This is a genomic window from Bradyrhizobium sp. USDA 376 (genome assembly GCF_054063675.1).
This window is the reverse complement of sequence record NZ_JBSSGN010000001.1, coordinates 6274673-6386576: the sequence shown is the minus strand read 5'-3', so window position 1 is coordinate 6386576 and position 111904 is coordinate 6274673. Positions and strand designations below refer to the sequence as shown.

General features: G+C 63.2%; 110 protein-coding genes, 4 tRNA genes and 2 pseudogenes (2 of these 116 cut by a window edge). 46 read left to right on the top strand and 70 right to left on the bottom strand.

Features of this window, described 5'->3' with window-relative positions; translation table 11 throughout:
• The 12 genes from ACVJ19_RS29670 to ACVJ19_RS29615 all read right to left on the bottom strand — a co-directional run.
• A protein-coding gene (locus ACVJ19_RS29670; protein ID WP_456739465.1) for a terminase large subunit domain-containing protein crosses the window boundary here: on the bottom strand, nt 1-708 show its 5' portion. Its footprint begins 525 nt before the window's first position; 708 of the gene's 1233 nt are visible here — the first part of the coding sequence; it begins with the start codon at nt 706-708; the stop codon falls past the left edge of the window.
• Nucleotides 708-1133, bottom strand: coding sequence for a hypothetical protein (locus ACVJ19_RS29665; RefSeq protein ID WP_453952718.1), 426 nt, complete (start codon nt 1131-1133; stop codon nt 708-710). The genes ACVJ19_RS29670 and ACVJ19_RS29665 overlap by 1 nt, the downstream gene beginning before the upstream one ends.
• Before the next feature lie 461 nt (nt 1134-1594).
• Nucleotides 1595-2434: a hypothetical protein gene (locus tag ACVJ19_RS29660; protein WP_453952717.1), complete on the bottom strand. Its 840-nt coding sequence runs from the start codon at nt 2432-2434 to the stop codon at nt 1595-1597.
• Between the two features lie 193 nt (nt 2435-2627).
• Nucleotides 2628-3434, bottom strand: coding sequence for a LamG domain-containing protein (locus ACVJ19_RS29655; protein ID WP_453952716.1), 807 nt, complete (start codon nt 3432-3434; stop codon nt 2628-2630).
• Between the two features lie 3 nt (nt 3435-3437).
• Nucleotides 3438-4139, bottom strand: coding sequence for an ATP-dependent Clp protease proteolytic subunit (locus tag ACVJ19_RS29650; RefSeq protein ID WP_453952715.1), 702 nt, complete (start codon nt 4137-4139; stop codon nt 3438-3440).
• The gene (locus tag ACVJ19_RS29645) at nt 4139-4342 is read right to left on the bottom strand and encodes a cold-shock protein (RefSeq protein WP_453952714.1); all 204 of its coding nucleotides are present in this window, start codon (nt 4340-4342) and stop codon (nt 4139-4141) included. Before ACVJ19_RS29645 ends, ACVJ19_RS29650 begins: the two co-directional genes overlap by 1 nt.
• Before the next feature lie 17 nt (nt 4343-4359).
• Complete coding sequence (locus ACVJ19_RS29640; protein ID WP_453952713.1) at nt 4360-4599, bottom strand: hypothetical protein; 240 nt, start codon at nt 4597-4599, stop codon at nt 4360-4362.
• Nucleotides 4599-4850: a hypothetical protein gene (locus tag ACVJ19_RS29635; protein WP_453952712.1), complete on the bottom strand. Its 252-nt coding sequence runs from the start codon at nt 4848-4850 to the stop codon at nt 4599-4601. Before ACVJ19_RS29635 ends, ACVJ19_RS29640 begins: the two co-directional genes overlap by 1 nt.
• Entirely contained in the window at nt 4847-5617 is a 771-nt protein-coding gene (locus tag ACVJ19_RS29630; RefSeq protein ID WP_453952711.1) for a hypothetical protein, read from the bottom strand. Before ACVJ19_RS29630 ends, ACVJ19_RS29635 begins: the two co-directional genes overlap by 4 nt.
• 240 nt (nt 5618-5857) lie before the next feature.
• Nucleotides 5858-6394 (bottom strand): hypothetical protein, encoded by a 537-nt coding sequence (locus ACVJ19_RS29625; RefSeq protein WP_453952710.1) that lies wholly within the window; start codon nt 6392-6394, stop codon nt 5858-5860.
• Nucleotides 6391-6798: a hypothetical protein gene (locus ACVJ19_RS29620; protein ID WP_453952709.1), complete on the bottom strand. Its 408-nt coding sequence runs from the start codon at nt 6796-6798 to the stop codon at nt 6391-6393. The genes ACVJ19_RS29625 and ACVJ19_RS29620 overlap by 4 nt, the downstream gene beginning before the upstream one ends.
• Nucleotides 6795-7880, bottom strand: a complete 1086-nt coding sequence (locus ACVJ19_RS29615; RefSeq protein ID WP_453952708.1) for a VapE domain-containing protein — start codon at nt 7878-7880, stop codon at nt 6795-6797. Before ACVJ19_RS29615 ends, ACVJ19_RS29620 begins: the two co-directional genes overlap by 4 nt.
• 127 nt (nt 7881-8007) lie before the next feature.
• On the opposite strand from ACVJ19_RS29615, the gene ACVJ19_RS29610 reads away from it, so the two are divergent.
• Complete coding sequence (locus ACVJ19_RS29610) at nt 8008-9276, top strand: IS256 family transposase (RefSeq protein WP_038952271.1); 1269 nt, start codon at nt 8008-8010, stop codon at nt 9274-9276.
• Here ACVJ19_RS29610 and ACVJ19_RS29605 read toward each other — a convergent pair whose 3' ends face one another.
• Both ACVJ19_RS29605 and ACVJ19_RS29600 read right to left on the bottom strand, forming a co-directional pair.
• A complete protein-coding gene (locus tag ACVJ19_RS29605) occupies nt 9277-9420 on the bottom strand; it encodes a hypothetical protein (RefSeq protein ID WP_453952707.1) in 144 nt (47 codons plus the stop codon).
• Nucleotides 9421-9863: 443 nt separating this feature from the next.
• Complete coding sequence (locus ACVJ19_RS29600) at nt 9864-10097, bottom strand: DNA-binding protein (RefSeq protein ID WP_453952706.1); 234 nt, start codon at nt 10095-10097, stop codon at nt 9864-9866.
• 200 nt (nt 10098-10297) lie between these two features.
• Here ACVJ19_RS29600 and ACVJ19_RS29595 point away from each other — a divergent pair, with 200 nt between their 5' ends.
• Together ACVJ19_RS29595 and ACVJ19_RS29590 are read left to right on the top strand one after the other, a co-directional pair.
• Nucleotides 10298-10786, top strand: a complete 489-nt coding sequence (locus ACVJ19_RS29595; RefSeq protein WP_453952705.1) for a hypothetical protein — start codon at nt 10298-10300, stop codon at nt 10784-10786.
• A 64-nt stretch (nt 10787-10850) separates the two neighbouring features.
• Entirely contained in the window at nt 10851-12005 is a 1155-nt protein-coding gene (locus ACVJ19_RS29590) for a tyrosine-type recombinase/integrase (protein WP_453952704.1), read from the top strand.
• Nucleotides 12006-12081: 76 nt separating this feature from the next.
• Here ACVJ19_RS29590 and ACVJ19_RS29585 read toward each other — a convergent pair.
• The 6 genes from ACVJ19_RS29585 to ACVJ19_RS29560 all read right to left on the bottom strand — a co-directional run bounded on the left by ACVJ19_RS29585 (nt 12082) and on the right by ACVJ19_RS29560 (nt 22197).
• Nucleotides 12082-12155, bottom strand: a tRNA-Cys gene (locus tag ACVJ19_RS29585).
• Between the two features lie 93 nt (nt 12156-12248).
• Nucleotides 12249-12989, bottom strand: a complete 741-nt coding sequence (locus ACVJ19_RS29580) for a tRNA-uridine aminocarboxypropyltransferase (protein ID WP_453952703.1) — start codon at nt 12987-12989, stop codon at nt 12249-12251.
• Between the two features lie 37 nt (nt 12990-13026).
• The gene (locus ACVJ19_RS29575) at nt 13027-16134 is read right to left on the bottom strand and encodes an efflux RND transporter permease subunit (RefSeq protein ID WP_453952702.1); all 3108 of its coding nucleotides are present in this window, start codon (nt 16132-16134) and stop codon (nt 13027-13029) included.
• Nucleotides 16134-19283, bottom strand: a complete 3150-nt coding sequence (locus ACVJ19_RS29570; RefSeq protein ID WP_453952701.1) for an efflux RND transporter permease subunit — start codon at nt 19281-19283, stop codon at nt 16134-16136. Before ACVJ19_RS29570 ends, ACVJ19_RS29575 begins: the two co-directional genes overlap by 1 nt.
• 36 nt (nt 19284-19319) lie before the next feature.
• Nucleotides 19320-20723, bottom strand: coding sequence for an efflux RND transporter periplasmic adaptor subunit (locus ACVJ19_RS29565; protein ID WP_453952700.1), 1404 nt, complete (start codon nt 20721-20723; stop codon nt 19320-19322).
• A complete protein-coding gene (locus ACVJ19_RS29560; protein ID WP_453952699.1) occupies nt 20713-22197 on the bottom strand; it encodes an efflux transporter outer membrane subunit in 1485 nt (494 codons plus the stop codon). The genes ACVJ19_RS29565 and ACVJ19_RS29560 overlap by 11 nt, the downstream gene beginning before the upstream one ends.
• A 748-nt stretch (nt 22198-22945) precedes the next feature.
• Between ACVJ19_RS29560 and ACVJ19_RS29555 the strand changes: the two genes are divergently transcribed.
• Nucleotides 22946-23980 carry a cysteine synthase A gene (locus ACVJ19_RS29555; protein ID WP_453952698.1) on the top strand — a complete coding sequence of 345 codons (1035 nt, stop codon included), beginning with the start codon at nt 22946-22948 and terminating at the stop codon, nt 23978-23980.
• Between the two features lie 61 nt (nt 23981-24041).
• Here the strand turns inward: ACVJ19_RS29555 and ACVJ19_RS29550 are convergent, their stop codons facing one another.
• The 6 genes and pseudogenes from ACVJ19_RS29550 to ACVJ19_RS29525 all read right to left on the bottom strand — a co-directional run bounded on the left by ACVJ19_RS29550 (nt 24042) and on the right by ACVJ19_RS29525 (nt 33262).
• On the bottom strand, nt 24042-26285 hold the full coding sequence (locus tag ACVJ19_RS29550) for an O-linked N-acetylglucosamine transferase, SPINDLY family protein (protein WP_453952697.1): 2244 nt from the start codon (nt 26283-26285) through the stop codon (nt 24042-24044).
• Nucleotides 26286-26410: 125 nt separating this feature from the next.
• Nucleotides 26411-28652 (bottom strand): annotated as a pseudogene (locus ACVJ19_RS29545) (O-linked N-acetylglucosamine transferase family protein).
• A gap of 100 nt (nt 28653-28752) precedes the next feature.
• Nucleotides 28753-29490: an amino acid ABC transporter ATP-binding protein gene (locus ACVJ19_RS29540; RefSeq protein ID WP_018641857.1), complete on the bottom strand. Its 738-nt coding sequence runs from the start codon at nt 29488-29490 to the stop codon at nt 28753-28755.
• An 11-nt stretch (nt 29491-29501) separates the two neighbouring features.
• On the bottom strand, nt 29502-31022 hold the full coding sequence (locus ACVJ19_RS29535; RefSeq protein WP_453952695.1) for an amino acid ABC transporter permease: 1521 nt from the start codon (nt 31020-31022) through the stop codon (nt 29502-29504).
• Entirely contained in the window at nt 31019-32224 is a 1206-nt protein-coding gene (locus ACVJ19_RS29530; RefSeq protein ID WP_453952694.1) for an amino acid ABC transporter permease, read from the bottom strand. The genes ACVJ19_RS29535 and ACVJ19_RS29530 overlap by 4 nt, the downstream gene beginning before the upstream one ends.
• Before the next feature lie 21 nt (nt 32225-32245).
• The gene (locus ACVJ19_RS29525) at nt 32246-33262 is read right to left on the bottom strand and encodes an amino acid ABC transporter substrate-binding protein (RefSeq protein WP_453952693.1); all 1017 of its coding nucleotides are present in this window, start codon (nt 33260-33262) and stop codon (nt 32246-32248) included.
• Nucleotides 33263-33643: 381 nt separating this feature from the next.
• On the opposite strand from ACVJ19_RS29525, the gene metC reads away from it, so the two are divergent.
• Together metC and ACVJ19_RS29515 are read left to right on the top strand one after the other, a co-directional pair.
• Nucleotides 33644-34828 carry a cystathionine beta-lyase gene (gene metC / locus ACVJ19_RS29520; protein ID WP_453952692.1) on the top strand — a complete coding sequence of 395 codons (1185 nt, stop codon included), beginning with the start codon at nt 33644-33646 and terminating at the stop codon, nt 34826-34828.
• 132 nt (nt 34829-34960) lie between these two features.
• Nucleotides 34961-36652: a Na/Pi cotransporter family protein gene (locus ACVJ19_RS29515; protein ID WP_453952691.1), complete on the top strand. Its 1692-nt coding sequence runs from the start codon at nt 34961-34963 to the stop codon at nt 36650-36652.
• A gap of 160 nt (nt 36653-36812) precedes the next feature.
• On the opposite strand, the pseudogene ACVJ19_RS29510 reads toward ACVJ19_RS29515, so the two are convergent.
• A pseudogene (locus ACVJ19_RS29510) lies at nt 36813-36992 on the bottom strand (hypothetical protein); the annotation flags it as partial.
• Here ACVJ19_RS29510 and ACVJ19_RS29505 point away from each other — a divergent pair.
• Complete coding sequence (locus ACVJ19_RS29505) at nt 36918-37073, top strand: hypothetical protein (RefSeq protein WP_453952690.1); 156 nt, start codon at nt 36918-36920, stop codon at nt 37071-37073. The pseudogene ACVJ19_RS29510 and the gene ACVJ19_RS29505 overlap by 75 nt on opposite strands.
• Before the next feature lie 50 nt (nt 37074-37123).
• On the opposite strand, the gene ACVJ19_RS29500 is transcribed toward ACVJ19_RS29505, so the two are convergent.
• From ACVJ19_RS29500 to ACVJ19_RS29475, 6 genes are all read right to left on the bottom strand, one after another.
• Nucleotides 37124-37462: a lipid-A-disaccharide synthase N-terminal domain-containing protein gene (locus tag ACVJ19_RS29500; RefSeq protein ID WP_453952689.1), complete on the bottom strand. Its 339-nt coding sequence runs from the start codon at nt 37460-37462 to the stop codon at nt 37124-37126.
• Entirely contained in the window at nt 37459-38196 is a 738-nt protein-coding gene (locus ACVJ19_RS29495; protein WP_453952688.1) for a glycosyltransferase family 2 protein, read from the bottom strand. Before ACVJ19_RS29495 ends, ACVJ19_RS29500 begins: the two co-directional genes overlap by 4 nt.
• A gap of 66 nt (nt 38197-38262) precedes the next feature.
• Nucleotides 38263-39108: a phosphatase PAP2 family protein gene (locus tag ACVJ19_RS29490; protein ID WP_453952687.1), complete on the bottom strand. Its 846-nt coding sequence runs from the start codon at nt 39106-39108 to the stop codon at nt 38263-38265.
• A gap of 1 nt (nt 39109) precedes the next feature.
• A complete protein-coding gene (locus tag ACVJ19_RS29485) occupies nt 39110-40852 on the bottom strand; it encodes an ArnT family glycosyltransferase (protein ID WP_453952686.1) in 1743 nt (580 codons plus the stop codon).
• Between the two features lie 50 nt (nt 40853-40902).
• Nucleotides 40903-43095, bottom strand: a complete 2193-nt coding sequence (pbpC, locus tag ACVJ19_RS29480) for a penicillin-binding protein 1C (protein ID WP_456739464.1) — start codon at nt 43093-43095, stop codon at nt 40903-40905.
• Between the two features lie 5 nt (nt 43096-43100).
• Nucleotides 43101-48305, bottom strand: a complete 5205-nt coding sequence (locus ACVJ19_RS29475; protein ID WP_453952685.1) for an alpha-2-macroglobulin family protein — start codon at nt 48303-48305, stop codon at nt 43101-43103.
• Nucleotides 48306-48709: 404 nt separating this feature from the next.
• Between ACVJ19_RS29475 and ACVJ19_RS29470 the strand changes: the two genes are divergently transcribed.
• Nucleotides 48710-48786 (top strand) — tRNA-Arg (locus ACVJ19_RS29470).
• Nucleotides 48787-48927: 141 nt separating this feature from the next.
• Here ACVJ19_RS29470 and ACVJ19_RS29465 read toward each other — a convergent pair.
• Complete coding sequence (locus ACVJ19_RS29465) at nt 48928-49296, bottom strand: excalibur calcium-binding domain-containing protein (protein WP_453955234.1); 369 nt, start codon at nt 49294-49296, stop codon at nt 48928-48930.
• 256 nt (nt 49297-49552) lie between these two features.
• Here ACVJ19_RS29465 and ACVJ19_RS29460 point away from each other — a divergent pair, with 256 nt between their 5' ends.
• Nucleotides 49553-49789 carry a hypothetical protein gene (locus ACVJ19_RS29460; protein ID WP_453952684.1) on the top strand — a complete coding sequence of 79 codons (237 nt, stop codon included), beginning with the start codon at nt 49553-49555 and terminating at the stop codon, nt 49787-49789.
• 38 nt (nt 49790-49827) lie between these two features.
• Here the strand turns inward: ACVJ19_RS29460 and ACVJ19_RS29455 are convergent, their stop codons facing one another.
• On the bottom strand, nt 49828-51084 hold the full coding sequence (locus tag ACVJ19_RS29455) for a hypothetical protein (protein ID WP_456739463.1): 1257 nt from the start codon (nt 51082-51084) through the stop codon (nt 49828-49830).
• Between the two features lie 818 nt (nt 51085-51902).
• Here ACVJ19_RS29455 and ACVJ19_RS29450 point away from each other — a divergent pair.
• Nucleotides 51903-52064 (top strand): hypothetical protein, encoded by a 162-nt coding sequence (locus ACVJ19_RS29450; RefSeq protein ID WP_453952683.1) that lies wholly within the window; start codon nt 51903-51905, stop codon nt 52062-52064.
• 108 nt (nt 52065-52172) lie between these two features.
• Here the strand turns inward: ACVJ19_RS29450 and ACVJ19_RS29445 are convergent, their stop codons facing one another.
• The 3 genes from ACVJ19_RS29445 to ACVJ19_RS29435 all read right to left on the bottom strand — a co-directional run bounded on the left by ACVJ19_RS29445 (nt 52173) and on the right by ACVJ19_RS29435 (nt 53670).
• Nucleotides 52173-52949 carry a hypothetical protein gene (locus ACVJ19_RS29445; protein WP_453952682.1) on the bottom strand — a complete coding sequence of 259 codons (777 nt, stop codon included), beginning with the start codon at nt 52947-52949 and terminating at the stop codon, nt 52173-52175.
• Between the two features lie 183 nt (nt 52950-53132).
• Nucleotides 53133-53357 (bottom strand): hypothetical protein, encoded by a 225-nt coding sequence (locus tag ACVJ19_RS29440; protein ID WP_211406365.1) that lies wholly within the window; start codon nt 53355-53357, stop codon nt 53133-53135.
• A 76-nt stretch (nt 53358-53433) separates the two neighbouring features.
• The gene (locus ACVJ19_RS29435; protein ID WP_018641833.1) at nt 53434-53670 is read right to left on the bottom strand and encodes a hypothetical protein; all 237 of its coding nucleotides are present in this window, start codon (nt 53668-53670) and stop codon (nt 53434-53436) included.
• A gap of 267 nt (nt 53671-53937) precedes the next feature.
• Between ACVJ19_RS29435 and ACVJ19_RS29430 the strand changes: the two genes are divergently transcribed.
• Nucleotides 53938-54285, top strand: a complete 348-nt coding sequence (locus tag ACVJ19_RS29430) for a DUF6481 family protein (protein ID WP_453952681.1) — start codon at nt 53938-53940, stop codon at nt 54283-54285.
• Nucleotides 54286-54412: 127 nt separating this feature from the next.
• On the opposite strand, the gene ACVJ19_RS29425 is transcribed toward ACVJ19_RS29430, so the two are convergent.
• On the bottom strand, nt 54413-54655 hold the full coding sequence (locus ACVJ19_RS29425; RefSeq protein ID WP_453952680.1) for a pentapeptide MXKDX repeat protein: 243 nt from the start codon (nt 54653-54655) through the stop codon (nt 54413-54415).
• A gap of 343 nt (nt 54656-54998) precedes the next feature.
• Between ACVJ19_RS29425 and ACVJ19_RS29420 the strand changes: the two genes are divergently transcribed.
• Genes ACVJ19_RS29420 through ACVJ19_RS29410 form a run of 3 tightly spaced genes read left to right on the top strand, consistent with a single transcriptional unit; the run spans nt 54999 to nt 57927 of the window.
• Entirely contained in the window at nt 54999-56021 is a 1023-nt protein-coding gene (locus tag ACVJ19_RS29420; RefSeq protein WP_453952679.1) for a TRAP transporter substrate-binding protein, read from the top strand.
• Complete coding sequence (locus tag ACVJ19_RS29415; RefSeq protein ID WP_453952678.1) at nt 56018-56572, top strand: TRAP transporter small permease; 555 nt, start codon at nt 56018-56020, stop codon at nt 56570-56572. The genes ACVJ19_RS29420 and ACVJ19_RS29415 overlap by 4 nt, the downstream gene beginning before the upstream one ends.
• A complete protein-coding gene (locus ACVJ19_RS29410; RefSeq protein ID WP_453952677.1) occupies nt 56569-57927 on the top strand; it encodes a TRAP transporter large permease in 1359 nt (452 codons plus the stop codon). Before ACVJ19_RS29415 ends, ACVJ19_RS29410 begins: the two co-directional genes overlap by 4 nt.
• A 105-nt stretch (nt 57928-58032) precedes the next feature.
• Here ACVJ19_RS29410 and ACVJ19_RS29405 read toward each other — a convergent pair whose 3' ends face one another.
• A complete protein-coding gene (locus ACVJ19_RS29405; protein ID WP_453952676.1) occupies nt 58033-58716 on the bottom strand; it encodes a GntR family transcriptional regulator in 684 nt (227 codons plus the stop codon).
• Between the two features lie 214 nt (nt 58717-58930).
• Between ACVJ19_RS29405 and ACVJ19_RS29400 the strand changes: the two genes are divergently transcribed.
• The 4 genes from ACVJ19_RS29400 to ACVJ19_RS29385 all read left to right on the top strand — a co-directional run bounded on the left by ACVJ19_RS29400 (nt 58931) and on the right by ACVJ19_RS29385 (nt 62812).
• Complete coding sequence (locus ACVJ19_RS29400) at nt 58931-59539, top strand: TRAP transporter small permease (RefSeq protein WP_453955233.1); 609 nt, start codon at nt 58931-58933, stop codon at nt 59537-59539.
• Nucleotides 59539-60804: a TRAP transporter large permease gene (locus ACVJ19_RS29395; RefSeq protein WP_453952675.1), complete on the top strand. Its 1266-nt coding sequence runs from the start codon at nt 59539-59541 to the stop codon at nt 60802-60804. Before ACVJ19_RS29400 ends, ACVJ19_RS29395 begins: the two co-directional genes overlap by 1 nt.
• A gap of 24 nt (nt 60805-60828) precedes the next feature.
• On the top strand, nt 60829-61812 hold the full coding sequence (locus tag ACVJ19_RS29390) for a TRAP transporter substrate-binding protein (protein ID WP_453952674.1): 984 nt from the start codon (nt 60829-60831) through the stop codon (nt 61810-61812).
• 73 nt (nt 61813-61885) lie between these two features.
• Nucleotides 61886-62812, top strand: coding sequence for a dihydrodipicolinate synthase family protein (locus ACVJ19_RS29385; RefSeq protein ID WP_453952673.1), 927 nt, complete (start codon nt 61886-61888; stop codon nt 62810-62812).
• A gap of 125 nt (nt 62813-62937) precedes the next feature.
• On the opposite strand, the gene ACVJ19_RS29380 is transcribed toward ACVJ19_RS29385, so the two are convergent.
• The 4 genes from ACVJ19_RS29380 to ACVJ19_RS29365 form a co-directional block, all read right to left on the bottom strand.
• The gene (locus tag ACVJ19_RS29380) at nt 62938-63849 is read right to left on the bottom strand and encodes a hydroxymethylglutaryl-CoA lyase (protein ID WP_453952672.1); all 912 of its coding nucleotides are present in this window, start codon (nt 63847-63849) and stop codon (nt 62938-62940) included.
• Between the two features lies 1 nt (nt 63850).
• Nucleotides 63851-65854 (bottom strand): acetyl/propionyl/methylcrotonyl-CoA carboxylase subunit alpha, encoded by a 2004-nt coding sequence (locus ACVJ19_RS29375; protein WP_453952671.1) that lies wholly within the window; start codon nt 65852-65854, stop codon nt 63851-63853.
• A gap of 4 nt (nt 65855-65858) precedes the next feature.
• On the bottom strand, nt 65859-67463 hold the full coding sequence (locus ACVJ19_RS29370) for a carboxyl transferase domain-containing protein (RefSeq protein ID WP_453952670.1): 1605 nt from the start codon (nt 67461-67463) through the stop codon (nt 65859-65861).
• 84 nt (nt 67464-67547) lie between these two features.
• Entirely contained in the window at nt 67548-68720 is a 1173-nt protein-coding gene (locus tag ACVJ19_RS29365) for an isovaleryl-CoA dehydrogenase (RefSeq protein ID WP_453952669.1), read from the bottom strand.
• Nucleotides 68721-68831: 111 nt separating this feature from the next.
• On the opposite strand from ACVJ19_RS29365, the gene ACVJ19_RS29360 reads away from it, so the two are divergent.
• Nucleotides 68832-69860, top strand: a complete 1029-nt coding sequence (locus ACVJ19_RS29360) for an AraC family transcriptional regulator (RefSeq protein WP_453952668.1) — start codon at nt 68832-68834, stop codon at nt 69858-69860.
• Nucleotides 69861-69951: 91 nt separating this feature from the next.
• Here the strand turns inward: ACVJ19_RS29360 and ACVJ19_RS29355 are convergent, their stop codons facing one another.
• The 3 genes from ACVJ19_RS29355 to ACVJ19_RS29345 form a co-directional block, all read right to left on the bottom strand.
• Nucleotides 69952-70239 carry a DUF3551 domain-containing protein gene (locus tag ACVJ19_RS29355; RefSeq protein ID WP_453952667.1) on the bottom strand — a complete coding sequence of 96 codons (288 nt, stop codon included), beginning with the start codon at nt 70237-70239 and terminating at the stop codon, nt 69952-69954.
• A gap of 218 nt (nt 70240-70457) precedes the next feature.
• Nucleotides 70458-70943 (bottom strand): Lrp/AsnC family transcriptional regulator, encoded by a 486-nt coding sequence (locus ACVJ19_RS29350; protein WP_456739462.1) that lies wholly within the window; start codon nt 70941-70943, stop codon nt 70458-70460.
• A gap of 333 nt (nt 70944-71276) precedes the next feature.
• Nucleotides 71277-71582: an ETC complex I subunit gene (locus ACVJ19_RS29345; RefSeq protein ID WP_254119249.1), complete on the bottom strand. Its 306-nt coding sequence runs from the start codon at nt 71580-71582 to the stop codon at nt 71277-71279.
• 257 nt (nt 71583-71839) lie between these two features.
• On the opposite strand from ACVJ19_RS29345, the gene ACVJ19_RS29340 reads away from it, so the two are divergent.
• Nucleotides 71840-73012 (top strand): OpgC domain-containing protein, encoded by a 1173-nt coding sequence (locus ACVJ19_RS29340; RefSeq protein ID WP_453952666.1) that lies wholly within the window; start codon nt 71840-71842, stop codon nt 73010-73012.
• 16 nt (nt 73013-73028) lie between these two features.
• On the opposite strand, the gene ACVJ19_RS29335 is transcribed toward ACVJ19_RS29340, so the two are convergent.
• Nucleotides 73029-73223 (bottom strand): hypothetical protein, encoded by a 195-nt coding sequence (locus ACVJ19_RS29335; RefSeq protein ID WP_211408071.1) that lies wholly within the window; start codon nt 73221-73223, stop codon nt 73029-73031.
• A gap of 226 nt (nt 73224-73449) precedes the next feature.
• Here ACVJ19_RS29335 and ACVJ19_RS29330 point away from each other — a divergent pair, with 226 nt between their 5' ends.
• Entirely contained in the window at nt 73450-73752 is a 303-nt protein-coding gene (locus ACVJ19_RS29330; protein WP_453952665.1) for a hypothetical protein, read from the top strand.
• A 215-nt stretch (nt 73753-73967) separates the two neighbouring features.
• Here the strand turns inward: ACVJ19_RS29330 and ACVJ19_RS29325 are convergent, their stop codons facing one another.
• Nucleotides 73968-74162: a hypothetical protein gene (locus ACVJ19_RS29325; protein ID WP_453952664.1), complete on the bottom strand. Its 195-nt coding sequence runs from the start codon at nt 74160-74162 to the stop codon at nt 73968-73970.
• Here ACVJ19_RS29325 and ACVJ19_RS29320 point away from each other — a divergent pair.
• Nucleotides 74149-74628 (top strand): hypothetical protein, encoded by a 480-nt coding sequence (locus tag ACVJ19_RS29320; RefSeq protein WP_453952663.1) that lies wholly within the window; start codon nt 74149-74151, stop codon nt 74626-74628. The two genes, ACVJ19_RS29325 and ACVJ19_RS29320, sit on opposite strands and share 14 nt — an antisense overlap.
• A gap of 15 nt (nt 74629-74643) precedes the next feature.
• Nucleotides 74644-74865, top strand: coding sequence for an RNA-binding protein (locus tag ACVJ19_RS29315; protein WP_453952662.1), 222 nt, complete (start codon nt 74644-74646; stop codon nt 74863-74865).
• Between the two features lie 48 nt (nt 74866-74913).
• On the opposite strand, the gene ACVJ19_RS29310 is transcribed toward ACVJ19_RS29315, so the two are convergent.
• The 4 genes from ACVJ19_RS29310 to ACVJ19_RS29295 form a co-directional block, all read right to left on the bottom strand.
• Nucleotides 74914-74990, bottom strand: a tRNA-Pro gene (locus tag ACVJ19_RS29310).
• Nucleotides 74991-75086: 96 nt separating this feature from the next.
• Nucleotides 75087-75572 (bottom strand): DUF192 domain-containing protein, encoded by a 486-nt coding sequence (locus tag ACVJ19_RS29305; protein WP_453952661.1) that lies wholly within the window; start codon nt 75570-75572, stop codon nt 75087-75089.
• Between the two features lie 131 nt (nt 75573-75703).
• Nucleotides 75704-76366 (bottom strand): cold-shock protein, encoded by a 663-nt coding sequence (locus tag ACVJ19_RS29300; protein WP_453952660.1) that lies wholly within the window; start codon nt 76364-76366, stop codon nt 75704-75706.
• Nucleotides 76367-76564: 198 nt separating this feature from the next.
• On the bottom strand, nt 76565-77326 hold the full coding sequence (locus ACVJ19_RS29295) for an SIR2 family NAD-dependent protein deacylase (RefSeq protein WP_453952659.1): 762 nt from the start codon (nt 77324-77326) through the stop codon (nt 76565-76567).
• A gap of 394 nt (nt 77327-77720) precedes the next feature.
• On the opposite strand from ACVJ19_RS29295, the gene ACVJ19_RS29290 reads away from it, so the two are divergent.
• Nucleotides 77721-77885, top strand: coding sequence for a hypothetical protein (locus ACVJ19_RS29290; RefSeq protein ID WP_164933808.1), 165 nt, complete (start codon nt 77721-77723; stop codon nt 77883-77885).
• A gap of 69 nt (nt 77886-77954) precedes the next feature.
• Here the strand turns inward: ACVJ19_RS29290 and ACVJ19_RS29285 are convergent, their stop codons facing one another.
• Nucleotides 77955-78239, bottom strand: coding sequence for a hypothetical protein (locus tag ACVJ19_RS29285; RefSeq protein WP_453952658.1), 285 nt, complete (start codon nt 78237-78239; stop codon nt 77955-77957).
• A 278-nt stretch (nt 78240-78517) separates the two neighbouring features.
• Between ACVJ19_RS29285 and ACVJ19_RS29280 the strand changes: the two genes are divergently transcribed.
• Nucleotides 78518-78748, top strand: a complete 231-nt coding sequence (locus ACVJ19_RS29280) for a hypothetical protein (RefSeq protein ID WP_453952657.1) — start codon at nt 78518-78520, stop codon at nt 78746-78748.
• Between the two features lie 77 nt (nt 78749-78825).
• Nucleotides 78826-78951, top strand: coding sequence for a hypothetical protein (locus ACVJ19_RS29275; protein WP_453952656.1), 126 nt, complete (start codon nt 78826-78828; stop codon nt 78949-78951).
• Here the strand turns inward: ACVJ19_RS29275 and ACVJ19_RS29270 are convergent.
• Complete coding sequence (locus ACVJ19_RS29270) at nt 78948-79157, bottom strand: hypothetical protein (protein WP_453952655.1); 210 nt, start codon at nt 79155-79157, stop codon at nt 78948-78950. The genes ACVJ19_RS29275 and ACVJ19_RS29270 overlap by 4 nt on opposite strands.
• Before the next feature lie 506 nt (nt 79158-79663).
• Between ACVJ19_RS29270 and ACVJ19_RS29265 the strand changes: the two genes are divergently transcribed.
• Nucleotides 79664-79891, top strand: a complete 228-nt coding sequence (locus ACVJ19_RS29265; RefSeq protein ID WP_453952654.1) for a hypothetical protein — start codon at nt 79664-79666, stop codon at nt 79889-79891.
• A 60-nt stretch (nt 79892-79951) separates the two neighbouring features.
• On the opposite strand, the gene ACVJ19_RS29260 is transcribed toward ACVJ19_RS29265, so the two are convergent.
• The 3 genes from ACVJ19_RS29260 to ACVJ19_RS29250 all read right to left on the bottom strand — a co-directional run bounded on the left by ACVJ19_RS29260 (nt 79952) and on the right by ACVJ19_RS29250 (nt 81843).
• Nucleotides 79952-80089: a hypothetical protein gene (locus ACVJ19_RS29260; protein ID WP_453952653.1), complete on the bottom strand. Its 138-nt coding sequence runs from the start codon at nt 80087-80089 to the stop codon at nt 79952-79954.
• Between the two features lie 496 nt (nt 80090-80585).
• Nucleotides 80586-80882, bottom strand: a complete 297-nt coding sequence (locus tag ACVJ19_RS29255; protein ID WP_008558895.1) for an HU family DNA-binding protein — start codon at nt 80880-80882, stop codon at nt 80586-80588.
• Between the two features lie 151 nt (nt 80883-81033).
• Complete coding sequence (locus ACVJ19_RS29250; protein ID WP_453952652.1) at nt 81034-81843, bottom strand: AraC family transcriptional regulator; 810 nt, start codon at nt 81841-81843, stop codon at nt 81034-81036.
• 96 nt (nt 81844-81939) lie between these two features.
• On the opposite strand from ACVJ19_RS29250, the gene ACVJ19_RS29245 reads away from it, so the two are divergent.
• The 3 genes from ACVJ19_RS29245 to ACVJ19_RS29235 all read left to right on the top strand — a co-directional run bounded on the left by ACVJ19_RS29245 (nt 81940) and on the right by ACVJ19_RS29235 (nt 85231).
• Nucleotides 81940-83490 (top strand): carboxylesterase/lipase family protein, encoded by a 1551-nt coding sequence (locus ACVJ19_RS29245; RefSeq protein WP_453952651.1) that lies wholly within the window; start codon nt 81940-81942, stop codon nt 83488-83490.
• A 381-nt stretch (nt 83491-83871) separates the two neighbouring features.
• Nucleotides 83872-84174 (top strand): hypothetical protein, encoded by a 303-nt coding sequence (locus ACVJ19_RS29240; protein WP_453952650.1) that lies wholly within the window; start codon nt 83872-83874, stop codon nt 84172-84174.
• Nucleotides 84175-84274: 100 nt separating this feature from the next.
• On the top strand, nt 84275-85231 hold the full coding sequence (locus ACVJ19_RS29235; protein ID WP_453951623.1) for an IS481 family transposase: 957 nt from the start codon (nt 84275-84277) through the stop codon (nt 85229-85231).
• Between the two features lie 216 nt (nt 85232-85447).
• Here the strand turns inward: ACVJ19_RS29235 and ACVJ19_RS29230 are convergent, their stop codons facing one another.
• Complete coding sequence (locus tag ACVJ19_RS29230) at nt 85448-86716, bottom strand: IS256 family transposase (RefSeq protein ID WP_038952271.1); 1269 nt, start codon at nt 86714-86716, stop codon at nt 85448-85450.
• 37 nt (nt 86717-86753) lie between these two features.
• Nucleotides 86754-87086, bottom strand: a complete 333-nt coding sequence (locus tag ACVJ19_RS29225; RefSeq protein ID WP_453952649.1) for a GYD domain-containing protein — start codon at nt 87084-87086, stop codon at nt 86754-86756.
• A 351-nt stretch (nt 87087-87437) separates the two neighbouring features.
• Here ACVJ19_RS29225 and ACVJ19_RS29220 point away from each other — a divergent pair, with 351 nt between their 5' ends.
• Complete coding sequence (locus ACVJ19_RS29220) at nt 87438-87932, top strand: hypothetical protein (protein ID WP_453952648.1); 495 nt, start codon at nt 87438-87440, stop codon at nt 87930-87932.
• A gap of 267 nt (nt 87933-88199) precedes the next feature.
• Here the strand turns inward: ACVJ19_RS29220 and ACVJ19_RS29215 are convergent, their stop codons facing one another.
• The 3 genes from ACVJ19_RS29215 to ACVJ19_RS29205 all read right to left on the bottom strand — a co-directional run bounded on the left by ACVJ19_RS29215 (nt 88200) and on the right by ACVJ19_RS29205 (nt 89022).
• Entirely contained in the window at nt 88200-88463 is a 264-nt protein-coding gene (locus ACVJ19_RS29215) for a hypothetical protein (protein WP_453952647.1), read from the bottom strand.
• Entirely contained in the window at nt 88463-88663 is a 201-nt protein-coding gene (locus ACVJ19_RS29210; protein WP_453952646.1) for a hypothetical protein, read from the bottom strand. Before ACVJ19_RS29210 ends, ACVJ19_RS29215 begins: the two co-directional genes overlap by 1 nt.
• A 158-nt stretch (nt 88664-88821) precedes the next feature.
• Complete coding sequence (locus ACVJ19_RS29205; RefSeq protein WP_453952645.1) at nt 88822-89022, bottom strand: hypothetical protein; 201 nt, start codon at nt 89020-89022, stop codon at nt 88822-88824.
• A gap of 393 nt (nt 89023-89415) precedes the next feature.
• Between ACVJ19_RS29205 and ACVJ19_RS29200 the strand changes: the two genes are divergently transcribed.
• Entirely contained in the window at nt 89416-89700 is a 285-nt protein-coding gene (locus ACVJ19_RS29200; protein WP_456739461.1) for a hypothetical protein, read from the top strand.
• Nucleotides 89701-89897: 197 nt separating this feature from the next.
• Here ACVJ19_RS29200 and ACVJ19_RS29195 read toward each other — a convergent pair whose 3' ends face one another.
• Nucleotides 89898-90317 (bottom strand): hypothetical protein, encoded by a 420-nt coding sequence (locus ACVJ19_RS29195; RefSeq protein ID WP_453952644.1) that lies wholly within the window; start codon nt 90315-90317, stop codon nt 89898-89900.
• A 235-nt stretch (nt 90318-90552) separates the two neighbouring features.
• On the opposite strand from ACVJ19_RS29195, the gene ACVJ19_RS29190 reads away from it, so the two are divergent.
• The 4 genes from ACVJ19_RS29190 to ACVJ19_RS29175 all read left to right on the top strand — a co-directional run bounded on the left by ACVJ19_RS29190 (nt 90553) and on the right by ACVJ19_RS29175 (nt 93516).
• Nucleotides 90553-91005: a VOC family protein gene (locus ACVJ19_RS29190; protein WP_453952643.1), complete on the top strand. Its 453-nt coding sequence runs from the start codon at nt 90553-90555 to the stop codon at nt 91003-91005.
• The gene (locus tag ACVJ19_RS29185; RefSeq protein ID WP_453952641.1) at nt 90972-91169 is read left to right on the top strand and encodes a hypothetical protein; all 198 of its coding nucleotides are present in this window, start codon (nt 90972-90974) and stop codon (nt 91167-91169) included. Before ACVJ19_RS29190 ends, ACVJ19_RS29185 begins: the two co-directional genes overlap by 34 nt.
• A 275-nt stretch (nt 91170-91444) precedes the next feature.
• Nucleotides 91445-92479, top strand: a complete 1035-nt coding sequence (locus ACVJ19_RS29180) for an IS110 family RNA-guided transposase (protein WP_453948252.1) — start codon at nt 91445-91447, stop codon at nt 92477-92479.
• A 398-nt stretch (nt 92480-92877) separates the two neighbouring features.
• On the top strand, nt 92878-93516 hold the full coding sequence (locus tag ACVJ19_RS29175; protein ID WP_453952639.1) for a glutathione S-transferase family protein: 639 nt from the start codon (nt 92878-92880) through the stop codon (nt 93514-93516).
• A 136-nt stretch (nt 93517-93652) separates the two neighbouring features.
• Here the strand turns inward: ACVJ19_RS29175 and ACVJ19_RS29170 are convergent, their stop codons facing one another.
• From ACVJ19_RS29170 to ACVJ19_RS29160, 3 genes are all read right to left on the bottom strand, one after another.
• Nucleotides 93653-93814, bottom strand: coding sequence for a hypothetical protein (locus ACVJ19_RS29170; protein ID WP_453952638.1), 162 nt, complete (start codon nt 93812-93814; stop codon nt 93653-93655).
• A gap of 5 nt (nt 93815-93819) precedes the next feature.
• Nucleotides 93820-94065 carry a hypothetical protein gene (locus ACVJ19_RS29165; RefSeq protein WP_453952637.1) on the bottom strand — a complete coding sequence of 82 codons (246 nt, stop codon included), beginning with the start codon at nt 94063-94065 and terminating at the stop codon, nt 93820-93822.
• A 61-nt stretch (nt 94066-94126) separates the two neighbouring features.
• Complete coding sequence (locus tag ACVJ19_RS29160; RefSeq protein WP_453952636.1) at nt 94127-94381, bottom strand: PilZ domain-containing protein; 255 nt, start codon at nt 94379-94381, stop codon at nt 94127-94129.
• Nucleotides 94382-94605: 224 nt separating this feature from the next.
• Between ACVJ19_RS29160 and ACVJ19_RS29155 the strand changes: the two genes are divergently transcribed.
• Nucleotides 94606-94680: transfer RNA gene (locus tag ACVJ19_RS29155), tRNA-Glu, on the top strand.
• 174 nt (nt 94681-94854) lie between these two features.
• On the opposite strand, the gene ACVJ19_RS29150 is transcribed toward ACVJ19_RS29155, so the two are convergent.
• A complete protein-coding gene (locus ACVJ19_RS29150) occupies nt 94855-95697 on the bottom strand; it encodes a hypothetical protein (RefSeq protein ID WP_453952635.1) in 843 nt (280 codons plus the stop codon).
• Between the two features lie 767 nt (nt 95698-96464).
• Between ACVJ19_RS29150 and ACVJ19_RS29145 the strand changes: the two genes are divergently transcribed.
• Complete coding sequence (locus ACVJ19_RS29145; RefSeq protein ID WP_453952634.1) at nt 96465-97685, top strand: VRR-NUC domain-containing protein; 1221 nt, start codon at nt 96465-96467, stop codon at nt 97683-97685.
• Between the two features lie 521 nt (nt 97686-98206).
• Here the strand turns inward: ACVJ19_RS29145 and ACVJ19_RS29140 are convergent.
• Together ACVJ19_RS29140 and ACVJ19_RS29135 are read right to left on the bottom strand one after the other, a co-directional pair.
• Nucleotides 98207-98704, bottom strand: a complete 498-nt coding sequence (locus ACVJ19_RS29140) for a hypothetical protein (RefSeq protein WP_453952633.1) — start codon at nt 98702-98704, stop codon at nt 98207-98209.
• 129 nt (nt 98705-98833) lie between these two features.
• The gene (locus ACVJ19_RS29135; RefSeq protein WP_453955231.1) at nt 98834-99139 is read right to left on the bottom strand and encodes a DUF6876 family protein; all 306 of its coding nucleotides are present in this window, start codon (nt 99137-99139) and stop codon (nt 98834-98836) included.
• A 755-nt stretch (nt 99140-99894) separates the two neighbouring features.
• Between ACVJ19_RS29135 and ACVJ19_RS29130 the strand changes: the two genes are divergently transcribed.
• The 8 genes from ACVJ19_RS29130 to ACVJ19_RS29095 form a co-directional block, all read left to right on the top strand.
• The gene (locus tag ACVJ19_RS29130) at nt 99895-100326 is read left to right on the top strand and encodes a very short patch repair endonuclease (protein WP_456739531.1); all 432 of its coding nucleotides are present in this window, start codon (nt 99895-99897) and stop codon (nt 100324-100326) included.
• Nucleotides 100323-101819 carry a DNA cytosine methyltransferase gene (locus ACVJ19_RS29125; protein ID WP_453952631.1) on the top strand — a complete coding sequence of 499 codons (1497 nt, stop codon included), beginning with the start codon at nt 100323-100325 and terminating at the stop codon, nt 101817-101819. The genes ACVJ19_RS29130 and ACVJ19_RS29125 overlap by 4 nt, the downstream gene beginning before the upstream one ends.
• Before the next feature lie 4 nt (nt 101820-101823).
• A complete protein-coding gene (locus ACVJ19_RS29120; protein ID WP_453952630.1) occupies nt 101824-103329 on the top strand; it encodes an ATP-binding protein in 1506 nt (501 codons plus the stop codon).
• Nucleotides 103313-106096 (top strand): Z1 domain-containing protein, encoded by a 2784-nt coding sequence (locus tag ACVJ19_RS29115; RefSeq protein ID WP_453952629.1) that lies wholly within the window; start codon nt 103313-103315, stop codon nt 106094-106096. The genes ACVJ19_RS29120 and ACVJ19_RS29115 overlap by 17 nt, the downstream gene beginning before the upstream one ends.
• Nucleotides 106093-107070: a PD-(D/E)XK motif protein gene (locus ACVJ19_RS29110; RefSeq protein ID WP_453952627.1), complete on the top strand. Its 978-nt coding sequence runs from the start codon at nt 106093-106095 to the stop codon at nt 107068-107070. The genes ACVJ19_RS29115 and ACVJ19_RS29110 overlap by 4 nt, the downstream gene beginning before the upstream one ends.
• Nucleotides 107067-109145 carry an AIPR family protein gene (locus ACVJ19_RS29105; RefSeq protein WP_453952626.1) on the top strand — a complete coding sequence of 693 codons (2079 nt, stop codon included), beginning with the start codon at nt 107067-107069 and terminating at the stop codon, nt 109143-109145. The genes ACVJ19_RS29110 and ACVJ19_RS29105 overlap by 4 nt, the downstream gene beginning before the upstream one ends.
• A 205-nt stretch (nt 109146-109350) precedes the next feature.
• Nucleotides 109351-109797, top strand: coding sequence for a hypothetical protein (locus ACVJ19_RS29100; RefSeq protein WP_453952625.1), 447 nt, complete (start codon nt 109351-109353; stop codon nt 109795-109797).
• Between the two features lies 1 nt (nt 109798).
• On the top strand, nt 109799-111904 hold the 5' portion of the coding sequence (locus ACVJ19_RS29095; RefSeq protein WP_453952624.1) for a trypsin-like peptidase domain-containing protein. The gene runs 879 nt beyond the window's last position; the window shows 2106 of its 2985 coding nt (coding positions 1-2106); it begins with the start codon at nt 109799-109801; its stop codon lies off the right edge, out of view.

The window sequence follows — 111904 nt, the reverse complement described above, 5'->3', positions numbered from 1 at the left end:
GTCCAGGCGAATGACCGTGCGCTTATCGTGGCCGGCCTTGGCGTCGTCGATCAGCACCGATAGTAGGTCGGAGTCGGTGGCCGCCTGGGTGCTGATGATTACGGAAAGAGGCTCTTCCTGCGCCGCGACGGCGGTTTCCAACGCCTCGTACAAGCCAGATCGAACGCCGCGCGACTGCGCTAGCTCGTCATGGACAATTAGAGCGGGCGAAAGTCCATGAGCGGTCGGGACGTCGGCCGACAGTGCCCGATATTGTGTACCCAGCTCGGCGCAATATAACTGCTTGCCACTCTCTCGGATGCCGACGAATTCATTGAGCGTCGGCGATAGCCGGACGATTTTAGCCGCCAACGAGAACAGGATGGAAGCCTGATCCCTTGACTGCGCCGCGCTATAAAGTTGCGAATTTGGACGCGCTTCCGGGCCACAGATGTGAAGCAAAAGGATAATCGCGGCCTCGGTGGTCTTGGCGTTCTTGCGGCCTCGGCTGATGATCGCACGGCGCGTGCCGTGCGGATTGTCGTACACCGCGATAAAGTCGTCTCGCATGAAGGGCGCCAGCTTCAGCTTTTTGCCAACGTTCTTTCCCTCGGGAATGCGGCAATGCTTTTCGACCCAACGGATGTTTCGCTCTGCCCGCGTCTCGGCCCTCGCCAACTTCGCGCGCGTCGATTTCTTCCGAGTCTTTTTTCGGGGATGCGGTGCCATTAGTCCGGATCCCAAGGCCGTTTACCGGACACGACGGTCTTTTTCTTCGTTTTGTCGTAGGTCGCTTGCTGCGATAGCCGCATCCTGGTCGCCAGCGATGACAGTGCTCGACCCTCGCGTTCCTGCATGATCAGCAATTGATTGTAAGCGTCAACGTCGAAGTCCTGCTTCTTTGCTTTCATGACCTGTTCGATAAGCTGAGCCACGCGCCTGGCAGCGACAACATGCCTGCAATACTGCGAAAGCATTCCCCAGGTCTCACGGGGGAACCAGTCGGCCGGCAGTCGATTCACGATCGCACGCCATTCGTCGGACTGCTCGTCCGTCAAGTCATAGGGCGCATCCGGCCGAGGCACCGACTCCAATCTGGCGATAGCCGCGATCGAGACGGCCGCTGCAGCTTTTCTTCCCCTTGCCTTGACCATCCGTTTTTCTACCTAGAGACCTTTTTTGAGGAACTTTTGCGAAGGAAGTTGAAGCATGCGGTGGCGGAAGTAGGCCTACGACTTCAAAATATACCCCCCCCGGTATGCCATTGATATTACGCATGTCTTTTAGTTAGCCGGCCGCTGTTCGCAGGGTGCCGCTGATCCGTGGGCCAGCCGGACTCGTCCACCGCGCTACTAAAGCCGCGGCGTTCCGCGCGCTGCTTCGATGCATTGTGGTGCGGCTCGCATAAACTCTGAAATGGTCCAGACCAGAAGCGAACGGGGTCTCCGTTGTGCCTCTCGATGTGATCGCAGACTGTCGCGCGCACGCGCTCTCCGGATTCTAGGCACATACGGCAAAACGGCTCGGCCCGGAGCTGGGCAAGTCGAACGGACTTCCATCGCGTGGTCCAGTACCAACGTTGCCATGGCCGGGCTTGGCCTGCTGTTCTGCTCACTTACGGCACCCCGACTGCTGTCATGTAGGTGCGCAAGCGGTTGTAGAAGTTGGACACGTCAGTCGAGGTCATCTTGGACCCGAAGCCCGCCATCGCCTGCTGCGTGCCGCAGCCATTCGCGACTGGCGACCCTGTGCTGATTTCGTTAATGCCGAGCGTGTAGATATTGCAGTTGAGCAGGCGGGAGCTATCGCCCACACTGTCGACCAGGGTCGCGTTGTTGCGATAGCCCTGCTTCGAGCTGGAGCTGTCGCGGGTCGAGATATAGAAGCCGCTCGCGTCCGATGTGCTGTGGCTGTCCCCGATCGAGATGTGGCTATTACAGACCATGATAGGTCCCGCGCCGGAACCTGAGTTTTGCGGCCACACGTAATTGCCGTCACCAGGCCCGCCATTATTTTGGCCAATGGGCGGTGCAGCTGACCCCGCGTTGGGGATTTGCCAAGCGCAGATATGCGCGTCGTTTTGGGTGAACTTTGGCGACGTTGCCGTACTCGGATTGAAGCCCGTGTCCATGTAAATGGTCGAGCTGCTGTCCGTGCCCGTGAAGCCCCTATCAGTGGTAAAGGTCGGCGAGCCGTGCTGAGTTAGGTTGTAGGCGTTCTGCACCAGGTTCAGCATGGCCGTGGTGCTGTCCGCCGTGGCATAGATGTACAGCGCGTCGAGCTTCGACCAGATGACGTCTGTCACGAGCCCGTTGATCAGATCGGTGTACGCATTGGTGTGTGTTGCATCGAGGCCGGACGTTCTCGCCAGAAACGCGCTCGCCTCCGGCCCTGGCACAGATCCACCGCCGGCAGATCGAGCACCGCGACCGCTGCCCAAAAGAAGGATCGTCATTTTAGGAGCCCTTATATCCGTTGTAAAATTTCGAGAAGTCGAGTGAGTATGTAACCGCTGACGGATCGTAGTCATCGGGGTTCAAGAGCGACCCCGGAGTGATCACGACTGGCGTCGTTCCGATGCTCGATCCGATATTGCCGGGCTCATAAACGCTGCCGACGCAGTTATCGAGAATTGGCATTCTTGTTACCTATGAGCGGGGATATGGCGCAGTAGGCACCTTGAACCCGGCATCGCTGGCATAGCGAGCGGCACCCTTGGTGATGCGGAGTTCGTCAATAAAGCCGTTGAACCAGAAGCCGGTATTAAGAGAGTTGCCGCCAATCGAAAGTTGCGGAAAAGCGAAACCGGGATCATAGATCGTATGCGAGGCGCTGGTCGATCCGACCATCACTCCGTCGAGATAGATTCGATATGTCGATCCATCGTAGTCCACGCATACATGCTGCCACGAGCCGGTCGTTACCGTACCGCCAGCCGCGACGGCGAGGTTATCTGCGCCGGTGGTGCTGAGGTTCAGCGACAGCACGCCGCCGCTCAGATAGAAGATCCACGAAATGCTTCCAACGTCCTGCCAACGGCCACACAGAAATTGCGTCCCGGTCACACTGTTCGGGTAGATGAACATTTCAACGGTGAAATTGCCCGCACCAAAAGTCAGGTAGCCCAGTTCGGCTAGGGCGAGGTTGCCGATGAATCGGATAATTGAAGATCCGTTCAGCGACAGCGCGGACGAACCAAACTTGGAGTGCGTCGAACTGATGAGCGCGCCACTTCCAAGGCCGTTAGCGGAGCCGGACTGCGCAGTGCCCCAAAGATGTGGGCTTTCGTCGTTCATGCCGGGGGCGCCGGTTGAACCGTTGCTGCCGTTAAAGCTCATCAGCAGCACGACGTCGGACAGATACGGGTCCGAGCTGGGGATCGTACAACCGAGAAGTGCCACAGCCGTGAACTCGACCGTATAGTTGGCGCCGTGTAGCGTCTTGACGTCGTCCATTTTCTAGGTCGTCCCCTCAATCACGTTGACGAAGCCGCGCTCTAACGCCTCGGTCGCCGACCATTTGCGGTTCTCAATCATCCAGCGACGAGCGACCTCTTCAGACACACCCAGACGCGCCGTGAGTAACGCAACGAAGACATCGTCGAGATCGCTGAGTGAATTGTTCATGGCTTCCAGGTCCGCCGCAGGCAGCTTTCGCAAGGATTCAAATTGCGATCGGACGCAAATGCGGGCTGTCCGATGGATTAGGACGCTCCCATCAGGGACGATGCTTCGATGATCGGCCGCTAGCGCGATGTAAACGGCCCCACTGGAGCACCGCCCGACAATTCGGACTCTGACGCTGTATGGATGCTGCAGAAGCGCCACCGCAATCGCGAGCGCGCTGCGTCCGTCACCGCCTGCGCAGTCGATCTCGCAATGGATGCTGCGATTACCCGCACCGCTGATGGCCCTCACGAAACTGTCGGTGTCCCGCTCGGGAACTTGCCCAAGGGCTAGATCAATGCCCCTTGGTACTTTCGAGTAAAACTTCAGCGTGAGTGCTGGCTCTCGGCCCTCTGGCCGAGTCGCCAGATTCGGAAGGACCGGCAACGCCTTCTGCTTGCTTCTCGGACGCGCCCAGACTGTGTAGATGGTTTCGTCAGAGCGGGGCCGAGCAAGGTGTTCTTCCGCAGTCGGCAATTCGTTGACGTCTGCCATTAGACCAACCTAATCGCGTCCGCGCGCTCGCGACCATTGCGCTCGTCGATGACGAGATCGAATGTCACGGCTTGACCAGACTCGGGACGGAAGACTCCCGCCAAATGCTTTACATGTCCAAAGGTATCGGGGCCGCCGTCGTTTCGCTTAATAAAGCCAAAGCCGCGATCGGTATCCCACATCTTGATTTTGCCGGTGTACATTGGTGCCCGCGTTGCTCCTAATGAAGGCGTTCATCTGTGAAGTCGCGCGGCATCTCAGCAATCGCGCCAATTCTCCGACCGATTCGAATGAGCGCGTCGTGGCGCCACTGTTCGAGTGCGGCAGCAAGGTCGAGCATCTCACGTCGAAACCGTTCGTCGTTAATCCCAATGCCGGCGTCGTGCATCTGCATTGCGAACGAGCTCAGCGCTGCGTCGCGACGTCGGCACATTTCTTCATTGGCTTCGTTGATCGTCATCAGTGGAAGCCCCTCGCGATTGACGCCGCGTGTGCTTTAAAATGTTCCGGATCAAACGGCACGTCATCCGGCAAATCGAAACACGCACATGCCGCGTCGAGCTCGTCCTTAGTGTCGACATAGATCATGACGCTTTCGAAATCTTCGCAGAGAACGAAAGACACCTTTGATACGTGGCCGGACTGCCCGCGCAACGAGCGCTGCAAGAGTTCGCGGCGAATTCGCGCTTCTGCATCTTTGATTGAGGTCATCTCGCATCCCTCGCGTCGCGACCATCGCGACCTTTTTTTATTGCCAATCGCCAAATCGTTCCGTCACCGGGACGAATTCCCTTGCTCTCAACCTGCGCTACCCAGCCGGCGCCTTGGTATGAAACGAAGGACCCCGGAACGTAGACCTTGGCCTCATCCCAGACGCCGGCATCGACCATGACCGGTTTGGCTTCGAGCGCTTCGATCCGCTTCAAAATGCGCTGCTCAAGTTCTTTGCGGTTCTCGCGCCCCATCGCGACCAGCATTCGCATCTCGGCCGCCAGCATGCCGAGCGTGACAATGAGGGACTTAAAAAATGACTGTGTAAATCGAACGTCAATGTCCTGAGCCGCTTCCTTTTGGCGCCGCTCAAGATCTGAATTCACTTGCCCGAGCGACCATGCAGCGAGTTCCTGGTAGAGTCGCTTTTGTTCTTCTTCACTCTCCGGAAGCCTTGCGAGTCCCTCGAGTGGGTTGCTCAAGCTCTCGTTCTTGGTCGCGTAGACCGGCATAGGGATCGGCCCGACGCGAGGCGCCGAAGAGAGCTGTTTCGGCTCTTCTGATTTCTCACCGAGGAGATCGGAAACGAGCGCCTTCTCCCGCAAGCCATCGAGTCGCGAGATCTCAGACGTTATGGCACCCATCGCGGCTGACACGGAGCCATCCACTATGCCGCGCTTTGGAACGAGCTTGCCGTCCAGCTCAGTATAGCGCTGGCGTAACGCCGCGATTTTCGCTTCGATTTCAGAAAGGGAAAGCGTCGGCATCTTACCCGAGTTTCCGAGTATCGGGCTCTCGACCGTAGCGGCGCTCGTAGTCCAAATTCAGCTTAGCGAGGTGACGGGCCCTAGCATCCATCGGTCTAAACTCGCCAACTCTGCTAAGATCGAGATCACGCGCGAGCTCTTTCTGAAGATCACGGATCCGCATCAGGTCCCGAATTTCAGGCAACACCTTTACGACGGGTCGAATCCTGTACGTCTTCTGCAACTTGACAACGGGCACCACTACCGCTTCTCCTGTTCTGGCGACGACGCCGCGATGATCGATTTTGCGATTTCATTCATGCCGTCCAAAAGCGGAGCCGGCATAAACACCGCAGGCGTTCCGGCCTCTTTCAGAGCCAACCCTGTCGCGTTCAAACAATCGATCGCGTTGTCCAACTCGGCGATGGCAGTGACGATGCGCCGCGCTGCGGCTTTGCGGAGCGGACTCATTGCGTCCCGCACGGCAGTGGCATTCTCGACGCTGCACTCCCTGATCCGAGCCCGCACTACCGAGGCCGATCGGTTGAGCCTCGCGGCCTCAGAATTCAAGCTTTCGAGCCGGGCGCCGCCCGCGACTCCCTGGTCGGCCGCGATTTTCGCGCAGACGTCTGCTTGAGCGAGTTCGATCTCGCGCAACTCGGCTTCCGCCGCTACCATGGGCAGCGGCATGACGCTTAGCGCAGCCGCCTTGATCTGATCCGGTGTATTGTTCATCCGACAATCCTTCGATTGTCCGAGCCAATAGCACACGCGTCGCGCCAGATATGAAACGCTCATGAAACGCTCCGTAGCTTGCGGACGCGTTCCGACAACGCGTCGCTGATCGCCTGAGGACTTTCCGCTTCCATTGGATCGAGATCGCCCAACTCGATCAGCCACTCAGAAATGAGCCCAGGATTGCCCCTTATCGTCATGTCGGATTCTTGGTCGGCGCGAAGGGCTGCTTTCAACGCTCGGTGCTTGCGCACGCGCGCCGTGCTCGTCTTCTTCGGACCATGAGGCGCGTCACCACTGCAACCGGTTACAGTTGGCAAGTCTAAACCTCTATCGCGCGTATATAGATCTTTAGCTTTCTTACTGGTGACAGTGGGTACAGTGGTGGCAGCCCTTGCAGTGCCGGCATTTTCGGTGTCACCGGTTTGTTCGGCGTAACCGGTTTTGAGTGGTGGCAAAGAGGTCATTCCACCCCTCCCCGCTTGTATCGCCAAGACTGCTTGCCACCAGTACGCACCTGGACCCGGCACCACCCATGCGCCTTAAGGCAGCGGGCGACACGGTTCTGCTCGACCTGCCCCCAGCGCGACCGATCGATGCAGACCGCCTCAGTGAGCACCTCGGCGACAGACACGCTCGTCCGGGTCTCAACGTATGCGATGATAACATCCCACCAAGGATCATCGATCAGACGTTCCCGCTGCTCTCGTTGAGCCTGCTCGACAACGTCGCGCCGGATGAACCACCAAGGTGCACCGCCGACGTAAAGCCTGTAAGCTTCCGCCCAAAGCTGGTCGCGGTCCCGCTCCAGTCCCGCCAAATCAATTCTGGTCGCCTTCACCGGCCAAAACCGGCGGTTACCGGTGTCGTCCTTCAAGTAGCTGTCGTTGTTGGTGCTACCGACGAATACGCAACTGCGCGGCATCTCCACGACGCGGGTGCCGTAGGGCGGCCGGAAGCGGTCAGTAGTGCGGGAAACCCACGCTTTGACGCGACCGACTTCAGCGCGCGAATAGGCGTCCAGCTCGGCGATCTCGAGCCCCCAGACCCCCGCCAACTGCATCGCCGAGTCCTTCGATCCCAGATCGGCAATCTCATCGCAGAAGAAGTCTCCGAACAAGATCTTGAGCGCTCGTGATTTTCCGATCCCCTGCGGACCCTCCAGGATTGGAACATGGTCGTGCTTACATCCCGGATTGAGAATTCGCGCAACGGCGCCAATCATGAAGCTGGTGCCGACACTCGCAGTGTACTTGTCATCCTGCGCGCCAAAGTACGCCGCGAACATCGTTCGCAGCCGGAGCTTCTCGTCCCAACTGCTGTGCTCTAGATAGTCGCGGACAGGATGAAATGGACGCTCCCTGGCGACGCGGTCCACTGCCTGCGATGTGGTAGCGACCTTGGTGGGAATGCCGGCAAGCTGGACGTGCTCGGTGGCGGCGAGATCGTCTTGGGCGGTCCAAGCCCGCGAAACAAAGCTCGCGGGGTCAAAATCCCACGGCGGAGCCGAAACCAGCATGACGCGCTGCGCGAACTCGTCGAAAGCCAAAGCGGCTTGTAGCTCTGGCGCGCATCGAAAGAGCTATGGCGGAATCTGGGTGATGACGGTGTGAGGAAGGCGGCGTATCGAGGCGGGTGACGAGCCTGCCAGAACCTCTCGAGGAGAGCGATACGCCATGACCGAGACTACCAATGTTCTTGCTTTCCGTCAGCCGTCCGCGGTTGATGATCCACTGACCGATATCGTTCGTGCCGGCGCGCGGGACCTGCTTGCCAGGGCGATCGAGATCGAGGTTGGCGCGTTTCTGGCCAGCACGGCCAATCTGACGCTGCCCGACGGTCGAGCGCGCCTGGTCCGACATGGGCACGGTCCGGTGCGCGAGATTGCGACCGGCATCGGTCCGGTGGAGGTCGCTCGTCCCAAGGTCCGCGACCGCGGAGCGAGCGGGCCAGGCGACCGCCTCCGCTTCAGTTCGGCAATCCTGCCGCTATGGGCGCGGCGGACGAAGAGCCTGGATGCCTTGATCCCGGTCCTCTATTTGCGCGGCATCTCGACCGGCGACTTCCAGGAGGCGCTCTCGGCGCTGCTCGGCAAGGATGCGCCGAACCTGTCGCCTTCGGTGATCGCCGGCCTGAAGGCCGATTGGCAGGTCGAGTACGAACGCTGGCAGAGACGCGATCTGTCGGCGCGTCGCTATGTCTACATCTGGGCCGATGGCGTGTACCTGCAGGCCCGCATGGAAGATCACAGCGAATGCATGCTGGTGCTGATTGGCACCACGCCGGAAGGCAAGAAGGAGCTGATCGGCTTCCAGGTCGGCGTGCGCGAGAGCGCGCAGAGCTGGCGCGAACTCCTGATCGACCTGCGGCAACGCGGGTTACGGATTGCCCCGCAACTCGCCATCGGCGACGGCGCCCTCGGCTTCTGGAAGGCACTGGACGAGGCCTTTCCCGGCACGCGGCACCAACGATGCTGGTGCCATAAAGTGAGCAACGTACTCGACAAGGTCGCCAAATCCGTGCAGGGCCCCATGAAGAACGACCTGCGGAACATCTATCTGGCCCCACACCGGGCCGAAGCTGAAACCGCGATCGACGTCTTCGTCGAGAAATACCACGTCAAATACGGACGTGCGGTGGAGTGCCTGATCAAGGATCGCCATGCGCTGCTCGCCTTCTTCGACTTCCCTGCTGAGCACTGGATCCACCTACGCAGCTCGAACCCGATCGAGAGCGTCTTCGCCACGGTGCGCCACCGAACGGTGCGGACCAAGGGATCGCTGTCGCAACAAACTGCGAAGCTGATGGTGTTCAAGCTCATCGACGCCGCATCGAAGACCTGGCGGCGATTGAAGAGCACGAACCAGTTGCCGAAAGTCATCGCCGGTGTAAAGTTCATCGACGGAATCGAAGTCATTCCGAACACTGAAAGCCACGCCGCCTGATCAGGCCGCGTCACCCAAAATCAGCCATAGCTCGCATCGAAACATCGCGCAGACGTTCGCCAAAGTGCCATGCGGCGCTCCGCTGCCATAGCGCTGCAAATCCTTGGTCCAATCCGGCGGTGGCAGGCTGACAACATTGCTCATGCCCGTGACTCACCGAAATGAAGATGGGCGATCGTTGCCGCCGTATCTCGAGGCAGAAAGAACCGTGTGGCTAAGCGACGCTGTTGAATTTCTTCAGTCGGTATGGCAATCTCTTCGGGCTTTGCGAGCGCTTTAGAAATTGCGAGAGGGTTGCCCTGGACGGCAACCCTTTCTGCGTTAGGGAGCAAGCTTCACCTCCCCTTGAACGAATTCACCGAGAACGCGTGCAGCTGCTGCCGCGCAGTCCTCCTGCGCGATGGGCGCCGAGGTGAAGGCGATGTCCCCGCCACCCGAAACATGAGAGACCCGAAAGACCGTCTCCCCAGTGCACCGATCGGACAGCGAGCGCACGGTCACAACGCCGCGAAGTTGGCGAATGTCGGCCGCATAGATCGGATTGCGGCGGAGCGCCGACCCGCGCGATCTCGCGCTGCGCCCCATCATCACGCCACCACCTCCTCGATACCGAGCAACTTACGGAGGGGTGCCGTCGGAATGAGGATCATCTTGCCCTGACGGAAGCAGGTGATTTCACCTGCCCTGCAGGCGTCATAGACGCTATTCCGTGCTCCGAATGCGCCCGTAGCAACGAGGTCGTCGGGCCGGACCACCGCATTTTTCGTCAGCAGATGTTCGATCGTATCTCGTTGCGAAGCCTTATCGTTCGGAGTTGCCATATCTCGCTCTTGATATGCGGCGGGGTTGAAAATGGACGCTTGCTGCCGCTACGTCCCAAATAACCGTTGACGATAGTCCCCGCTACAGATAAATATCAGATTAGATATGGTTGTGTATCGTTTTTCAAAAGGCGCAATTCATGGCTCGTGGCGGTAAACGACCAGGCTCAGGGCGAAAAGCGGAAGGTGACCGCGTTGCCATGCTCGTAAGGATTGACCGCGATCTCGAAGCGAGGATCAAGCGGGCTTGCAATGGTCAGTCGATGTCCAAAACCGCGGAGCGCCTGCTGCGCTCGGCGCTTAACGATATTGAGAATGGTGACGATGCCGCCAATAACGCGTTGGGGTTTATCGTGGCGCAAGCAGCAAACGCGGCGGGATGGAACGATCGAAACTGGCGCAATGACGCGTCCACGACGCGAGCCCTTAAGCTTGCACTCCCCATCATCATCGACTTGCTGGCTCCGCCCGGAGAGGCATCAACACGCGATGAGCACCCCCTATTTCGCTCAGCCGATGAGCACGCGCGTCAAATCTTCTTTTGGATCGTTAATCGCCTCAAGGAGCGCGGAGACGAATACGGATCCGACTGGCCAGCCGGCCACCCGCTCCGCAATTTCCCTCGGGCCGCAGATGCCCTAAATTTTACAGGCCTTGTGGCCACCGCGACGCGAAAGGTGGCGCCGTGAAGACGCGTGCGACTAAGTTTGATGAGCGCGTCATTCCGCGCGCCCTAGAGAAAGCGAGAGGGCAATGACCGGACACGTCAGACGCCGCGGCGGATCCTCGTGGGAAATTAAGTTTGATCTCGGCGCCGATCCGCTCACCGGCAAGCGTCGCATTCGATATGTGGCGTTCAAAGGGACCAAGCGCGCGGCTGAGATCGAGCTTGCTCGCCTAGTAGCTCAAAACGCCGCGGGGGAAGGCGTCGACCCATCAAAATCGACGGTGGCAGAATTTATCGAGAGATGGGAGCGCGACTGGGCAACTGCCAATGTTGGACCGAAGACGCTCGAGAGATATCGCCAGCTATTGCGGCTATATGTCAGGCCGCGCATCGGCGCGGTTCGCATTCAAAAGCTGCGCGCGGTCCATCTGAATGAGCTTTATTCCACCCTGCTGCGCTCAGGCGGCCAGGACGGCGCTGCTCTTTCGGCTCGCTCGGTCGGACATGTTCACCGCGTTCTGCATCGCGCGCTTGGTCACGCCGCTACCTGGGGTGTCGTGTCGCAAAACGTTGCCTCCCTCGTTGCGCCGCCGCCGGTACCCGACGAGGAGATCAAGATCCTCACAGAGGACCAGATCGGCGCGATTCTGCGTCACCTTGAAGGCCGCACGCTTCGCCCGATCGTGTCATTTCTTCTCGGAACCGGGGCGCGTCGTGGCGAGGCCCTGGCTATTCGCTGGGGAGATGTGAACTCTCAAAAGAACGTAGTGCGGATCGAGCGGTCGCTGGAGCAGACGAAGGGATCCCTCAGGGTCAAGTCGCCCAAGACAAAGAACGGTAGGCGCAGCGTGACAGTTTCCCCGTGGTTGGCGGCTGAGCTGCGCTCCCATCGGGCCCGCCAAGACGAGCGCCGGCTGGCTCTTGGGATGGGCCGCGCGCCTGATGACAGCCCAGTGTTTGCCGGATGGAACGGTGAGTTCCGGTCGCCTAGCCGGCTCAGCCAGGATTTTGCGGCAGCCATGGACGCGCTAAAGATCGATTGCACCCTGCATGGTCTCCGCCACACCCACGTTTCGCAGTTGATTGCGGCTGGCCTCGACGTCCTGACGATTAGCCGGCGAATCGGGCACGCCTCTCCAGCGATCACGCTGAACGTCTACAGCCACATGTTCTCGAACACGGACACGCGCGCGGCCGACATTATGGAAGCAACGTTCGCCAAGATTCGCGGCACAGAGTAGGAACAGATTTGCTACCCTACCGGTGGCAATCCGGTGGCAATGAATTTTTGGCTATGCGCTAAGCATTTGAAATTATTGGAGGCCACGACCGGAATTGAACCGGTGTACACGGTTTTGCAGACCGTTGCGTAACCACTCCGCCACGTGGCCCCGTAAGGGCGGACCAATATAGGGGATCAATGGCTTAGGCAACCGCCTTCGTCCGACTTTGGCGGCGATAGCCTCTTCCGATGTGGACCAAACTCAAGCGCGCTTGCTGCGCCGGAAATCGCGGCGGCGGCCCTTTGCGGCGGGCTTTGGCGCCAGTTCCGGCATCTCGGCCTGGACTTCGCGGTAGCGGGTCAGCATCCGTTCGAAACTGGTATGCAGTGCCTCGGCGATGTCGGGGCGCCGTTCGAGGCCGGCGAGGATCGTTGCGGCCGCTTCGATGGTCGAGAGGCCGTCGCGGCGCGGTTCCTTGCGCAGGCGTCCGTAGCGCGAGGGACTCTGCGGGTTCAGGACCACGCGCTGGCATTTCAGCATCCAGGGATTGCGCCACCACAGCGCCTTGGCCTGGCTCCAGGTGCCGTCGAGCAGCACGACGCCCTCGAGCTTGCCCAGGATCGCGCGCTGGTTCTCCGCGACCTCGCCCTTGCGGGTCAGCGCCACGATCTCGCCCTCGGCCTCGAGATCGGCCGCGCGGGCCGAGCCGAGATAGAGCACGCCCCAGCGCGCGGCATTCTCGACCGGCCGCCCCAGTGCCCTTGACAGACTTGGCCAGGACAGGCCGACCCGCACTGTGGCATCGGCAAAGTGCTTCGCAAGCAGCCGCGCGGTGCCGAGCGCCCTGTCCTGCTCCTGCGGATGCTGCAGGATCAGCAGCGAGAGCCGGTTCTCAATGGGCGTGACACTGTCGCAGATGCACAGCGGCATCGGCTTCTGGCAGTGCGGGCATTCGGGGATCGGCTCGGGCGCGACGGCCGTCGTCTCGGATGGGTTCGACATGGTCGCCGCTATACGCTTCGCACGGCGCTGCAACAACCTATTCCGCCGGTGCGGGCAGCGGACGCGCATCGGATCGGCGCCGCAGGCGGTCGATCAGGAGGTAGATCACGGGCGTGGTGTAGAGCGTCAGGATCTGCGAGACGAACAGGCCGCCGATGATGGTGATGCCGAGCGGACGGCGCAGCTCCGTGCCGGGGCCGGTCGCGACCACCAGCGGAATGCCGGCGAACAGCGCCGCCATGGTGGTCATCAGGATCGGACGGAAGCGCGCCTGGCAGGCCTCGAAGATCGCTTCCGCCGAGGACAGGCCGCGCTGACGCTCGGCGTCGAGTGCGAAGTCGACCATCATGATGCCGTTCTTCTTGACGATGCCGATCAGCAGGATGATGCCGACGAAGGCGATCACCGTCAGCGGCGTATTGGTGATCTGCAGGGCCAGCAGCGCCCCGAGGCCGGCCGAGGGCAGCGTCGAGATGATCGTGAGCGGATGGGCAAGGCTCTCATAGAGCACCCCCAGCACGATATACATCGCCACCAGCGCGCCGAGGATCAAAAGCGGCTGGCGGCCGCTGGTCCTGGCGAAATCGCCGGCATTGCCGTCAAAGCTGCCACGGATGCCTTCGGGCATGTGCAGCTCCTCGACCGCACGCTGGATGTTTTGCGTGGCGACCTGGAGCGGTACATCGGGCAGCAGGTTGAACGACACCGTGGTCGAAGGAAACGACTGCGAATGATAGACCGCGAGCGCGGCGAGCCCCCGCGTCGCGTGCACCACGGCCGACAGCGGCACCTGCACATCATTGGCGCCGGCGACATAGATGCGATCGAGGTTGGAGGGATCGACCTGGAATTTCGGGTCGATCTCGAGCACGATCATGTACTGGTTGCGCTGGGTGTAGATGATCGAGATCTGCCGCTGCGAGAACGCGTTGTTCAACGCATTGTCGATGTCCTGGACCTTGACGCCGAGTGCCGAGGCTTTCTGGCGGTCGATCGACAATGTCAGCTGAAGCCCGCCGGGATCGCGATCGCTGGAGATGTCGGTGATGCCTTCGACGCTCTCCATGCGCTTGGCGACGATCGGCGCCCATTTCTGCAACAGGTCGAGATCGGTCGAGGAGAGCGTGTACTGGTAGTCGGAATCGCTCTGCCGCCCGCCGGCGCGCACGTCCTGGGCGGCGAACATGAAAAGGCGGATGCCGGGCACCGGATACAATGCACGCCGGAGCCGGTCGATCACCACCTGCGTCGAGACGTGGTCGCGCTCCTCCGGAGGCTTCAGGCTGATGAACATGGTGCCGCGGTTCGAGGTCGCCGCCCCCGGCCCTCCGCCTCCGCTGCCGACGGTCGAGCCGATGCCGGCCACGGCCGGATCCTGCATCACGATATCGGCGAGCCGCTGCTGCAGGCCCAGCATCGACTGGAACGAGATGTCGGCCGAGGCGCGCGTCGCGCCGATGACGAAGCCGGAATCGTCGGTCGGGAAATAACCCTTGGGGACCTTGATGTAGAGCGTCACCGTGAGGCCGATGGTGGCGAAGAACACCAGCAATGTCAGCATCGGATATTCCAGCACGGTCCGTAAGCTCCGGGCGTAGAAGGCGACGATGCGCGACAGCGAGCCCTCGATGATCCGGTCGAACAGCGTCGCGGTGCCGGAGGTGGTCTGCCGGATGTAATGCGCGCAGATCATCGGCGTCACCGTCAGCGACACCAGCGTCGAGACCAGGATCGCGAAGGTCAGCGTCAGCGAGAATTCGCGCAGCAGGCGGCCGACGATGCCGTCCATGAAGATCAGTGGCGTGAAGGCCGCGATCAGCGACAGGCTGATCGAGACCACGGTGAAGCCGATCTGCTTGGCCCCCTCCTGCGCCGCCTGGAACGGCCGCATACCGTGCTCGAGATTGCGGAACATGTTCTCGATCATGACGATGGCGTCGTCGACCACGAAGCCGACGGAGATGGCGAGCGCCATCAGCGACAGATTGTCGATCGAGAAGCCCGCGACCCACATGCCGGCGCAGGTGCCGGCCAGCGCCAGCGGCACCGAGATGCCGGCCGCGATCGTCGGCGTCATCCGCCGCAGGAACACGAACACCACGACCATCACCAGAACGGCCGTCGCCAGCAATGTCCATTGCATGTCCAGCACGCTGGCGCGGATCGTGCCGGTGCGATCGACCAGGGTCGAGATCTCGACGCCGGCCGGGATCCACTGCTTCAGCTCCGGGATCAGCGCCTTCACCCGGTCGACGGTGTCGATGACGTTGGCATCGCCCTGCTTGGTGATCTGGATCAGCACCGCCGGCTGCTTGTTGAACCAGGCGATAGAGCGGGCGTTGCGGACGGAATCCTCGATGTCGGCGACGTCGGAGAGCCGGACGAAATTGCCGTTCGAGCTCTTGATGACGATGTCGCGGAACTCTTTTGCCGTGCGCATCTGCTTGTTCAGCGACAGCGTCTCGCTCTGGCGCTCGCCGTTGAAGATGCCGACCGGGCCGAGCGGGTTGGCGTTGACGATCGCAGTCCGCACGTCGTCGGTGGCGATGCCGGCGTTCGACAGCGCGACCGGGTTGAGCTGCACCCGCACGGCCGGCTGGTCGGCGCCGCTGACCGTCACGTCGCCGACGCCAGGCACTTGCGAGATGCGCTGCGCCAGCACCGTATCGGCCACGTCGTAGATGGCACTGGCGGACAGCGTTTTAGAGGTCAACGCCAGCACGAAGACGGGCGCACCGGCAGTGTTCGCTTTGCGAAAGCGCGGCAGCGTCGGCAGATCGCTCGGCAAGTCGACCAGCGATGCGTTGATGGCCGCCTGCACGTCCCGCGCGGCCTTGTCGATGTTGCGGCCGATGTCGAACTGGAGCTGGATGTTGGTCGTGCCGAGCGAACTCGTGGACGTGATCTGGTTGATGCCGGCGATCTCGCCTAAACGCCGTTCCAGCGGCGAGGCCACCGTCGCCGCCATCACGGAAGGGTCGGCGCCCGGCCGGCTCGCCGAGACGAAGATCGCGGGAAAGTCGACATTCGGGACCGAGGCGACGGGCAGGAACTCATAGGCGACGACACCCAGCAGGAACAACCCGATCGACAGCAGCGTGGTCGCGACCGGGCGGCGGATGAAGGGCTCCGAGATCGATGCCATCACTGCATCCCCTCGGTCGCGCCCGCGACCGGCGGCCCGCCGGATTCGGCCGGCGGCAGCGCCTGCTCGAGGCGGCGGTTGATGCGGTCCAGCGCGAGATAGATCACGGGCGTGGTGTAGAGCGTCAGCAACTGGCTCAGCAAAAGGCCGCCGATGATGGAGATGCCGAGCGGAAAGCGCAGCTCAGCGCCGGTCCCGCTCTCGATCGCGAGCGGCAACGCGCCGAACAGCGCCGCCAGCGTCGTCATCATGATCGGGCGGAAGCGCAGCAGGCACGCCTGCACGATCGCCTCGTTGGGCGACATCCCCTGCCCGCGCTCGGCCTCCAGCGCGAAGTCGATCATCATGATCGCGTTCTTCTTGACGATGCCCATCAACAGGATGATGCCGATCAGGCCGATCACCGAGAGGTCCTGCCCGCACAGCACCAGCGCCAGGATCGCGCCGACGCCGGCAGAGGGCAGCGTCGACAGGATCGTGATCGGGTGGATATAGCTCTCATAGAGCACGCCGAGCACGATGTAGATCGTGATGACCGCGGCGAGCAGCAGCCAGGGTTGACCGGCGAGCGCCTTGGCGAATTCGGCTGCGTCGCCGGCATAGACCCCGACGATGCTGTTGGGCATGCCGATCCGGGTCTCGATCGTCTTCACCGCCTCGACGGCATCGCCGAGCGCGGCCCCCGGCGCGAGGTTGAAGCTGAGCGAGACCGACGGGAATTGCGCCTGGTGCGAGATCGCGAGCGGCGCCGTGGTGCGCTTCAGCGTCGCCACGGCCGACAGCGGCACCTGGGCGCTGGGCGCGCCGACGGTCGTGCTCGCCGCGCCCGGCAGATACAGTTTTGACAGGATCGAGGGATCGCGCTGGTACATCGGCAGCGCCTCCAGCACCACGCGGTACTGGTTGGCCTGGCCGTAGATGGTCGAGATCTGCCGCTGCGCGAACGCGTCGTTCAGCGTGTCGGTGATGGCCTGCAGGCTGACGCCGAGCTGGCCGGCGCGGGTGCGGTCGACGTCGAGCTGCGCGCGCAGGCCGCCTTCCTGCGCCTCCGAGGAGACGTCGCGGAACAGGGGATCGCGCCGCATCTCTGCAACCAGCTTGCGCGCCCATTCCGACACCAGCGCCGCATCGGTGCCGGTCAGCGTGTACTGGTATTGCGAGCGGCTCGACTGGGTCGAGATCTGCACATCCTGCACCGGCTGGAAATAGACGGTCATGCCGGGAATGCCCGCCACCCGCTCCTTCAGCCGGGTCACGACCACGCCGACATCGTCGCGCCGCTCGCCGCGCGGCTTCAGCGTCATGACCAGGCGCCCGACATTGGTGGTCGGGTTGACCGAGCCCGCGCCGATCACGGAGACCACGCCGACCACGTCAGGATCGGCCTTGATGGCGTCGGCGGCCTCGGCCTGCCGCTTCTGCATCTCCGCGAACGACACGTCGGGTCCGGCCTCCGTCACCGCCGTGATCGAGGCGGTGTCCTGCAGCGGCAGGAAGCCTTTTGGCGCGACGACATAGAGCACCAACGTCGCAATCAGCGTGGCGAAAGTCACGACCAGTGTGAGGCGCTGGTGTTGCAGAACCACAAGCAGCGTGCGGTGATAAAACTCGACGGTGCGGTCGATGAAACGGCTGATGGCGGCAAGGCCCGGCACCGCCAGCTCCTCGTGCGCGTGCTTGAGCAGCCGCGAGCACATCATCGGCGTCAGCGTCAGCGAGACCACGGCCGAGGTCACGACCGCGATCGTCAGCGTCAGCGCGAATTCACGGAACATGCGCCCGACGAGGCCCGACATGAACAGCAGCGGGATGAACACCGCGATCAGCGACACCGTCAGCGAGATCACCGTGAAGCCGATTTCGCTGGCGCCCTTCAGCGAAGCTTCCATCGGGCCGTCGCCGTTCTCCATGTGACGGACGATGTTCTCGATCATCACGATGGCGTCGTCGACGACGAAGCCGGTGCCGATCGTCAGCGCCATCAGCGACAGATTGTCGAGGCTGAACCCGGCGAAATACATGATGCCGAAACTCGTGATCAGCGACAGCGGCAGCGCGACGCCCGCGATCAGCGTGGCCCGCAGCGAGCGCAGGAACAGCAGCACTACCAGCGTCACCAGCACCACGCTGAGGATCAGCGTGAACTGCACGTCGCGCACCGAGGCGCGGATGGTGACGGTACGGTCGGAGACGATGGTGAGGTTCACGCCGGCGGGAATGGCGCGCTGGACTTTTGGGATTTCGGCGCGGATCTGGCTGACGACGTCGATGACGTTGGCGCCGGGCTGGCGCTGGATGTCGATGATGACGGCCGGCGTGCCCTGGTACCAGCCGCCGGTGCGGTCGTTCTCGAGGCCGTCGACGATCTGCGCGACGTCGGCGATCGTGACCGGCGAGCCGTTGCGATAGGCGATGATAACAGGCTTGTAAGCGTCGGCGGCGGCGATCTGGTCGTTGGCAGCGATGATGTAGGATTGCTGCGCGCCGTCCAGCGAGCCCTTCGGCCCTGATACGTTGGCATTGGCGATCGCGGTGCGCAGATCCTCCATGGCGATGCCATAGGCGGCAAGCCGCGCCAGATCCGCCTGGATGCGCACGGCCGGCTTCAGCCCGCCGAGCACGGAGACCCGGCCGACGCCTGAGATCTGGCTCAGCCGCTGCGCCAATAGCGTGTCCGCGATATCGCTCATCGCCCGCAGCGAGATCGTGTCGGAGCGCAGCGCCAGCGTCATGACCGGCGCATCCGCCGGGTTTACCTTGGCGTAGGTCGGCGGGTAAGGCAGCGTCTTGGGCAGCACGCCGGCGGCCGCGTTGATCGCCGCCTGCACGTCCTGCGTCGCGCCGTCGATGTCGCGGTTGAGGTCGAACTGCAGCGAGATCTGGCTGACGCCGAACGAGCTCGTCGAGTTCATCGCCGACAGCGACGGGATCTGGCCGAGCTGCCGCTCCAGGGGCGCGGTGATCAGCGAGGCGATCACGTCGGGGCTGGCGCCCGGCAGCTGCGTCGTCACCTGCACGGTCGGGAAGTCGACCTGCGGCAGCGCCGAGACCGGCAGCGCGAAATAGCCGAGCAGCCCGCCGATCAGCAGCGCGATACCGAGCAGCGAGGTCGCGATGGGCCGGCGGATGAAAGGTTCGGAGACTCCCATGGAATACGCCTGCCGCCTAGGCGGCTGTTGTCGGGATCATGGCTGCTTGGCTCCAGATCCCGATGCCCCCGGCCCCGGTGCCGGACCGGTCTGTCCCTTCTGGTCGCCTTCACTGCTGTGTCGCTTGGCGCGGAACTCGCCGTCCTTGGCTTGTCGGTCCTTTTGCGAATCCTTCTGGCCGTCCTTGGCCCCGTCCTTCTTCTGGGCGTCCGGTCCGCGCGAGCGCTTGCGCGGGGCAAGATCGGCCGAGGGCGTCTGGTCGTCGCGGCCGACGATCACCTTGGAGCCGTCGGACAGGTTGGCAAAGCCCGTGGTGACGACCTTGTCATTCGCCGACAGGCCGCTGGCGATGACGGCGTCATGCTCGTTCTGCTGCGTCACCGTCACGGGCTTGGCGGAGACGACATTGTCCTCGCCGATGACATAGCTGAAGGTGCCGATCGGGCCGCGCTGCACGGCAGACGTCGGCACCACCAGCGCCTGCGTCAGGGTCTCGACCTTGAGGCGGACATTGACGAACTGGCCGGGCCAGAGCTGGTAATTGGCGTTGGGGAATTCCGCCTTGAGCCTCAGCGTGCCGGTGGTCTGGTCGACCTGGTTGTCGATGCCGGTGAGCTTGCCGGTGTCGATCACGGTGATGCCGTCATTGCCAAACACGTCGACCGCGAGCGTGCCCTTTGCGGCGGCCGCATTGACCCGCATGATCTGCTGCTGCGGCAGGCTGAACCACACCGCGATCGGCTGCAATTGCGTGATCACCACGAGGCCGGTGGTGTCGGCGGCGTGGATGATGTTGCCCTGGTCGACCTGGCGCAGGCCGGCGCGGCCCGAAAGCGGCGCCACGATCTTGGTGTAGCTCAGTGTCGCCGCGGCATTGTCGATCGCGGCCTGGTCGGCCTTGACCAGCGCCTCGGTCTGCGCGACCAGCGCGCGCTGGGTATCGGCCTGCTGCTTGGAGCCGGCATTGGACGCGGCGAGCTGCTCGTAACGCGTAAGGTCGATGCGCTGGTTGGCGAGCTGGGCCTGGTCCTGCGCCTTCTTGGCGACCGCCTGATCGTACTGCGCCTGATAGATCGCCGGATCGATCTCGCCGAGCACGTCCCCCTTCTTGACGTCCTGGCCCTCGGTGAAGTTGACCGCGATCAGCTTGCCGTCGACCTGCGAGCGCACGGTGACGGTGTTGAGCGCGCGGATCGCGCCGACGCCGTCGAGATAGACAGGCACGTCCTGGATGCGCGGCGTTGCCGCCAGCACCGGCACCGGCAGATCGGGCCGCTGGTTGCGGTTGTTCGTCTGCTGCTGGTGCATGACGGTCCACCCGACATAACCGAGGCCGCCGAGGATCGCGAGCGTGATCAGGGTCATGACGAAGCCGCGGCCGCGCGACTTGGTCGCCGTGCCCTCCTTCGCGCCTTGCTTCATATCCGGCTTAAAGAGCATTGACCGGTTTCTCCATCCGCGGCTCCCAGCCGCCGCCGAGCGCCTGATACAGGCTGACGATGGCGAGAAGCCGTGCGAGTTGGGCCTGCCACAACGCGTCTTCGGCCTGAAATAGTGTCTGCTGGACGTTCAGCACGGTCACGATGTCGGCCGTGCCGGCGCGCAATTGCTGCTCGGCGAGATCGAAGGCGCGCTTCGACGAGGTAACGACATCGCGCTGCAATTGTAGCTTGATCGTGGTCTGCTTGATCGAATACAGCGCGTTGTCGACGTCGGCAAACGACTGGATGATGGTCTTGCGGTAGGTCTGGAGCAACTCGTCCTGCCGCGCCTTGGCGAATTCGAAATTGCCGAGGATCTTGCCGCCGTCGAAGATCGGCTGCGTCGCGCTGCCGACGAGCTGGAAGAAGGCCGCATGCGGCTGGAACAGCGAGACCAGCGCCGAGCTCTGATAGCCGCCATTGCCGGTGAGCTGGATAGTCGGAAAGAACTGCGCGCGGGCATTGCCGATATTGGCGGTCGCCGAAGCGAGCTGCGCCTCCTGACGGCGAATGTCGGGCCGCTGCGTCAAAATCTCCGACGGCAGGCCGGGCGTGACGCGCGGGATGGCGATCTTGTTCAGCGAGCCGCCGAGCACGCGGACGCTCTCCGGCGGCCGCGACACCAGCACGGCGAGCGCGTTGACGTTCTGGTCGAGCGTCTGGCGCAGCGGCGGCACCAGTGCCTTCTGGTTGGCGAGCACGCTCTCCTGCTGGGCGACGTCGAGGTCGGTGCCGGTGCCGGCCTTGCGGCGCTCGCGGATCGCATCGAGGATGCGCTGCGCGCTGGCGATGTTGCTCTGGGCGGTACGCAGGCGGTCCTGCGAGGCCAGCACCTGGAAATAGGCGTTGGCGACGCCGGCGAGCGTCGTCAGCGCGACGGTGTCGCGATCGAAGCGGTTGGCGTTCGCGGTCTCTTCCGCCGTCTGCAGCGCATCCCGGTTCTGGCCCCAGAAGTCGAGCTGGTAGCTCGCGCTGAGCGAGGCCGAATAGTTGACGACTTCGCGTCCGCCGATGGACAGGCCCGACGCGCTCGAGCCCGAGGTGCGCGAATAGGTCTCCGATCCACCACCCGATACGCTCGGCAACAGCGCGGCACCCGCCTGCCGCGCCTGCGCGTCGGCCTGGACGATGCGCGCGACGGCGGCGGCGATGTCGAGGTTGACGGTCTGTGCCTCCTCCATCAGCTGCGTCAGCTCCGCAGAGCGGAAGCCGCGCCACCAGTCCAGCGACGGCGGCGCATCGCCCTTCCCGGCATATTTGTATTGCGCGGGAACATCGAGCGCGGGATCGGGAAGATCCTGCGTCAGCACGCATGCGCCTGAACTTGCGGCAAGGCACAGCACTACAAGCCAGCGCACCGTACGGCGCGTCCGGGACGCAGAGCCAAGAGACCGCCGCATGGCGATCACTGGAACATGCTGTGTCACATCCACCCCCCGCCGGGCGGATCGAGCCGCCACCGCGCAGCCGGATTAACCGATTCGCGGCCGGACGGTCGGGGGGCTTTTGGCAACTCGTTCACAGCTAATGCTTTCTGCGGAACCTTGAGATTCATACTAGCCGGGCGCGGAACAGCGGGACAGTCCCGCAGGTGCGAGATGGCGGGCCCTGCGCCCTGTCCATCGCGACCGAACAAATGCAAGATACGCCTGTCCTGCAGGGACTTTTCGACTTTTCGCGGCGTCGGAAACAGCAATCAAGCTTACCAAGATTTCATGTGATATTGGCGCCACACCAGATGAGAGTGGCTCGACCCGGCTGCACCGGTCAGCAACGAGCTGCATGCGCCCCTTAGCTCCGTCTCAAGCCACAGCCGGCCACGCGCGCGAGTCCGCCAGCGATCGAGCACGAACACCCGGCCACCGCAGGTTCAAATCCGCGCTCCGCATGCCGGGAACCACGCGCGGCCAAGCCGACTCGCACGCGATAGAGATTGGCTGCGAGCCCTGCTTGCGACGACCGATATCTTCCGTGCCCCGAGGGTCGCCGGGAATATTCGTTCCACCGATACAAGGGATCTCGCATCCCAGCGTCGTTTGCGCTGTTCTCTGCTCAGGAATATCGCGGCTCCACGGGCCGCCTCCACCACTTTCGCCGCAGCGCAAAAGCCTTCCCCTTTGGCCTCCCAGGCACTAGGTTCTGGCCAATCAGATCAACCCTTTGCCAGTGATTTCCCCCGACATGACCATTCGAACCAACGTTGTCGAAGCCATCGGCAACACCCCGCTGATCAAGCTCAAGCGCGCCTCGGAGTTGACCGGGTGCACCATCCTGGGCAAGGCCGAGTTCATGAATCCCGGCCAGTCGGTGAAGGACCGGGCCGGCAAGTGGATGATCCTGGAGGCGGAGAAGCGCGGCGAGCTCAAGCCAGGCGGTCTGGTGGTGGAAGCGACCGCCGGCAACACCGGCATTGGCCTGGCGGTCGTCGCCAGCGCCCGTGGCTACCGCACGCTGATCGTGATCCCGGAGACGCAGAGCCAGGAGAAGAAGGACTTCCTCACGCTGTGCGGCGCCGAGCTGATCGAGGTCCCGGCCCTTCCTTTCGCCAATCCCAACAATTACCAGCATGTCGGCCGCAGGCTCGCCGACGAGCTGCGCAAGACCGAGCCGAACGGCGTGCTGTTCGCCGACCAGTGGAACAACCTCGACAACGCCAAGGCCCATTACGAGTCGACAGGACCCGAGATCTGGGAGCAGACCGGCGGCAAGATCGACGGCTTCATCTGCTCGGTCGGCACCGGCGGCACGCTGGCCGGCGTCAGCCGCTATCTCAAGGAGAAGCACCCGGGCATCGTCAACGCCTGCGCCGATCCGCAGGGGTTTGCGATGTACGAGCTGTTCAAGAACGGTCAGGCCAAATCGACCCCGGGCGACTCCATCACCGAAGGCATCGGCCTCGGCCGCGTCACGCCCGTGATCGAGACCGCCAAGGTCGACGATGCCTTCCTGATCCCGGATGCCGAAGCCGTGTCGGTGATCTACGACCTGCTCCAGCACGAGGGCCTTTGCCTCGGCGGCTCGACCGGGATCAACGTCGCCGGTGCCATGCGGCTCGCAAAGCAGCTCGGGCCGGGCAAAACCATCGTCACCGTGCTGTGCGATTCCGGCAGCCGCTATCAGTCCAAGCTGTTCAACGCGGATTTCATGCGCGCCAAGAACCTTCCGGTGCCGGAATGGCTGGAGAAGCGCAGCAACATCAAGCCGCCGTTCGTCTGATCGCCGCAGACCTCCTCACGTCGGGGACGCGCGTCCACGCGGTCACCGCGGCCCGGCCGGTTTACGCCCCCTCGCCGCTGTCCGAGGCGGTGGCACAATAGTCGCGCCAGAACTTGCGATAACCGGCCTCGAGCTCACGCGTGTAGATCTCGATATTGCCGGCGGGCGAGGCTGCAATCTTTGCCGGAAGGTCTGCGCGCAACTTCGCCAGAAGCGCCGGCTGCAAGGCAAATTTCCGGGCGATCTCGATATAGCCCTCGTCATCTTCCGCGACCCAGTCGCCGAGACCGACGGAAGCCACGATCGAGGCGCCGGCCCGCGAGGGGGCGCCGTTGCCGAGCTTGGTCACCACGGGAACACCCGTGTAGAGCGATTCCCAGGTGCTGATGCCGCCATTTTGCGGGAACGTATCCAGGGACATATCGACATTGGCAAAGGCCAGCAGGTGGTCGTTGCGCGAGGTGAAGCCCAGGCAGGTGATGTTCTCCTCGGCAATGCCCTGCGCCACGAAGCGTGCGACCAGGCTGTCGCGCAGCAAGGGTTCGCCGAGCAAACCATGCTTGAGGATGATCCTCGATCCCGGCAGCTCCCGCATCATGCGCGACCACACACGGATCGCATCATCCGAAATCTTGTAGATGCGGTTGAACACGCCGAAGGTGACGTAACCGTTGCGCAGCATCGGCAGCTCCGACGGCTGCAGATCCGCGACGGGCTCCATCGTGATCAGACACGGCAGATCGTGGATCTTTTCGGGAAACAGATGCCGGACCGATGGCGGAATGAAAACGGGATCCGCGAGCACATAGTCCATGGTCTGCATGCCCGTGCCCGTCGCATGTCCGAAGCCGGTGGCCTGGATCGGAGCCGGCTTCCGCGCGAAAACCTGCAGCCTGTTAGTGTTCGTGTGGCCCGAAACGTCGATCAGGATGTCGACATTGTCGGCCTCGATGCGATCGGCGAGTTCGTCGTCCGAAAGCTGCCAGGCGTCGACCCAGACGTCCGCCAGTTGCTTGAACATGGCGGTGTATTCGTCCGCTCCCGGCCAGGTGTAGTAGCAGATGATCTTGAAGTTGGCGTGATCGTGATGGCGCAGCACCGGCAGCAAGGTGAGTCCCGCCGAGTGTTGCCGGAATTCGGCAGCGACATAGCCGACCACAATCTGCTTGTCCGGATCGAGCGGCCGCTTTGGCAGTGTCCGCCGCGGCAGCTTGGAGCCGATCAAGTCCCACCAATCTCGTCGCACCGCCTGCTGGAGCGCAAAATCGGCCTCGGGGAGGTAGTCCTGCAAGAAGATCTTGCCCCTGATCGCATCCTCGTAGTCCGGCCTTATCGCCAGCGCGCGATCGAGATATTCAATTGCGGCGTCCATCTCTCCCTGGTTCGAATAACAGAAACCCATCAGCGCCAAGCCGAGCTCGGAGCGCGGATTTTGTTCGATCAAGGCCGTCGCGGCCGCCATCGCCTGCGCGGTCTTTCCCATCACGAGACAGGCCTGTGCCTTGCCCTGGAGAGCCAGTTCGAACTTGGGCGAAATCGCAAGCGCGGCCTCGAAATCCGCAAGCGCCGGCTCCAGGCGCTGCAACTCGTAACTGAGCCGACCACGCTGGGCGAGAATCCTGGGCGAGCCCGGCCTGATCGCGAGCGCCATGGCAAACTTGGCTGCCGCCTCCTCGTGATGCCGGAGCTCCATGCTGATCATGCCGTTGCCGACGATCGCCTCGGCGTGCCGCGGCTGAAACAGCAGGGCGCGTTCGAAACTTTCCTTGGCGCGCTCGATCCGTCCCAGCAACATCTCGACCATGCCGCGATTGCAGAATGCATCAGCGTAATCCGGCTTGATCTTGATTGCGCGCTCGTGCAGTTCGAGCGCCTGTTCGTACTGCCCCAGATGCATCAGCGTATTGCCGAGATTGGTCAGCGCTACCGCAAAATTCGGCTTCAGCGCGATGGCCTTCTCCTGGCACCGCCGCGCCTCCTCGAAATTGCCGAGGTCGAAATGCACGGTAGCGAGGTTGTTGTGGGCATCGTGCAGACGCGGATCGAGCGCAATCACGCGCTCGAGCAGCTCCTTCGCCTCCTCCAGGCGCCGGCCGTCATGCGCGCACATCCCGAGCAGGTGCATGGCGTCGACATGATCCGGAAGCGCCTTCAGGATCTCACGGCAGAGCGCCTCGGTCTCGGCATATTTTCCCTGCCCATAGGCGCTCGCCGCGGCGGAGATGATGGCGTCCGCCTGCTTCATCAATTTCTTCTGCAACCGCGCGTTCTGGAATGCGCGTGCGCCGGCGCCGCTGTTCTGCAAGGTTGCTCTCCGGAGAATGGCCCGGGATGAGTCTAACTGATTCGCAAGCTTGCCTAGCCGGCCGGCTGGGCTCCCGGGATCTTCCGGTGGTCAGCGCTCAGGAACAGCGGCGCGAGCTGATCTGCCTACGTACCCTCGCCGCTTTCCGAGGCCGAGGCACAGTAGTCGCGCCAGAACTGGCGATACCCCGCCTCGACCCTGCGCGTGTAGATCTCGACATTGCCGGCGGGAGAATTTGCGATCTGGGCCGGCAATTCCGCGCGCAGCTTCGCCAGATGCGCGGGCTGGGCGGCATATTTGATCGCGATCGCGGCATAGCCCTCGTCGTCCTCGGCGACCCAGTCGCCTAGACCGACGGCCGCCACGATGGACCCGCCGGCGCGCGATGAGGAGCCGTTGCCGAGCTTGGCGACAACAGGAACGCCGGCATACAGGGATTCCCAGGTGCTGATGCCGCCGTTTTGCGGGAAAGTATCGAGCGAAATGTCGACATCGGCAAAGGCCCGCAAATGCTCGTTGCGCGACGTCGAGCCCATGCAGATGATGCTCTCGTCGGCAATGCCCTGTGCCACGAACCGCGCGACCAGGCTGTCGCGCAGCAAGGGATCGTCGAGCAGCCCATTCTTGATGATGATCTTCGATCCCGCCACCTCGCGCATCACCTTCGACCACACCCGGATGGCCTCGTCCGAGATCTTCAAGATGCGGTTGAACACACCGAAGGTTACATAGCCGTTGCGGAGCATGGGAGGCTCCGAAGGCGGCACGTTCAGGATGGGATCGATCGTGATCAGGCATGGCAGGTCATAGACCTTTTCGGCCAGCAGATGGCGTGCCGATTGCGGAATGAAGATCGGGTCCGCGAGCACGTAGTCCATGGTCTGCAGGCCCGTACCAGTGGCGTGCCCGAAACCCGTGACCTGGATGGGGGCCGGCTTCCGCGAGAACACATGGAGCCTGCTGCCGGTCGTATGCCCGGACACATCGATCAGGATATCGATCCCGTCGGCCTGGATACGGTCGGCCAGTTCTTCGTCCGACAGCTGCGCAACATCGACCCAAACGTCTGCGAGAGGCTTGAATCTCTCGGTCATCCCGTCTTGCAACGGCCAGCACGAATAGCAGACGATCTTGAACTTGGCGTGATCATGATGGTGCAGCACCGGCAACAGGGAGTACGCCGCCGAATGCTGCCTGAATTCGGACGCGACGTATCCGATCACGATCTGTCTGTCCGGGTCGAGATCACGCGGCGACAGGGTCCTTTGCGGAAGTTTGGCCCCGATCTGATCCCACCAGTATTTTCGCGCCGCCTGCATGGACCACGAAATCGGCCTCCGGCAGATAATCCAGCACGAAAATCTTGTATCCGATGGCTTCGGGAAAGTCCGGCGCGATCGCCAGCGCCGCGTCGAGATATTCGAGCGCCGTCGGGACGTCTCCCTGGTTCGCATAGCACGAGGCCAGGAGCGACATGCCCGCCTCGGATTGCGGATTGACTTCGAGCAGGGTTTTGACGCGAGCCATCGCCCCCGCCGTGTTCCTCACGAAAAGGTCGACTTGCGCCCTCCAGCACAGCGCGAGCTCGTTCCGTGGCGATTGCGCCAGCGCTGCATCGAAATCCGCGGCCGCTTGCTCCAGCCGGTACAGGGTCAAATGGAGCCGCCCGCGCTGCACCAGAATTCTCGGCGAGCCCGGCTTGAGCGCCAGCGCAGCGTCGAAGGCAGCTTCCGCCGCCTCGAAATGCCTGAGCTCGAGGCTCACCATGGCCTTGCCGGCGATCGCTTCCGCGTGACGCGGCTGAAGCGACAGGGCACGATCGAAGTTCTTCCCGGCGCGCTCGAACTGGCCGATCATCAGTTCCGCCATGCCACGATTGCAAAATGCGTCGGCATAGTCCGGCTTCAGCCTGATGGCGCGCTCGTGCAGTCCGATCGCCTCTTTGGCCTGGCCGAGGTGCAGCATCGTATTGCCGAGATTGGTCAGGGTGATCGGACAATTCGGCTTCAGCGCAATGGCCTTCTCCTGGCATGCGCGGGCGTCCTTGAATTTCTCGAGCGCGAAATACACAGCCCCGAGATTGCCATGCGCATCGGGCGAACGCGGATCGAGCATGGTTGCGCGCTCGAGCAGGAATTGCGCGTCCTCGAGCCACCCGCCGTCGAACGCCCGCAGGCCGAGCAGGTGCGTGGCGTGGAAATGATCCGGAACCTCTTTCAGGATCTCGCGGCAGAGTGTCTCGGCCTCGTCAGGTCTGCCCTGCCCCAGCGCCTCGATGGCGAAGGACATGACGGCGTCCGCCTGCTTCCTCAACTTCTTCTGCAATCGCGCGTTCTGGTAGGCGCGCGCGCCGAGACTGCTCTGCAAGGTTTCTCTCCGGAGGATGGTCCGAAAAGAGCCAAGCCGATTCGCATGGTGCCAAGCTTACGTGTCGGTCAGGCCGGCGAGGTCACCGGACTGCAGGCGCTCACCGCAGAATCTGGCTCAGGAACAGTTTCGTGCGGGCGTGCTGGGGGCTGGCGAAGAACTCGTTTGGGGTGTTGGCCTCGATGATCTGGCCGGCGTCCATGAACACGACACGGTTGGCGACCTCGCGGGCAAAGCCCATTTCGTGGGTGACGACCAGCATGGTCATGCCCTCCTCGGCGAGGTCGACCATGGTGTCGAGGACCTCCTTGACCATCTCGGGGTCGAGCGCCGAGGTCGGCTCGTCGAACAGCATCACCTTCGGGTTCATGGTCAGGGCGCGGGCGATCGCGACGCGCTGCTGCTGGCCGCCGGACATCTGGCCCGGAAACTTGTTGGCCTGGTGCGGGATCTTGACCCGCTCCAGGAATTTCATCGCGGTCTCCTCGGCGTCCTTCTTGGGGATGTTGCGCACCCAGATCGGCGCCAGCGTGCAGTTGTCCAGAACCGTCAGATGCGGAAACAGGTTGAAGCTCTGGAATACCATGCCGACCTCGCGGCGCACGGCGTCGATGTGCTTGAGGTTCGGCCCGAGCTCGATGCCGTCGACGACGATCTCGCCCTCCTGGAATTCCTCCAATGCGTTGATGCAGCGGATCAGCGTCGACTTGCCGGAGCCCGAGGGCCCGCAGATCACGATGCGCTCCCCCTTCTTGACCTCGAGGTCGATGTCGCGCAGGACGTGAAATTCACCGTACCATTTGTTCAGGCCGGAAATCTTGACGATGGGGTCGGACATGGTGGCCTCGATCAGTTGCGGCGGTGGGCGTTGAGGCGGTGCTCGACGAACAGCGAGTAGCGCGACATTCCAAAGCAGAAGATGAAATAGATGATCCCGGCGAAGGCAAACCCCGTGAACGCCGTGGATGGCGTCGACCATTTCGGATCCGAGAACGAGGCGCGAAGCGAGCCCAGGAGGTCGAACAGCGCCACGATCGAGACCAGCGAAGTGTCCTTGAACAGCGAGATGAAGCTGTTGACGAGGTTCGGGATGACGTGACGCAGCGCCTGCGGCAGCACGATCAACGAGGTCGTCTTCCACCAGGACAGGCCCAGCGCCGCTGCGGCCTCGCCCTGCCCGCGCGGGATCGCGGCAAGCCCGCCGCGGACGTTCTCGGCCTGGTAGGCGCCGGTGAACAGCGCAATCCCGATCAGCGCGCGCACCAGGCCGTCGACGGTGAAATTGCCGGGCAGGAACAGCGGCAGCATGTAGGTGGCGAAGAACAGCACGGTGATCAGCGGCACGCCGCGCCAGAACTCGATGAAGGCGATCGAGAAGATCCGGATCAGCGGAATGGTGGAGCGGCGGCCGAGCGCGAGCGCAATGCCGATCGGCAGTGAGGTGACGATGCCGGTGACGGAGACCACCAGCGTCACCAGCAGCCCGCCCCACAAATTCGTCAGAACGATGGGCAGTCCGCCGTGGTCGAGCCCCATCAGCTTGATGACGATCGCAATGGCGACGAAAGTTGCGAAGCTCGATGCGAGCGCCCGCCAGCCCGTGCGCAAGCCGCCACCGAGAAAGAAGGCGATCAGGCAGACGACGACTGTGGTGACAGCGAAATCGGTCCAGACCGCCTGGCCCGAGGCCTGAATCTGGTCACGCAGCCAGGTCAGCGGAAAGATCAGCCAGTGGACAGCGGTCCCGACCAGCAGGATGAGGTTGCCGACGACCCACAAAAGCGGCGCGATCGCCGAGGTCTTGCTGAGACTGAGCAGGACCTCTCCGGCGCCGATGACGCTCTCGTCGAACAATTGCAGCAGGCCGGCGGTCCAGCTCAGGCCGAAGCCGGAAATGCCGCCGCCCCGCAGCAGGAAGAAAGCGACCACGGGAAGAGCGAAGAAGAACAGGCCGGCGTTCAGCCCTTTGGCCGGCAGGCGGGGCATGAGCATCGGCACCAGCAGGACCGCCGCCAGGACGAACGTGAGGTTGACCCGCCAGCGCTCGGCCTCGGGATAGAAGCCGTAGATCAGTTGCGGCAGCTTGGCCTGGATATAGGGCCAGCAGGCGCCGACCGCGAAACCGGCGTTCTCGGAGAGGCAGGCCGTGCGGTCCTTGCCGCTCCAGACCGCATCGACCATCAGGAACCTCACGCTGGGAACGATGGTGAACCAGAGCAGCAAGGCGCCCAGGATCGTGAGCAGGATGTTGGTCGGCGAGTTGAAGAGGCGGGTCCGCACCCAGCCGATGAAGCCGGTGGTTTTCACCGGCGCGGGACGCTCGCTCACCAGATCGTGCCGGACGAAGGAGGATGAGGCGATATCGGTCATGCGCCAAGGCTCCGGCTGACGCGCCAACCGTACACGCTCATGACGGCACTGGTGACGAGGGAAATCAAGAGATAGATGCCCATCGTCATGGCGATAATCTCGATCGCCTGCCCGGTCTGGCTCAGCGAGGTGCCGGCGAACACCGAGACGAGGTCGGGATACCCGATCGCGACCGCCAGCGAGGAGTTCTTGGTGAGGTTGAGATACTGGTTGGTCAGCGGCGGCACGATGACGCGCATGGCCTGTGGCACGACGATCAGCCGGAGCGTGGCGCCGCGGCTGAGGCCGAGCGAGGACCCCGCCTCCATCTGTCCCTTGTGCACCGACAGGATGCCGGCGCGCACGATCTCGGCGATGAAGGCGGCGGTATAGGTCGACAGGGCCACGGTCAGCGCCACGAATTCCGGGATGATCCGCGAGCCGCCCGCGAAATTGAATCCCTTGAGCTGCGGCAGCTCGAAGGTGAAGGGCAGACCGAATACCAGCACGGTGGCCAGCGGAAGCCCGAACAGCAAGGCCAGCACAGAGGGCCAGATGCGGATCACCTGCCCCCGCTCAAACAGCGCACGCCTGGCGTAGAAGCGCAAGCCCAGCGAGGCGACGATGCCGAGGGCCAGCATCGTCAGGAACGGCGCGAACCCGCTCTCGCCGATCGGGCTGGGAATGACGAGGCCGCGATTGCTGATGAAGGCGATGCCGAGCAGCGAAATGCTCTGCCGCGGATTGGGCAGGGCCGCCAGCACCGCCAGGTACCAGAACAGGATCTGGAACAGCAGCGGCAGGTTGCGGATGATCTCGACATAGATCTCGCCGACGCGCGACAGCAGCCAGTTCGGCGAGAGCCGGCACAGCGCGACGATGAAGCCGATCACGGTGGCGAAGAAGATGCCCACCACCGAGACCACGAGCGTGTTCAAGAGCCCGACCACGAACACGCGCAGGAACGTGTCCGAGCCGGTGTAGGAGATCAGGGTCTGGTTGACGTCAAAACCGGCATTGTTCCGCAGGAAGCCGAAGCCGGCGGCGATGTGCTGGTTCTCGAGGTTGGCGCGGGTGTTGGAGACGATTTCATAGGCAATCCAGCCGAGGATCGCCGCGAAGGCAAACTGGACGAAGATGCCGTTCCAGCCGGACTTGCCCCCCAGAGCGCGCCTGATCTTCAGCGCGATCTGGGGTGGCGGTTTACGGGCCTCGGTGCTCATCGCAGCCGCGGATCGTGCAGATCAGCGGATCGGCGGCGCGTACTGAAGACCGCCCTTGTTCCAGAGATTGTTGAGGCCGCGATTGATCGCGAGCGGCGAGCCCGCGCCGACGTTGCGGTCGAACATTTCGCCGTAATTGCCGACGGCCTTCACGATCCGCACCACCCAGTCCTTGGTCAGGCCGAGCTGTTCGCCGAAATTGCCGTCGCTGCCGAGCACGCGCTTCAGCTCCGGATTTTCCAGCTTGCCCTTCTCGTCGACATTCTTGGAGGTCACGCCGAGCTCTTCGGCGGTGACGAGCGCAAACAGCGTCCATTTCACGATGTCGAACCACTGGTCATCGCCGTGGCGCACCATCGGCCCGAGCGGCTCCTTCGAGATGATTTCGGGGAGCACCATGTGGTCATTGGGATTGGCGAGCTTGAGGCGGTTGGCGTAGAGGCCCGACTGGTCGGTGGTGAAGACGTCACAGCGGCCGGCTTCATAGGCCTTGACGGTTTCGTCGTTGGTGGCGAACGCGATCACCTCGTACTTCATGTTGTTGGCCTTGAAGTAGTCGGCCAGATTTTGCTCGGTGGTGGTGCCGGTCTGGACGCAGACCGAGGCGCTGTTGAGCTCGAGCGCCGAATTCACTTTGAGCGACTTCTTCACCATGAAGCCCTGCCCGTCATAATAGGTGACGCCGGTGAAATTGGCGCCGAGCGAGGTGTCGCGCGAGATGGTCCATGTCGTGTTGCGCGAGAGCACGTCGACTTCGCCGGATTGCAACGCCGTGAAGCGATCCTTGGCGGACAGCGGCACGAACTTGATCTTGGTCGGATCGTTGAAGATGGCGGCAGCGACGGCGCGGCAGAGGTCGACGTCGATCCCGGTCCAGTTGCCCTTGTCGTCGGGCGAGGAGAAACCCGGCAGGCCCTGGCTGACGCCGCAGGACAACGTGCCCCGGTCCTTGACGGTCTTGAGCGTTTGCGCGTCGGCGGCTTGGGCCGAGAGGCCGGCGGCGAGAGCAAGAGTGAGAGCCAGGGTTACGCGTTTCATGGGCTGAAGGCCTTTCAAAGTCGTCTCAAGGTCAGGAATGTTGTCTCAGGATCTTCTCTGCCAAGGGTAGCCTTGCAAGAGTCATGCTGGGAAACCTTGCCGAACACTCGCCGATCCCGGGAGGCCATACCTTAATCCCCGCCGCAGGCGCCCGCCATGATGGCCGTGGCGCAAGGTCCGGTCAGACGATGGATCGAAGGTCGCGGCAGGCCCCTCAACATGCGGCGACTGAATAGCACCTGCGCATCACAGAACGACTGGCGAGCCGGGTCAAGGGGTTGACGGGACTCTTCTGTGTTCTGTTATTAACGGCAGCGGCCTTTCGGCCGGCCCGCACGGCGCAAAGCGCCCCGGCGGCAACGCGGTTTTGAAAGCAGACGCATGGATTCCTCGCACCCCTCCCAGCAGCAGGCCGAGACCCGGCTGGTCACCTCCGGCCGCGACACCAAGGCGCAGAAGGGGTTCGTCAATCCGCCGGTGTTCCACGGCTCGACCGTGCTCTATCCGACGGCCGAGGACCTCCATGCCCATCGCGGCGAGTTCACCTATGGCCGCCACGGCACCCCGACGACCAGAGCATTCCAGGACACGCTGATGGCGTTGGAGGGGCCACAATGCGCCGGCGTCGGCATCGTGCCGTCGGGGCTCTCGGCGATCTCCACCACCCTGCTCTCGGTGCTGAAGGCCGGCGACCATATTCTGGTGGTCGACAACGTCTATCGGCCCTCGCGCAATTTCTGCAACGGCATGCTGACCCGCTTTGGTGTCGAGACCACCTATTTCGATCCACTGATCGGCGCCGGCATCGACAAGCTGTTCAAGCCCAACACCCGCGCCGTGCTGGTGGAGGCGCCGGGCTCGCAATCCTTCGAGATGCCCGACATCCGCGCCATCGCCGAGGTCGCGCACGGGCGCGGCGCGCTCGTCATCGACGACAATACCTGGGCCACGCCGCTCTATCACCGCTCGCTCGAGCAGGGCGTCGACATCAGCATGCAGGCCGCCACCAAATATATCGGCGGCCACTCCGACATCATGTTCGGGACTATCTCGGCCAACGCCAAGGCCTGGCCGCAGATCGCGGAAGGCATCCGCCTGTTGGGCGTCTGCGCCGGACCCGATGACGTCTTCCTCGCACTGCGCGGCCTGCGCACGCTGTCGGTGCGGCTCGCGCAGCATCATCGCTCCGGGCTCGAGATGGCGCGTTGGCTCGCCGCCCGTCCCGAGGTCGCGCGCGTGCTGCATCCGGCGCTCGAAACCGATCCCGGTCATGCGATCTGGAAGCGCGACTTCACCGGCGCCTCAGGCCTGTTCAGCATCGTGCTGAAGCCGGCGCCGCAGAAGGCCGTCGACACCATGCTCAACACGCTAAAACTGTTCGGCATGGGTTTTTCCTGGGGCGGCTTCGAGAGCCTCGTGATTCCTTTCGATTGCGACGCCTATCGCACCGCGACCAAGTGGGCGCCGGGCGGCCCGACTCTGCGACTCCACATCGGCCTCGAAAACACCGACGACCTCAAGGCCGATCTCGATCGCGGCTTCGCTGCCCTCAAGACGGCAATGTGAGCCTGCTCACAAGGCATTGCGCCGCGGGAACGGGCAACCGAGGCAAACGTTAACGCCGACGCGCCAACAAAGGGTTGATCCGCGGACGTTTGGCGCTAGCCTCACCAATCGACTCCAATCCGGACACGGAGCATGGGTACGTTGGTTCTGCTCGATCTGATGGGCGGCGTTGCGCTGTTGCTGTGGGGCCTGCACATGGTCCACAGCGGCATTCTGCGCGCGTTCGGTCCCGACCTGCGGCGGCTGCTCGGCAAGGCGCTTGGCAACCGCGTCAGCGCGTTCGCCGCCGGGCTCGGGCTCACCGCGCTGCTCCAGAGCAGCACCGCGACCGCCCTGATCACCTCTTCGTTCGCGGCCGAGGGCCTCGTCAGCCTCGCCGCCGCGCTCGCGATCATGTTGGGAGCCAATGTCGGCACGACGCTGATCGTGCAGGTGCTGTCGTTCAACATCGCCGCCATAGCCCCCGTCCTGTTCGTGCTCGGCCTCGTCGCCTTCCGCTCCGGCCCGCGCTCGCGGATCAAGGACATCGGCCGCGTCTGCATCGGCCTTGGCCTGATGCTGCTGTCGCTGCACATCCTGCTCGACACGATGGCGCCGGCGGAGAACGCACCCGGCATGCGCGTCGTGATGTCGGCGATCACGGGCGATCCCGTGCTCTGCATCGTCATCGCCGCGCTCGTCACCTGGGCGGTACATTCGAGCGTCGCCAGCGTGCTCCTGATCATGTCGCTCGCCTATTCGCAGTTCATCACGCCTTACGCCGCGCTGGCTCTGGTGCTGGGGGCAAATCTCGGCAGCGCCATCAATCCCGTGTTCGAAGGGGCCAGGCGCGAGGATCCCGCAAGCTACCGCCTTCCGGTCGGCAATCTCGTCAATCGCGTGGTCGGGATCGCCGTCGTCCTGCCGTTCCTGAACATCATCGCCGGGCACATGCATGCCTGGCAGCCGGATCTCGCGAAGATGACGGCGGCCTTCCACATCGCCTTCAACGTCGGCACCGCCATCATCTTCATCGGACTCCTCGACACCATGTCGCGCCTGTTGACGCGGCTGCTGCCCGATCGCGTGCAGGAGACCGATCCGGCCCGGCCGCGCTATCTCGACGAGAGCGCGCTGGAGACGCCGTCGCTGGCGCTGGCCGACGCCGCCCGCGAGGTGCTGCGCATGGGCGACCTCGTCGAGGTCATGCTGCGCAAGGTGATGACCGCGATGATGACGGGCGACCGCGCGCTGGTCGACCAGGTCTCGAAGATGGACAATGCCGTCGACGGCCTCGACGAGGCCATCAAGCTCTACGTGACGAAGCTCATGCGCGGCAGCCTCGATGAGAGCGAGGGACGGCGCGCGATGGAGATCGTCTCCTTCGCCATCAACCTCGAGCACATCGGCGACATCATCGACAAGAGCCTGAGTGAGCTTGCGACCAAGAAGATCAAGCGCCGCTTCCAGTTCTCGGCCGAAGGCGCCGAGGAGCTCGCCGCCTTCCACAAGCGCACGATGGAATCGCTGCGGATCGCCTTCGGCGTGTTCATGTCGGGCGACGCCAACGAAGCGCGCAAGCTGCTGGTGGAGAAGACAACGCTGAAGAACACCGAGCTCGCCGCCGTCGAGCGCCATCTCGACCGCCTGCGCGAGGGCCGGCCCGAGACCATCGAGACCACTTCGCTGCATCTCGACGTGCTGCGCGATCTGCGCCGCATCCACTCGCACATCTGCTCGGTCGCCTATCCCGTGCTGGATGCCGCCGGAGAGCACTATCGCAGGCGTGAGGCGGAGACAGCCACCCTGCCCGCCTCAGGCGCGGCCTCGGCGCTGCCGCGCTAGGGCGCGGCGAACGAGAACGGCTCCTCCCGCCAGAAGCAGGCCGGCAGCGCAAAGCAGGATCGGAGCAATCCACAGCGTCAGGAACGACAGCAGCCGGGCATCCTCGGGGCAGCCGGGCATCCTCGGGGCGTCCGGGATCGTAGGCGATCCTGATGCGCTCGCCATCCGTATAGGGCTGGTTCGTCGACCCCGATGAGGATGTGAACGTGATCGAGCGACCGTCCGCCGTCTGAAATCGAAACGTCGGATAGAGAAACGTCCCGCCATGATTTCCGCCGCTGCGCGCGACGGCGCCGGCGAAACGCGCCTCCGTCTGCTCGGCCCTTGCGAGAAATGCGATGGTGCCGCCGAGCTCGAAGACGCCGAGCCCGAGCAGGACCAGGCCGATCAGAACAACCGATACGAACAGAGCTATCGGTGACTTGCGCATGCCGATGGGAACATCCGGATGCCTGCCGTCGTCGGCCTCGGTCAGCGCTCCAGCGTCTTCGACGCGCTGCCGCGGTTCTTGATGATCAGCATGATGTTGCGGATATAGATGACGGTCGCCAGAGCCTGTCCGAGGATGATCACAGGCTCGCGCTTCACGACACCGTAAACCAGCGTCATCAGCCCGCCACCCATCGAGCAGAACCAGAACGCCATCGGCACCACGCTGTTGCCGGCGCGTTCACTGGCGATCCACTGCACCAGGAAGCGTGCCGTGAAGAACAGCTGCGCAACGAGACCGAACGCCAGCCAGAAATCGAACTTGGCGACGAAGACGTCGTAGAGATAGTTGCTCAGCGCCTGACCGTATTGAATGATCATGCGTTCACCTCCGTCACATCTGGTGTCGGCTTCTTGCGGCGGATCAGCCACCACACGCCGGCGAGATCCATGATGCCGATCCATAGCCGGTCGAAGAAACCATAGTTGGACACGCCGGAACGGCGCGGCCGGTCGACCACGTCGACATAGGCGATGTCGTAGCCCTCGCGGCGGACCAGCGCCGGCAGAAAGCGATGTAGCCCATCGAAATAGGGCATCATCAGGAACACCTCGCGGCGGAACACCTTCAGTCCACAGCCGGTGTCGCGTGTGCCGTCCTGAAGGATCGCATTGCGGACCTTGTTGGCGATGCGCGACTGCAATTTCTTGAAGCCGGTATCCTTGCGCCCGACGCGCTGGCCCGCAGCGAGGCCGACGCGCCCTGCTCCTTTTTCCACCGCAGCGATCAGGTCCGGCAGGAAGGCCGGATTGTTCTGGCCGTCGCCGTCGAGGGTTGCCACGATCACCCCGCGCGCGGCGCGCACGCCGCTGCGCACCGCGGCCGACTGGCCGCCCGATCTGGCGTGGCGGAGCTGACGCAGGTTGTCCCGCTGCTGCATGATGGCAGCGAGCCGCTCGCCGGTCGCATCCGTCGAACCGTCATTGACGTAGATGATCTCGTAATCCCAGCGGCCGTCGAGCGCCGCAGTGATCTCCTCGATCAGGGGCGCGATGTTGTCGGCTTCGTTGCGCACGGGAACGACGATGGAAACCGAAGGCTGGGACGTCGACAAATCGAGGCTCGTGGTTGGAATTGGCCTGCCCCTCGGGGAACCGGCGGCCCCGGCAGGCAGCCGCTTTTATGGGGCGGACGCCCCGCGGGCAACCCTTTTGAGGCGCCCTGTGGCCGGGCCCGGAAGCGGCACGATGGTGCCGTCGGCACGGATGGCAAAGGCGAGCCGGCGTGCCGCAAACCAGTAGCGAACGGCCATGGCCCCGACGATGCCGACCAGGGCCCCGGCGATGACATCGCTCGGGTGATGCGCGAGCAGCACGAGCCGGGTCAGCAGGATCACGATCGCGTAAGTGAACATGAACACGCGCAGCCGCGGCCATAATGCCGAGACCGCAAACGCCAGTGCGAACGCCGCGATCGCATGGCCCGACGGCAGGCTGGCATAGGCTCCCGAGCCCTCGAACGGGATGAAGTTGAAGGGATCGGCCTTGCCGCCGACGAACGGACGCCCCCGGCCGATGAAGTATTTCAGGATCTCGCCGACGAACGCGGAGACGGCAACGGACAGAAACAGAAACTGCAGCCGCGTGCCCAGGCCCAGCAACAGCGCGCGGCGTGTGCCGTGAAGTCCTGCCGCAACGAGTGCCACGACCACGAGCGCGACGCCCAGCGCCGACAGCACATACTCGTCCTTGCCGAAATCGGTGAGGATGCGAATCGGCCACAGGCCGGGCGTGCCGCGCGCCGGCATGAACTGGATCTCGGTCATGTCGAACGCCAGCATCAGCGCGATGACCAGGGCCGCGCCCGCCATGCTGAGCCACAGCGAGTGCCGCGCCAGCTTTCGTGCGGCCTCGGCGCGACGCGAATGCGACGGCGAGCGCACGAGCTGCGCCAGCGCACGCCCCGAGACCGTGAGCAATTGCGCGGGATAGCCGGCCCGCGGCGCGATATGGGTCGGGGCTGACATTCTATTCCGTGCCTTCCGAACGGAAGATCGAGATCGAGATCGCGCGGCCTTGCGAGAAGTTGTAGCCGTCGATGCGCGCACCGACCTTGTAGCGCAGCCCGATCGCCTCGGCGCGCTGCACGAAGCTGCGCTCGGAACGCTGCTCGATCAGCGCGAAGCGACAGCTGCCCTGCCGCAGGAAATCCGCCGCGCCCGAGCCGTCGGTGAGCAGCGTCTGGGTGCCGGTCAGGAACACCAGGCTCGGTTCGTGATAGCCGGCGGCGGCCGCCTTCGGCCCGACGCAGGTGACGTTGCGAAGCGCCCGCGCGATCTCGATGCTCGGGAACAGCGGGGTCAGCGACGGCAGCACGATGCCCCAGACCACGACCGCCAGCATCAGGGCCGCGACCAGCGCGTTCAGCACCGAGCGCTCGGCGCGATTGGTGTCGAACAGCCACCAGGCGAACAGGCCGAAGATCAGCGAGGCCGCGATGAACGGCCAGGCCACGAAGGCCGGCTGCCGGGTCAGCATGACCGCGCCGACCACCGCGATGATCGAGGCTGCCGCGGGAATCGCGAACCACCAGGCCGAGCCGCGCATCAGCCAGGACCGCGACAGCACGCGCCGCTCCATCGCGCCGACGGTGAGGATCGCGATCGCCGGATACAGCGGCAGCACGTAATGCGGCAGCTTGGTCAGCACCGCCTCGAACACGATCCAGGACGGGATCAGCCAGGCCAGCAGGAATTGCGCGCCGGGCTCGCGCCGCGCCCGCCACACCGCGGGCGCCGCCATCGCCGCCAGCGGTGCGCCCGGCCAGAACGTGATCCAGAACAGAGCCAGGTACATTCCGGGCGGCGCGCCGTGGGATTCCTGCGCCCCTAACTTGCTGAGCATGTCGCCGCCGACGGAATCGGCAAAGAAGGTCTCGCCCGCGCGCCAGAAGATTGCGACGAACCAGGGCAGCACCAGCACCAGAATCCACATCAGGCCCCAGAGCGGGCGGAGCTTCCATAGCCAGGAGGCATCGCGGTCCAGGATCGCGAGCGCGACGATGGTGAGGCCCGCGAACATCAGGATCAGCGGGCCCTTGATCAGGATGCCGACCGCGAGCGCGGTCCAGAAGATCGCGGGCCAGCTCCAGGGCGGACGCGTCTCGTCCTCGGCGCGCTGCCAGGACAGGTAAGCCCGCGCCATCGCGCCCATCGAGGCGGTCACGCAGAACAGCAGCATCGCGTCGGTCTTGGCGAGCCGCGCCTCGACGCCGAGCAGCACGGAGGCGCACATCAGAAGGGCCGCGAGCACGGCGGCGCGCCGCGTGACGAAAGCGAGCGCCGCCCAATAGGTCATGAGCACGGCGCCGATCGCACCTAACAGCGACGGCAGCCGGTAGACCCAGATCCGCAGTTCGGCCTTGGGCAGCTTGAGCGCCGAGGCAATTTCAACCGCGGCCGATTGCAACCAGTAGATGCCGACCGGCTTCTTGTAGCGGACGTCCTCCTGGAAGCGGATGTCGACATAGTCGCCGCTCTCGACCATCTGCTTGGTGGCCTGGGCAAACCGCGCCTCGTCGCGGTCGACGGGCGGGATGGTGAAGAAGCCCGGCAGGAACAACAGCAGCGCGCAGAGCAACAGGAAAGCCACCGCGCGGGCGTGGCTGGCCGTCGCGATATCGAGCATGGACACGAGCCGACTGCCCGGATTCACGGGTGATTTCGGCTCGCGGGGGGCTCCAAAACGGGGACTTGGGTAGGTCTCGGCCATTGGTTCCGCTTACGCTGAAACCGCCATCGCCACAACCGCTTAAGGCAGGGTCATTGAATTCGAATGACAACTGTGTCCGCGGCGCCCGTGGCATCGATCACGGTGAGCCGTGCAAAGCCCGGGCCGGGCGGATCGATCAGGCGCTGGCGGCGGCCGTCGATCTCGCCGCGCGCGGTGCCGTTAACCATGACGGTCATCGGAAGAACCCCGCCGGCGACTTTTACGGGCATGGCGGCACTCTCGGGCCCGCCCGCGCGATCGACATCGATCCGCGAGCCGTTCAGGGGAAACTGGATGTGCAGCGCCTGCTCGCCCCCGGTCCGTACCAGTTCCCCGACCGGACGGAACCGCTTTAGGGGCAGCGGGAGTTTTGCGTTGCTGGCGACCAGAGTTCCCTTGGGCGGCTTCGGCAACGGGGCCAGGGTCTTGCCGCTCCGGGCAAAAGCGTCGAACAGGATGGGAGCCGCAGCCACGCGGCCAATCAGACCGGGAACCGGCGCGCCGTCGGGGCGGCCGACCCAGGCGCCGATGGTCATGCGGCCGTCGAAGCCGACCGACCAGGCGTCGCGATAGCCGTAGGAGGTGCCGGTCTTGAAGGCGATGCGGTTGTGGGCCGCGTTCTCAGGCGGCGGCGTGCCGAGCAGGACGTTGCCGATCTGCCAGGCCGCGACCTGATCCAAGAGCCGCAGCGGCTCGCGGTCGTCCTTGGCCGTGACGATCTCGCGGAGCGGCTTGGTGGTCCCAAGTCGAGCGAAGCCGGCATAGAGCTGGGCGAGATCCTGAAGCGTCACGCCGACGCCGCCGAGGCCCATGGCAAGGCCGGGCGCTTCGTCCTTGGGCAGGATGAGGTTGCCGCCGGCCTGCCGCAGCCGCGAAGCCAGTCGGCTCGATCCGACGCGGTCGAGCAGCACGATGGCCGGCACGTTCAGTGACAATTGCAGCGCCTTCCGCACGGGCACCGTGCCCTGGAAGGTCATGTCGAAATTTTCCGGCGCGTAGGAGCCGAAGCGGACCGGCCGGTCGTCGATCAGGCTGTCTGGATGGACAAAGCCGTCCTCGAAGGCGAGCCCGTAGATGAAAGGTTTCAGCGTCGAGCCCGGCGAGCGGATGGCGCGGGTCATGTCGACCTGCCCTGCCCGGGTCTCGTCGAAATAATCCGCGGAGCCGACCCGCGCGAGCACGTCGCCGCTCTCATTGTCGACCACGATGATGCCGACCGAGATGTTCGGCCCGAGTGCAATGGCACGGTCGCGCGCCAGCGGCTCCAGCGCCTTCTGCAAATTTGCATCCAGCGTCAGCTTGATGACCGGATTGTCTTTCACGGTCGACAGCGCGGTATCGGCGGCATGCGGCGCCAGGATCGGCATCGGCTTGCGCAGTGTCGGCACCGGCACGGCCTTGGCCTGCCTGGCGTCGTCTGCGCTGACCACCTGCTCCGAGACCATGCGGTCGAGCACGCGATCGCGCGCCTTGCGCGCCGCCTCGGGAAAGCGGTCGAGCCGGCGCGTCTCGGGCGATTGCGGCAGCGCGACCAGCAGCGCGGCTTCCGCCAGCGACAGCCGCTTCGGCTCCTTGCCGAGATAGGCGATCGAGGCTGCGCGGATGCCTTCGAGATTGCCGCCATAGGGCGCGAGCGCAAGATAGAGATCGAGGATCTGCTCCTTGCTCATGCTGCGCTCGATCTCGATCGCGCGCACCATCTGCCGCAGCTTTGCGTAGAGCGAACGCTGCCGCCGCGGCTCCATCAACCGGGCCAGCTGCATCGTGATGGTCGAGCCGCCCGACACGATGTGGCCGCGCGTTCCGAGTTGCAACGCGGCGCGGCCCAGCGCCAGCGGATCGATGCCGTCATGGGCGTAGAAGCGCTGGTCCTCATAGGCGAACAGCAGTTTCAGATAGGTCGGATCGACATTGGTCTTGGCATCGATCGGCAGCCGCCAGCGACCATCCGCCATCGCATAGGCGCGCAGCAGCTTGCCGTTGCGATCGACGATGGTGGTGGAGACCTGGCGCGCTTCGTCGAGCGGGAGCGGGCCGAGGGAGTAGACCCAGGCAACGAAGCCGATGATGGCGAGGATGAAGGTGAAAGCGGCGGTTGAGAGGATACGATGGCCTCCGCCGCTCGCTCCACTGCCGTCATTCCGGGATGGTCCGAAGGACCAGACCCGGAATCTCGAGATTCCGGGTTCGGTGCTGCGCACCGCCCCGGCATGACGAGTTTTGCTGTCAGCCTCAGCCATCATCTCACTCACTTCGCGGCCCGCACCTCGACCGTGCCAGTGCCCGTCCGCCCATAGCGCGAGGGATTGTACATGTCCTCGACATAGGCCTGCGGCAGCACGTATTTGCCCGGCGAGACCGCGCGCACGACATAGGCGACGGTGAAGACCGACTTGGAGTCCGAGGCGCGATCAACCGCCGCGGTGAAGCGATCGTCGCGGAACTCGGTGTCTTCAGGCTCCTCGCCGTCCTCGATCCAGTCCAGCGTGCCGCTATCGCCCGACGAGACCAGCTTCGGGTTGTCGATCTCGAGGCCCGCCGGCAGATAGTCGGACACCATGATGTGGCCGTATTCGGGCTTGGCCTCGGTGATCTTCAGCACCACCGCGAAGCGCTGGTTCTGCTTGACCTTGCTGATGTCGGCGGGCTTGCCGTCGAGCGTGTAATAGCTGCGCTCGATCTTGAAGCCGTTCGACGCTGCCGGCTCAGGCGTCACCGGCGAGCCCGACACCGAGACCACCGCCTGCACCGGCGCATCGCCGGTATTGGTGATCTTCAGCGGCTTGCCGCTCAGCGTGTCCGCCTTGTAGCTGCGATAAAGCGCGGTCTTGACCGGCTGGCCGTCGACCTCGATCGAGAGGTTCTCCTTGGCCAGCGCCCGCGCCGCCAGCACCAGCCACGCATTCTCCTGCGTGGAGGTGTAGGGCGTGAGCCCGCGCGCGGTCTCAACGCGGGAAACCGCCTGCGTCAGCGTCGCCTTCGGCGCATTGCCTTCGCTCGCGAGCGACACCAACGCTGCGGCATCGCGGAGCTGCGAGCCATAGTCGGTGCGGCCGAACTCCAGCACCGGTTTCGGCGCGAGGCTGTCGAGCGCGGCACCGTAGACGCGTTCGGCGCGGTTGCGATCGCCGACCAGGGCCAGCGCGGCGGCAAGCTGCGACTTCGCGATCGGGGTCGCGAGGTTGTTCAGCTTGGTATCCGCGAGATAGCGGAGGTCGCCGATGGGCGCTGCGCCGTTGCGGGCGAGCACGTAGAGGCCGTATGCGAGATCGCGGCCGCCGTCCTTCTCCGGCTCGTTGCCGTTGACGACCGCATTGCGGATGCGGTCGAGCGCGTTCTTGAACAGCACGTCCGGCACCGCAAAGCCCTTTTCGCGGGCGCGGGTGAGGAAGTCCGTCACGTACGCGTCCAGCCACGCATCGTCGCCGCCGGCTGACCACAGGCCGAACGAGCCGTTGGAGCCCTGGCGCGCCAGCAGCCGCTCGATGGCGTCGCGAATGCGCTGGTCGACCTCGGTGTCCATGGCGAGATGCGCGCCGGCCGCGAGCTCGTTGACATAGAGCAGCGGCATGGCACGGCTCGTGATCTGCTCCGAGCAGCCATAGGGATAGCGGTCGAGCGCCTTCAGGATGGTCGCCGCGTCGAGCGCGGTCGACAGGCTCGCCGAGACCGAGACACCGCCGGTGCCCGGCACGAGGTCGGAGAACATGTCCGAGGTCAGCGTCAGGCTCTCGCCCTTCGCCAGCGTCCGGATCGAGCGCCGCGCCAGCACCTGCGTTGCCGCCTTGACGTCGAACGCATAGTGCCGCGCCAGCGCGAGGCCATTCGGTCCCTTGATGTCGACGTCGAGCGTCGCCTGTCCCGCCGCGGTCGCATCGAGCGCGAGCGAGATCGAATTGCGCTGCTTGGCGGCGAGCTTGACGGTGGTTGCGGGATTGCCGCTCATCTTCACCGGACCACCCGTCTTGACGTTGATGACGTAGTCGCCGGCCTGGCCCTCGACATTGTCGATCTCCAGATTGACCGTGCCGTGGTCGCCGTTGAGCAGGAAGCGCGGCAGGGTCGTGGTCAGCACCACGGGGTCGCGGATTACGACATCGGTGTTGGCGCGGCCGAGCTTGGTCGCGGTCCAGGCCACCGCCATGACGCGGGCGGTGCCGGCGAACTCCGGAATGTCGAAGCTCACCTCGGCGGTGCCGTCGGCACCAACCGTCACGATGCCCGAGTAGAGCGCCAGCGGCTTTTGCGAGGGCGGCGAGCCCTGCAGCTCGGCTGCGCCGGCATCGCCGCCGGATTTGATCTGGCCGCGCGTGCCCGACATGCCGTCGATCAGCTGCCCATAGAGATCGCGGATCTCCGCGCTCAGGCGGCGCTGGCCGAGATAGTAATCATCCGGCGCCGGCGGCTTGTAATTGGTGAGGTTGAGGATGCCGACATCGACCGCAGCGATGACGATCTTGGCGTCCTCGCCCGGATTGAGCCCGTCGAGCTTGACCGGGATCTTCAGCATCGCATTGGGGCGGATCAGCGCCGGCGGCGTCAGCTTCACGGCAAGCGTGCGGGTCTGCTTGTCGATGCCGAACCATTTCAGGCCGATCGCCCTGCCCGGCATGCGCTGGGCCGCGGCATCGAGCGGACGGCGCAGCGTTGCCACCACATAGGCGCCGGTGCCCCAGTCCTTGCCGACCGGGAGCTTGACCTGCGCGGTACCCTCCTTGACGTCGACGGTTTGCGTCGTCAGCAGGCGGTCGCCGAGCACGTTGATGGTGAGCTTGCCGGCGCTGCGAACGTTGACCGACACCGTCATGGTATCGCCGGAGGCATATTGCGGCTTGTCGATCGAGGTCTCCAGCAAGTCCGGCGTGTCGGCGCTGCCGTCGGAGTACCAGCCGACGTCGAACTGCACCGAGGTCACCGGGCCGTCGGCATCGTTCGATTTCACATCGAGACGGTAGCGGCCGGGCTGCGGCGCCAGCGAGATGCGCGACGGCTTGTCGGGCGCGATCGTGACGTCACCGTCGGCGACGCGCGAGGTCGACTTGACCGGCTCGTACTCCCAGTAATTGTTCTGGCGGTACCACTGGTAGCGCGACTCCATCTTGAGGAGCTCGTAGCGCAGGCCGTCGCGGCGCAGCCTCTGGCCCTCGGGCGAGACGAACACGACGTCGAACTCGGCCTTGTCGCCCTCGGCGACGTTCTTGTCGCCGAACAACGGCTTGATGCCGATCTGCGCCGCGGCGGGCGCGACCGGCAGCACGATCTTGCGCTCGACGGCGCGGCCGCCGGTCTCGACCATGCGGACGAAGATCTGCGCCTCCTGCGGACGCGTCGAGGCCGGCTGCTTGTCCAGCGTCACCGGGAAGGTCGCAACGCCATTGGCGTCGGCCTCCGGCAGGTTCTCCAGCGGCGTGCGCTCGTTCGAGGTGGTCTCCTCGTCGGCGACGCCGAACTGGTAGCCGGCAAAGCCGGGCCGCTCAGCCGCGGACGCGACCAGCATGTCGCCTTCGAGCGCAAGGCCCGAGGCCGGCGCGCCATAGAGGAAATGGCCGTCCGCCTTAAGCTCCACTGGAGCGTTAGCTTTGATCAGCTTGTCTTTGGCAGACAAGTCGAATTCGATCCGATCAGGAACGTAATCCTCGACCATGAAGGTGGTCTCGCCGACCGAGGCGCCCTTCGGATCGGTGAAGGCGCGCACGCGCCAGGTGCCGGTCGGAACGGCCGAGTTGAGCGGCACGGACAGCGTGCGGCCGCCGGCGCCCTGGTCGGGCAGCACCGCACGGCGGTATTCGACGCCGTCGGGGCGCTCGATCACCAGCGTCATCGGCCCGCCGGTCACGGCATTGCCCTGCCCGTCGCGCAGGAGCGCAGTGAGGAAGACTGTCTCGCTGGAGCGGTAGACGCCGCGCTCGGCATAGACGAAGGCATCGGCGCCGGCGGGCACGGCGCGGCCCGCAACGCCGCGGTCAGAGAGGTCGAACGCCGACGTCTTCAGGCTCAGGAAGGCATAGTCGGCCTTCTCGCCCGTGACCGTCAGCATTGCCGGCGACAGACCGCCCTCGCCGCGCGCAAGGCCTGCCTCGAACAGCACATGGCCGGACTCATCGGTCTTGCGCGTCGCCAGGATCTCGTTGTTGCGGGCGACCAGCCGCACCTCGGCCTTGCCGACCGGATCGGGCGAGGCCAGCGAGTTGACGAAGACGTGGATGCCGTCATTGCCGGAATAGGCTGACACCCCGAGGTCGGAGACGATGAACCATTGCGTGGCGAGCTGATACTCGTCGTCCGAGCCCGGGCCCTTGGCGGCCGCGGTCATCACGTAGACGCCGGGCTGGAGCTCGCCGAGCGCCTGGTCGACCGGGAATGCCGTGGTGACGTCCTGGTTCAGCGTCATCGCGGTCGCGAGCTCGCCGGTCCAGACCTTGACGCCGCGCTCGTCGCCGAGATCGCTGAGCTGATACTTGGTCAGCGTCTTCTGGAAGTCGCTGTCGACCACCGTGTTGATCAGGTTGCGGTCGCCGATCCGGAAGACATTGATGTTGACCGCGGGCGTGTTGACGCTGACCACGGGAATGCCGCGCTGGGCGGTCCGCGGCAGCACATAGGCCCGGCTGGTGAAACGCACGAACGGCTTGCGATCGCGGACATAGATGTTGAACTCGGCCGATTTCGGGAGGCCCTCCTTCACCGTGGACGGCAGGCCGGCGCGCAGATTGATGTTGTAGCGTTCGCCGTGCTTCAGCCCGTCGACGCAGAGCTGCTTGCCCTCCGCCGACAGCGCCGGCTTGTCCTGACCCGCCAGCGCCAGGAACGGCGCGAAGTCGGTGCGCTTGGCGAGCTCCTCCGAGAACTGGAAGCAGGCGCGCGGGCTCGCCGAATCCGAGTCCACGGTGTAGTCGAGCAGCCGGAAGCCGTGCTCGTCGCGCAGCTTCTCATATTGCCCGCGGACGTCGGCGACCTCGCGCAGGTCGAGCGACAGCCGCAGCGAATCCAGCGCCGGCCGCCACAGCTTGCGTTCGGCCAGCGACTTGCCGAGCACGGCGAGCGCATCCGCCTCCTCGCCCGGATTACCGGCGCGCTGATAGGCGATGTAGGCCGCGGTCGAGGCGCGTTCCAGCAGGAAGGTCTGCTCGCTCGAGTTCTTGGGCCAGATCTGGAAGATCACCTTGGCGAGCCGCAGCCAGTTGCCGGCATCGTCAGGCGTGGTGGCCGCGATCTGGCCGAGCACCGACAGGCCGGTGCGGTAGTCGTTGCGCTTGAAGGCGGCGTCGGCATCCGTGCGCAGCGTCGCGTTGGTCTTGGCGACCGGGCCCGCCTCGCTCTTGATCTGCGCCTCAAGCTTGATCGCGGAATCGGCGAGATCGTCGCGCTTGAAGGCCTTGTCGGCGGCCTGCGCCGCGTTGAGGCCGAGCGCCAGCGCGGCGCAGATTGTGACGGCGCGAACAAGACCGATCATGGATGGACTCCCGGAAATCGCGGACGAACGCCGCTTGTCGCAAGAAATGCGCGGAAAGGTGACGGACTCAAGGCGATGGAACCAGAGCTGCAAAACGTCGCATTCGCCATGACAAGGCAGGCCCAGAGGAGACCAGTCCAGATACCGCCGCGCACGCCGTCCTGATGGCGCAGCAACACCTAGCCAGTCGACCGGCGGCCGTGTCCCGGAAGCTGTTCAGCGTTCCCGGCGATGTGATCCATCGTCCAGTCCGCTGCCGCTCAACCCGGCACCCTGACACCCCACCGTTCCGCTTTGTCGCGCCAATGAGGAAAACGGTTCGGTTCAGGCTTGGCGAAAGACCCAATTTTTCATATTGGCATGCTAGATGAACGGCCAGCCGCCCGAACCGGGCGGCCCAAGACGGTCCCGTAGCTCAACTGGATAGAGTAGCGGATTTCTACTCCGCGGGTTGCAGGTTCGAGTCCTGCCGGGATCGCCAAATAGCTTTTTTATCCTGTCAGTCCAGAGGCTTGCGCGTGGCGCTTGGCCTCTTGTCGCAATTGGACAACAGAAGATGAGATCGCGCGCGTCTCTCGAACGGCAAACCGCGAGCATTCGCTGCGCTCCGTTCTCGGATGCCTCAAATAACTCCTCGCCGTGACAGCCATGGCTCGCACGCAATACCATCTCCGTCACGATCGAGGTGTTTCCAATAACCGGGCTGCCCCCGCATTGCCGGTGCCAAGCCGACCCAGCGAGCGAATCCACAGCTTGGCGCGGACACAATATGCCGAAGCGTCGTCGTGATCGGCCACGCGCTTGAAGTGAACACCCAAGCCACCGCTGCCACGAATGCCAAGGCCGCGAATACGGTCGCAGCCCGCAAACTCTGGCGCAACAAAGTAGCTTCGCCGCGGCGTTCCGACACCGCGCGGAAGCGTTGCTGCAAGTCGCGCAGTCGCCGCTCGGACCCGGGTCTGACCGGATTAGGACTTGGTAGGCGTGGCATCGGCTCAGCTCCTCCGCCATACAGACGAGGGATGAAATAGAACCAAGCCTGGTACTGGTCGGCAAGCACTGCTCGAGGCTGCCGGGCTGTCTGCGGTCTATCTCGCGCAACGCCAGCCACAAGACGCTCGGTTGCCGATCCATCGTCCTTCACGAACGCGTGGCCGGGCCTTTGAACCGGGCCCGTCAGTCCTATCTATGCGCCGGGCGACGTGCGCCCGAGAAGGACCCCGATGCCACCATCCGAGTGGACGAGAATGGCTATCGCTTCAGCAGTGGCCGTTCTTGCAATATCGTTTTTGGTAATCGACGCGACCGTGGATGTGAACTCCGGCGGTGTCGCAAAACGGGTCGAGATGGCGCGGGCGTCCATTACGGACGCGGTGGTGCGCCAGCATGAGCTCGCCTTCGCCGTTCAGACGTGGTCGCGAGGCAATCACCGGAAGCCACTCTCGGAAAAGCAGCCTTTGGAGCAGTGCCTAGCGATCGATTGATCCAAGGTGCGGCGGCCAGCTCATCATTCCCCGTCCGCTTACTGGTGCGCCCGCCACCACCCCGCAATCGCCGCGGCCAGATCATTCCACAGCTCGGTCGGCAGATCCGGCACCGCCACCCGGACGCTGTACTCGTCCGTCGTCGCGTTGTGAAACCATTCCGTCGCGGCGAAGTCGAAGCCGAAGCTGCCGGCGTGGCGGATCGGGAGGCCGTCGCGGCCGAGATCGCGGCTCATTGCGTCTGCGGCTTGCCGCGCTCTGGCCTCATCGAGGCGGCGCCTGCTGCGGAGCGTGACGTAGAGGCCGTGGGTGAAGTGGAGCTCGGCCGAAAGCGAGGCAAGTTCACGCGCAAAAAGTCGGGCCGCATGGCGGCCGTTGCGCAGGATGGCTGCGACGCGCCTCCTTGTTAAGTCCCAATAGGACGAGGTGCCCGCGAAGGGCGGAAAATGCGCCGGCAGCGCCGCGCCGCCGAGTAGCCGCACGGCATCACGCGCCTCCGCAGCGAGGCGTTCAGACAACGAATCATTGGCGCCCTCCTCGCTCCAGCTGACGAACACCGCAGAGCCGAGCCGGCCGTATTCCGCGCCGAGTGAATCGAGCTTCGTATGGCTTCGCACCATCACGACGGGAATTCCGCTTCGCCTTGCCCAGCGCAGGACGCGCCGGATGCGGCCGGACCTGCCGGCAAAGCATGTCGTGTCGAAGATCAGGAGATCGAGACCAGAACCATCGCAGCGCAGGGCCGCTTCGAACGCGCCGGCCGAGACGCAGGAATCCAGCAGGAGGATTCGCGGCGCGCCGGCGCCAGCCAGGACATTGGACAGCGGCAAGCTCAACGTGATGAGCCGCAGCTCCGGAACGAAGCGTTCGATCAGCTCCAGCGTCTCGCCGTAGGAGCCCGGCAGGACCAGGATGTCAGCCCTGGCGACAATTCGCGTGGCGGCAAACAGCAGGGCCGAGATCGCGGCCATGCCGGAGGCGGTATAGATCGTCTCGCTGCCGCGCTCGTGCTCATAGAACGAGGGACCATCCACCTTCAGATCCGCACGCTGGTAGTCGTAGCTGAAGGTGAACGGACCGCTGGTCGGAGAGGCCGTGGCCGACCAGGATGTCTCCGTCGCCTTCCAGTCCTGCAGCGCGTGCTCGGCGCGCAGCGCGGCGGTCAGCTGGAATTTCGCGCTGATGACCTCGTCCACCGAGCGCGGGCACGGCACGTGCCGCGGGTTGCTCAGGCAGCCATTCAGCAGCCCGATCTCCCTGTGCTTGCGCTCAAGATAGGCCTTGATGGTCTCCATACGACGCTTGTCAGCTGCAACTCTCCTTCAACGTCCGGCGCGCGTTTGGGGTCCAAACTGTCGCGCTGCGTCACAAGGAACCAATCACTACATCGATACGAAATATCTCGGCGCGGTCGAGGGCGATACCGTCAAGCTTTCGGTCAATGCCGACGCCGTTCCGGAGACGGAAGCTGCTTGATAACACGAGGCCCCTTCGGGGCAGTTTTGTTTGTTCACGATCCGACTCCGCTTCGTTCGCAAAGCACGAATCGCGATCGCGAAAATCAACGCTGCGCAAATGTTAATATGGAATTGCGCGTAGCGCTGATCGCTCGCGCGCCCTCGGTCACGAGCACGGGCCGCAACAAGGCGCGAGGTGGCCGACCGCGAGAGGAGGCCGCTACTCCGTCGGCTCATCGTCGCGCCGCTCGCGGGCAAGCTGATGCCAGGCGATGGCGAGCTCGATCAGTCGTTGCCGATCGGCGCCTTCGGCCGCTGCGGCGCGCTTCATTGCGGCCTCGGCTTCGTGCTGCGGGTCGTACTTGTTGCACATGACGCCAATTGTAGCCGCCCGATCTGGACAAGTGCGTGGCAATTTCGTCCGTATGATTGCGGAGGACCGACGTTGTTGTGAGCGATTCAAACACGCTTTGATTGTGGCGCCAGGGAACTTGCACTCGCGGTTTAAGACCCGTCCTGGTCGCAGGTGAACGGAGGCCCGGCTTGATTCCGAGCGATCTGTGAATTGCGTCACAGCCTGCGCGCGGCCTCTCGCGCTAAACAACACCTCAGCGCTTCCAAGGGAGCGCGAGACGGCGTGGGAGGTCTTTCCCGTCATGACACAGGAAGCAACCGCCGAAGCCAGGGTCCCGACACAACGACAGCGGTCCGACCTGTTCGGCATCGCGTGTCTTGCGACGATCGGTCTCGTGATGCTGGCCTGGATCGCAGGCCTGGTCTGGGGCGCGATGGCATTCTTCAACTGGCTGGTAGCCTGACGCGCGAGGCGATCAGCCCTTACCCTCGCGCAACTGGATCGCCCGGCACGACAACAAAAAAGGCGGGCCTTTCGCCCGCCTCTTCGGTTTCAGATCCTGCGCAGGAGCTCAGTAGCACGCGCGCGGATCGGCCTGCACATACTGGCCGTTCGGATAGCGGTAGTAGCAATTGCCCTGGGCGAAATAGTAGCCGGGGCGCGAGGCTGCCGTTGCGCCGGCAATCGCGCCCGTGGCGCCGCCGAGAACCGCACCAGCGGCGGCCCCCGTTGCATTGCCCGAGATCAGGCCGCCGAGCACGCCGCCGACAATGGCACCGCCCAGCGCGCTTGCGCCGGGATCGGCCGGCGGCGGCGGAGGTGGCGGTTCGTAGGCGACCGGAGGCGGCGCCGGGGCATAGGCCACCGGCACGTCGTCGTAATAGTCATCCGAGATGTAGGCGGGCGGACCGGCCATCCGCTGCGGATAATAATACCAGACGCCGCCGACGTCCCACCACCAGCCGGAGCGGCCGTTGCGGACCTCGTGGCGCCAACGCCCGCCATCCCAGGCGCGATTGCCGCGATAGGCGTGTCCGCCCCAGTCGCGCTCCGGCGCGGGGCCACGCGCATAGTTTCGGCCGGGCGGCGGGCCGCCGGCATTGTGCGGGCCGGGACCGGGGCCGCCAGCGTGCGGCTGGCCACCGGGCTGTTGCGCGGGCCGGGCCGCCTGCTGCGGCGGAGGGCCCTTGCGCATGTTCTGATTGGTCTGGGGCGGCGCGCCGGCGGCGGGCCGGTCCGGCAACTGGCCGGCGTCCCTCGGCCTGTCCTGCGCCTGCGCCGAGAGCGCGAGCAATGACATGGCCGAAATCAAGGGAATGACGATCTTCATTTGGCTGGACGCACTCATGCGTGCTTGACCCCCTACTTTCTCGCTTGCCGTGGTCCCTCGCGCGATAGACGATTCGCCTCGCGCCGGGTTGATGCCGGCTGACATAACTGACCTGCTTGATCGGCTAAGTCCCGTTACAAATGATTAAGATCACGGCAATTTTTCGGCCCGACGGGCCTGCAACTTGTCCCCGGAACGCCGCTAGCGGGCCGGCTCGATGACGTTGCAATTGCTCCGCCCCGACATCAGGCAGTCCTGCATCTTGCTGGCCGAGGTGAGATCGCGGGCGAGCCACCAGCCGATTCCGAGGATCAGAAGCGCGATGATCAGGCCGGCGATGGCGCCGCGGCGGTTGTCGCCGGGTTGAGGTCTTGGCGGAGACTTGGGCTTCTCGCCCGGTTCGGGCTTGGACGCAGGGCTAGACATGACAACCTGATCGCACGGGTGAACCGGCTTTATCACCTCTGCGGCGTGGCGTCACATCCCGGCCGGCCCTTCCGGTTCAGCCCCGGGTCTGGCGGATCGCATCCTTGCGCGAGGTTTCGACAGCCGGGATCGCCTCGCGTGCCCGCGGTGCGCAGGTCGTGAGCACGAAGGCGGTCTGGCTGCACTCCCAATCGGCGCCCAGGACGGTGTTCTCGATCGGTTGCGGACGGGCAAACAGCAGTGCGGCACCCGCCAGCACCGCCACCACGAGGATGAGCGCGAGCGCCTTGAGGCTCAGCCGGAAGATGGTCATGCCCGTGCTCCGTCTCGAATTGGGGCGGACGCTAAGCGTTGCGTCAGGACGCCCACTATGAGGGACATCACAATTCGGCAGTTTTTCGGGGCTACGAGAGATCGTCGGGGGAGCGATTTTTCGTCTACCTGATCGGCTGCGATTATGGGTGGCTTCGCGACGCGCGCCGATGTACACGCTTCTGCGTCGCGTGGCGCCTGCTATGCCCAGCCGACGTACCAACAGGCAGTCATGTAGGATTGAAAGCGAGGAAGACAAGGCTCGTCGATGAGTGGATTCAGGGAACCCGGCTTTGCAGACCGGCAAAAGGCGGCGCAGGACGCCCGCAAAAATCTTTTGAACAAGTTCAAGTCGCAGCCGGGGCACGACGATCCCGCGGTCGCGGCACGTCGCGCCGAGCGCGAAGCCCTCGCGGCCAAGCGCGCCGAGGCAAAGGCTACGCGCGAGGCGGAGAAGGCCGAGCAGAAGCGCCTCGCGGAGGAAGCCGCAGCGGCGGAAGCCGCGCGCGTCGCCCGCGAGGCCGAGGAAGCGATCGCCAGACAGGCCGAACTCGAAGCCGAGCAGAAGGCCAAGCGCGACGCGCGCTACGCGGCCCGCAAGGCCAAGCGCAAGTAACCTTCGCAGCTCACGTTCATTTGAATTTGAACTGAGACATCACTTTTCGGGGCGGTCCACGTGACCGCCCCGGACTTTCGAGCGCGCACGTCTGCCTTTGCGCAAGCGCTGCGACGACGGCCGAAGATCAGTTCTTCTTCATCATCCCGTCGTCTTTCTTCATCCCGTCCTTGGACATGTGGTCCTTCTTCATGCCGTCGTCCTTGGACATGGCATCCTTCTTCATGCCGTCTTTGGACATCGTGTCCTTCTTCATCATGCCGTCGTCCTTGCCCATCTTGTCCTGGGCAAAGGCGGCCGGCGACAGCGCGAGGCCAAGCGAGAGAGCGGCAGCCGAGACGCCGAGTGCGATACGGGTACGAATGGTCATGGATCATCTTCCCTTCGAGATTGTGTTGTCAGCGACGGACGCCGCTAGTTGATCTCGACGGATCGAGGTGCGGACTTGTTACGGCCTCGCCGATAAATTTCTCCAGGCTTCCGCGCATTCGCCGCAATCACGTCCGCGATGTCCGACCTCCATTCGGAGGAGGGCTAGGCAAGTGTGCAGCGCAGCACGACCGGCACTTGCCGCGGCATTCGGTCTCGAACTATCAGATGAGAGAACATCGCTTCAAAGACCGGCTAGGATGGGCCCGAAGCCGGTCTGACAAGACCCGACCCAAATCACACCAACAAGAACAGTCCAAAGAAACGATCAAGGGGATCACACCATGATTACGCGCCGCCATCTGATCGCGACCGCCGTCGCTGCACCCGCCATCTTGCGCTTCGGTACCGGGACCGCGCATGCCGCCACCACGCTGAAGATCTCGCATCAGTTCCCGGGCGGCACCATCGACAAGGGCGACTTCCGCGACCGTCTGTGCCGCATGTTCGCCGCCGAAGTTGCCAAGCGCAGCAACGGCGACATCGCCGCCGAGATCTATCCGAACTCCTCGCTGATCAAGACCAACGCGCAGTTCTCCGCGATGCGCAAGGGCGCGCTCGACATCTCGCTCTATCCGATGCCCTACGCCGGCGGCGAGCTGCCCGAGACCAATATCGGCCTGATGCCGGGCCTCGTCACCACCTACGACCAGGGCCTGCGCTGGAAGAAGGAGCCGGTCGGCAAGGCGCTGACCGACTTCCTCGCCGACAAGGGCATCATCCTGCTCACCTGGGTCTGGCAGGCCGGCGGCGTCGCCAGCCGCTCCAAGCCGATCGTCGCCCCTGAAGATGCCAAGGGCATGAAGGTGCGCGGCGGCTCGCGCGAGATGGACATGGTGCTGCAGACCGCCGGCGCCTCCGTGCTCTCGGTGCCCTCGAACGAAATCTACGCGGCCATGCAGACCGGCGCGTGCGATGCCGGCATCACCTCCTCCACCAGCCTGATCTCGTTCCGCCTCGAAGAGGTCGCGAAGTCGCTGACATCGGGCGCAGGCGCCTCGTATTGGTTCATGCTCGAGCCCTTGATGATGTCGAAGGCGATCTTCGACAAGCTGCCGAAGAACCAGCAGGACGTCCTGCTCGCCGTGGGCCAGGAGCTCGAAGCCTTCGGCCGCAAGGGCGCGCAGGACGACGACGTCGAGGTCGCCAAGGTCTACGAGAAGGCCGGTGCCAAGGTCTCGATGCTGGATGCCGCGACCGTCGGCAAGTGGCGCGACATCGCCCGCGACACCGCGTGGAAGGATTACAGCGCCAAGACTGCGACCTCGGCCAACCTGCTCAAGCTCGCCACTGACGTTGCGGCATGAGCCACGGTCCGCTTCCGGATCGTGACGACCGGACGAGCGCTGCTGCAGGGTCCGGCCCTGCGGCGGCGATCGATCGCGGTCTCGCCATCCTCAACAGCATCATCGTCGTGTTCGCCGCGGTCGCGCTGGTCGCAGCCTGCGCCATCCTGAGCTACAGCGTGCTCAGCCGCGCGCTGTTCAAGGCGGCCAATTACTGGCAGGACGAGGCTGCCGTGTTCCTGCTGGTCGGCGCCACCTTCATGACGGCCGCCTATGTGCAGCAGAACCGCGGTCACATCGGCATCGAGGCCTTTGTCGGCCTGCTCTCGCCGCTCGCGAACAGGATTCGCCTCTGGCTGATCGACGCCGCGACGCTCCTGTTCTGCGCCTTCTTCACCTGGAAGTCCTGGACGCTGGCTCATGAAGCCTATGTCGACGGCCAGGTCTCGAACTCGATGTGGTCGCCTCCGCTTGCCATTCCCTATTCGCTGATGGCGCTCGGCATGAGTCTGCTCTGCGTGCAAATCCTCGTGCAGCTTGCGCTGCCCTTCACTGGAGCCAAGCGGACATGAGCGTTTTCGGGATCGGACTCGCCTACGGCATCGCGACGCTGCTGGTGATGTTTTCGGGCATGCCGATTGCGTTCGCGCTGGGCGCGGTCGCGGTCGTGTTCATGGGCATCTACATGCCCGCGGCGTCCCTCGATACGGTGACGCAGAACGTCTACGAGGAAATGGCCTCGATCACGCTGCTGTCGATCCCGCTCTTCATCCTGAAGGGCGCGGCGATCGGCAAGTCTCGGGCCGGCCAGGATCTCTATCTGGCGCTGCATGCCTGGCTGCATCGCGTTCCCGGCGGCCTAGGCGTTGCCAACGTCTTTGCCTGCGCGCTGTTTGCGGCGATGGCAGGCTCGAGCCCGGCGACCTGCTCGGCGATCGGCTCGGCCGGCATCCCCGAGATGCGCAAGCGCGGCTATTCCGGCGGTTTTGCTGCAGGGATCATCGCCGCCGGCGGCACGCTCGGCATCCTGCTGCCGCCGTCGATCACCATGATCCTGTTCGCGGTCGCGGCGGAAAAATCGCTGGGGCGGCTGTTCCTCGCCGGCATCGGGCCCGGCCTGCTGCTGGTCACGCTGTTCGGCGCCTACGCCGTGATCCGCTTCCGCCGGGAATACGCGGCGGCCGAAGCGATCTACAAGAACGGCGGACCTGAGGCTGCGATCCTCGCCCGCGACGAGTACACGCTGGCCGAACGCTTCAGCGTGCTGCCGCGGGTGATCCCGTTCGTGCTGCTGCTCACCGGCGTCATGATCGCGCTCTATGGCGGCTACGCCACGCCGTCGGAAACCGCCGGCCTCGGCGGCCTGCTCGCACTGGCGCTGATCGCGGCGATCTACAGCGTGTGGCGGCCGAGCGACCTCGCCCCCATCATGAAGTCGACGATCCGGGAATCGACCATGCTGATGATGATCATCGGCATGTCGCTGCTCTATTCCTACGTGATGAGCTATCTGCACATCTCGCAATCGGTCGCCGAATCGATCGTCGCGATGCACCTGCCCCGCTGGGAACTGCTGTTCGCGATCCTCGTCATGGTGGTCGTGCTCGGCTTCTTCCTGCCGCCGGTCTCGATCATCCTGATGACCGCGCCGATCATCCTGCCGCCGCTCCGCGCCGCCAATTTCGACATCATCTGGTTCGGCGTGGTCATGACCATCGTGATGGAGATGGGCCTGATCCATCCCCCCGTTGGCCTCAACATCTTTGTCATCCGCAACGTCGCGCCGGATATTCCCCTGCGCGAGGTGATCTGGGGCACCCTGCCCTTCGTGCTCTTGATGATGCTCGCGGTGCTGCTGCTGTGCTTCGTGCCGGGGATATCGACCTGGCTGCCGGATCTCGTGATGGGGCCGGACGGGAGCAGGTAGCGACAATCACCGCTGCCGTAGGGTGGGCAAAGCGTAGCGTGCCCACCATCTTTCGCCGACGTTGAAAGGTATGGTGGGCACGGCGCAAGAGCGCCTTTGCCCACCCTACGAACTCTCCTTCCGCCGTTGCTTCGGCGCGTTCGCCACCACCTGCAACAGATCCTTCCGCACGGCCTCGATGTGCCGCTCCAGGAACCGGCAGGCCTCATCAACCTTCTGCGCGCGGCAGAGCGCGATCAGCTGGGCGTGTTCCTTCTCTGCGGTGCCCATCGCCTTGGTGTTGGAGAGCTGCAGCCGCGTGTAGCGGTCGCTGGTCTGGAGCAGCGACAGCACGATTGCGCGGGTGCGCGGCTGCGGGGCATGGACGTAGAGCGCCATGTGGAAGTCGGCGTTGAGCTGACCCCATTCGCTGACATTGCGCGCCTTGATCGCCTTCTCAAAGCTCTTGTGGATGTCGTCGAGCCCCTCGAAATCCTCCGCGGTGAAACGCGGCGCCGACTGGGCCAGCAATCGCGGCTCCAGGATGCGCCGCAGATCAAACACGTCGTTGATCTCATCCAGTGACAGCTCGGAGACGATGGCGCCTTTTTGCGGGACGATCCGCACCAGCCCTTCGGCCTCGAGCTGGAACAGCGCCTCGCGCACCGGGATGCGGCTGACGCCGTAGGCGTCCCCAAGCGCATCCTGGCGCAGCTGCGATCCGGCCGGATAGGTGCCGTCGAGGATCGCCTGGCGGAGCTGATCGACGATCGCAGCCGACAGGGTGCGATGCTTCAGAGGCTGTTTCATCTGACCTTCCGTCTTGCTTTCCGACTCGTTCGGCCGAAGCGGTCCCTCTCTTGCATGCTGACGTGTCCCGCAAAAGCCGGTGCCCAGCAAAAGCGCGTCCTGCCGCCGATTTGACCGCAATCTCCGTTTGACTCCCAAAATGTATAAATTATACATTTAGCAATCGCACGACAAATCTTCGGGGGTTGGGGCCTCTTCCATGATCGAGCAGACGATGCCGGCCACGCGCGCGCTCAGCCTCCGACGTACGATCGTCCGGATGTCGAGCGCCCTGCTCGCCTTCGAGCGTCTGGCGCTGATGGGCCTGATGTACCTGCTCACCGGCCTGATCCTGGTGAACGTCGTCACCCGCTACTCGCGTTTCCCGATCTACTGGATCGATGAATCCGCTGTTTATTGCGTGGTCTGGCTGACTTTCATCGGCGCTTCCGCGATGACGCGGCTGCGGCTCGATTTTGCGGTGACGATGCTGACGGAACGGCTTTCGCCGCAGCACCAGAAGATCGCAAAAGTGATCTCGACCGGCCTCGTCGTCGTATTCGGCGTCGCCCTGATCATCACCTGCGTGCTCTGGATGGACCCGATTGGCCTTGCGCGCGCCGGCTTCGACGGGCGCAAACTCGCGGCCGAGACCTTCAACTTCCTCTACACCGAGCACACCCAGACGCTGAACTGGCCGACCTGGGTGCTCTATCTGACGCTGCCGATCTTCGCGGTGTCGATGACCGTGCACGGCCTCGCCAATCTCCTGGAAGATCTCGAGCTGGTACTGCGCACGCCGCCGAAAGGCTTCCAGCTCTCCGAGCTCGACGGGGTCAACTGATGATCACGTCGGCCGCCTTCGTCGCGTTCATGCTGGTCGGCGTGCCGATCGGCCTCTGCCTATGCCTTGCCGGCCTCGTCTACATCGCCGCCTCAGGCAATCCCGTGCTGTTCCAGTCCTACCCTCTGCAGCTGTTCGGCGGCGTCGACAGCTACGGCCTGATTGCCATTCCGCTCTTCATCCTGATCGGCGAGATCATGAACGGCGGCGGCATCACGCGGCGCATCGTCGACATGGCGATGGCCTTCGTCGGCTCGCTCAAGGGCGGGCTCGCCTACGTCAACATCCTCGCCAATATGTTCATCTCTTCGATCCTGGGATCGGCGACCGCGCAGGTCGCGATCATGGCCCAGATCATGGTGCCGGAGATGGAGAAGAAGGGCTACGACAAGACCTTTGCAGCGGGCCTCACCGCCTATGGCGGCATGCTCGGCCCGATCATCCCGCCCTCGGTGATGTTCGTGGTCTACAGCGTACTGGCGCAGGTCTCGGTCAGCGACATGCTGATCGCCGGCATCGTGCCGGGCGTCATCCTCACCGTGATGTTCTGCGTCGTCATCGCGCTGATGGGATACATGTACAACTATCCCCGCGCCGACTATCAGACGCCGCGCCAGCGTTTGATGACGATCGTACGGTCCTCGCCGACGCTGCTGATCCCGATCGTCATCGTCGGCACGATTCTGAGCGGCCTCGCCAACGCCACGGAATCCGCGGCTGTCGGCGCCGTGGCCGCTGCGCTGGTCGGAAAATACTGGACCAAGGAATTCGAGTTCTCGCAGCTGCCGCAGATGATGCTGCGCAGTGGCATCTATTCGGCGATCGTGCTGTTCCTGGTCGCAGCCGCGGCCGTGTTCTCCTGGGTCCTGATCTTCGGCAAGGTGCCGCAGGAAACCGCCGGCTGGATCCAGTCCGCCGCCAAGGACCCGATCAGCTTCATGCTGATCTGCAACGTCATCCTCCTGATCATCGGCACCGTGATCGACGGCATTCCCGGCCTGATCATGACGGTGCCGATCCTGCTGCCGGTTGCAACCGACGTCTATCACATCGATCCCAGGCATTTCGGCGTCGTGGTGGTGATCAACCTCGTGCTCGGCCTCTTGTCGCCGCCGGTCGGGCTCTGCTTCTTCGTCGCAGCCGCCGTCACCGGCGCCAAGCCCGGCAAGATGTTCATGGTGACGCTGCCGTTCTTCGTCATCTCCTGCGTCCTCCTGGTGCTGCTCTCGCTCTACCCCTCGCTCTCGCTGATCCTCGTCAAATAGGCCCGTACAAAAGGAAGCCCGACCATGCCGCTTTCACGCCGCCGCTTTCTCGCCGCCAGTGCCGCCGCATCGGTGTTTGCGCCTTCGCTGGCGCTCGCCCAGGCCAAGGAATTTCGCCTCGGCCTGATCACGCCCAACGGCCATTCCTGGAACAAGGCCGCAATCAAATTCGGCGACGAGCTCAAGACCGCGACCAACGGCCGCCTGACCCTGACGGTGTTCCACTCCGGCCAGCTCGGCAACGAGCCCGCGATGATGCAGCAATTGCAGTCCGGCGCGCTCGACATAGGCTTCATTCAGGCCGCCGAGCTCGGCTCGCGCGTGCCGCACATCGCCGCGATCAATGCGCCCTACATCGTCCGCTCGACGCCGGCGGTGGCGAAATTCGTGAGACATCCGGCGGCGGTGAAGCTGTTCGAGGTGCTGCCGCAGGAGACCGGTACCATCGGCCTCGGCTGGGGCATCACCGGCATGCGTGCGGTGTTCTCGTCCAAGGATCTGAATTCGCTCGCCGACATCAAGGGCATGAAGCTGCGCATCAATCCGACGCCGGTCTATCGCGATTTCTATTCGTCCCTCGGCGCTGCGCCGACGCCGATCCCGACGCCGCAGGTGTTCGACGCCATGGCCAACGGTCAGGTCGACGGCCTCGAGGCCGATCTCGAATTCTCCTGGAACCAGCGCTTCGACAAGGTGTCGAAGGTGATCCTGCAGATGAATGCGGTCTTCATGCCGATGGCGGCAGTCGTCTCCGGCCGCGTCTGGCAGTCGCTTCCCGCAGCTGACCGCGAGCTGATCACCAAGACGATCAAGTCGACGCTGGACGCGCAGATCGACGAGCTCGCCGGCAACGAGCCCGCCTTGATCGAGAATTTCAAGAACGCGCCGATCCCGATCCGTCAGGTCCCCGCCGGCGACACCGAGGCCGTCATCGCCGAGTTCGACAAGATCTGGCTGCCCAAAGCACCTGTTCTCGCCGAGCTGCGCAAGGTCGGCGCGACGCTCTGATCCCACCCGCCATCCTCTTCACCACAGCCGGCGGCCCCAGCCCCCCGCCGGCAAATTCACTTGGAGTCCAATCATGAGCCGCCGCGTTTCCTGGGAAGGCGTCTTCCCGGCCGTCACCACCCAATTCCACGACGATCTCTCGCTCGATATCGACGCGACCGCCAAGGTGATGGACGGATTGATCCGCGACGGCGTCTCCGGCCTGATCGTCTGCGGCTCGGTCGGCGAGAACACCTCGCTGGAGCGCAAGGAGAAGGTCGCGATCATGGAGACGGCGAAGTCGGTCGCGGCCGGCCGCGTGCCCGTGCTGTGCGGCATCGCCGAATTCACCACGGCGTTTGCGGTCGAGACGGCGAAGGAAGCCGCGCGCGTCGGCATCGACGGCGTGATGGTGATGCCGGCGCTGGTCTATTCGTCCAAGCCGCACGAGACCGCCGCGCATTTCCGCGCCGTCGCCAGCGCGACCGACCTGCCAGTGATGCTCTACAACAATCCGCCGATCTACAAGAACGACGTCACACCGGATATCCTCGCCTCGCTCGCCGACGTCGAGACCGTGGTCTGCTTCAAGGATTCCTCCGGCGACACGCGCCGCTTCATCGATACCAGGAACATGGTCGGCGACCGCTTCGTGCTGTTCGCGGGCCTCGACGACGTCATCGTCGAGAGCGTCGCCATGGGCGCCGTGGGCTGGGTCTCCGGCATGTCGAATGCCTTCCCGCGTGAGGGCGAGACGCTGTTCCGCCTCGCCAAGGCCGGCCGCTTGGCCGAGGCCATGCCGCTCTACGAGTGGTTCATGCCGCTCTTGCATCTCGATGCCCGCCCGGACCTCGTCCAGTGCATCAAGCTGTGCGAGCACATCATGGGCCGCGGCACCGCGCTGACCCGCCCGCCGCGCCTGGCGCTGCTGCCACAGGAGAAGGCCGAGGTCGAGGCGATGATGGTCAAGGCGCTCAAGAGCCGGCCGCAGCTGCCGGATGTCGGGCTTAAGGCGGCTTAGGAAGGTTTCGTAGGGTGGGCAAAGCGAAAGCGTGCCCACCTTCTGCCAATGATTGCGAAAGATGGTGGGCACGGCGCTTCGCGCCTTTGCCCACCCTACGGCACCTGAATGCGCCGCAAGCGGGCTTACGTCGCCGCCCGCTTCTTCTTCGCGTTCAGCGCGGATGCCACGCGGCTCACCGGCGGCTTGCCCAGCACGCCGCTCATCGCGTTCGTCGCCGCCAGCAGCTTCTCCATGTCGACGCCAGTCGCGATGCCCATGCCTTCGAGCATGTAGACGACGTCCTCGGTCGCGACGTTTCCGGTCGCGCCCGGCGCGTAGGGACAGCCGCCCAGGCCGCCGGCGGCGGCGTCGATGACGCGGACGCCCTCCTCCAGGCCGGCATAGAGATTGGCGAGCGCCTGGCCGTAGGTGTCGTGGAAATGCATCGCGAGCTTGGCGGGGGGAATGTTCGCGCTGACCGCGCGCAGCATCTCCTTCGCCTTATCAGGCGTGCCGACGCCGATGGTGTCGCCGAGCGAGATCTCGTAGCAGCCGAGGTCCCACAGCGTGCTCGCGAGATCGGCCACCGCCTTCGGCTTGATCTCGCCGTCGAACGGGCAGCCCAGCACACAGGAAATATAACCGCGCACAGGCACACCATCCGCCTTGGCGCGGGCCAGCACCGGCTTGAACCGCTCGATGGATTCCGCGACTGTGCAGTTGATGTTGGCGCGCGAAAACCCTTCGGAAGCCGCCGCGAACACGGAAACGACTTTCGCACCTGCGGCGCGCGCAGCGTCATAGCCCTTCTCGTTGGGCACCAGCACGTGAAACTCGGCGCCCTTGATATGGCTGATGCCGCGTAGCACGGCGTCCGAACTCGCCATTTGCGGAATCGCCTTGGGCGAGACGAAAGCGCCGACCTCGACCGTATCGAGGCCGGCCCCGACCAGAGCCTCGATGAAGGCGATGCGGGCCTCGACGCTGACGGGCGTCTTCTCGTTCTGGAGGCCGTCGCGCGGCCCCATCTCGATGATGCGGACGGGATCGCTCATCTCACTCTCCCGATGGTTCGACCACGGCGAGCTCGACGCCTTCCTGGACGATGTCGCCGACCTTGCATCTGATCGACTTCAGCACGCCGGCATAGGGCGCGCGTAGCGTCTGCTCCATCTTCATCACTTCCAGGGTGAGGATCGGCGCGCCCTTCTCGAGCGTTGCACCCTCCTCGGCCAACACGGCGACGACGGTCCCCGGCAGGGGCGCGGCGATCTTGTCTTCGCCAACATGCTCCTCGCTCTCGCCGCCGAACGGATCGACCCAGTGCAGGTCGAACCGGCCATTGCGCGTGCGCAGATAAAGTTCATGGCCATCGATCACCGCCGCGACCGACGATTTGACGCCGTCGAGTGTCAGATCGAAGCCGCCCTCCTTCGCCGCGATCGTGAACGCCAGCTCGCGTTCGCCGATCACCAGGGTGGACAGCCCGCTACCATAGTTCAGCGTGATCTTCTGCTCCGGACCATGTCCGACGCGGAAGGCAAAGCTGCGCTGGCGGCGGCCGACCGGCTGCCAGCCAAAGGTCTGCCACGGCGAGCTCGCCTGGGCCTGCACGGCTTGCCGCTCCTCGTTGACGATCGCCGCCACGGCGGCGCAGAGCTCGAGCTCGCCGGGCGCCGGCGCCGCCGACGTCAGCACCGTCAGCTCGCGCTCGATGAAGCCGGTGTCGATCGCATTCGTCCGCACCTTCGGGTGCGTGATCAGCGCCGACAGGAACGGGATGTTGGTGACGATGCCGCGGACATCGGACTCTTCCAGGCCGCGGTTCAGGCGATCGATCGCAACATCCCGCGTCGGCGCCCACGCAATCGTCTTTGCCAGCATCGCATCGTAGTAAGGCGAGACCGTATCGCCCTCGCGATAGCCGGCGTCGATGCGCAGGCCTCCGGTCTCAGCCGGCAGGCGCCAGGTCGAGATCTTCCCGACCGACGGCATGAAATTCTTGGTCGGGTTTTCGGCGTAGACGCGCGCCTCGATCGCATGGCCGTTGAGGCGGATCTCGTCCTGCTTCAAGGGCAGCGCCTCGCCAAAGGCGACGCGCAGCTGCCATTCGACGAGGTCGATCCCCGTGATCAGCTCGGTCACGGGATGCTCGACCTGGAGGCGGGTGTTCATCTCGATGAAGAACACGTCCTTGCCGTCGGAGACGAACTCGATGGTGCCGGCGCCGACATAGCTGACCGCGCCCGCCGCCTTGCGCGCGGCAGCGCAGACCGTCTCGCGCTGCGCAGCATTGAACGTCGGCGACGGCGCCTCTTCGATCACCTTCTGGTGCCGGCGCTGCAACGTGCATTCGCGCTCGAACAGCGACAAGAGATTGCCGTGGCTGTCGCCGATCACCTGCACCTCGATGTGCCTGGGATTGTCGACATATTTCTCGATCAGCATGCGGTCGTCGCCGAACGCGGCCAGGGCTTCGCGCTTGGCGCTGACGATCGCAGGCCCGAGCTCGGCCGCTGAGCGCACGATGCGCATGCCGCGGCCGCCGCCGCCGGCTGAGGCCTTCACCAGCACGGGGAAGCCGATCTTGTTGGCGGCCTTCGAAAGCGTCGCCTCGTCCTGGGCCTCGCCGTGATAGCCGGGCACCAGCGGCACGCCGGCTTTCTCCATCAGCTCTTTCGAGCCGGATTTCGAGCCCATCGCCGTCATCATCCCGGCGCTCGGGCCGACGAACACCAGCCCGGCGTCCAGGCAGGCCCGCGCGAATTCCGCATTCTCCGACAGGAAGCCGTAGCCGGGGTGAACCGCTTCCGCGCCGGTCTTGCGCGCGGCGTCGATCAGCCGCTCGACATTGAGGTAGCTGTCGCGGGCACGTGCCGGCCCGAGGAGCACGGCTTCATCGGCGAGCGCGACATGCATCGCATCGCGATCGGCCTCGGAATAGACCGCGACCGTGCGCAGGCCCATGGCGCGGGCGGTGCGGATGACGCGGCAGGCGATCTCGCCGCGGTTGGCGATCAGGAGGGTGCGAAAACGCCGGTAGAGCATTGAGCGGTCCATCGCATCACATCCTGAACAGGCCGAATTTCGTCGGCTCGATCGGCGCATTCGACGCCGCCGAGAGGCCAAGGCCGAGCACGAGGCGCGTGTCTGCGGGGTCGATCACGCCGTCGTCCCACAGCCGCGCGGTGGCGTAGTACGGATGCCCCTGGCTCTCATATTGCGCGCGAATGGGCTCGCGGAATTTATCTTCCTCTTCCCTGGACCAGCTATCGCCCTTGGCCTCGATATTGTCGCGGCGGACCTGGCTCAGCACCATCGAAGCCTGCTCGCCGCCCATCACCGAGATGCGCGCATTCGGCCACATCCAGAGGAAGCGCGGCGAGTAGGCGCGGCCGCACATGCCGTAGTTGCCGGCGCCGTAGGAGCCGCCGATCACGACGGTGAATTTCGGCACCGAGGCGGTCGCAACCGCCGTCACCAGTTTTGCACCGTCGCGCGCGATGCCGCCGGCCTCATACTTCTTGCCGACCATGAAGCCGGTGATGTTTTGCAAAAACACCAGGGGAATGCCGCGCTGGCAGCACAGCTCGATGAAATGCGCCCCCTTCAGCGAGCTTTCGCTGAACAGGATGCCGTTGTTGGCGATGATGCCGACCGGATAGCCCCAGATGTGGGCGAAGCCGCACACCAGCGTCGTGCCGTAGAGTTTTTTGAACTCGTCGAACTCGGAGCCATCCACTACGCGGGCGATGATGTCGCGCACGTCGAATGGCTTGCGGCCATCGACCGGCACCACGCCATAAATCTCCTCCGCCGCGAACAGCGGATCGCGCGGCTTGTGCATGTTGAGGTTCGGCCGCACCGACGGCTTCAGCGTACCGACGATGCGCCGGGCGATGCCGATCGCATGGGCATCGTTCTGCGCGTAATGATCGGTCACGCCTGATTGCCGCGAATGCACGTCGGCGCCGCCGAGCTCCTCGGCGCTGACGACCTCGCCGGTCGCGGCCTTTACCAGCGGCGGGCCGCCCAGGAAGATGGTGCCCTGGTTGCGCACGATGATGCTCTCGTCCGACATTGCCGGCACATAGGCGCCGCCGGCGGTGCAGGAGCCCATCACGATCGCGATCTGCGGAATGCCCTGTGAGGACATCTGCGCCTGGTTGTAGAAGATGCGGCCGAAATGCCGCTCGTCCGGGAATATCTCGTCCTGCAGCGGCAGGAAGGCACCGCCGGAATCCACCATGTAGACGCAGGGCAGATTGTTCTGCCGCGCGATGTCCTGCGCGCGCAGATGCTTCTTCACCGTCATCGGGTAGTAGGTGCCGCCCTTGATGGTGGCGTCATTGGCGACGATCACGCATTCGCGGCCCGAGATGCGCCCAACCCCGGTGACGACGCTCGCCGAATGCACGTCGCCGCCGTAGAGGCCGTAGGCCGCGAGCGGCGACAGCTCCAGAAACGAGGTGCCGGGATCGACCAGGAGGTCGACGCGCTCGCGCGCCAGCATCTTGCCGCGCGCCGTGTGGCGGTTGCGCGACACCTCGCCGCCGCCGCCGGCGACCTGGCTGAGTTTTTCGCGCAAGTCCGCGACGAGGCTGCGCATGGCCTCGGAATTGCGCGCAAAGTCCGACGAAGAAGGATCGATGCTGGAATGGAGCGGCATTTCAGTCCCGCGTGGCTGGTGATCTCATGAGGGGCCGCGGACAGGTTGGACCAGTTCCGCGGCAATTCCAATTGCGTGAAGGATTTAAGCCGTCTCGGCCATCAGCTCGCGGCCGATCAGCATGCGGCGCACCTCGGATGTGCCGGCACCGATCTCGTAGAGTTTTGCGTCGCGCCAGAGACGGCCGACCGGGAATTCGGATGTATAGCCGACCCCGCCAAGCGCCTGGATCGCCTCGCCCGCCATCCACGTCGCCTTCTCCGCGGAATAAAGGATCGCGGCGGCCGCATCCTTGCGCAAGCCGCGGGCGTGATCGGCGCGGTCGCAGGCGCGCCCGACCGCATAAACATAGGCCCGCGTGGCCTGCCAGGTCGCATACATGTCGGCGAGCTTGCCCTGCATCAGCTGGAAATCACCGATCGGCTGGCCGAACTGCTTGCGCTCGTGCATGTAAGGCACGACGGCGTCCATGCACGCCGCCATGATCCCCAGCGGTCCGCCAGAGAGCACCGCGCGCTCATAGTCGAGGCCGGACATCAGCACCTTGACGCCCTCGCCCACCTTGCCCATCACGTTCTCCTCCGGCACTTCGCACTCGTCGAAGAACAAGGGATAGGTGTTGGAGCCGCGCATGCCGAGCTTGTCGAGATGCTGGCCGTGGGTGAAGCCCTTAAAACCCTTTTCGATCAGGAAGGCGGTCATGCCGCGTGGGCCCGCCTCCGGATCGGTCTTGGCGTAGACCACCAGCACGTCGGCATCGCCGCCATTGGTGATCCACATCTTGGAGCCGTTGAGCACGTAGCGGTCGCCGCGCTTGTCTGCGCGCAGCTTCATCGAGACGACGTCGGAGCCGGCGCCGGGCTCGGACATCGCCAGCGCGCCGACATGCTCGCCGGAGATCAGCTTGGGCAGATAGCGCTGGCGCTGTGCGTCAGTGCCGTTGCGGCGGATCTGGTTGACGCAGAGGTTGGAATGGGCGCCGTAGGACAGCCCCACAGCGGCGGACCCGCGCGAAATCTCCTCCATGGCGACGATATGGGCGAGATAGCCCATGTTGGAGCCGCCATATTGCTCCGGCGCGGTCATGCCGAGCAGGCCGAGGTCGCCAAGGCGCTTCCACAGGTCTGCCGGGAACAGATTGGCCTTCTCGATCTCGGCGGCGCGCGGGGTGATCTCCGCCTCCACGAAGGCGCGGAGCGTGTCGCGCAGCATGCCGATGTCTTCGCCCAGATCGAAATCGATGCTCGGGATGTTCAAGGCGATTCCTCCGTAATTTGGGCCCAAACCTAGCGAGGTCCGGGTCCTTCTCCGGTCGAAAAGGTTGCATTTTCCGCCAAACTTGGCGAGGATTTTCCGGAGGGAGTTCCGATGACTTTTCAAGCCGCAACCGCGAACTCGCGCCGCGCCGTCACCCCCGCCGCCTTCGTCCGCGGCGTGGTCGCAGCCTACGAGCGCTACGGCCGCGATCCCGCGGAGGCGTTGAGCCGGGGTCAGGTTGCGCCGGACCTGGTCAATTCTCCGGATGGGCGGGTCACCGCCGCCCAGTTCGAGGCCCTGGCCGGCCACGCCATGCGCGAGCTCGATGACGAGGCGCTCGGCTGGTTCTCGCGCCGGCTGCCGTGGGGCTCCTACGGCATGCTGTGTCGCGCCTCGATCACCGCGCCGACGCTGGAGGTCGCGCTCAAGCGCTGGTGCCGGCATCACCGCCTGCTCACCGAGGACGTGCTGCTCGATCTCGAAATCGGCGAGGAGACCGCAATCGTGTCGATCCGGGAGCAGTGCGCCCTCGGAGCTTTGCGCGAATTCTGCCTGGTCACCCTGCTCCGCTACGCGCTCGGCTTCTCCTGCTGGGCGGTGGATTCCAGGATCGCGCTCCGCGCCGCCGAATTCCCCCACCCGGAGCCGGGCCACGTCTCGGTCTATCCGACCATCTTTTGCAGAAACGTCCGCTTCGACGCGGCCCATGCCCGCATCGTCTTCGACAAGCACTATCTTTCGCTGCCGCTGACCCGCAGCGCCGCCGACCTCGACAACATGCTCAAGGGCGCGCTGCGGCTCACCGTGCTGCCCTATCGGCGCGACCGGCTGCTGGTCGAGCGCGTGCGGCGCGTGCTGCGCAATGCGCGCGGACGCAGCCTCGGCGCCGAGGATGTCGCGAGCGAGCTCGCGCTCTCCACCCGCACCATGCATCGCCGCCTGCGCGAGGAGTCCACCTCGCTGCGCGATCTCAAGGAAGAAGCAAAATTCGAACTGGCAAAGCAGGAGCTGATGCGCGGCCGCATCCCGATCAAGCGGATCGCCGAGATCGCCGGCTTCCGCAACGAGAAGAGTTTTTCGCGGGCCTTCCGCAGCTGGACCGGCGCCTCCCCGCGCGAGTTTCGAGGGCGGTATCGTTGAGGCGCACCGTCACCTGCTCGTCATAAATTGACGGCCCCCGAGATCGCTCCCGGAGGCCGCAATGTCCTGGATCAGGTCTCGATGTCAGGCGTTAGTTCTGCGCGCCCGAGCGAACCTTGGGCTGCTTCGCCTGCTTCGGCTGGAAGGCGAGCGCGTCATTGGTGGCCTTCGCGCCGCCGGCCTGCGAGCACGAGCCGCCGATGCCGCCGGCCGCCTGCCGGCAGGCTTCCATCGTCGGATAGCCGCAGCCATGAGCGGCCTGGGCGCCGTTGGTGATGCAGTAGTCTTCTGCCTGCGCAGCCGGCGCGGTCAGAACCAGAAACGCAGACGCAAACAGCGTCGCCGCGGAAGCCGCGAACGTCTTCGAGATCGATGTCATGTTGTCTTTTCCTGCTTCAGGGTCCCACAAAAGCGTCCTCGGCGTACGACGCAGGCCGAGGTTCACACCTTGCATCTAGGCGGCGCGCGGGGACTGGCAATCACGTCTCAGCGCATTGCAGGACTTCGCAAATCACATGTCACAGTTAGGTGAGTTGATCATGTATTATAATTCGGCTTCTGCGAAATCGCTGACCGATGAAATAGAGCTCGAATCCGCTACCCTGCCGGCACCGCCTCCTGCAACGGCAGCGGCACGTCCTTGGCGACGCCCAGCACCGGAAAGCTGCGGACGTTCTTGACGTCAGGCATCGCGGCGAAATGCAGCAGCTGCTGGCGCATGCTCTCGACGCTCGGCGCGACGCATTTCAGCAGATAGTCGGTGTCGCCCGAGATCCGCCAGCACTGCTGGATGCGCGGGATGGCGGCAATCGAGTTCTCGAACGCCTCCAGCACCGGCTGGGCCTGGCTGCCGAGCTGGATCGAGACGAACGACACCACCTCGTATCCGAGCAGCCGCTCGTCGATCACGGCGCGTACCGCCCGGATCACACCGCGGCTGAACAGCGATTTCAGCCGCCGCAGGCAGTTCGGCGCGGACACGCCGACGCGCAGCGCCAGCTCGTTGTTGCGAACCCGCCCGTCCTGCTGCAGCTCGGAAAGTATCCTCAGATCGACGCCGTCGAGCTGGTCACGCCCCGCCATCCCCCACCTCGTCATGGTCGTGTCATGGCGGCCAGCGAAGCACGCGGCGGAATTGATGCCAACCACCATTAGCTTCCCCGGCTCTGGAAAAGCGTGGCGGGAAGCTTGCCTGCGGCCCATCCTTCGAGACGCCCGCCTCCGGCGGGCCCTCAGGATGAGGTCACGCTTCGCGGCAAGGTGTCAGACCCTCATGGTGAGGAGCCCGCCAAAGCGGGCGTCTCGAACCATGCAGGCCGAATTCGTTCGTCAACGTCCCACGGCCATCCACGCCGCCAAAAACGCAGATGCCCGGGACAGGCCCGGGCATGACGCGACGATAGAGGGCGCCGCCCCTCAATGCGTCCAGGGCTCGCCGCGCCGGAACGAGAAATTATCCGCATAGGCGGCCGGCCGGCGGATCGAATCCTGGGGCTCGATGACCTGGTAGGCGATGCCCTTGCGCTCGCAATAGGCGACCGCCTCTTCCTTGCTGTGGAAGCGCAGGGTGATCTGCTGCTTCATGTCGCCCGACGAGGTCCAGCCCATCAGCGGCTCGACCGAGCGCGGCTGCTCCGGCTCATAGTCCAGCTGCCATTCCTTCGTCTTGGACCGGCCGGATTGCATCGCGTTCTTGGCGGGCTTGAAAATGCGTGCGGTCATGGGTGGTCCGGGCCTCGTTTTCGTCTTTTCGTTCGATTTCGATGCGTCAGGGTGGCAGTTGGTGGAAACCTCAGGGATAGTATAGAGACACCAATCGGAAACTGATTGGTGATTCCGGCCCCCGGCACCCCTTACGACGGTATAGTCATTATGCTGCACCGTGACAATTGCGTACCCGTCCTCCGCGCCGGGATCCCGGCCGGCGGCACTGCCTCCCCGACCTCCGCCTGCCCGCCCCCTTCGAGAGCTTCCGTCGCATGGCCTTCCTGAACGTCAGCGCAACCCTCCCCGAGAAAGGCCGCGACCTCAGGCTCGACCTGTTTCGTGGCGTCGCCAACTGGGCGATCTTCCTCGACCACATCCCCGACAACGTCGTGAACTGGATCACGACGCGCAATTACGGCTTCTCCGACGCCGCCGATCTGTTCGTTTTCATCTCCGGCTACACCGCCTCCTTCGTCTATGCGCGGATGATGCTGGAGCGCGGCTTCATCGTCGGCGCCACCAGGCTCACCAAGCGGGTCTGGCAGCTCTACGTCGCCCACATCATCCTGTTCGTGATCTACATCGCCTCGATCAGCTATCTCGCGCTGCGCTTCGGCGATTCCGAGATGATCAACGAGTTCAACGTCGCCGGCCTCGTCGACAACGCCACCGAGACGCTACGCCAGGGCCTGTTCCTCCGCTTCAAGCCACTCAATCTCGACGTGCTGCCGCTCTACATCGTGCTGATGGGCCTGTTTCCGCCGGTGCTGTGGTTCATGCTGCGCAAGCCCGACCTGACCATGGCGCTGTCGATCGTGCTGTGGCTCGCTGCGCGCCATTACGGCCTCAACCTGACCGCCTATCCGGCCGGCCAGTGGTACTTCAACCCGTATGCCTGGCAGGTGCTGTTCGTGTTCGGCGCCTGGTGTGCGATGGGCGGCGCCCGGCGCTCGATGACGCTGATCAATTCGCCCATCACGCTGTGGCTCTGCCTTGCCTATCTCGTATTCGCGCTGGTCATGACCATGGCCGGCCGCTTCCCCGCCTTCGGCGGCATGTTCCCGGAATGGCTGTTCTCGGCCTTCAACCCCAACGACAAGACCAACCTTGCGCCCTACCGCTTCCTCCACTTCGTGGTGATCGTGATCCTGGTGATCCGCTTCGTACCGAAGGAATGGCCGGGCCTGGAATGGAAGGTGTTCGATCCGCTGATCGTGTGCGGCCAGCAGTCGCTCGCGGTGTTCTGCGTCGGCGTGTTCCTGTCCTTCGTCGGCCATTTCGAGCTGTCGATGAGCTCGGGCTCGCTGTTCGCGCAGCTCTTCGTCAGCATCGCCGGCATCGCGATCATGACGACCGTGGCCTATTACATCTCGTGGTCGAAGAAGCAGGACAAGCCGCTGAAGCCGCCGCCGCCCAGGCCGGCAGCCGCGGCGAAGGCCGCCTGAGACAGAGAGGCGGCTGCTATGCCGCCTCTTCGCCGTCGAACTCGGTGAATTTCTTGTAGATCCAGTCGCGGCCGTCGTGCCGGCGCCAGACCTTGCCGTAAACGAGCTGCCCGTTGATCGAGCGGCGTGGCACGATCACGGTCCAGAGGTGCCAGATTTCGGTCCAGCTCGACTGCGTACTGACGGTTTTCAAGTTGCGATCGAAAGACATGACGCAGAACTCACAAGATGCGCGCGCCGCGACGAACTGTGATCTTGTGTGAGCACGGATTTCAGGCAGCCCATCGCGAGCCGGGACTGATCTGATAACGCTCCCCGAAACGGCCGCAACAACCGCTCGCCCTTAACCTAACCGATCAACCTTACCTGCCGCGAACGGATGGCCGAACCGGTTGAAAGCCGGCGCCGGCTTTTCTAGAATGCATGCGCGATTTGAGATGAGCGTGCCGTTTTGGACGCGCGGTGATTTTGAACTGACATTGCATTTGAAAAATGACTTACTGGCTTGGGTCGATCGCAATGAACTTGCAGTGTGTATGTTTGCGCCTGGCGGTGCGATCGGTGCCGCCTGCCCCATTGCTCCGGACGTCGGTTCAGGAGCCGCCCAAGCCCGCCAACGACAATCAGATGGTCTGGCCTTTCGTGCCGTTTCCGCCCGGCTGGCACGCGTCGAACTGATTGGGTCTGAAAAGCGCAACGCCGCACAAGCGGAATATCATCGCTTGGCGGCGTCCGTTTAGGCATTGGGCGCTGAAATCCCCAACACCCTTATGTCTGTGGCGCCAGCCAAAGGTTCGATGAATCTTTGGCAATTCTACGCCCCGTGGCCGGGCGCCAATACCTTGAAAAATCGCGCGGAAGTCGTGTCACGCGGACAATGAGCGCCAAGGCTTTGGCCGGCGTCGGACATGCTTGGCGCGAGCGCCGCCTGCCCTGCCTCGGCGGTCAACGTGGGCTAAACCGCAGCACTGGCGCTGGACGTGCTGCCGGATGCGTTCTGGGCATTGGCGCCGAGTGCGCCTTGCGCGTTGTAGGTCTGTCCGGACTGACCGCTTTGACCAGCTTGCGCGCTCGCGGAGGTCTCGACCTCCGTCGTGCCGTCGGAATAGGTGATCGTGGTGGTGGTCACTCCGTCGATGGTGATCGACACCTCGCTGACGATGGTCTTGGCCGAGCCGCCACTGCCTCCAGATTCCGAGCTTCCGCCCGCCGATTGCGACGACGATGTCGCCGACGTCGATGACGTCGCCGAACTCGTCGAAGCCCCCGATGTCGAAGATGCCGCGGAGGATGACGCCGTGGCGGTCGACGGGGTCGCCGTCACCGCCGCGCTGGATGATGCAATGGCGCTGATCGACATGAAAACCTCACCTGAAAGAGACCTCGGGCGCAGCTTCGGCTGCGTAGCCGATCCTCACGTTCAACGCAGCGGGCGGACGAAACAGGCGCTGGCCTGCGAAAAATTCCGCCCGGGACGCACTTTTCCGGATCCGACAGCAGCAACCAAACGCGGTTCCGTGCGTTGCAGCTTCTTCCCATTCGGACCATCCGTGCCGTCCGCGATCAGCGCGCGCGCCGTCATGGATGGACAGTCATCTCGTCTCACGTCCGTGTGAGCTGGAGCGCGGCCGGTGAATTTCTTCGACCGAGCAGAGACCAATGAAGAGAAGGCCGCAAGGCAAGGGGGCGCCGTGAGCCAGATCGATACGACCGAGAAACTCTCCGAGGCACCGGAGAGCGGAAGCTCACTGTTCGCGCTCTGCGGGCTTGGTGTCGCGGGGATCGTCATGCTGGGCTGGATCTGCACCCTTGGCTGGATCGCCTGGCGCCTCGCCGATTGGCTGCTGTTCTGAGGCGGCGTTGGGCCGCGAAGGCCCTTAACTTGGCATCGACACCGGGACTGGTCGGGGCAGCTGGATTCGAACCAACGACCTGCAGTACCCAAAACTGCCGCGCTACCAGGCTGCGCTATACCCCGAATGTCCGGCGAGCCCCGTCGATACACGCTTCCAAAGGCGCCAGCAAGCTTACAAACCGGCGCCAGCAAGGCTGGCAACGCCCCTGCCAGGCGACCCTATTTGCTGCCGAACAGCGGGTGGCCGACACGGTCGCCGGGGCGGATGCCGTATTTCTGCGCCGTTCCCGCCACCACCTCCAGAACCGCCCGCGCGGGGCCCCGCGAGGAGATGATCTTGGTCGACAGCGGCTCGGTGTTTTCCGCAATCCGCAGGATGCGGCCGTCGGCGCGGATGAAGATCATGTCGAGCGAGACATAGGTGTTCTTCATCCACATCGAGATTTCCTGCTCGGGATTGAAGTCGAACAGCATGCCTTTGCCGTCGGCCAGCTCCTTGCGGTACATCAGGCCGGTCTGCTTCTCCTCTTCCGTCGTAGCCATCTCCACCGAGAACACCTGCACGCCGTTCTTCGTGACGATCTCGAGCGGCTGGAAGCTCGCGGCGCCGGCGGGCGCACTCGCGACGGCAAAACCGGCGATGACGAGGACGACGGCAAGCCAGCTCCAGGCCAGGAACAGGGACGGCCGTCGATTGAAATTCATGGCAGAACGCATGGGAGATGGCACTCGAGGCGTGGGAACGGAACAGTCCTACGCGGCGACCGCCGGAAAAGCCAGAGGCGCGCCGGCCTGCCAGCGCGCCTCTGCTCACGATTGCGGGAATTGGTGCCGCGCTAGTGCGACTGCAAGCCCGGCGATCCGGTCTCGGGATGGATCTCGGCCGCCATCATGCCCTTGGAGCCGGGCCCAAAGCGGACCAGCACATATTGGCCGGGGCGCAATTCGGTCATGCCGAAGCGACGCAGCGTCTCCATGTGCACGAAGATGTCGGGCGTGCCCTCGCCGCAGGTCAGGAAGCCGAAGCCGCGCAGCCGGTTGAACCATTTGACCTGGGCCCGCTCCAGCCCGCTGGTCGGCGTGACCGTGACATGGGTGCGCGGCGGCAGCATCTGCGCCGGATGGATCGCGGTCGACTCGTCCATCGAGACCACGCGGAATGCCTGGTAGCCCTTGGCGCGCTGGATGCACTCCACGACGATGCGTGCGCCCTCATAGGCGGTCTGGAAGCCGTCGCGCCTGAGCACCGTAACGTGCAGGAGGACGTCGGGCCAGCCATTGTCGGGAACGATGAAGCCGTAGCCTTTTGAGGCGTCGAACCATTTGATGACGCCGGTCACCTCGACGAGATTGGCGCTGGCCTCACCCAGTCCGGTGAAGGGACTGAGTGCACTGTCGCGGCCAGCGCCGCCATGCTCGCCCGGCGTCAACCGCCCTGGCGCAGTGCCCTGCCCGGGAACTCCAAGCTTCTTCGACTCAAATCCGTCCGACGACCCCATAACCCCGGACCCCACACTGTCATGCAACCCGCCACATTGGCGGCGCCCGAATCACGCGTCTTAAGAGAATGTTCTCAATTCGACGCGACGCGAATCTTTCGACTCAAAAGATAACACTCCCGGTTGCGACGCATAGACAAAAAAGAGATTCGCCGGAACCTATGAACAGCTTGCACAGCCGCGAATCAAACTAACGCCTCAATTACCGACGAAGGGCCCGAGGGTTTCGCCGATGTCGTGGCGGATGACGAGATCGGCAATGTCGTCCTGCTCGGTCGGCTCGCGATTGATGATCACCAAACGTGCACCGGAGTTCTTCGCCATCATCGGAAAGCCGGCCGCCGGCCATACGACGAGCGAGGAACCGATCGCGATGAAGAGGTCGCAATGTTGCGACAGCTCGGTTGCGCGCTGCATTTCATCCTCGGGCATCATCTGGCCGAACGAGATCGTGGCCGTCTTCACCGGCTCGTCGCACACGGTACAGTTGGGTGCGGCGTCTTCCTCGTCGAATCGTCGCTTCACCCAGTCGAGCTGATAGGACTGCCCACATCCGATGCAGCGCGCATAGGTGGTATTTCCGTGAAGTTCAATCACGTGCTCGCCGGCGAAGCCCGAGGCCTGGTGCAGATTGTCGATGTTCTGGGTGATGACCGCGGGAACCTTGCCGGCACGGTAGAGTGCGGCGAGCGCGCGATGGCCGCGGCCGGGCTTTGCCGCGGCAAAAACCTCCTCCATCGCGAAGCGGCGGCGCCAGGATTCGTCGCGCGCCTCCTGGCTTGCGACAAACTCGCCGAATTCGATCGGACGGTAGCGCGTCCAAATTCCGCCCGGCGAGCGGAAGTCGGGGATACCGCATTCGGTCGAGATGCCGGCGCCGGTGAACGGCACGATGGTCCTGGCCTCGGCGATCAGGTCGCCAAGACGTTCGACGCCGCTGCGAAGATCTGATGCAATCATGGGCCAGCCATCCTGACTTTCGTGCGTGGCTCTATAGCATGGCCCGCGCCGGACGTTGCCGTCGTCTCGTCAGGCGCGCCCCCTACCCTGCTGCAGATTCGGCGCGTCTGGCTGCCGTGCGCTGGCTGCGCGCAGCCAAGCGACAAGATTGTTGACGCTCTTATCAACAGCGAACAAACGCGTGGAGGGACGTGCGGCGAGAAACGCGCTCGGCAATTTTTTCCGCCCATCGCTTATCACAATCCTGCAATGCCGCCTCCCCATTGACGCCCCAATCAGAAGCGCCAATGCATGTGTTGAATGCGACTCAGCGAGCGATGCGGCGGCAGCGCTTGAGTACACATTTTGACGGAGTCCCATAGATGAAGTCCAATTGCGAACAGAGGGGATGGACATGACCGAAGACGAACAACGCAAGATCCGCGAACGCGAAGAGATTGCCGCCCGTGTCGCCGCCTTCCGTGCCACCCAGGAGAAGTTCAAACGCGAACGCGAAGAATATTTCGTGTCGACGCTCGAGAATGCCCGCAAGGTGGAACGGCCGTCGCTCTGGCCGTAAGACACACCTGATCAATACGCATGAAAAAAGCCCGGAGCACCGCTCCGGGCTTTTCGCATTATTGAACCTTTACCAGTGGCGATAGTAGTGGCGCCGGTAGTACGGTCCGCCGTCATAGGCGTACGGGCCCGGTCCGTAATAATAGCTCGGCCCGCCATAGTAGCCGTAGCCCGGACCGTAATAGCCGTACGGATGCGACGCGGCGACCGCGCCCGCGGTGATCGCGCCGGCGGCAAGGCCGAATGCGAGGCCCGGCCCGATGCCGCGTCCGCGTGCCTCGGCCGGCGCAGGCGCCGCGACCGCGGTCACGCCGACGGCTGCGACGGTGGCGAGAACTGCCAGTGTCTTCTTCATGATCTCCTCCTTCGCAACAGGAAGCACAACGCAGGCTGCCTGCGATGGTTGCGTGCAGGCGGAACCCAGGGCTGTCAAAAAATACCGATACAGGCGGAACGAAATCTCCCCGCTGGAATTAAATCTGCAAGTGCAGAGCCTCCGCTATCCGGTAGAGGCAAAAGCACGGAAGCCCCGTCAGTATCCTCCGCGATGCTGGCGGGGTTTTCAGTTCCACGGGAGCAAATGGCAGCCAGACGATAATGGCTGCCAGCGGGGCGGATACCGAGGAGGAAGGATTGCCCATATCCGCTTTGCTGGCCCGTATCCGCAGGCTCGTTCCCAGATCCGATGATCGGCACTATGAGCAGATCGTGCGCAATTTCGGTGTCGGCACGCTGCGCCCGCCGCCGACGCCGATGAGCGACGGCGAGCTCGCGCGGGCCATCGCCGAGTTCCTCAAGGGTCGGCCCTCATCCGAATCCGTCGCGACTCTCGGCCGGCGGCTCGACCCCTCCTCCCGGCTCTAGCCGGATTTTTTTCGCGCGCGCGGAACAACCGCCCCTTTCGCACGTTGAGGTTGTCCTCACGAAAAGCGAGGCCCGACATGCCCGCCTGGCTCGAAGTTCTGCTCAACCTGTCCGGCTTCGCCGGCTTCGTGGCGCTTGCGACCCGCGGCGCTTCGCGCGGCGAAGCGTCGGCGACCGACCCGATCCACACCGATGAGCGTTAATTGGCGCGCGGCGCCTGGCCCGCCGTGCGCACCAGCCTGTCGGCCTTGACCGCGACGCGGATGTCGTCGCGGTTTTCCTGGGCTTGCGGCCGCAGCGAGAAGCTGATCACCACGAAAGCGAGGCAGAACAGCGAGCCGACGATGGCGACCCGCCGATAGGTGTGCCGGTCGCCTTGATAAAAGGACGGTTCTGAAAAAGGTGTCATGTCAAAAGCTGCTTCTTGGCAAAGTCGTTCTTGTCCTTGCAAGAACACCTACTCCAAGCAGCAGCAATCGCAACGCGATTGGGCTTTTAACCTAACCGAATAGGGTTATCCGCTTGCGCACAAGCTTTCGTTAGGGAATTGCGCTGGGCGCTGTTGCGCCGCTCTTCGAGGCTCGACGGAAGCAGCGGCCGGTCCTCGAGCGAAGGTCAACCGCATTCACGTCCGGCTTTGTTCCAGCTTCGACTCCATTTCGTTCTGGAAAGAACGAATCGGAATCGAAGAAATCGGCGCGAAGCAACTCTTAACAGGAGGTGTGGATCACGCGCGCCAATGCCGGTCGCGGCGACCCATTCGCGTTCGCGGCGCCACATGCAGCACCGACGGCCGGCCTTGGCTTTCGCACCGGGATTCGCACAGCCGCGACTTGTTCTGCATCCGACTCCATTTCGTTCTCGAGGAACGAATCGGAGTCGGAAAAATCAGCGCGGAGCGTTTCCTAACGATCGATGAAGCCGCGCGGCGCCGCTGCATCGGCGCTGGATGATTTCGGCGGCACGAATTGCGAGACGACTGCAAACACGATGACGATCTCGCGGCAGGGTTCGCATCGAAAGCTGTTGGCCGAGCTCGCCGTCATCGGCCTGGCGCATCGCGGGCATGTCATGGTGCGCGAACGCTGGTGCAGGATGATGGTTCCTAAGCGACCGGCGAGCACACGGACGCACCGCGCCTAGCCCGCGCCCGGCCTTGCGATCAAAACTCAACGCACGCGCGTCGATCCCGCCGAACGCGCTTCAGGCCGCTCGCTTGCCTTTGCCCCTATCGGAAAAGCATTCGAGGATCTGGATGCGGAGCTCTTCCGCGGCGGGGCCTTCGACCTTCCTGAGCTCGTTCCAGAGCCGGATCACTTCGCGTTGCTTTTCGACGGTCATGAGTCACCTCCAAGGTGACCCACTAGAACAAAAAGAGAACGTACAGTCCAGCCCTCCGCGAGATTTCCCGTGCAATTCTTTTGAACCTTCCGGGCGCTGCGGAGACACACGAAGGCTGGGGATTTCAGCGCCCAGTCAACATCGCAGCGCCGCCTGACGAAGATACTCCGTCACCGCGGCGCTGTTGCTTTTTGGATTTTCAACCTTAAGTTCGAGGTAGGACTGACGGCCAGGCGCTGAAATCCCAACGCCGTCAGTTTGGAAAACCCCGCGCGCATCGCGCGGGGTTTTTCTTTTTCGCCGAGCACTCTCGCTTCGTCAGACCGTGAACCTTTGGCAAGGCCCGCGCGTCTAACTATTTGAAGCTTCCCCCAGGCTTCCCCCCCATGAGAAAGCCTCGCTCCCCCCAAGGCGGGGTTTTCGCTTTTCGAAGGGACAGACGCGCCGGCCCGCGTGCCGTTTCGTCCGGCACGCAAGGCTGTGCGCGAGCGCCGGATCAGACGGCGTCCTTGGCCACCTTCAGCGGCGAGGCCTTGACCGACTTGCTCGCCGGCTTGGCCGCAAACTGCATCGGCTCCTTGGTGAAGGGATTGATGCCCATCCGCGCTTCGGTCGCCGGCTTGTTCACGACCGACATCTTCACGAAACCGGGAATAACGAACTCGCCGGACTCGTTGAGCTCCTTGTAGCCGACGGTGGCCATGTACTCGATGACCGACTTCACGTCGTTCTTGGAGAGCTGCGTGCCCTCGGCAATCGCGTCGATCAATTGAGTCTTGGTCATCTTCGCCATGTCTGGAATCCTTCTGAATTGGGTGGGCGTGAGCTGCGAGGTCACTTGCCGGGCACATGACAAAACCGCGCAGCGCGCTTCGTGGTCATGCCGGCGGTCAGGAAGTCACCGGGCTTAGAACCTATCGAGCCCGAAAACGCAAGCCGCAGTTTCAGGTGAATCCCGTCACTTTTTTCGCGCGCGCGACACTGTTGATATACGCCGCCGGCGGCTTTCCCAGCGCTTTCCTGAACATCGTGATGAAGGCCGTGACCGATTCATAACCGAGCGCGGCCGAGACCTGCTGCACGCTCGCGCCTGCGGCGAGCTCGCGGATCGCGACGACGAGATGCAGTTGCTGGCGCCAGCGTCCGAAGGTGAGGCCTGTCTCCTTCGCCACGAGACGCGCAAGACTGCTCTCGCTGAGCGCAAGCTGGTCCGCCCATTCCGAAAGTGTGCGACGGTCTGCGGGATTGTCCGCGAGCGCAGTGGCGATCCGCTTCAACCGCGGCTCGTCCGGGAGCGGCAGATGCAGCTGCTGTACCGGCATGCGCGGCAATTCACCGAGTAGCACGCCGATCAGGCGCTCCCGCCTCGCCTCGTCATGCTGCGTGCCGTCAGACAACTCAACGATCAACTCACGCAGCAAGGGTGAAATCGAAATGGTGCAGCAGCGGTCCGGCAGATCGACCAGCTCCGCCTCGATGTAGACGAAGAACAGCCGCGCATTGGCGGTGGCGCGATTGCTGTGCGCCATGCCGCTGGGGATCCAGACCGCGCAATGCGGCGGCACCATCCACAGGCCATCAGGAACGCGGCAGGTGACGCCGCCGCCGAGTGAGACCACCAGCTGTCCCTTGCGATGGTTGTGGTCAGGCACCTCGCCTTGCGTCCCGTCCGCATCGACCCGCACGGCAATGACCGGCGCGGACCGGTCGTCCACATCGAGGTCGAGCCAGGGATAACGGAGAGGCTGTCGCATGATTGACGGTTTTTGACGATCAATTGCAATAATACGCAAATTCATCCAGCCGGAAAGCCGATAAATCCGAGGTCGCCCCACACAGGAGATGCGACCTTGCACGCCCTCACCAGCCCAGGAGCTGCCCAACTGGGCCCGCTGGTTCGCACACCGGCCGGCCAGGTGCGTGGCCGGGAACGCGACGCAAACGGCGTGCTGGCGTTCAAGGGTATCCCTTACGCCGCGCCACCGGTCGGCCTGCTGCGCTGGCACGCACCGCAGCCGCAATTGCCCGGGCACGGTGTGCGCGACGCGATCAGCTTCGGCGCGGGAAGTCTCTCGTCGCTCGAGAATGATCCTCGTCCGGGCCCGCGCAGCGAAGACTGCCTCACGCTCAATGTCTGGACCGCCGCGACGGCGGCGGACGAGAAGCGACCGGTGATGGCATGGATCCACGGCGGCGGTTTTCAATTCGGCTCCTCGGCCAATCCCGCCACCGACGGCCGCCTGCTGGCGGCCAAGGGCGTCGTCGTCGTCAGCTTCAATTATCGCCTCGGCGTCTTCGGCTTCCTCGCCCATCCCGATCTCGATGCGGACGCGCCATCAGGCAATTACGGCCTGCAGGACCAGCTCGCGGCGCTGCGCTGGGTCAAGGCCAACATCGCTGCGTTCGGCGGCGATCCTGACAACGTCACCTTGTTCGGCGAATCCGCCGGCGCCATGGCCGTCGGCATTTTGATGGCCTCGCCGCTCGCCCGTGGCCTCTTCCACAAGGCCATCGGCCAGAGCGGCGCGTTCTGGGATGGCCGCCATGGGCCGCTGCAGAGTTTCGACGAAGCCCGCGCGCGCGGCCTTGCTTTCGCGCGCCGGCAAGGCAATGCGTCGATCGCAGCGTTGCGCACCCTGCCCGCCGAACAGTTGATCGCCGCCGCGCCCTGGAGTTTTCAGCGCGATCACGTCGCCGAAGCATTCTCGCCGAGCATCGATCGCCATGTGATACCGGATGTGCCCGCGCGGCGCTTCCTGCAGGCTGCACAGATGCACATCCCGCTGCTGGCCGGCTGGAACGGCGCGGAGGCATTCCCGTTCATGGCGCGATCTCTCCCTGCGCAATCCGCGCACGCCTTTCGCAACTCGGCCGAAGCGACGTTCGGCAAGGCCCGTCTTGCGGAGTTTCTAAGGCTCTATCCCGCCGATACCGACGCACAAGCCAAGGCGTCCGCCGCCGCGCTCACGGGCGACATGGTGATCGGCGAGCAGTGCTGGCAATGGCTGCGGCTGCATCGCGCCAGCCGTGGCGCGCCGACTTACGGCTACCACTTCAATTACACCTCGCCCTATACGCCGATCGCCTCGCACGTCACCGAGATCCCCTTCGTGTTCGGCACCCTGACACCGCAGCAGATCGTCGGCAGCACGGCGCCGCCGGCGCCGGCCGACCGCGCGCTGTCACAGACGATGATGAGCTATTGGGTCAATTTTGCCACACGCGGCAATCCCAACGGACCCGGGCTGCCGGCATGGCCGGCCTATGACGAGGCAGACATCGTGCAGATCCTGGGCATGACGATTGAGGCCGGCCCCAATCCGCAAGCCGATCGCTTCGCCTTCCTCGGCAGCTTCAGAGAGAACGGCATGCTGCCGATGCGCTGGCGCGCGGCGACATAGACGACGCGCCGGCTGGCAGCGACCGTGGTTATCACAGATGACTGGTAGCGACCTGAGCAAGCGCCTCGTCCTTCGAGACGACCGCTTCCAGCGGTCTCCTCAGGATGAGGGCTAAGCAGCATCGGCCCCGTTGAAATTGCTGCCGCGCACTCCGCCCTCATCCTGAGGGCCCGCCATCGGCGGGCGTCTCGAAGGATAGGCTGCGGGCGAGCTATCCGCCCCCTTCTTCATATGCGACAGCCCTCTTCGATGCCCGGTCCCGGCGCAATCCAAGGAGTCACCTCACCGTTAAACTTGTGATGAGAGGCATGTTGTTGACACTTCAGTAACCCAACGCATTCAAGCTTCCGTCAGGTATCGTTGCGTTGGAGTATCCTCACAGTGCTGGATTTTAACGAGCTACGTGAACTCGCAGCCGATGTTCGCGTTTTTGTCGATGTCGCCGAAGACAAGGCCGAGGCGCTGAGAGCCGTGATTGCGGCTTATGACGTGGTGCTGGCGATCTTCCCGTCCGCGGAAGGAATGGGCCTGCACGTCATCAAGGGCAAGGAGATCCTGGACAGGATCGCGACATCGCGGACCCATGCGATCTACAGCCACACGGCCATCGCGGTGCCCGATCTCGAGCATGCGAAAGCGCTCAAGTACCTGACGACCCCCGTCGCACAACGGATTGCCGCGTAGTCGCGGCGCGCGCTAGCTGTGGTCTCTCAGGAGGTTGTCCATCTGGTCTGAACCGAGGAAGCTGAGGTTGCGAAGCTTCAGTGTTCCAAGGAGAGACCAGATGAACGTGCACAAGAATGCGCCTTTGACGCCCAAAGGTCGAGAGGCGATGGTCCGAAGCGTGGTGCAAGGCGGGCTGAGCCAAGCTGGCGCGGCCGACCTGTTCAATACGACGCCGAAGACGGTCGCCAAATGGGTCAAGCGGTTCCGCGCGGAAGGTGTGGAGGGATTGCGTGATCGCTCCTCCAGGCCCCTTTCATCGCCAAGCCAAACCCCGGTCGCCACGTGCACCGCTGTGGAGGCGTTGCGCCGGCAGCGCCACACCGGCAAACAGATCGCTGCCGAGGTCGAGGTGTCACCGGCCACCGTCAGCCGCATCCTGCGCCGTTTGGGATTAAACCGGATACGCGACCTGGAGCCGGCCGAACCGGAGCGCCGCTATGAGCGCGAGACGCCCGGCGAGATGCTCCACATCGACATCAAAAAGCTCGGGCGTTTCGAGCGTGTGGGCCACCGCATCACCGGCGATCCGAGTGGTCCGAACAAGAGCCGTGGCGCTGGTTGGGATTTCGTCCACGTCTGCATTGACGACCATTCCCGCGTCGCGTTCTCCGAGATCAAGCCCGACGAGACCGCGGACAGTGCTGTTCCTTTTCTCAAGGCGGCTGTGGCTTATTACAAAAGCCTCGGCGTCACCGTCACGCGCGTCATGACCGACAATGGCAGTTGCTACCAGTCCTTCGCCTTCCGCGACGCTTGCCGGGACCTCGGCATCAAGCATATTCGCACCAAGCCCTATACACCCAGAACAAACGGCAAGGCCGAGCGCTTCATCCAAACCGCGCTTCGCGAATGGGCTTATGCCAAAGCCTATCCAACATCAGATCGGCGCGCCCAAGAGCTGCCGTTCTGGCTGCACCAATACAACTGGCACCGGCCCCACGGTGGTATAAAATCTCAAACGCCGATCAGCAGGCTCGGTTTGACCGAGGACAACCTCTTGAGGCTCCACAGCTAGCGCGCCCAGGCACGTGGAGCGGATCGAGGCAGACCTGAGAATGAGTTCGCGAGACCGCCGCGTAACGCGACGGTCGGCGGCCTCGCATGGTGTGGAGGGCAGTTCGAACGATCAGCTGCCGGGCGGGCTGTAGGACGAGCGCAGCTTGGCCGCGTTCTGCCGCACCTGCTTGATCTCGTCCTGGAGCTATGGCTGATTTTGGGTGACGCGGCCTGATCAGGCGGCGTGGCTTTCAGTGTTCGGAATGACTTCGATTCCGTCGATGAACTTTACACCGGCGATGACTTTCGGCAACTGGTTCGTGCTCTTCAATCGCCGCCAGGTCTTCGATGCGGCGTCGATGAGCTTGAACACCATCAGCTTCGCAGTTTGTTGCGACAGCGATCCCTTGGTCCGCACCGTTCGGTGGCGCACCGTGGCGAAGACGCTCTCGATCGGGTTCGAGCTGCGTAGGTGGATCCAGTGCTCAGCAGGGAAGTCGAAGAAGGCGAGCAGCGCATGGCGATCCTTGATCAGGCACTCCACCGCACGTCCGTATTTGACGTGGTATTTCTCGACGAAGACGTCGATCGCGGTTTCAGCTTCGGCCCGGTGTGGGGCCAGATAGATGTTCCGCAGGTCGTTCTTCATGGGGCCCTGCACGGATTTGGCGACCTTGTCGAGTACGTTGCTCACTTTATGGCACCAGCATCGTTGGTGCCGCGTGCCGGGAAAGGCCTCGTCCAGTGCCTTCCAGAAGCCGAGGGCGCCGTCGCCGATGGCGAGTTGCGGGGCAATCCGTAACCCGCGTTGCCGCAGGTCGATCAGGAGTTCGCGCCAGCTCTGCGCGCTCTCGCGCACGCCGACCTGGAAGCCGATCAGCTCCTTCTTGCCTTCCGGCGTGGTGCCAATCAGCACCAGCATGCATTCGCTGTGATCTTCCATGCGGGCCTGCAGGTACACGCCATCGGCCCAGATGTAGACATAGCGACGCGCCGACAGATCGCGTCTCTGCCAGCGTTCGTACTCGACCTGCCAATCGGCCTTCAGGCCGGCGATCACCGAAGGCGACAGGTTCGGCGCATCCTTGCCGAGCAGCGCCGAGAGCGCCTCCTGGAAGTCGCCGGTCGAGATGCCGCGCAAATAGAGGACCGGGATCAAGGCATCCAGGCTCTTCGTCCGCCGCGCCCATAGCGGCAGGATTGCCGAACTGAAGCGGAGGCGGTCGCCTGGCCCGCTCGCTCCGCGGTCGCGGACCTTGGGACGAGCGACCTCCACCGGACCGATGCCGGTCGCAATCTCGCGCACCGGACCGTGCCCATGTCGGACCAGGCGCGCTCGACCGTCGGGCAGCGTCAGATTGGCCGTGCTGGCCAGAAACGCGCCAACCTCGATCTCGATCGCCCTGGCAAGCAGGTCCCGCGCGCCGGCTCGAACGATATCGGTCAGTGGATCATCAACCGCGGACGGCTGACGGAAAGCAAGAACATTGGTAGTCTCGGTCATGGCGTATCGCTCTCCTCGAGAGGTTCTGGCAGGCTCGTCACCCGCCTCGATACGCCGCCTTCCTCACACCGTCATCACCCAGATTCCGCCATAGCTCCTCGTCCTGCGTGTACAGGCGCATCAGTTTCACGTTCTGCAAGGTGCCCGCGGTGACGGTGAGGCCGGAGATGGCCGGCGCCGCACTGGGATCCGGCACGTCGAAGATCACGAGAACGCCGGGGCCGTCGACCGCGACGCTGTACATCGAGACCAGCTTTCCGCCGGCCGCCTCGATCAGCTTCCTCGCCGCTTCCTGGCGATCGGTCGTGGGATTTTCCAAAATGGCATTGAGAGAGCGCGGCGTGTATTGCCCTGTGAGACAGAAATGCATGGTGCCTACTCCGTTCTGAAATGAAAACGCGCATCGTGACGAGCTGATTGTCGCGACGGTGGGCTCTGAAATAGATGGAGTACACTGCCCGCCGTGGGCATAAACGCCGCCAGGTACTGACGAGGTTTCGGCACACCTCGTTGGCGGCTCGCTATGGAACATACATCAGCGAGCGCGCGCGTGAAAGGCGGTTTCGAACGCCGCACGGAGAATGTCCGTCCGCCCGAACGTCCTCATTCAGAAGCGTGGCTTCTTATTCCCGTTGGCCAACACAACCAACCATGAATGATGACGCCACGCTGGTAGGATACTCCGGCTGTTGTATGGTCGGATGTTTCTCGCGAGGGGCTGATGAAGATTGCCATTGTTGTCGCCGGCTTGATCGTTGTTGCCATTGCCGCTCTCGTGGCGATTCAGCCGGGCTTTCTGAAACCCGCGTCGCTGGCCAATTTGAAAAAGTCCGACATCCTCGGCTTTTCGCCCGGGATGACATTGGAGGAGACCAACAAGGTCATCACGCAGCGCCGCTACCGCTGCCGCCAGCTTCGCGACTCCTTCACCCTCGAATGTGCCGTCGATGGCGCCAAGGTCACCATCTCCAGCGACGAAGTCGACGCCAGGCATCCGATCTGGCGCGTCAATGCTGAGCTGACCAATCCGGGGCCGCAAGACGCCGCCGTCAAATCGATCTCCGACCAGTTCAACGCCCAGCCGACGAAGGACGCCCGCGAGGGATGGATCTGGATCGTCGGCCGCGGCTTGAAGCTGAGCTACGACGGCGCCGCCTTGGTGCTCGTGGACGAGTCCGAGGAGGCCCGGCGGGGCAAGGACGGATCAAGGCGCTAAAGCGCGGGATCATTCACTCCCGCATGTCCCTGGTCGCGAAGTGACATCCAAACGCCACCAGGGCCAGAGTAAACGATGAGCCGAGCAGAATTCGCAGAGCCAGCTCTGTCCCCTCGCTCACATACCTGACGTCGTGCCGGTGCGCGTAACGCTCGGGATGTGCGGCATCAGGCGCTTGCGGAGAGCTCGTCAAAAGCACAAGCCACGCGACGGTGCCGCAAATCGCTGCAACCCTCGCAACCCTTCCGAGCCTCTGAAGCCAGCGCTTCATGCCTCCCTCAGCACCTTCAAGACGCTGAGAACGACGAAAGCACCCAGACCATAGGTGAGCGCATTCACGAGCCAGGAAATGGCGATGCCGACGAAGGTGGATCCTCCGACCGCTCCCCAGAAGAAATACGCGGCGGTGATGCCGGGCCACTCCAGCGAAAGATAAGCGAAGTCGGTCAGCGGCTCGATGGCGAGAAGCACCGCCGAGACGAACGCCCCGATGGCCAATGCGATGAAGAGGTTTGTCTTCACGGAGGGCATCAGAGACCCAGCAGCCCGGCGATAACAGGAATGAGAAAATAGGCGGCGACCCCGAGCAGGCCGCCCACGACAAAGCGTGCAGTGCGGCCGTGAATCTTCGTGTCCAACCACGCACAAACGGCCAATGCAGCCTGTCTCAGCCAGCTACCGATGAGGCTTCTGACGAGATCGAACAGGAGTTCTGCAAGGAATGCGGCCATGGCGTTTAGCCGCGACTCTTCTCTTAAGAGGCACCCGATGAGTAAATTTCCGAAATCCGCTTGCCCATGCCTGACACAGGATTCTCCGATCGTTCGCTAAACCCCGTCGTTATCCCCACATATAGCACTCTAGAGAAAATGTTCCCAATACGTTCTCATCAAGCCCCGCCACTGCTTTGCTCGACGGACCAGGCAATATTTCGGTTAATACGAAGAAACTCATAGGAACAGCGGCCTCCGAAGGTCTTGATTGCTTGGAGGGCCACCACGGCCCAGGCTACGATGCAAATGACGATGACGATGACGATGAACCCGAGCCGCGGGCCGAAGGCGCCCGAGACACGGGTGGACTTGTCCAAGATGGCCGCCGGCCCAAACGCCTGCTCGACGCAACGCACAACGTAGGCACTGACTGCATTACGAACAGGCAGATGTCCTATTTATTATGCGGCATACTTATTATTTTTCGAAATATGGCATTTGGTACTTTTTTGGCAGTCGGGCGCATTGTCGGCGCGCGCACAGGTCGCAAGCAAAAGGGCAATTACGGTGACAGTGCCACTCGCCATCGCCCACCCGGCCGGCCCTGCGGGTTCAGTCCACGCTTGGCGGACAGCGCCAATTGAATGCACTGTCACCGGAATTCTTGCTGCATGGTTTGCGCGCCGTGCGACCGGCATGATAGTCAGACGGCCCAACCGAGACAATTCATGGCGTGCAAGAATGTCTATCCGTTCGCACTCGCAGTCCTGATGTTCGCAGGTTCGGCTCGCCTATCGGTGTTCGTCACGTGGCTGGGATTTCCCGACGGATTCATGTCTCAGCTGGATCGCGCCGAGCAGCAATTGGCCATCTGCCTGACATGGTTCAGCCTCGCCTTCGGGATCGGATTCCTTGGCCTCGGCGCATGGTCATTCCGTGCAGATGTGAGGAAGCCGCTGATATATGCGAGTATCCTCGTCCTGCTCGTTGCTGCGGGCTCTGTCGCGCTTGATCTGCATTTTCGAAGCTACATGATGGACAGCGCTGGCGGCTGAACGTCCGTACGGTGTGAGCGAGATATGGATCTTCGCACTACGGTGACGCGCATTATGGTGACAGTGCGTTCAATTCACTCGCCGTCGCCCGCCTGCTGGCTCTGCGAGAGCGGTCCACGCTTGGCGGACAGTGCCAATTGAGTGCACTGTCACCGTAATTCCGTTTGAGTTGAGTGCACTGTCACTGTAGTTCATCTTCATCCGAGTATGCCGACAACGTATTTCGCCGCCGCAGCAATCGTATCTGTTACTGAGCTATTGGCCGATTGGGCGCGCTCAATCGAGTCGTCAAGCTGACCGGCAACTCTTGGATCGCGCCTCTTCAATTCTTCTATTTGCGTTTTCAACGTCGTGAGTTCTCCCGTGACCTGGTCGTGCTTCTCTTTCACGAGCTTCAAATGAGTCGCCAATAACTCATTCTCACTCTCTAGATGCGCTTTTCCTGCCTGTTCGAGTTTGGTACCCAACCAATAAGCGAAGAGCACTAACGCGCTCACCAAACTCAAGAGCGCTGGGACGAGCCAAGCAAAGAAGGTCGGAGCAAGCGCGTATAATTCAACGAGTTTGTCAGCGACTGCACTAAGGTGGGCAACGGAATTTTCTGCTAGCAAAATCATGATAATATCGCCTTTAAATTGAAACTTTCATTCTAAACTACTTCGCCAAAATCGCAACCGTTTAAGGACCCCACCTTAAACTATGGGCGGATATCATTGTGATAGCTCTCCAGCGGGCGCCGCTCTCGTCCTATGCCTCACGCCCCCTGCCCCTCCTCCCCGTTTCCTGCTATCTCCTACCCTCGCCGTCCCGGCCCAAAGCAAAACCCTCCGTCCATCAAAGGGAGCAACAACCATGCGTTATCTCCACACCATGCTGCGCGTGCGCAATCTCGATGTCGCGCTGAAGTTTTACCAGGATGCGCTGGGGCTGAAGGAGGTGCGGCGGATCGAGAACGACAAGGGGCGGTTCACGCTTCTCTTCCTGTGCTCGGCGGACGATCTCGACGCGCTGAAGGATCAGCCGAAGACGCGCGGCGCGCCGCTGGTCGAGCTCACCTACAATTGGGACGAGGAGAAGTACGGCGAGGACCGCTTCTTCGGCCATCTCGCCTATGAGGTCGACGACATCTACGCGACCTGCGCGCAGCTGCAGAAGGCCGGCGTCACCATCAACCGTCCGCCGCGCGACGGCAACATGGCCTTCGTCCGCTCGCCGGACCTGCACTCGATCGAGCTGTTGCAGAAGGGCGAGCCGAAGCCGCCGCAGGAGCCGTGGCTGTCGATGCCGAATACCGGCCATTGGTAGGCCTGATTGGTAAGGCCTGGCGCCAGGAACAAGCCCGTGCCGGGGGCGTTCACTCCTCAACGATGCGATTGGAGGAGAACGCGATGGGACGCGGAATCTTGTTGTGGATGCTGGGCGTGCCGATCCCGGTGATCATCCTGCTGTGGCTGTTCTTCGGCCACTGACGTCAGGCTCGGTATGCGATGAAGAGCTCCGCCTCGGGCGGAGCTTTTTGCATGAGGGGCTCGGCGCAATCGCCGACGCTGGCGCGGCGAAATTCCGCTATCACCCGCACGGTGGCGGACTGTAGATGGGGTAACGGGCCGGCCGCCCGCTCGCTACGGCGCGATTTGGAAGCGCGCTCGCGAGCGGCCTGTTGGTTGGAAGGCGGTCGTCCCTCAAACTGATGGTGTTCAACGGAGTCGGGCAAGCCCGCTCCAAGCATCATTAAGGGACGACCATGTATCACTATGCAGGAATCGACGTGTCATTGGAATGCTCGAGCGTCTGCCTTGTCGATGGGACAGGCAAGATTTTGCGCGAGACGAAGGTTGCGAGCGAGCCGGAGGCCCTGATCGCCTGGTTCCGGTCGCTGGCCTTGCCGCTGGAGCGGATCGGCCTGGAGGCAGGCCCGTTGTCGCAATGGCTCTACGCGGCTCTGCGGGAGGCAGGGCTTGCGGTTGAGCTTCTGGAGACGCGTCACGTTCGCGATGCCTTCAAGGCGATGCCAGTCAAGTCGGACCGCAACGATGCGCGCGGGATCGCCCAGCTGATGCGGCTCGGCTGGTTCCGGCCGGTGCATTGCAAGTCGGTCGCGGCGCAGGAGACGCGCGCCATTCTGACGGCCCGCAAGCTGCTGCAATCCAAGCTGCACGACATCGAGAACAGCCTGCGCGGCGTGCTTCGCGGCTTTGGGCTGAAGGTCGGCAAGACCACCGAGCGCACCTTCGCCGAGCGCATCCGGGAGCTCGTTGCAGGCCATCCAGGCCTTGAAGTGGTGGCGCAGGCGCTGCTCGAAGCTCATGGCGTGCTGCGGCGCGAGTTCAACAGCCTGGACAAGCAGGTCGCCAGGCTCGCCAGATCGCACCCTCAAGCCCGCCTCCTGATGACGACGCCGTCCGTTGGCCCGATCGTGGCGCTGACCTACGCCTCGGCGGTCGACGACCCGAAGCGCTTCCGCTCATCGAAGGCGACGGGGGCGCATTTTGGCCTCACCCCGAAGAAGTACCAATCGGGGGAAACCGACTACACCGGCCGCATCAGCAAGATCGGCGATGCCTCCGTGCGCGAGGCGCTCTACCAGGCGGCCCACGTGATGCTGACCAAGCCGGTCAGGAATTGCGCGGCGCTCAAGGGCTGGGCGATGCGGATCGCCCGGCGCGCAGGCATGCGCAAGGCCAAGGTGGCGCTCGCGCGCAAACTCGCGGTGATCCTGCATCGCATGCTCGCCGACGCCACGCCGTTCAACCCGATGGCCAAAGCCACGACAAGCTGAGCTAAGGAGTATCGATCGGTTCCGGGCGGGCCACGACACCAGGCTCGTCCGCGCGAGGTCCCTTCGCTGGGACGATGGATCCGGTCAGGCCGCCATCCGGGAAGTGGATCACAACCACGCTTCCGTAGATTGGCCGGCCGGCTCCTCATGCACCCCATCAGGCGACGGCCTCCGCGCCGATCCCGTACAGAAGCAAGTGCCCAGCGATCGGATCACGCAAAAAGGGATTGACTAACCAAGGCCCGTTACAGAAGCCCGGATGGAGCGAAGCGTAATCCGGGACAGTCTCACCGCACGAACAGACCCCGGATTGCGCTTCCGCCTTCGCTCTTTGAGCTACGGCGGACAAGCCGCTCCATCCGGGCTACGACACCGGGATGCACCGCGGGAGAAGCTTCATGCCTGAGACCAAGCTGACGATCTGGGGCCGCGCCAATTCGGTCAACGTGCAGAAGGTGCTGTGGTGCCTCACCGAGCTTGGCCTCGCTTACGAGCGCATCGACGCGGGCATGCAATACGGCAAGACCCGCGAGGCCGACTATCTGGCGATGAACCCCAATGCGCGGATCCCGACGCTGGTCGAGGGCGACTTCGTGCTGTGGGAGTCGAATTCCATCATGCGCTATCTCTGCCTCGCGCATGGACGCGGCACGCCGATCTATCCGGAGGCGCCGAAGCTGCGCACCAGCGTCGACCGCTGGCTCGACTGGACGCTGTCGGCGGTGCAGCCGGTCGACCGTCCGGTGTTCTGGGGCATCGTGCGCACGGCGCCCGCCGAGCGCGACATGATCCAGGTGCAGCGCGATGCCGATGCCGCCGCCGAGGTCTGGGCGATCGCCGACAATCTGCTCGCCTCGCGCCGCTTCATGGAGGGCGACCAGTTCACGCTCGCCGACATCGCGATCGGCGCCTATGCGCGGCGCTGGCTCGGCGTCGAAGGCATCAGCCGGCCGGCGCAGCCGAACCTGACGCGCTGGCTCGCCGAGCTCGGCAGACGGCCCGGATTTGCGCAGTTCGTCGCACCGCCGATGTCGTGACCCGGCGGCGCGGCTCAAAGCGTGACGCGCGCACGTGAAATCGCCGATCTCGCGCGAACTTTCACTGTGGCTGTGCGACTTGACGGCTACTGTGCATGGGGTTGTTTTCGCAACTTTTTTGTTTTGACGTCCGTGCCTAGCGCCGCTCGACCAGCACCACGCAGATGATCAGCACGAGCGTGACGACCGCGGTGGCAAGCTTTGCCGTCCAGCTCATGCCGCGGCCGACCCACCACAGCAGCGCGCAATACATCAGCACGGGGACGATGATATCGAGCCGCAACAGATCCGGCGGCATGGGCGTCAGCGCCCAACAGTGGCGTCGACGCTGATCGCGCCGCCGATCTTCACGCAGGTGCCGGTCGCCTCGACCAGATGGAAGCCACGTCCATACGATGCGCAGGCATTCGCCTTCGCCGCGGCGGATGCGCCCTTCAGCGGCAACACCTTGCCCGCCCGCGGCGGCTCGGATGCCGGAAGGCGCAGCGTCTCGGCCGCGGCCGCGGAGGTGATGAGCAACGAGATCAGGATGAGGAGCGGCGCTCGCATGCCGACCTTCTAGCCCGGACCGGCGCCGCGCGCCATCCGGCCGGCGCACGCGCGAGTGAGATCAGATGAACCTGACGCCGGCCGACTTGCCGCGGCGCCAGATCACCTGGCAGCTCCGCCCGGTGCGGGCATCGCGCGCGAAGGCCATCCGGATCACGCCGGGCAGCTGGCTCGCGTCCTCGTCCATCATGATCTTCGCGCCCGTGTCGGAGATGTCCTGGACCAGGCAATGCCGTGCCGCGAACCCGCCCTCGAGCGTGATCCAGGCGTGCCGCGACAGCAGCTTGCGGGCTGCGCGCTTCTTGGGTTGTGGCATCGGCAAAACTCTCCGCCTTCAGCGCTAGCTCAGGGAACCCTAAGAAACCGTTGAAATCGCCTCCGAATGATCCCGGGGCGGCACTGTCCACCGGTTCCAAAAGGCGTTCCCGAACGGCTTGCCCGCAGCCGCAAAGGCCACTATACGTTCGCGCGCTGCAAGCCGCCGGGATGACTCGGACCGGCCAGCGGCCGTGCCGCCCAAAGCGGCGGGGCTTAGCGTTTGCTCCCTTCGTCTATCGGTTAGGACGCCACCCTTTCACGGTGGAGAGAGCGGTTCGATTCCGCTAGGGAGCGCCATTCAATGAAATCAATAGCTTGCGCGGTTCGATAGCGGCATTAGCGGCAGTCGTTAGCGGCAGGCTTCAGTGTGTCGGAGATCGAAACTGAGCGGCGCCGAGCGGATCGGTTTGCCGCGCCGTGGCACATGCCACGGGACTACGCATTTGGCCGGTTTTACCGCAGTGTTGATCGTCATGGCGAAGTCGGCTGGGCGGCTGTGATGGAGGGTACCACGACGGCGGTGTCCTCGGCTGGCGCCAAGGTCGGCAGCTTCGCCGCCAAGTCGCCCGCAAACATGTTGCAGGCGAACGCGATCTCGCTGAACTCGGCGGAGTCGAAGGTGATCTTCGCGCCCAAAGCATACGATCGACCGCGGTTCTCTCGCTTCAGAAGAATCTCGGCCATGCCGGTATGCTCGTGCGTATCGATAATCACGCCGGCAGCGAGTTCAATTTCATCGCCAGCGGGATTGACGTAGAACATTTTGAGCCGCGGCAACGTCAGCGTCAGGTGTCCGGTTTGATCGACGTCCTCTGCGCCTACGGTGCCCGCCCTGTGCTCCAAGCAGTTACGAACCTTCTGGAACGACGCGAATTCATCGGCGAACGCCAGCGGCGCGGTCAGCCCGGCGTTGACCTCAGCGAGCAAGGTTGGAAACGGCAGGCGCCCTGCACGCTTTCGGATCTCTGCGACCTTTGCCTGGAACTCGCCCCACGTCGTATGGGTTTGCTGGTTCTTCACCAGCTCGATGTAGAAAACGGCTTCCTCGAGCGATTCGCGAACACCGCGCGCCAGTTCGTGAAAACCTTTGGCCAGCAGCCAGTTCTCGTAAAGCGCAAACCGCTCGGTCGCGGTCATGTCGGGCCCCGTGAACTTGTACGCCATCGAGTTCGTGACGATCGCGGGCTGTTTCGAAAGATCGCTGGCGGCCGCCGACTGCAGGCAGAACGTCACGATTTCGTTGCACTGCCACGCTGCTCGCTGCGCCGGCGCGGCTACGCCATTGGCGTTTAGATTGATTTGCAGTTGTTGCATAATGTGCCCCCGCATGAAATCTAGCACAAACGGCAACGACCGGTGCATTTGCCTATCTACAGGCAGCGGGTCGCGGGCTCAGACCCCTAGAATGGCGGTCTCAATTCCAAAGCGGTCAAAGGAAAGTTTCGCGAGCCGGCGCCGAACCATGCTCAATCCTACAGCCGGCACATATGCGCCTGCGCTGTGCTGGCGTTCATGCGCATGCTGCACCAGGTAGCCAGGCGCGAACCTCGTGGCAGCTGTTGACCAAGGCCAGCGTGCCGCTCACGCGCACGGTGCCTGAGATCCGTTCAGCGATCGCGCTGACGCTACCGTCTACGATGCGGTCGCTGCTACCAGTCATCCCCGTTAACGACCGGCGCGACCGAACGAACTGGCGCAGCTGCAATCACTAAACGCCTCAATCGTCTCATTCGAGAGAAACTGAAATCACCAATCCGAAATACAGCGCCTACACGGAGTTGCATAGCGTCGTGGAGCGGACGGTGGCACGGAAAGCACCCCCATTCAAAGGATCACGCGCATGCGCAACGAACTGCACGCTGCCTGGCCGAGCGAGGCAAGGAAGCAAAGTGGGCTTGAACGCGGCGCCCGATCCCTCAGCCTCGACTATACCGTCGGCTCGTGAACGCTCGGGAACCTCCAAGCATTTGACATCGAATTGGACCTAACTTTCAATTCTTGTCTTCGGCCTTCGAATAGCTACTTAATTGTGACAAACAAGCCAACAAGCCTCGGTAAGCCCAAAGAGCTTTTGATCTGACGTGACTGAGTGCCCTCACCATTGCGTCCGTTGCCTTAACGGCTATGAGCTTATCCGTAAGTACCGTTGCGACGACTGCGGCGCGGTGATGATGTGCGCCTGCGACGAGGAAATCGGCCGGAAACATTTACCTCACCAGCTCAATGCCGGAGCGGAGCTAGACACCAAAATTAGAGTGCCCGTGACGGCAGGATTTGTCGCCAACATCTGTGAGGGCTGCCGATCATTGCCGCTGACCCCATACCCCAAGGCTGCGATTTTCGGCCAGACCTCAAAAATTCGGCGCTATTACTGGCGAGAAATTACCTTTGAGGAGATCAAGCGATTCGACGCGTGGTCGGATGCTAACGGTCATCCGCCGCTCAGCTCGCCGGAAAGCATAGCAGCAAAGAAAGCGATCGAGAAAGACGTACTGGCCGACGTAAAGCGACTGCACGCCACCTCCCCCAAATATACCTACAAGAACGAAGCGGATTCTGAGATTGTCGAAAAGTATTCAGTCGAGCAGGTAGCGCTACAGGCGGTATACACCGCCGACCCGACCGGCAAAGGCGCTATTGTCTTGGGGTTCAATGGTCCCTGCAACGTCGAAGAATTCGTTTCGGACCATTACCGAGCGCTCGGCTATGAGACGTTATTCTTAGAAAGTGTGCCATTCCACGTGCTGTTCGGGGTCTTCATGTGGCTCGTTGTCCAAGACCCTTCTGACCCGTTAGTGCAGATCGTCGGCTTTGGCGATCGAATTGCATTTGAGAAGGGCGAAGCGGGCGAGATGGTTTGGTCCCATCATCCGCAAGACTTCGGCTCTAAGGGTTATGCCAAGCGCCGCGACGACGCGATCAACGAACATCTTTCGTCCGACTGGCTGGAACCAGGCGAGTTGCAGTGGCTGTTCGACTATTGGCTTGGGCCGAGCGAAAAGCTTCGTCAGTATCTTTGGGCGCACAGGGATTCGGATATCCAAACCGCGAGAAAGCTCCTTGATATCCTTCCGCCATCGGACATCCAAAACATCCTGCGCTACTTGGTCGACGATTACTGGCATCACTATCTCGGATGGCCCGACCTTTTGGTTTATCGACCGGGAGAACTCTTTTTTGCGGAAGTTAAGTCTACGGGCGATAAGCTAAGTGATGAACAAAAGCAGTGGATCAGGGCGAACCATGAACGGCTCAATTTTCCGTTCAAGCTGGTTAAGGTGCACAAGGCAATAAAGCCCTGAGGGTATCGAGCTCGGAGATCTGTCTTTACGATCCACATGGAATTGCAGAGCGTCGAGGAGCGGACGGTGGCACGAATGCTCGCCATTCAAAGGCTCGCGCGCATGCGCAACGAGCTGCACACGACCTCACCGAGCCGGGCCTAGGCCTTTGAAGTCGGAAGCGACGCGGAAGCTAAGTGGGACGACACTTCGCATGACCGGCGTCCGGCTTTTCGAGGGTAACGATTTCCCCACGTGACCGCTCTCCGAAGGAAAGCTCGGGCTCACCAGGGATCAGGAACGTCTGACCACCGGCCACCGCTCGTCTTTGGCTCTTCCTTGGCACCGTCGTGCTCGCGCGCAAGGGACGCTGCGCTCTTCGCCCTTGCGCGTTGCGCGCGCCGTCGCCCGCGGGTCGCCTGCGACGGCGGCTCCGGGGATCAGACTTTTCAGATTGCTGGGATGCTTTAAGTTGACGGACAACTGGGGTGCAGACGCGAAGAAGTCGGCCTGACGCCGCCTAACGGCTGGCGCTGGCCCGCCTACATCCCTGGACATCGCAATCCCGCAGCTTCCTCGGCTTTCGCCAGCGCGACCTCGTTAGCCCTCTCTTGGTGGATGTCGACTGCTCCATAAGAGCAGGCCCTCCTGTTATCGATCGCGAAAACTGAAAGTTCCTGGACCTCTCGCTCGTCGTCACCCGGTCGCCGCCAAGTCCGGATCACGGCGGCTCTTGGCGCGCCGCCGCGAATGATCCATTGCACCTTATCACCGAATGCCTTGCCAGCACCGTACCATTGCGCCGTCGGGCCGGCCTTCGCAATCGCACGAGATGGCGCTAGGGTGAGCGACACCATGTTGCCCTCGTCCGCGAAGCGCACGGCATACCCGGCTGGACCCGGGCAAGTCCACACGCTGAATTCAGGTTTCGACTCATCCCTGCATTTCGGCCCGATGGCGGCCGTGAACGTCGTATCCGCGAGCGCACTGCCAACGGCCATTATCGCCAGCACAGTGGCGAGTCCCAGAATGCTTCGCATGTTTTCCTCATCGTTCGCGCCACGACCGTTCTAATGCTGGGCAGTGAACGAATGTCTCTCGCTCAGAACAAAGGTCTACAGAACGCGGTCCTCCCGCCCGCTGACAGCCATCCATTCGCAGCCTTTCGTTTAGTATTCACTTGGGAGGAGAATAGTGCTGCTGATGCACCAGAGCGTGATGCCGGGCTCGGGAAAGTCAGTGAACGAAATGGCTTTGGTGTGGACAATGCGCTCGTTGCCGTTCTTGCAGGTCAGCGTGGCGGCACCATCCTTTACGTCCAGTCTCCAAACCTGAAATGCTTCCGCGCGCATAGCGCTTTCATTCCGCTGCGCGAGAGCGATCTCATCCAACAGCCAGTAAGCATGCGCTGCGTCTGCCACACGCTTAGAGCCATCGGTATGAGGACGTTCGGATTTAGTGGATGCCGGTACCAGTTTTCCGAGCCAGTGAAGTGGCGCAGGTGTTCAAAGTCCAAAGTCATATTGCTTCTCTTCCGCTTTGGGTTGCGCATGCAAACCGACTAGCCAAGCGGCAATGAGCGAGGGAAAGCCGTCACCAGGTCGGAAAACCGCAAGGTGGTGCGGACCGGAGCGTTAGCGACTACACGGCTCGCGCGCTTTCCGCCCGAAGGGTTGCCTTGACGGCTTGGGGCGGCACGACCAAAACGCCTACGCTGTGCTTACGTTATCAAACACTATTGTTTCGCTCGGACATGCGCTGCAGGCGCATCGCCGCAACTGACATAGCGTGTCAGACGAAGCTTAGCGGAGTGAACCCGCGGACGCCGAGACCGGTTAACAGCGGCACCCGACAGGATGGGCAGTGATAGCGACGCCGAAGGCGGGCCCCTCCTGCGAGTGCCCCCAGCGAGGCGTTCCTAATTTCTTGAGCGAGGATCGCGCGCACGGACGCGTGGGGGGCTCATAGAGCCCGGCAGTGTTGGCGGGCGCGACCTTGCAAAAGATTGACGGTCCTATACGGCTCAGAACACGGATATAATTCGGATCGCGCAGGTTTTTTCCGTTGATATCCGCATGGATATTTTGCCGAAGCCTATCGCTCGGCATTCTTTTGGTCGTCGGACGTAGCTAGGTTATTTCCGACGGCGTTATTGAAAATCTCAGGGTGTCTCTAGCCAGAGCCAAAAAGGTTGGAAACAACGCTGGTCGGTGTACTGACGCCATGCACAATGGGAGGACGTCGATTAGTGGCAGATATCGTCACCCCGGCCCGTCGCTCACAGATGATGAGTCGCATCCGGGGAAAGGGAACCAGGCCGGAGCTGCTGGTCAGGAGCGCCGCGCACCGGCTCGGCTTCCGGTTCAGACTTCATGTGAAGAAGCTTCCCGGGTCGCCGGACCTGGTATTCCCCCGCAGGAAGACAGCCCTCTTCGTCCATGGCTGTTTTTGGCACAGGCATCAGGGGTGTCCTTATTGCTATGTGCCTAAGTCGAATATACAATTCTGGCGTGAAAAATTTAAGAAGAACATGTTACGCGACGAACGCGTACGGACGGGGCTGGAGGAAATGGGTTGGCGGGTCGCAGTCATCTGGGAGTGCGAAACGGCAGATCCTGACAGCCTGCGCAAAAGGTTGAAGGGATTGCTGGGTCGCAAATGATTGCCGCAGATGCACTGCTGATTCGCCAGAGGAAGCTGGCACGGCTGCGTTCGGGCGGCAGCCCGCGCGCCCTGGAAATTTGTTCCGGCGCGGGCGGCCTGTCCCTGGGCCTGCAGACTGCCGGCATCGAGCTTGCCGCCCATATCGAGATCGATCCCGAGGCCGCCGAAAGCTACGCCCTCAACTTTGCCAACGGTCGTAACCTCGAAGGCCCATGGGCTCTGCCACGGGACATGGAAAGAGTCACCGCAGCGGAACTGGTAGCCGAGCTTGGGCTGCCAACCTCATCCGAGGACTCGTTCGACGTGCTGGCGGCCGGCCTGCCTTGCCAAGCCTTTGCCCGTATCGGCAGGTCCAAGCTTCGCTCCGTGTCCGGCGGCGAGGAAGACGCGTTCCAGAAGGACCCGCGTGCGTCGCTGTATCGTCGCTTCCTTAAATACGTCGAGGACACGCAGCCGCTCGCCATCATCATCGAGAATGTGCCTGACATTCTCAACTTTGGCGGCCACAACGTTCCTGAAGAGATTTGCGAACATCTGGAGACCATCGGGTATTCGACGGGCTACACGATCTTGAACGCTGCCTACTTCGGCGTGCCACAGATCAGGGAGCGGCTTTTCATCGTGGCGCTCGCCCGTGTACTGGGTGAGGAGCCGCGCTTCCCGGAGCCCACTCATTTTGCCGAGCTGCCGAGCGGCTATCAGGGGTCGCGCAGGGTCGCGCTCAAGCACGTCGATCAGAACAGCGGTCGCTTCCATCAGCTTCACGAACCAGCCGAGACATTGAAGGCAGCCGTAGGAGCCAGGGAAGCGCTCGGCGATCTTCCGCGCATAACCGAGCATACGACCGACCCGAAGGTCATCCGTCGACGCAAGCTGACCGACGAGCTGCCGTATCGCGAAAGCAAGAAGCCCTTGTCGGCATACGCAAGCCTGATGCGGAGCTGGGAGGGATTCACCAGCGACGCCGGTACCGATGGACATCTTGTGCGCCTTACGCCGCGCGATTTCCCCATTTTTGAAGCCATGGATCACGGGGCTGATTATCCGCAGGCAAGAAAGCTGGCGGAGGCGATGTTCAGGAAGGCGCTGAGCAGAAAGCGCCTGACCGGCGTTCACAAGAACTCCGCGGCCTATCGCGAGCTCAGAGCCGAGATGGTCCCGCCCTACGACCCCGAGAAGTTTCCGAACAAGTGGTGGAAGCTTGATCCCGCGAAGCCGTCTCGCACGCTGACGGCGCACATGGGCAAGGATACCTACTCGCACATCCATTACGACAGCCAGCAGTGCCGGACCGTCTCAGTGCGCGAAGCAGCACGCCTGCAGTCCTTCCCGGACGGCTTTGTCTTTGCGGGCGCGATGAATGCAGCGTTCCGCCAGATCGGTAATGCGGTCCCTCCCCTGCTTGGTCTCGCCGTCGCGCGGGTCTTGCGTCAGCAGTTGGATCATGCTGCCCGGTCCGCAGACAGTACCAGTGATCGTCAGGTAGCCTGAGGACATGGCGCGAGAGCGGCCCGTCGAGATCACGCCTTCAGCAGCAGCTCTGGTAGAGTCTCTCAGGGGTCTGGGCTATTCGCCGGAAACTGCGATCGCCGACCTGATCGACAACAGCATTGCGGCGAACGCCGCAACGGTCGAACTTGAACTCGACTGGAACAACGGCAGTCCCCAGGCTGCACTACTGGACGACGGCCACGGCATGAATGCCGCTACGCTGGCCGAGGCCCTGCGTTTCGGCGGTATCGGTCCCTCTTCCGCACGCACCGCCAGCGACCTCGGCAGATTCGGGCTGGGTCTGAAGACGGCGTCACTGTCGCAATGCCGGCAGCTCACGATCATCAGCCGCACCGGCGGGAAGACATCTGCCCTCGTGCTCGATGTTGACGAGATTGCAAAGCGGGGGTGGTTTGCGACTAGGCCGACATCGCCGCCGCTGCATCCCCTGGCAGCAAAGCTGTTGCAGCTTGAACATGGCACGCTGGTCCTGTGGGACCGCATGGACTCGCTGGGCGGGTTGTCAGGACTTGAGAAGGAGTCCTTCTTTCTGCGCCTGGAAGACATCCGGGCTCACCTCGGCATGGTCTTCCACCGGTTCATCAATGGTGACGCAGACAGGCTTGCAATCATCCTCAACGGGCGGCCGATAAAGGCCTGGGATCCGTTCCAGATTGCGCATCCCGCGACACGGGAGCTGCCTTCGGAACGTGTTCGCCATGCGGGCTCCGCGTTCACGGTGAAGCCGTATGTGCTTCCCCACCGCGACCGCTATGCAAACGAAGCGGAATATGAAGCCGCCGGAGGTCCTGGCGGCTGGGGAGCGCGTCAGGGCTTCTATGTTTATCGCGGCAGACGGCTGCTCGTCGCTGGCAGCTGGCTGGGCCTTGGTGGCGCACGAACCTGGACTCGCGATGATGCCAGCCGTCTGGCCCGTATCGAAGTCGACCTTCCGACCGACCTGGATAGGGACTGGCGGATCGATGTCCGCAAGTCCCAGGCTCGTCCCCCAGGCGTACTCCGGGCCCGTCTCACGGCAATTGGAAACCGTTGCCGTCAGGAAGCCCGGGAAGTCTTTGCGTTTCGAGGCCAGGGGCCACGTTCGCGCGGGCTACCCCATAGTGCGCCCGCGGTCTGGCTCACTGTCCACGGACCGAAGGGACTGCAATACAGGATCAATCGCGACCACCCCGCAATAGCCGCCTGCCGCAACAGTGCACGAGGCGTTCGTCCCTTCGACGCTGTTCTGTCGATCATCGAACGAAGCGTGCCGGTGGAGCGCATATGGCTGGACGTTTCAGAATCCGATGGGGCTGCGACGCCGCCGATGGAAACGGATGAGATTGCGCAGCTCGGCGAGCAACTCCTTGAACTCGGGAAGGCTCTGCCGGCATCCATGACACCCGATCAGCGGGCAGACATGCTTCTCCTCAATCTTCCCGGCGACCTGACGATGCTGAGGGCAGAACTGTTGCGCAGGATGAAGGGGCAGCATGACAGACGTGGTTGAAGCACTCGCGCTGAGAGCCAGAAAAATCCTGCAGGTGCAGAAGGAAGCAGGCGAGGAAATCAGTCGCGACGCCATCTCGCGAATTGTCGAGCTGGACGCTCAGACATTCAGCATGATCACCAGGCAGCCCATCAGCCCGGAGCAGAAGGAGGCTGCGGCACGGCTGCTCTGGACCATCTTCGTGACCGAGCAAGGCCCCGCGCTCACGTTGCAGGACAAGGAACGCCCCGTGCCCTGGTATCTTGGAGACCGTCGGCAGCCGGGTCCATTCATGCAGCGCTACGTCAACAAGCTGGAGGAAGATGGCTGGCCCGAAGATTCAGTCCGAGAGCTAAAGAACAGCACTGCCAGGATTCTGGAGGTCATGGATGATCCTAGACGCCCGGGAACTTGGGACTGGCGAGGCCTTGTTGTTGGTGACGTGCAGTCAGGAAAGACCGCCAGCTATGCCGGCGTCGTGAACCGCGCAGCGGACGCAGGCTATCGCATTATCATAGTCCTTGCCGGCATGCACAAGATACTACGCCTGCAGACGCAAAAGCGCTTCGACAAGGACTTTCTTGGCTACGACACGAATCCGAAGACGCGTCGGCCTAATCAGCCCCTGCGTACAATTGGAGTCGGAAATTTCAATGCGCAGCTCATCGTGGACAGCCTCACCATGGCCGATCCCAATGGCGACTTCAATCAGCGCATGGCCGATCAGGCCAACTTCTCGCCCGTAAATCAGCCCTGTCTGCTGATCGTCAAGAAGAACGCAAAAGTCCTCGAAAACCTCAACAACTGGATCGCGCGCTTGCCGGCACCTGCCAAGGCGGCTCCCGTTCTTGTCATCGACGACGAGGCGGATCAGGCTTCGGTAGATACCGGTGATCAGCCTTTTCTCGAAGACGGCACATTCGAGCAGGATTACGATCCAAAGCGCGTCAACGGTGAAATCCGACGCCTGCTCATGTCATTTGAGCGCAGGGTATATGTCGGCTATACGGCGACGCCATTCGCCAACATTCTCATTCACGACGAGCGGTCGGCGAAGGACTATGGCCCGGACCTCTTTCCATCAACCTTCATCGTCTCGCTTACACCCCCCGATGACTATTTCGGCCCGGCCGCCGTCTTCGGGACCAACGATGACGCAGATAACCCAGGCCTGCCTCTGGTCCGGCCCCTCGATCAAAAAGGGGAAGGCTGGATTCCTGATAAGCACGACAAGTACCTCAAGCCGCGCTTCAATAATCGGGACGTCATCCCGCCAAGTCTGAGGGAAGCCATCGACGCCTTTCTCCTGACCTGTGCTACCCGCGCAGCCCGCGGACAGGAGCGGGAACATAATTCGATGCTTGTTCATGTCTCGCGCTTTGTCGACGTTCACGATGAGGTCCACCGCCAGGTCGAAAAGTATCTGCGCGAAACGCGCGCGATGATTTCGAACGGCGATCGGGAAACCATGCAGCGCCTGAAGGCCGTGTGGGAAACGGACTATATCCCGACCACAGAGGCGGTCCGATCGACTCTCTACGGCCGGAACACGATTCCTGTGACGTGGGATCAGGTTGCCGCGGTGATTGCCGAAAGTTCGGACAAGATCCAGGTCATCACGGCGAACGGCAAGACGAAAGCCGACATCGACTACGATGCGTACAAGGACACGGGCTATTCGGTGATTGCGGTGGGTGGCGACAAGCTTTCGCGCGGCCTTACCCTAGAAGGACTCTCCGTCAGCTATTTCCTGCGCGTCTCGCAGCAGTACGACAGCCTCCTCCAGATGGGCCGCTGGTTCGGCTATCGCAGAGGATTTGCCGACCTGTGCCGTCTGTTCACGACCCCTGACATGGAGAACTGGTTCCGCTACGTCGCCACGGCGCAGAATGAGCTGCGCGCCCAGTTCTTCGAAATGACTCAGGTGAACGCCACTCCGAAGGATTTCGGGCTGAAGATTGCCGTCCACGACATCCTGGAAGTGACGGCAAAGAACAAGCAGCGGCACGCGGAGCTGCGACAGAGCAGCTATGCGGGCGAAGGCAAGGTACAGACCGTGATGTTCCGCGAGCGCCAGACCGTCGAACGGAACGCGGCTATCACCGATGACTTCCTGTCGAGCCTCGGTGCGGGCACCGATAATCCGCGACGACCAGGCCCCGGAAACAGGAAGGCTGATGGCACGCTCTGGACCGGCGTCGCCGGCAGAGAAGTCGCCGAATACCTGAGGAACCTGACCTTCCCGCCCGAAAGTCTTCAGGTCGATGGAAAGAAGCTGTCGAGCTTCATCAATGCCCAGCTCGGCATGCAAACACCTGAACTGACAGACTGGACCGTCTTCCTTGCCACCGGCGGCGAAAAGGAAGTCGACCTTGCAGGACGCCGTCGCCGGTGCGTCCTCCGCAATCCAAGGAAGCCCCGGAACGGACAGCAGTCGCCAGAAGATCGTTTCATCATCGGTACGACGCTCAGCCCTCTGGATCAGGCGATCGATCTGACAGATGCCGAGTTCGACGCGGCCCTGGTCAGGACGAACCGGGAAAGAAGGTCCCGCACCAACTCAGGAAGTGCCGAGACCAACGTTCCGTCCGGCGAATTCATCCGCAAGGTCCGTGGCACCCGCCCGCAGAATGGTCTCCTGATCATCTACCCTATCGATCCGGACAAGGCCGAGGTTGAGCAGACCGATCGTCCAGTCATCAGCGTCGTCGTCAGCTTCCCGGACAGCAATGCAGCGGACAAGCGCGTGTACCTCATCAACAGCGTCGAGCAGCGTGAAGAGTCATGACGGCTTGGCTGGCAGTTCTCAATGATGCCTGGGACGAACTCGCACAGAGGGCGCCTGTTGCACGCCAGTATCGAACAAAGCTGATCTCGACGGAAGTACCGCTGGATATTTTTGCCGGGATGCGAGCTGCTGACGACTCGCCTTGCCTGATGCTTCAGACGTCGACTGCGCCCGAGGCTCTCTTCGAGCTTGGCGGGATGCGATTGAGCACCGTACCTGACCAGTCCGGCCCTTTTCTCGTTCTGGCTCTGGAGGACCGAAGCAGACGCGACCTGTTTTCCACGATCTGCGCAGATGTCGTTGCTGCTGCAGCCCAGGTCGGGGCAGCAGACGCTCTGCAGCAGTTTCTCGCGCGCCTGAATGCCTGGAGACAGTTCCTTCGCGAGAGGCGCAGTGGACTTTCGCGACCGGAGACGATCGGCCTGATGGGTGAGCTTCTTGTTCTGGAACAGTTGCTGGCGGCCAACGCGCAGGGCCTGTCCGCTTGGCAGTCCCCCAATGACGGCCTGCACGACTTCCAGAGCAACGGTCATGCGCTCGAAGTCAAGACCGGCCTCGGCCCCTCGTCCTCGATCACGATCTCCAAGCTGGACCAGCTCGACGCAACAGGACTTCGGCAGCTTGAGCTGCTGCACGTCAGACTTGTCGAAGTGCCCGGCGGCCGATGCCTCCGGGATATCGTCGCCGCGATCATGAGCATCCTGCCCGATGACGCTTCAAGGCGCACATTCCAGAATGCGCTTCTAGGCCGCGGTCTGATGCCGGATGACGATTCAGCCAGAATCGCACCCAGGGTTCAGCAACGTTCCATTGATGCCTATTCCGTATCCGAGGGCTTCCCCCGCCTGCTCCGTGGCGCTCTGCCGGTTGCCATCACCGAAGCAAGCTATACGCTTGATGTTCGAGCCCTTGCTGCCTTTTCCACTGACGCGACCGCCACTCTCGATGCGTTCGTGCAAGGAGGTCGCTCATGAACGATGATCCGATTGCCAAATTTGCCGAGGAAATCGTCGGCGAAATTGAAGAATCATTGTCGAGTGACGAACCTTTCTCTCAGGAAATATTTACGCGACTAATTCTTGAGCGTCTCGAAGATGCCAATCACCTGGATGGCACGTTCCCGCTGTTCCAGCAGGGTCGCGTCCGCAACGCGATCTATCGCATTGACGGCTACTCGTTCGATGAGGAGCGGTCCCGGCTGGAACTGTTCACCACCATCTATCGCGAAGACCTGCCACCGGTACGGATTCCGCAGCCCGAAGTGAATCGTGCGTTTGAGCGGGCCATTCGTTTCGTCAATGCCTGCGTGGAAGGTCTTGCCGCTCACCTCGAACCTTCCAACAGCGACGCCAGCGATCTCGCTAGACTCATCGAAGCTCAGGCGCGGACGCTCGGAAGTGTCAAGATTACCCTTCTCACCAATGGCGTGGTCGACAAGACCACGGGGTCAACCGACTGGCGCGACCACAAGGTCGAATTTGACACCTACGACATCGTACGGCTGCAGAGAATTCTTGGCGAAGGCGAAACGCGTGCGGATATCGCCGTCGACCTTGAGGCGCTGACGGGGAGTCCCGTCCCATGTTTGCACGTTCCCAGTCAGGCCGGCGAGTACGACGCCTATCTTTCTGTGCTGCCTGGCGAGGCGCTTTCGCGCATCTACGACCGTTACGGCGTACGCCTGCTTGAATTGAACGTGCGCGCCTTTCTTGGCCTGCAGGGCCGAAAGAGCGTCAACGCGGAACTCAGGCGCACCATTGCCGACCAGCCTTCCATGTTCCTGGCTTACAACAACGGCATTGTTGCTACGGTTGATGACCTTGAGATCGTGAACGACAGGGCCGGACGGCCTTCGATCAAATCGCTCAAAGGACTCCAGATCGTCAATGGCGGCCAGACGACGGCTTCCCTTCACCGCGCGCGTCGCAAGGAGAGCCTCAACCTTGGGAACGTCGCCGTCCCCGTCAAGATCATCAAGGTCGGTGGTGCGGACCTTGGCGAAATGGTCGCTTCCATCTCACGAGCAGCAAACCGGCAGAATACCGTCCAGCTCGCGGATTTCTCGGCAGGCGATCCCTTCCATCAGCAGGTCGAGGAAATCGCGAATAATACTTGGCTGGATGACGGCAAGGGTCGCTGGTTCTACGAGCGCGCTAGAGGCTCCTACCTAGCCGCGGAACAGAAGGCTGCCTACCGGAAATCCGACCAGCAGACCTTCCGCGCGCAGACGCCCAAGCAGCGGCGGATCAGCAAGCTTGATATGGCCCGCTATCTGACCGCGTGGGACGGCCTACCCTACCGCGTCTGCCTCGGTGGACAGAAGAACTTCCAGCATTTCATGCAGCGGATGAAGGACAGCAATCCACCGCCGCCCGACACGACATGGTTCAAGCGGCTCGTTGCAAAGGCTATTTTCTACCGCGCCGTCGAGAAGACGATCCGGGCGATGAAATTTCCGGCATATGGCGCGCAGATTACAGCCTATGTGGTGTCCGGGTTTGCCCAAAAGACCGGGGGCCGCGTTGACTTCGACCGGCTATGGTCGCGCCAGTCCGCTAGCCCTGAAGTTGAAAGACTAGTCGAAGCCTGGGCACCTCAGATTGATTCGCTGCTGCGCCAGTCGGCCGGGCAGAAGAACCCCAGCGAATGGTTCAAGAAGGAAGAGTGCTGGCAAGACATCGTGAACCGGCTGCCGGCGCTTTCCGACCCGCTCCCCCCAGAGCTTTCATACGCCGCAGCAGACGATGGAGATGACGCGACCGCGTCGCCTTCTCGGGCCCATTCGGTTGCCGACTATGAGCGGATCGAGCAATGCATAAACGTCACCGCGGCAACGTGGCTCGAGGTGGCGGAGCGCGGGCAAAAGGCCGGCGTTGTTCACTGGAAGGTCGCGGCCATCTGTCGAACCATTGCCAGCTACGCCGCGGGTGGATGGGACAAGAAGCCGTCCGCCAGACAGGCCAAGCCTGCGTTGGAGGCCTTTCAGGCCTGTCAGCGGGCGGGCGTGGTTGCAAGAGCAGCCGCGACTGAGGCGGCGACGATTTTTTAGTTTCTAGGAAACTCCCCGCAAGCTAGGCGGATACCTTCGCCGCGTTGCGCGTGTGAGCTTCGAACTGCAGGCAGCTGATTTGCGTCATTGTCTGAATGGATGCTCATATGCATCCAATACTACACCTGTGTTGACTGCGACACCTTTGATTGAATTTCGGTGCAACTTCTTTTAAGAGCAAGACCATTGAATAGGAAAAACTAACATGCCGATCTTGAGAACGAGGGTGAGAGGCGACGATGATGGACGAATTGCGATCGCCGCTGAAGGCAAAGAAGGCGCACTAAGCGCAGTTACGAAGTGGGTGCCAATAGAGGTTATCGCCTTCTATGAAGGCGTGACGACGCCATTTGCTGACCAAATTGCCCCCTATCTTCTTGAATTGATGGTTGTTGGTCTGATCGTGACGTTCTTATGGATCGCATTTGCGACCGAGACTGCACAGGCGGCAAGCAGGATCGCTTGGCGCCAAGTGGTGTTGTCGTGTATCGCATTCTTCTTTTGGATTGTTGGAACCAGCAGTCCAGATATTTGGAAGCTGCATTTCGGTTGGTGGCATCCTGGCTTCGGGCCGGCCGCCTTGGCAGCCGGGGCTATCCTTCTGCCAATCGCCGATGGAATCATGAAACGGTTGGGGATACGACAAGACTGAGATGAGCAGCCTAGTCGCCATCAAGAACGCACGCGACGTTGTCGTCGGAACTGGCATCCTAGTGAAAGCGGATCGAGTGCTCACCTGCGCACACGTTGTCAACGTCGCGTTGGGCAGGACAAGCAGCGAAGCGAGCAAGCCCGGTCCAAACGTGGCCGTGTCCCTCGCCTTCGAAGTCTCTCCGGCTGAACGACGAAGCGCGGTCGTAGCCGATGAAGACGGCGCTTGGAGCGCGCCACCAGCTTCGGGGATAGCGGGCGCTGACATCTGCCTGCTTCGCCTTCGGGAAGTCGCGCCGACTTCAGCCAAGATCGCAAAACTTCGGGTCCTCCATTTTGATAAGCCCTTCGAGGCACGGGTAAGCGGCTTTCCCCAGGAGTGGAACGCCCGTCCGAACGCGATGCAAATTGATTTTGCTACCATCGACGTCGTGGGACAGGAGAACAATCTCTGGATGCTTAGGGCAGCCCCAGCGGCGGCAAATGCCGCCATCGCCGCTCGAAAGCGCCCTGCCGGAATGATCCATGCAGGGTTCAGCGGTGGCCCGGTAGATCGAGACGGAGAGGTCATCGCAATCGCCGCGGAGGCACGCCCGTTTGCAGAGGCTACTGCTTATGCGATTCCTGTGTCGCGAATGTCACCTGCTATCTTGGATTCCTTGTCTGTTCTTCCAGCCGGATTTGAAAGGATCGCGCCGCACGCGGAGGACCTGTTTGCTGGAATACGAGCTCGCCGACGTCAACTCTCTGTCGAGTTAAATCTCTCGATTCGACTTTGCCCGACCTACGATGCCGTACTAGCTACTTACCGGAACGCGCGTCGAGCAGATTCGACGGCCACGCAGGACGAATTCAGCGCCCTATCTTTTGCGGAGCTTCTGTGGAAAAGGGAACCGACTTCGTCGGGGCGACGGCTGTCCGCTGTTCTTCTTTCCTCTCCTGGAGGCGCGGGGAAGTCGAGCTTCCTGGAGCGATTGGTCCTTGCCGCTCCTGCCTTCAATCTAGTTCCATTCTACGTCGACTTCGCCAGCGCGACGCGGCCGCCCCGTGAAACTACCGACGCCGAAGATGCGCTGAGAGATTGGTTTGGAATGTGTGCCACGGGGGATTACACAGGCTTTAGGAACCTCGCTAGGCGGGAAGAGCCCGCAGCGACGCACCTTCGGCCGTTACTCATCCTTGACGGCTTAAACCAAGCGAAGATCGATGCCGAACGAGTCCTCGCCCTACTCGCCGAGTTGCTAAGCAGTGTCCTGCCATATGCGAGCGTCGTGGTTTCGGATCGCTTAATCCTTCGGCAGGCATCGGATCGTTTCGATCGTGCGGCAATTGCACCGCTCTGCTCCACTGAGATCCTTCGAGGTCTGCAAGGCCTGAATATCACTGGAATCGAAAGCGATGCGGGCTGGCAGCCGTTGTTGTCTTCGCCCTTCTATTTGAATCAGCTGAGGCTGCTCATCACTCGGAGCGGCCCGGCGAGTGCGTCGGGTCCGGTACCGAGCCGCTTTACATTGCTGGACAGCACACTCCGTGAAGTCCACAGACTTCACGGAAAGGAAAGAAATGCCGTCGCTGAGGCGGCATTCCAACTCTATCGATTACGTAAGAGCACTGCCTTCGACAAGGATGACCTTCAGAGAGCTCTGGAAGCCGGCACACACTATGCCGAGTTGCCCTTGGAGCGGGCTGTTGAACTGGCGGAACTGTTGGTTGAGCGGGGACTCGTGCACCCGACCACCGACGCTATGGAATTCAGCCACCAGCTCCTGCACGATTTCCTCGCGGCATCCCGCATCGCTGCAACGACGGATGGAGAGGATGCCGACCTGCTCCGCGCGCCAGCGTTCGATGCGCTTTCACTGAACGCCGCCTCTCCCGACGCAATCGAGATGGCGGTGGAAGCACTCGAAACATCGGACTGGCAAAAGCAATACGCAAGACTAGTGCCGCTTGATCCGCGCCGCTTCCTCACCGAGGTCTACGATTGGAACTACTGGATAACACTGCAGGTCGTAATGAGCCTTGACCGGCGGCAAGCCCTTTCGTCGCCTCATCTTCGTATCGTGAGACACGCCATCTATGCCCTGAATGTAGAGAAGCGTTTCGAC

Coding starts and splice junctions, on each gene's coding strand:
- ACVJ19_RS29665 (WP_453952718.1), bottom strand. CDS start 1,133: ATGGTCAAGGCAAGGGGAAGAAAAGCTGCAGCGGCCGTCTCGATCGCG.
- ACVJ19_RS29660 (WP_453952717.1), bottom strand. CDS start 2,434: ATGACGATCCTTCTTTTGGGCAGCGGTCGCGGTGCTCGATCTGCCGGC.
- ACVJ19_RS29655 (WP_453952716.1), bottom strand. CDS start 3,434: ATGGACGACGTCAAGACGCTACACGGCGCCAACTATACGGTCGAGTTC.
- ACVJ19_RS29650 (WP_453952715.1), bottom strand. CDS start 4,139: ATGGCAGACGTCAACGAATTGCCGACTGCGGAAGAACACCTTGCTCGG.
- ACVJ19_RS29645 (WP_453952714.1), bottom strand. CDS start 4,342: ATGTACACCGGCAAAATCAAGATGTGGGATACCGATCGCGGCTTTGGC.
- ACVJ19_RS29640 (WP_453952713.1), bottom strand. CDS start 4,599: ATGACGATCAACGAAGCCAATGAAGAAATGTGCCGACGTCGCGACGCA.
- ACVJ19_RS29635 (WP_453952712.1), bottom strand. CDS start 4,850: ATGACCTCAATCAAAGATGCAGAAGCGCGAATTCGCCGCGAACTCTTG.
- ACVJ19_RS29630 (WP_453952711.1), bottom strand. CDS start 5,617: ATGCCGACGCTTTCCCTTTCTGAAATCGAAGCGAAAATCGCGGCGTTA.
- ACVJ19_RS29625 (WP_453952710.1), bottom strand. CDS start 6,394: ATGAGCGTTTCATATCTGGCGCGACGCGTGTGCTATTGGCTCGGACAA.
- ACVJ19_RS29620 (WP_453952709.1), bottom strand. CDS start 6,798: ATGACCTCTTTGCCACCACTCAAAACCGGTTACGCCGAACAAACCGGT.
- ACVJ19_RS29610 (WP_038952271.1), top strand. CDS start 8,008: ATGACCGAGACTACCAATGTTCTTGCTTTCCGTCAGCCGTCCGCGGTT.
- ACVJ19_RS29605 (WP_453952707.1), bottom strand. CDS start 9,420: ATGAGCAATGTTGTCAGCCTGCCACCGCCGGATTGGACCAAGGATTTG.
- ACVJ19_RS29600 (WP_453952706.1), bottom strand. CDS start 10,097: ATGGCAACTCCGAACGATAAGGCTTCGCAACGAGATACGATCGAACAT.
- ACVJ19_RS29595 (WP_453952705.1), top strand. CDS start 10,298: ATGCTCGTAAGGATTGACCGCGATCTCGAAGCGAGGATCAAGCGGGCT.
- ACVJ19_RS29590 (WP_453952704.1), top strand. CDS start 10,851: ATGACCGGACACGTCAGACGCCGCGGCGGATCCTCGTGGGAAATTAAG.
- ACVJ19_RS29580 (WP_453952703.1), bottom strand. CDS start 12,989: ATGTCGAACCCATCCGAGACGACGGCCGTCGCGCCCGAGCCGATCCCC.
- ACVJ19_RS29575 (WP_453952702.1), bottom strand. CDS start 16,134: ATGGCATCGATCTCGGAGCCCTTCATCCGCCGCCCGGTCGCGACCACG.
- ACVJ19_RS29570 (WP_453952701.1), bottom strand. CDS start 19,283: ATGGGAGTCTCCGAACCTTTCATCCGCCGGCCCATCGCGACCTCGCTG.
- ACVJ19_RS29565 (WP_453952700.1), bottom strand. CDS start 20,723: ATGCTCTTTAAGCCGGATATGAAGCAAGGCGCGAAGGAGGGCACGGCG.
- ACVJ19_RS29555 (WP_453952698.1), top strand. CDS start 22,946: ATGACCATTCGAACCAACGTTGTCGAAGCCATCGGCAACACCCCGCTG.
- ACVJ19_RS29540 (WP_018641857.1), bottom strand. CDS start 29,490: ATGTCCGACCCCATCGTCAAGATTTCCGGCCTGAACAAATGGTACGGT.
- ACVJ19_RS29535 (WP_453952695.1), bottom strand. CDS start 31,022: ATGACCGATATCGCCTCATCCTCCTTCGTCCGGCACGATCTGGTGAGC.
- ACVJ19_RS29530 (WP_453952694.1), bottom strand. CDS start 32,224: ATGAGCACCGAGGCCCGTAAACCGCCACCCCAGATCGCGCTGAAGATC.
- ACVJ19_RS29525 (WP_453952693.1), bottom strand. CDS start 33,262: ATGAAACGCGTAACCCTGGCTCTCACTCTTGCTCTCGCCGCCGGCCTC.
- metC (WP_453952692.1), top strand. CDS start 33,644: ATGGATTCCTCGCACCCCTCCCAGCAGCAGGCCGAGACCCGGCTGGTC.
- ACVJ19_RS29515 (WP_453952691.1), top strand. CDS start 34,961: ATGGGTACGTTGGTTCTGCTCGATCTGATGGGCGGCGTTGCGCTGTTG.
- ACVJ19_RS29505 (WP_453952690.1), top strand. CDS start 36,918: ATGATTTCCGCCGCTGCGCGCGACGGCGCCGGCGAAACGCGCCTCCGT.
- ACVJ19_RS29500 (WP_453952689.1), bottom strand. CDS start 37,462: ATGATCATTCAATACGGTCAGGCGCTGAGCAACTATCTCTACGACGTC.
- ACVJ19_RS29490 (WP_453952687.1), bottom strand. CDS start 39,108: ATGTCAGCCCCGACCCATATCGCGCCGCGGGCCGGCTATCCCGCGCAA.
- ACVJ19_RS29485 (WP_453952686.1), bottom strand. CDS start 40,852: ATGGCCGAGACCTACCCAAGTCCCCGTTTTGGAGCCCCCCGCGAGCCG.
- pbpC (WP_456739464.1), bottom strand. CDS start 43,095: ATGATGGCTGAGGCTGACAGCAAAACTCGTCATGCCGGGGCGGTGCGC.
- ACVJ19_RS29475 (WP_453952685.1), bottom strand. CDS start 48,305: ATGATCGGTCTTGTTCGCGCCGTCACAATCTGCGCCGCGCTGGCGCTC.
- ACVJ19_RS29465 (WP_453955234.1), bottom strand. CDS start 49,296: ATGCCACGCCTACCAAGTCCTAATCCGGTCAGACCCGGGTCCGAGCGG.
- ACVJ19_RS29460 (WP_453952684.1), top strand. CDS start 49,553: ATGGCTATCGCTTCAGCAGTGGCCGTTCTTGCAATATCGTTTTTGGTA.
- ACVJ19_RS29455 (WP_456739463.1), bottom strand. CDS start 51,084: ATGGAGACCATCAAGGCCTATCTTGAGCGCAAGCACAGGGAGATCGGG.
- ACVJ19_RS29450 (WP_453952683.1), top strand. CDS start 51,903: ATGACACAGGAAGCAACCGCCGAAGCCAGGGTCCCGACACAACGACAG.
- ACVJ19_RS29445 (WP_453952682.1), bottom strand. CDS start 52,949: ATGAGTGCGTCCAGCCAAATGAAGATCGTCATTCCCTTGATTTCGGCC.
- ACVJ19_RS29440 (WP_211406365.1), bottom strand. CDS start 53,357: ATGTCTAGCCCTGCGTCCAAGCCCGAACCGGGCGAGAAGCCCAAGTCT.
- ACVJ19_RS29435 (WP_018641833.1), bottom strand. CDS start 53,670: ATGACCATCTTCCGGCTGAGCCTCAAGGCGCTCGCGCTCATCCTCGTG.
- ACVJ19_RS29430 (WP_453952681.1), top strand. CDS start 53,938: ATGAGTGGATTCAGGGAACCCGGCTTTGCAGACCGGCAAAAGGCGGCG.
- ACVJ19_RS29425 (WP_453952680.1), bottom strand. CDS start 54,655: ATGACCATTCGTACCCGTATCGCACTCGGCGTCTCGGCTGCCGCTCTC.
- ACVJ19_RS29420 (WP_453952679.1), top strand. CDS start 54,999: ATGATTACGCGCCGCCATCTGATCGCGACCGCCGTCGCTGCACCCGCC.
- ACVJ19_RS29415 (WP_453952678.1), top strand. CDS start 56,018: ATGAGCCACGGTCCGCTTCCGGATCGTGACGACCGGACGAGCGCTGCT.
- ACVJ19_RS29410 (WP_453952677.1), top strand. CDS start 56,569: ATGAGCGTTTTCGGGATCGGACTCGCCTACGGCATCGCGACGCTGCTG.
- ACVJ19_RS29405 (WP_453952676.1), bottom strand. CDS start 58,716: ATGAAACAGCCTCTGAAGCATCGCACCCTGTCGGCTGCGATCGTCGAT.
- ACVJ19_RS29400 (WP_453955233.1), top strand. CDS start 58,931: ATGCCGGCCACGCGCGCGCTCAGCCTCCGACGTACGATCGTCCGGATG.
- ACVJ19_RS29395 (WP_453952675.1), top strand. CDS start 59,539: ATGATCACGTCGGCCGCCTTCGTCGCGTTCATGCTGGTCGGCGTGCCG.
- ACVJ19_RS29390 (WP_453952674.1), top strand. CDS start 60,829: ATGCCGCTTTCACGCCGCCGCTTTCTCGCCGCCAGTGCCGCCGCATCG.
- ACVJ19_RS29385 (WP_453952673.1), top strand. CDS start 61,886: ATGAGCCGCCGCGTTTCCTGGGAAGGCGTCTTCCCGGCCGTCACCACC.
- ACVJ19_RS29380 (WP_453952672.1), bottom strand. CDS start 63,849: ATGAGCGATCCCGTCCGCATCATCGAGATGGGGCCGCGCGACGGCCTC.
- ACVJ19_RS29375 (WP_453952671.1), bottom strand. CDS start 65,854: ATGGACCGCTCAATGCTCTACCGGCGTTTTCGCACCCTCCTGATCGCC.
- ACVJ19_RS29370 (WP_453952670.1), bottom strand. CDS start 67,463: ATGCCGCTCCATTCCAGCATCGATCCTTCTTCGTCGGACTTTGCGCGC.
- ACVJ19_RS29360 (WP_453952668.1), top strand. CDS start 68,832: ATGACTTTTCAAGCCGCAACCGCGAACTCGCGCCGCGCCGTCACCCCC.
- ACVJ19_RS29355 (WP_453952667.1), bottom strand. CDS start 70,239: ATGACATCGATCTCGAAGACGTTCGCGGCTTCCGCGGCGACGCTGTTT.
- ACVJ19_RS29350 (WP_456739462.1), bottom strand. CDS start 70,943: ATGGCGGGGCGTGACCAGCTCGACGGCGTCGATCTGAGGATACTTTCC.
- ACVJ19_RS29345 (WP_254119249.1), bottom strand. CDS start 71,582: ATGACCGCACGCATTTTCAAGCCCGCCAAGAACGCGATGCAATCCGGC.
- ACVJ19_RS29340 (WP_453952666.1), top strand. CDS start 71,840: ATGGCCTTCCTGAACGTCAGCGCAACCCTCCCCGAGAAAGGCCGCGAC.
- ACVJ19_RS29335 (WP_211408071.1), bottom strand. CDS start 73,223: ATGTCTTTCGATCGCAACTTGAAAACCGTCAGTACGCAGTCGAGCTGG.
- ACVJ19_RS29330 (WP_453952665.1), top strand. CDS start 73,450: ATGAGCGTGCCGTTTTGGACGCGCGGTGATTTTGAACTGACATTGCAT.
- ACVJ19_RS29320 (WP_453952663.1), top strand. CDS start 74,149: ATGGTGATCGACACCTCGCTGACGATGGTCTTGGCCGAGCCGCCACTG.
- ACVJ19_RS29305 (WP_453952661.1), bottom strand. CDS start 75,572: ATGAATTTCAATCGACGGCCGTCCCTGTTCCTGGCCTGGAGCTGGCTT.
- ACVJ19_RS29300 (WP_453952660.1), bottom strand. CDS start 76,366: ATGGGGTCGTCGGACGGATTTGAGTCGAAGAAGCTTGGAGTTCCCGGG.
- ACVJ19_RS29295 (WP_453952659.1), bottom strand. CDS start 77,326: ATGATTGCATCAGATCTTCGCAGCGGCGTCGAACGTCTTGGCGACCTG.
- ACVJ19_RS29290 (WP_164933808.1), top strand. CDS start 77,721: ATGACCGAAGACGAACAACGCAAGATCCGCGAACGCGAAGAGATTGCC.
- ACVJ19_RS29285 (WP_453952658.1), bottom strand. CDS start 78,239: ATGAAGAAGACACTGGCAGTTCTCGCCACCGTCGCAGCCGTCGGCGTG.
- ACVJ19_RS29275 (WP_453952656.1), top strand. CDS start 78,826: ATGCCCGCCTGGCTCGAAGTTCTGCTCAACCTGTCCGGCTTCGCCGGC.
- ACVJ19_RS29270 (WP_453952655.1), bottom strand. CDS start 79,157: ATGACACCTTTTTCAGAACCGTCCTTTTATCAAGGCGACCGGCACACC.
- ACVJ19_RS29265 (WP_453952654.1), top strand. CDS start 79,664: ATGAAGCCGCGCGGCGCCGCTGCATCGGCGCTGGATGATTTCGGCGGC.
- ACVJ19_RS29260 (WP_453952653.1), bottom strand. CDS start 80,089: ATGACCGTCGAAAAGCAACGCGAAGTGATCCGGCTCTGGAACGAGCTC.
- ACVJ19_RS29255 (WP_008558895.1), bottom strand. CDS start 80,882: ATGGCGAAGATGACCAAGACTCAATTGATCGACGCGATTGCCGAGGGC.
- ACVJ19_RS29250 (WP_453952652.1), bottom strand. CDS start 81,843: ATGCGACAGCCTCTCCGTTATCCCTGGCTCGACCTCGATGTGGACGAC.
- ACVJ19_RS29235 (WP_453951623.1), top strand. CDS start 84,275: ATGAACGTGCACAAGAATGCGCCTTTGACGCCCAAAGGTCGAGAGGCG.
- ACVJ19_RS29230 (WP_038952271.1), bottom strand. CDS start 86,716: ATGACCGAGACTACCAATGTTCTTGCTTTCCGTCAGCCGTCCGCGGTT.
- ACVJ19_RS29225 (WP_453952649.1), bottom strand. CDS start 87,086: ATGCATTTCTGTCTCACAGGGCAATACACGCCGCGCTCTCTCAATGCC.
- ACVJ19_RS29220 (WP_453952648.1), top strand. CDS start 87,438: ATGAAGATTGCCATTGTTGTCGCCGGCTTGATCGTTGTTGCCATTGCC.
- ACVJ19_RS29215 (WP_453952647.1), bottom strand. CDS start 88,463: ATGCCCTCCGTGAAGACAAACCTCTTCATCGCATTGGCCATCGGGGCG.
- ACVJ19_RS29210 (WP_453952646.1), bottom strand. CDS start 88,663: ATGGCCGCATTCCTTGCAGAACTCCTGTTCGATCTCGTCAGAAGCCTC.
- ACVJ19_RS29200 (WP_456739461.1), top strand. CDS start 89,416: ATGTTCGCAGGTTCGGCTCGCCTATCGGTGTTCGTCACGTGGCTGGGA.
- ACVJ19_RS29195 (WP_453952644.1), bottom strand. CDS start 90,317: ATGATTTTGCTAGCAGAAAATTCCGTTGCCCACCTTAGTGCAGTCGCT.
- ACVJ19_RS29190 (WP_453952643.1), top strand. CDS start 90,553: ATGCGTTATCTCCACACCATGCTGCGCGTGCGCAATCTCGATGTCGCG.
- ACVJ19_RS29180 (WP_453948252.1), top strand. CDS start 91,445: ATGTATCACTATGCAGGAATCGACGTGTCATTGGAATGCTCGAGCGTC.
- ACVJ19_RS29175 (WP_453952639.1), top strand. CDS start 92,878: ATGCCTGAGACCAAGCTGACGATCTGGGGCCGCGCCAATTCGGTCAAC.
- ACVJ19_RS29170 (WP_453952638.1), bottom strand. CDS start 93,814: ATGCCGCCGGATCTGTTGCGGCTCGATATCATCGTCCCCGTGCTGATG.
- ACVJ19_RS29165 (WP_453952637.1), bottom strand. CDS start 94,065: ATGCGAGCGCCGCTCCTCATCCTGATCTCGTTGCTCATCACCTCCGCG.
- ACVJ19_RS29160 (WP_453952636.1), bottom strand. CDS start 94,381: ATGCCACAACCCAAGAAGCGCGCAGCCCGCAAGCTGCTGTCGCGGCAC.
- ACVJ19_RS29150 (WP_453952635.1), bottom strand. CDS start 95,697: ATGCAACAACTGCAAATCAATCTAAACGCCAATGGCGTAGCCGCGCCG.
- ACVJ19_RS29140 (WP_453952633.1), bottom strand. CDS start 98,704: ATGCGAAGCATTCTGGGACTCGCCACTGTGCTGGCGATAATGGCCGTT.
- ACVJ19_RS29130 (WP_456739531.1), top strand. CDS start 99,895: ATGGGAGGACGTCGATTAGTGGCAGATATCGTCACCCCGGCCCGTCGC.
- ACVJ19_RS29125 (WP_453952631.1), top strand. CDS start 100,323: ATGATTGCCGCAGATGCACTGCTGATTCGCCAGAGGAAGCTGGCACGG.
- ACVJ19_RS29120 (WP_453952630.1), top strand. CDS start 101,824: ATGGCGCGAGAGCGGCCCGTCGAGATCACGCCTTCAGCAGCAGCTCTG.
- ACVJ19_RS29115 (WP_453952629.1), top strand. CDS start 103,313: ATGACAGACGTGGTTGAAGCACTCGCGCTGAGAGCCAGAAAAATCCTG.
- ACVJ19_RS29110 (WP_453952627.1), top strand. CDS start 106,093: ATGACGGCTTGGCTGGCAGTTCTCAATGATGCCTGGGACGAACTCGCA.
- ACVJ19_RS29105 (WP_453952626.1), top strand. CDS start 107,067: ATGAACGATGATCCGATTGCCAAATTTGCCGAGGAAATCGTCGGCGAA.
- ACVJ19_RS29100 (WP_453952625.1), top strand. CDS start 109,351: ATGCCGATCTTGAGAACGAGGGTGAGAGGCGACGATGATGGACGAATT.